The sequence below is a fragment of the Saccharothrix sp. HUAS TT1 genome (genome assembly GCF_040744945.1).
Lineage (GTDB): Bacteria > Actinomycetota > Actinomycetes > Mycobacteriales > Pseudonocardiaceae > Actinosynnema.
The window spans coordinates 7,466,898-7,580,141 of record NZ_CP160453.1 but is presented as its reverse complement, the minus strand read 5'-3'; the positions used below and the strand labels follow the sequence as shown (position 1 = coordinate 7,580,141).

Annotated in this window: 104 protein-coding genes (2 of these 104 running past the window's edge); 60 read left to right on the top strand and 44 right to left on the bottom strand. The window is 72.2% G+C overall.

Annotated elements, in window-relative coordinates; translation table 11 throughout:
* Window positions 1–448, top strand: partial view of an NAD-dependent epimerase/dehydratase family protein gene (locus AB0F89_RS33190; RefSeq protein WP_367129759.1) — the end only. Its footprint begins 557 nt before the window's first position; the window shows 448 of its 1,005 coding nt (coding positions 558–1,005); the start codon falls outside the window, past its left edge; its stop codon occupies window positions 446–448.
* Window positions 449–510: 62 nt separating this feature from the next.
* Here AB0F89_RS33190 and AB0F89_RS33185 read toward each other — a convergent pair whose 3' ends face one another.
* Entirely contained in the window at window positions 511–747 is a 237-nt protein-coding gene (locus tag AB0F89_RS33185; RefSeq protein WP_367129757.1) for a DUF6480 family protein, read from the bottom strand.
* A gap of 76 nt (window positions 748–823) precedes the next feature.
* Between AB0F89_RS33185 and AB0F89_RS33180 the strand changes: the two genes are divergently transcribed.
* The 4 genes from AB0F89_RS33180 to AB0F89_RS33165 are packed head-to-tail and all read left to right on the top strand — an operon-like array spanning window position 824 to window position 2,862.
* A complete protein-coding gene (locus AB0F89_RS33180; protein ID WP_367129756.1) occupies window positions 824–1,393 on the top strand; it encodes a nucleotidyltransferase in 570 nt (189 codons plus the stop codon).
* Window positions 1,393–1,641, top strand: coding sequence for a BON domain-containing protein (locus AB0F89_RS33175; protein WP_367129754.1), 249 nt, complete (start codon window positions 1,393–1,395; stop codon window positions 1,639–1,641). The genes AB0F89_RS33180 and AB0F89_RS33175 overlap by 1 nt, the downstream gene beginning before the upstream one ends.
* Window positions 1,638–2,366, top strand: a complete 729-nt coding sequence (locus tag AB0F89_RS33170; protein ID WP_367129752.1) for a metallophosphoesterase — start codon at window positions 1,638–1,640, stop codon at window positions 2,364–2,366. The genes AB0F89_RS33175 and AB0F89_RS33170 overlap by 4 nt, the downstream gene beginning before the upstream one ends.
* Before the next feature lie 4 nt (window positions 2,367–2,370).
* On the top strand, window positions 2,371–2,862 hold the full coding sequence (locus AB0F89_RS33165) for a hypothetical protein (RefSeq protein WP_367129750.1): 492 nt from the start codon (window positions 2,371–2,373) through the stop codon (window positions 2,860–2,862).
* A gap of 276 nt (window positions 2,863–3,138) precedes the next feature.
* On the opposite strand, the gene AB0F89_RS33160 is transcribed toward AB0F89_RS33165, so the two are convergent.
* Window positions 3,139–3,657, bottom strand: coding sequence for an SRPBCC family protein (locus AB0F89_RS33160; RefSeq protein ID WP_367129749.1), 519 nt, complete (start codon window positions 3,655–3,657; stop codon window positions 3,139–3,141).
* A gap of 167 nt (window positions 3,658–3,824) precedes the next feature.
* Between AB0F89_RS33160 and AB0F89_RS33155 the strand changes: the two genes are divergently transcribed.
* From AB0F89_RS33155 to AB0F89_RS33115, 9 genes are read left to right on the top strand one after another with little or no spacing between them, the layout of a single operon-like run.
* Window positions 3,825–4,340, top strand: a complete 516-nt coding sequence (locus AB0F89_RS33155; protein ID WP_367129747.1) for a D-glycero-alpha-D-manno-heptose-1,7-bisphosphate 7-phosphatase — start codon at window positions 3,825–3,827, stop codon at window positions 4,338–4,340.
* Window positions 4,337–5,329, top strand: a complete 993-nt coding sequence (locus tag AB0F89_RS33150; RefSeq protein ID WP_367129745.1) for a glycosyltransferase family 9 protein — start codon at window positions 4,337–4,339, stop codon at window positions 5,327–5,329. The genes AB0F89_RS33155 and AB0F89_RS33150 overlap by 4 nt, the downstream gene beginning before the upstream one ends.
* Entirely contained in the window at window positions 5,326–6,204 is an 879-nt protein-coding gene (locus tag AB0F89_RS33145) for a glycosyltransferase (RefSeq protein WP_367129743.1), read from the top strand. The genes AB0F89_RS33150 and AB0F89_RS33145 overlap by 4 nt, the downstream gene beginning before the upstream one ends.
* Window positions 6,201–7,406, top strand: a complete 1,206-nt coding sequence (locus AB0F89_RS33140; protein ID WP_367129741.1) for a glycosyltransferase — start codon at window positions 6,201–6,203, stop codon at window positions 7,404–7,406. The genes AB0F89_RS33145 and AB0F89_RS33140 overlap by 4 nt, the downstream gene beginning before the upstream one ends.
* On the top strand, window positions 7,403–7,978 hold the full coding sequence (locus AB0F89_RS33135) for an SIS domain-containing protein (RefSeq protein ID WP_367129739.1): 576 nt from the start codon (window positions 7,403–7,405) through the stop codon (window positions 7,976–7,978). The genes AB0F89_RS33140 and AB0F89_RS33135 overlap by 4 nt, the downstream gene beginning before the upstream one ends.
* A complete protein-coding gene (rfaE2, locus tag AB0F89_RS33130) occupies window positions 7,975–9,261 on the top strand; it encodes a D-glycero-beta-D-manno-heptose 1-phosphate adenylyltransferase (RefSeq protein ID WP_367129737.1) in 1,287 nt (428 codons plus the stop codon). Before AB0F89_RS33135 ends, rfaE2 begins: the two co-directional genes overlap by 4 nt.
* Window positions 9,261–9,944: an SDR family oxidoreductase gene (locus tag AB0F89_RS33125; RefSeq protein WP_367129735.1), complete on the top strand. Its 684-nt coding sequence runs from the start codon at window positions 9,261–9,263 to the stop codon at window positions 9,942–9,944. Before rfaE2 ends, AB0F89_RS33125 begins: the two co-directional genes overlap by 1 nt.
* Window positions 9,935–11,107 (top strand): cytochrome P450, encoded by a 1,173-nt coding sequence (locus tag AB0F89_RS33120; protein ID WP_367129733.1) that lies wholly within the window; start codon window positions 9,935–9,937, stop codon window positions 11,105–11,107. Before AB0F89_RS33125 ends, AB0F89_RS33120 begins: the two co-directional genes overlap by 10 nt.
* 9 nt (window positions 11,108–11,116) lie before the next feature.
* Window positions 11,117–11,647 (top strand): DUF6328 family protein, encoded by a 531-nt coding sequence (locus AB0F89_RS33115; RefSeq protein ID WP_367129732.1) that lies wholly within the window; start codon window positions 11,117–11,119, stop codon window positions 11,645–11,647.
* Window positions 11,648–11,738: 91 nt separating this feature from the next.
* On the opposite strand, the gene AB0F89_RS33110 is transcribed toward AB0F89_RS33115, so the two are convergent.
* Window positions 11,739–12,911 (bottom strand): zinc-dependent alcohol dehydrogenase, encoded by a 1,173-nt coding sequence (locus tag AB0F89_RS33110; RefSeq protein ID WP_367129730.1) that lies wholly within the window; start codon window positions 12,909–12,911, stop codon window positions 11,739–11,741.
* An 85-nt stretch (window positions 12,912–12,996) separates the two neighbouring features.
* Between AB0F89_RS33110 and AB0F89_RS33105 the strand changes: the two genes are divergently transcribed.
* The gene (locus tag AB0F89_RS33105) at window positions 12,997–13,818 is read left to right on the top strand and encodes an SDR family oxidoreductase (RefSeq protein WP_367129728.1); all 822 of its coding nucleotides are present in this window, start codon (window positions 12,997–12,999) and stop codon (window positions 13,816–13,818) included.
* Here AB0F89_RS33105 and AB0F89_RS33100 read toward each other — a convergent pair.
* Both AB0F89_RS33100 and AB0F89_RS33095 read right to left on the bottom strand, forming a co-directional pair.
* Window positions 13,790–14,263: an anthrone oxygenase family protein gene (locus AB0F89_RS33100; protein WP_367129727.1), complete on the bottom strand. Its 474-nt coding sequence runs from the start codon at window positions 14,261–14,263 to the stop codon at window positions 13,790–13,792. The genes AB0F89_RS33105 and AB0F89_RS33100 overlap by 29 nt on opposite strands.
* 56 nt (window positions 14,264–14,319) lie before the next feature.
* Window positions 14,320–14,715, bottom strand: a complete 396-nt coding sequence (locus tag AB0F89_RS33095) for a ChaB family protein (RefSeq protein ID WP_367129725.1) — start codon at window positions 14,713–14,715, stop codon at window positions 14,320–14,322.
* Between the two features lie 61 nt (window positions 14,716–14,776).
* On the opposite strand from AB0F89_RS33095, the gene AB0F89_RS33090 reads away from it, so the two are divergent.
* The gene (locus AB0F89_RS33090; protein WP_367129723.1) at window positions 14,777–16,177 is read left to right on the top strand and encodes an aldehyde dehydrogenase; all 1,401 of its coding nucleotides are present in this window, start codon (window positions 14,777–14,779) and stop codon (window positions 16,175–16,177) included.
* On the opposite strand, the gene AB0F89_RS33085 is transcribed toward AB0F89_RS33090, so the two are convergent.
* Together AB0F89_RS33085 and AB0F89_RS33080 are read right to left on the bottom strand one after the other, a co-directional pair.
* Window positions 16,135–16,737, bottom strand: coding sequence for a DNA-binding response regulator (locus AB0F89_RS33085; protein WP_367129721.1), 603 nt, complete (start codon window positions 16,735–16,737; stop codon window positions 16,135–16,137). The genes AB0F89_RS33090 and AB0F89_RS33085 overlap by 43 nt on opposite strands.
* Entirely contained in the window at window positions 16,734–17,888 is a 1,155-nt protein-coding gene (locus AB0F89_RS33080) for a sensor histidine kinase (protein WP_367129719.1), read from the bottom strand. The genes AB0F89_RS33085 and AB0F89_RS33080 overlap by 4 nt, the downstream gene beginning before the upstream one ends.
* Window positions 17,889–17,996: 108 nt before the next feature.
* Between AB0F89_RS33080 and AB0F89_RS33075 the strand changes: the two genes are divergently transcribed.
* Both AB0F89_RS33075 and AB0F89_RS33070 read left to right on the top strand, forming a co-directional pair.
* On the top strand, window positions 17,997–18,911 hold the full coding sequence (locus AB0F89_RS33075) for an ABC transporter ATP-binding protein (protein WP_367129717.1): 915 nt from the start codon (window positions 17,997–17,999) through the stop codon (window positions 18,909–18,911).
* A complete protein-coding gene (locus AB0F89_RS33070; RefSeq protein WP_367129715.1) occupies window positions 18,908–19,612 on the top strand; it encodes an ABC transporter permease in 705 nt (234 codons plus the stop codon). The genes AB0F89_RS33075 and AB0F89_RS33070 overlap by 4 nt, the downstream gene beginning before the upstream one ends.
* Window positions 19,613–19,661: 49 nt before the next feature.
* Here the strand turns inward: AB0F89_RS33070 and AB0F89_RS33065 are convergent, their stop codons facing one another.
* Genes AB0F89_RS33065 through AB0F89_RS33045 form a run of 5 tightly spaced genes read right to left on the bottom strand, consistent with a single transcriptional unit; the run spans window position 19,662 to window position 25,580 of the window.
* A complete protein-coding gene (locus AB0F89_RS33065; RefSeq protein ID WP_367129714.1) occupies window positions 19,662–20,984 on the bottom strand; it encodes a UDP-glucose/GDP-mannose dehydrogenase family protein in 1,323 nt (440 codons plus the stop codon).
* On the bottom strand, window positions 20,942–21,835 hold the full coding sequence (locus tag AB0F89_RS33060) for a glycosyltransferase family 9 protein (RefSeq protein WP_367129712.1): 894 nt from the start codon (window positions 21,833–21,835) through the stop codon (window positions 20,942–20,944). The genes AB0F89_RS33065 and AB0F89_RS33060 overlap by 43 nt, the downstream gene beginning before the upstream one ends.
* Window positions 21,829–22,980, bottom strand: coding sequence for a glycosyltransferase family 2 protein (locus tag AB0F89_RS33055; RefSeq protein ID WP_367129710.1), 1,152 nt, complete (start codon window positions 22,978–22,980; stop codon window positions 21,829–21,831). The genes AB0F89_RS33060 and AB0F89_RS33055 overlap by 7 nt, the downstream gene beginning before the upstream one ends.
* A complete protein-coding gene (locus AB0F89_RS33050) occupies window positions 22,977–24,611 on the bottom strand; it encodes a carbamoyltransferase (RefSeq protein ID WP_367129708.1) in 1,635 nt (544 codons plus the stop codon). Before AB0F89_RS33050 ends, AB0F89_RS33055 begins: the two co-directional genes overlap by 4 nt.
* 42 nt (window positions 24,612–24,653) lie before the next feature.
* Complete coding sequence (locus AB0F89_RS33045; protein ID WP_367129706.1) at window positions 24,654–25,580, bottom strand: UDP-glucuronic acid decarboxylase family protein; 927 nt, start codon at window positions 25,578–25,580, stop codon at window positions 24,654–24,656.
* Between the two features lie 122 nt (window positions 25,581–25,702).
* Here AB0F89_RS33045 and AB0F89_RS33040 point away from each other — a divergent pair, with 122 nt between their 5' ends.
* Complete coding sequence (locus tag AB0F89_RS33040; RefSeq protein WP_367129704.1) at window positions 25,703–26,518, top strand: aldo/keto reductase; 816 nt, start codon at window positions 25,703–25,705, stop codon at window positions 26,516–26,518.
* Between the two features lie 69 nt (window positions 26,519–26,587).
* Here the strand turns inward: AB0F89_RS33040 and AB0F89_RS33035 are convergent, their stop codons facing one another.
* Window positions 26,588–27,097: a DUF2087 domain-containing protein gene (locus AB0F89_RS33035; RefSeq protein WP_367129702.1), complete on the bottom strand. Its 510-nt coding sequence runs from the start codon at window positions 27,095–27,097 to the stop codon at window positions 26,588–26,590.
* A 62-nt stretch (window positions 27,098–27,159) separates the two neighbouring features.
* Between AB0F89_RS33035 and AB0F89_RS33030 the strand changes: the two genes are divergently transcribed.
* Window positions 27,160–27,942: a hypothetical protein gene (locus AB0F89_RS33030; protein WP_367129700.1), complete on the top strand. Its 783-nt coding sequence runs from the start codon at window positions 27,160–27,162 to the stop codon at window positions 27,940–27,942.
* On the opposite strand, the gene AB0F89_RS33025 is transcribed toward AB0F89_RS33030, so the two are convergent.
* The 3 genes from AB0F89_RS33025 to AB0F89_RS33015 form a co-directional block, all read right to left on the bottom strand.
* Window positions 27,828–28,232 carry a hypothetical protein gene (locus AB0F89_RS33025; protein WP_367129698.1) on the bottom strand — a complete coding sequence of 135 codons (405 nt, stop codon included), beginning with the start codon at window positions 28,230–28,232 and terminating at the stop codon, window positions 27,828–27,830. The two genes, AB0F89_RS33030 and AB0F89_RS33025, sit on opposite strands and share 115 nt — an antisense overlap.
* Window positions 28,233–28,367: 135 nt before the next feature.
* A complete protein-coding gene (locus AB0F89_RS33020; protein ID WP_367129696.1) occupies window positions 28,368–29,588 on the bottom strand; it encodes a sugar ABC transporter substrate-binding protein in 1,221 nt (406 codons plus the stop codon).
* Between the two features lie 848 nt (window positions 29,589–30,436).
* Window positions 30,437–30,778 carry a DUF3140 domain-containing protein gene (locus tag AB0F89_RS33015; protein ID WP_367129694.1) on the bottom strand — a complete coding sequence of 114 codons (342 nt, stop codon included), beginning with the start codon at window positions 30,776–30,778 and terminating at the stop codon, window positions 30,437–30,439.
* A gap of 76 nt (window positions 30,779–30,854) precedes the next feature.
* Here AB0F89_RS33015 and AB0F89_RS33010 point away from each other — a divergent pair, with 76 nt between their 5' ends.
* Window positions 30,855–31,070 carry a DUF2945 domain-containing protein gene (locus AB0F89_RS33010; protein ID WP_367129692.1) on the top strand — a complete coding sequence of 72 codons (216 nt, stop codon included), beginning with the start codon at window positions 30,855–30,857 and terminating at the stop codon, window positions 31,068–31,070.
* Here AB0F89_RS33010 and AB0F89_RS33005 read toward each other — a convergent pair.
* Together AB0F89_RS33005 and AB0F89_RS33000 are read right to left on the bottom strand one after the other, a co-directional pair.
* Window positions 31,058–33,400 (bottom strand): glycoside hydrolase family 65 protein, encoded by a 2,343-nt coding sequence (locus AB0F89_RS33005; protein WP_367139095.1) that lies wholly within the window; start codon window positions 33,398–33,400, stop codon window positions 31,058–31,060. The two genes, AB0F89_RS33010 and AB0F89_RS33005, sit on opposite strands and share 13 nt — an antisense overlap.
* Before the next feature lie 23 nt (window positions 33,401–33,423).
* Complete coding sequence (locus AB0F89_RS33000; protein ID WP_367129690.1) at window positions 33,424–34,140, bottom strand: HAD family hydrolase; 717 nt, start codon at window positions 34,138–34,140, stop codon at window positions 33,424–33,426.
* Between the two features lie 71 nt (window positions 34,141–34,211).
* Here AB0F89_RS33000 and AB0F89_RS32995 point away from each other — a divergent pair, with 71 nt between their 5' ends.
* Complete coding sequence (locus tag AB0F89_RS32995; protein WP_367129688.1) at window positions 34,212–35,534, top strand: NAD(P)/FAD-dependent oxidoreductase; 1,323 nt, start codon at window positions 34,212–34,214, stop codon at window positions 35,532–35,534.
* Window positions 35,535–35,659: 125 nt separating this feature from the next.
* Here the strand turns inward: AB0F89_RS32995 and AB0F89_RS32990 are convergent, their stop codons facing one another.
* Window positions 35,660–35,980: a DUF3140 domain-containing protein gene (locus tag AB0F89_RS32990; protein ID WP_367129686.1), complete on the bottom strand. Its 321-nt coding sequence runs from the start codon at window positions 35,978–35,980 to the stop codon at window positions 35,660–35,662.
* Window positions 35,981–36,083: 103 nt separating this feature from the next.
* Here AB0F89_RS32990 and AB0F89_RS32985 point away from each other — a divergent pair, with 103 nt between their 5' ends.
* A complete protein-coding gene (locus tag AB0F89_RS32985; RefSeq protein ID WP_367129684.1) occupies window positions 36,084–36,473 on the top strand; it encodes a hypothetical protein in 390 nt (129 codons plus the stop codon).
* On the top strand, window positions 36,470–36,610 hold the full coding sequence (locus AB0F89_RS32980; protein WP_367129682.1) for a hypothetical protein: 141 nt from the start codon (window positions 36,470–36,472) through the stop codon (window positions 36,608–36,610). The genes AB0F89_RS32985 and AB0F89_RS32980 overlap by 4 nt, the downstream gene beginning before the upstream one ends.
* A 4-nt stretch (window positions 36,611–36,614) precedes the next feature.
* Here the strand turns inward: AB0F89_RS32980 and AB0F89_RS32975 are convergent, their stop codons facing one another.
* Window positions 36,615–37,232, bottom strand: coding sequence for an SRPBCC domain-containing protein (locus AB0F89_RS32975; RefSeq protein ID WP_367129680.1), 618 nt, complete (start codon window positions 37,230–37,232; stop codon window positions 36,615–36,617).
* Complete coding sequence (locus tag AB0F89_RS32970; protein WP_367129678.1) at window positions 37,229–37,573, bottom strand: ArsR/SmtB family transcription factor; 345 nt, start codon at window positions 37,571–37,573, stop codon at window positions 37,229–37,231. The genes AB0F89_RS32975 and AB0F89_RS32970 overlap by 4 nt, the downstream gene beginning before the upstream one ends.
* A gap of 116 nt (window positions 37,574–37,689) precedes the next feature.
* Between AB0F89_RS32970 and AB0F89_RS32965 the strand changes: the two genes are divergently transcribed.
* From AB0F89_RS32965 to AB0F89_RS32955, 3 genes are all read left to right on the top strand, one after another.
* Window positions 37,690–38,337 carry a hypothetical protein gene (locus tag AB0F89_RS32965; RefSeq protein ID WP_367129676.1) on the top strand — a complete coding sequence of 216 codons (648 nt, stop codon included), beginning with the start codon at window positions 37,690–37,692 and terminating at the stop codon, window positions 38,335–38,337.
* A 173-nt stretch (window positions 38,338–38,510) separates the two neighbouring features.
* The gene (locus AB0F89_RS32960) at window positions 38,511–39,608 is read left to right on the top strand and encodes a hypothetical protein (RefSeq protein ID WP_367129674.1); all 1,098 of its coding nucleotides are present in this window, start codon (window positions 38,511–38,513) and stop codon (window positions 39,606–39,608) included.
* Window positions 39,609–39,765: 157 nt separating this feature from the next.
* On the top strand, window positions 39,766–40,545 hold the full coding sequence (locus tag AB0F89_RS32955) for an ATP-binding protein (protein WP_367129672.1): 780 nt from the start codon (window positions 39,766–39,768) through the stop codon (window positions 40,543–40,545).
* Window positions 40,546–40,584: 39 nt separating this feature from the next.
* On the opposite strand, the gene AB0F89_RS32950 is transcribed toward AB0F89_RS32955, so the two are convergent.
* The 3 genes from AB0F89_RS32950 to AB0F89_RS32940 form a co-directional block, all read right to left on the bottom strand.
* Window positions 40,585–40,923, bottom strand: a complete 339-nt coding sequence (locus AB0F89_RS32950; RefSeq protein ID WP_367129671.1) for an STAS domain-containing protein — start codon at window positions 40,921–40,923, stop codon at window positions 40,585–40,587.
* Window positions 40,924–41,006: 83 nt separating this feature from the next.
* Complete coding sequence (locus AB0F89_RS32945; protein WP_367129669.1) at window positions 41,007–41,552, bottom strand: hemerythrin domain-containing protein; 546 nt, start codon at window positions 41,550–41,552, stop codon at window positions 41,007–41,009.
* Between the two features lie 44 nt (window positions 41,553–41,596).
* Window positions 41,597–42,556 carry an NlpC/P60 family protein gene (locus AB0F89_RS32940; protein WP_367129667.1) on the bottom strand — a complete coding sequence of 320 codons (960 nt, stop codon included), beginning with the start codon at window positions 42,554–42,556 and terminating at the stop codon, window positions 41,597–41,599.
* Between the two features lie 237 nt (window positions 42,557–42,793).
* On the opposite strand from AB0F89_RS32940, the gene AB0F89_RS32935 reads away from it, so the two are divergent.
* Window positions 42,794–42,967: a hypothetical protein gene (locus tag AB0F89_RS32935; RefSeq protein WP_367129665.1), complete on the top strand. Its 174-nt coding sequence runs from the start codon at window positions 42,794–42,796 to the stop codon at window positions 42,965–42,967.
* A gap of 78 nt (window positions 42,968–43,045) precedes the next feature.
* On the opposite strand, the gene AB0F89_RS32930 is transcribed toward AB0F89_RS32935, so the two are convergent.
* Window positions 43,046–43,933 carry a PfkB family carbohydrate kinase gene (locus tag AB0F89_RS32930; RefSeq protein WP_367129664.1) on the bottom strand — a complete coding sequence of 296 codons (888 nt, stop codon included), beginning with the start codon at window positions 43,931–43,933 and terminating at the stop codon, window positions 43,046–43,048.
* Between the two features lie 125 nt (window positions 43,934–44,058).
* Here AB0F89_RS32930 and AB0F89_RS32925 point away from each other — a divergent pair, with 125 nt between their 5' ends.
* Window positions 44,059–45,357, top strand: a complete 1,299-nt coding sequence (locus AB0F89_RS32925) for a lytic polysaccharide monooxygenase (protein ID WP_367129662.1) — start codon at window positions 44,059–44,061, stop codon at window positions 45,355–45,357.
* On the top strand, window positions 45,357–45,902 hold the full coding sequence (locus tag AB0F89_RS32920) for a hypothetical protein (protein ID WP_367129660.1): 546 nt from the start codon (window positions 45,357–45,359) through the stop codon (window positions 45,900–45,902). The genes AB0F89_RS32925 and AB0F89_RS32920 overlap by 1 nt, the downstream gene beginning before the upstream one ends.
* 10 nt (window positions 45,903–45,912) lie before the next feature.
* Here the strand turns inward: AB0F89_RS32920 and AB0F89_RS32915 are convergent, their stop codons facing one another.
* From AB0F89_RS32915 to AB0F89_RS32895, 5 genes are all read right to left on the bottom strand, one after another.
* The gene (locus AB0F89_RS32915) at window positions 45,913–46,956 is read right to left on the bottom strand and encodes a LacI family DNA-binding transcriptional regulator (protein ID WP_367129658.1); all 1,044 of its coding nucleotides are present in this window, start codon (window positions 46,954–46,956) and stop codon (window positions 45,913–45,915) included.
* A 405-nt stretch (window positions 46,957–47,361) separates the two neighbouring features.
* Complete coding sequence (locus tag AB0F89_RS32910) at window positions 47,362–48,390, bottom strand: endo-1,4-beta-xylanase (RefSeq protein ID WP_367129656.1); 1,029 nt, start codon at window positions 48,388–48,390, stop codon at window positions 47,362–47,364.
* A gap of 30 nt (window positions 48,391–48,420) precedes the next feature.
* The gene (locus tag AB0F89_RS32905; RefSeq protein WP_367129654.1) at window positions 48,421–49,239 is read right to left on the bottom strand and encodes a carbohydrate ABC transporter permease; all 819 of its coding nucleotides are present in this window, start codon (window positions 49,237–49,239) and stop codon (window positions 48,421–48,423) included.
* Window positions 49,236–50,090 carry a carbohydrate ABC transporter permease gene (locus tag AB0F89_RS32900; RefSeq protein ID WP_367129652.1) on the bottom strand — a complete coding sequence of 285 codons (855 nt, stop codon included), beginning with the start codon at window positions 50,088–50,090 and terminating at the stop codon, window positions 49,236–49,238. Before AB0F89_RS32900 ends, AB0F89_RS32905 begins: the two co-directional genes overlap by 4 nt.
* A complete protein-coding gene (locus tag AB0F89_RS32895; RefSeq protein ID WP_367129650.1) occupies window positions 50,090–51,349 on the bottom strand; it encodes an extracellular solute-binding protein in 1,260 nt (419 codons plus the stop codon). The genes AB0F89_RS32900 and AB0F89_RS32895 overlap by 1 nt, the downstream gene beginning before the upstream one ends.
* 229 nt (window positions 51,350–51,578) lie before the next feature.
* Here AB0F89_RS32895 and AB0F89_RS32890 point away from each other — a divergent pair, with 229 nt between their 5' ends.
* The 3 genes from AB0F89_RS32890 to AB0F89_RS32880 are packed head-to-tail and all read left to right on the top strand — an operon-like array spanning window position 51,579 to window position 57,883.
* A complete protein-coding gene (locus tag AB0F89_RS32890; protein WP_367129648.1) occupies window positions 51,579–52,568 on the top strand; it encodes a LacI family DNA-binding transcriptional regulator in 990 nt (329 codons plus the stop codon).
* Window positions 52,562–54,877: a glycoside hydrolase family 3 N-terminal domain-containing protein gene (locus AB0F89_RS32885; RefSeq protein WP_367129646.1), complete on the top strand. Its 2,316-nt coding sequence runs from the start codon at window positions 52,562–52,564 to the stop codon at window positions 54,875–54,877. Before AB0F89_RS32890 ends, AB0F89_RS32885 begins: the two co-directional genes overlap by 7 nt.
* A 9-nt stretch (window positions 54,878–54,886) precedes the next feature.
* Window positions 54,887–57,883 carry a glycosyl hydrolase 115 family protein gene (locus tag AB0F89_RS32880; protein ID WP_367129644.1) on the top strand — a complete coding sequence of 999 codons (2,997 nt, stop codon included), beginning with the start codon at window positions 54,887–54,889 and terminating at the stop codon, window positions 57,881–57,883.
* A 53-nt stretch (window positions 57,884–57,936) separates the two neighbouring features.
* Here AB0F89_RS32880 and AB0F89_RS32875 read toward each other — a convergent pair whose 3' ends face one another.
* Window positions 57,937–58,905 (bottom strand): acetylxylan esterase, encoded by a 969-nt coding sequence (locus AB0F89_RS32875; protein ID WP_367129642.1) that lies wholly within the window; start codon window positions 58,903–58,905, stop codon window positions 57,937–57,939.
* 104 nt (window positions 58,906–59,009) lie between these two features.
* Here AB0F89_RS32875 and AB0F89_RS32870 point away from each other — a divergent pair, with 104 nt between their 5' ends.
* The 13 genes from AB0F89_RS32870 to AB0F89_RS32810 all read left to right on the top strand — a co-directional run bounded on the left by AB0F89_RS32870 (window position 59,010) and on the right by AB0F89_RS32810 (window position 74,279).
* Entirely contained in the window at window positions 59,010–60,032 is a 1,023-nt protein-coding gene (locus AB0F89_RS32870) for a LacI family DNA-binding transcriptional regulator (RefSeq protein WP_367129640.1), read from the top strand.
* 449 nt (window positions 60,033–60,481) lie between these two features.
* A complete protein-coding gene (locus AB0F89_RS32865) occupies window positions 60,482–62,101 on the top strand; it encodes a cellulase family glycosylhydrolase (protein WP_367129638.1) in 1,620 nt (539 codons plus the stop codon).
* 9 nt (window positions 62,102–62,110) lie between these two features.
* Complete coding sequence (locus tag AB0F89_RS32860) at window positions 62,111–63,199, top strand: cellulose binding domain-containing protein (RefSeq protein ID WP_367129637.1); 1,089 nt, start codon at window positions 62,111–62,113, stop codon at window positions 63,197–63,199.
* A 153-nt stretch (window positions 63,200–63,352) separates the two neighbouring features.
* On the top strand, window positions 63,353–63,757 hold the full coding sequence (locus AB0F89_RS32855; RefSeq protein ID WP_367129635.1) for a YciI family protein: 405 nt from the start codon (window positions 63,353–63,355) through the stop codon (window positions 63,755–63,757).
* Entirely contained in the window at window positions 63,754–64,953 is a 1,200-nt protein-coding gene (locus AB0F89_RS32850; RefSeq protein WP_367129633.1) for an RNA polymerase sigma factor, read from the top strand. Before AB0F89_RS32855 ends, AB0F89_RS32850 begins: the two co-directional genes overlap by 4 nt.
* A gap of 10 nt (window positions 64,954–64,963) precedes the next feature.
* Window positions 64,964–65,365, top strand: a complete 402-nt coding sequence (locus AB0F89_RS32845) for a DUF1992 domain-containing protein (protein WP_367129631.1) — start codon at window positions 64,964–64,966, stop codon at window positions 65,363–65,365.
* A 229-nt stretch (window positions 65,366–65,594) separates the two neighbouring features.
* Window positions 65,595–66,545, top strand: a complete 951-nt coding sequence (locus AB0F89_RS32840) for a tetratricopeptide repeat protein (RefSeq protein ID WP_367129629.1) — start codon at window positions 65,595–65,597, stop codon at window positions 66,543–66,545.
* Between the two features lie 406 nt (window positions 66,546–66,951).
* Window positions 66,952–68,958 carry a pectinesterase family protein gene (locus AB0F89_RS32835; protein ID WP_367129628.1) on the top strand — a complete coding sequence of 669 codons (2,007 nt, stop codon included), beginning with the start codon at window positions 66,952–66,954 and terminating at the stop codon, window positions 68,956–68,958.
* Window positions 68,955–69,830, top strand: a complete 876-nt coding sequence (locus AB0F89_RS32830; protein ID WP_367129626.1) for a carbohydrate ABC transporter permease — start codon at window positions 68,955–68,957, stop codon at window positions 69,828–69,830. Before AB0F89_RS32835 ends, AB0F89_RS32830 begins: the two co-directional genes overlap by 4 nt.
* Window positions 69,827–70,720, top strand: coding sequence for a carbohydrate ABC transporter permease (locus AB0F89_RS32825; protein ID WP_367129624.1), 894 nt, complete (start codon window positions 69,827–69,829; stop codon window positions 70,718–70,720). Before AB0F89_RS32830 ends, AB0F89_RS32825 begins: the two co-directional genes overlap by 4 nt.
* A gap of 8 nt (window positions 70,721–70,728) precedes the next feature.
* A complete protein-coding gene (locus AB0F89_RS32820; RefSeq protein WP_367129622.1) occupies window positions 70,729–72,015 on the top strand; it encodes a sugar ABC transporter substrate-binding protein in 1,287 nt (428 codons plus the stop codon).
* Window positions 72,012–73,163, top strand: coding sequence for an enolase C-terminal domain-like protein (locus AB0F89_RS32815; protein ID WP_367129620.1), 1,152 nt, complete (start codon window positions 72,012–72,014; stop codon window positions 73,161–73,163). The genes AB0F89_RS32820 and AB0F89_RS32815 overlap by 4 nt, the downstream gene beginning before the upstream one ends.
* 177 nt (window positions 73,164–73,340) lie before the next feature.
* On the top strand, window positions 73,341–74,279 hold the full coding sequence (locus AB0F89_RS32810; protein WP_367129618.1) for a polysaccharide lyase family 1 protein: 939 nt from the start codon (window positions 73,341–73,343) through the stop codon (window positions 74,277–74,279).
* A gap of 60 nt (window positions 74,280–74,339) precedes the next feature.
* Here the strand turns inward: AB0F89_RS32810 and AB0F89_RS32805 are convergent, their stop codons facing one another.
* The 5 genes from AB0F89_RS32805 to AB0F89_RS32785 form a co-directional block, all read right to left on the bottom strand.
* A complete protein-coding gene (locus tag AB0F89_RS32805; RefSeq protein ID WP_367129616.1) occupies window positions 74,340–75,098 on the bottom strand; it encodes a sulfite exporter TauE/SafE family protein in 759 nt (252 codons plus the stop codon).
* Complete coding sequence (locus tag AB0F89_RS32800; protein WP_367129614.1) at window positions 75,095–76,438, bottom strand: rhodanese-like domain-containing protein; 1,344 nt, start codon at window positions 76,436–76,438, stop codon at window positions 75,095–75,097. Before AB0F89_RS32800 ends, AB0F89_RS32805 begins: the two co-directional genes overlap by 4 nt.
* A gap of 106 nt (window positions 76,439–76,544) precedes the next feature.
* Window positions 76,545–77,279, bottom strand: coding sequence for a GntR family transcriptional regulator (locus AB0F89_RS32795; protein WP_367129612.1), 735 nt, complete (start codon window positions 77,277–77,279; stop codon window positions 76,545–76,547).
* Window positions 77,280–77,738: 459 nt separating this feature from the next.
* Complete coding sequence (locus AB0F89_RS32790) at window positions 77,739–79,199, bottom strand: ricin-type beta-trefoil lectin domain protein (protein ID WP_367129610.1); 1,461 nt, start codon at window positions 79,197–79,199, stop codon at window positions 77,739–77,741.
* A 163-nt stretch (window positions 79,200–79,362) separates the two neighbouring features.
* Window positions 79,363–83,190 (bottom strand): discoidin domain-containing protein, encoded by a 3,828-nt coding sequence (locus AB0F89_RS32785; protein WP_367129608.1) that lies wholly within the window; start codon window positions 83,188–83,190, stop codon window positions 79,363–79,365.
* Window positions 83,191–83,406: 216 nt separating this feature from the next.
* Here AB0F89_RS32785 and AB0F89_RS32780 point away from each other — a divergent pair, with 216 nt between their 5' ends.
* Together AB0F89_RS32780 and AB0F89_RS32775 are read left to right on the top strand one after the other, a co-directional pair.
* A complete protein-coding gene (locus AB0F89_RS32780; protein WP_367139183.1) occupies window positions 83,407–84,855 on the top strand; it encodes a hypothetical protein in 1,449 nt (482 codons plus the stop codon).
* Window positions 84,744–85,367 (top strand): tetratricopeptide repeat protein, encoded by a 624-nt coding sequence (locus tag AB0F89_RS32775; RefSeq protein WP_367139093.1) that lies wholly within the window; start codon window positions 84,744–84,746, stop codon window positions 85,365–85,367. Before AB0F89_RS32780 ends, AB0F89_RS32775 begins: the two co-directional genes overlap by 112 nt.
* A gap of 201 nt (window positions 85,368–85,568) precedes the next feature.
* Here AB0F89_RS32775 and yjfF read toward each other — a convergent pair whose 3' ends face one another.
* The 4 genes from yjfF to AB0F89_RS32755 form a co-directional block, all read right to left on the bottom strand.
* Entirely contained in the window at window positions 85,569–86,519 is a 951-nt protein-coding gene (gene yjfF / locus AB0F89_RS32770) for a galactofuranose ABC transporter, permease protein YjfF (protein ID WP_367139091.1), read from the bottom strand.
* A 62-nt stretch (window positions 86,520–86,581) separates the two neighbouring features.
* Window positions 86,582–87,598, bottom strand: a complete 1,017-nt coding sequence (locus AB0F89_RS32765) for an ABC transporter permease (RefSeq protein WP_367129606.1) — start codon at window positions 87,596–87,598, stop codon at window positions 86,582–86,584.
* Window positions 87,595–89,106, bottom strand: coding sequence for a sugar ABC transporter ATP-binding protein (locus AB0F89_RS32760; protein WP_367139089.1), 1,512 nt, complete (start codon window positions 89,104–89,106; stop codon window positions 87,595–87,597). Before AB0F89_RS32760 ends, AB0F89_RS32765 begins: the two co-directional genes overlap by 4 nt.
* A gap of 118 nt (window positions 89,107–89,224) precedes the next feature.
* Window positions 89,225–90,202, bottom strand: coding sequence for an ABC transporter substrate-binding protein (locus tag AB0F89_RS32755; RefSeq protein WP_367129604.1), 978 nt, complete (start codon window positions 90,200–90,202; stop codon window positions 89,225–89,227).
* Window positions 90,203–90,399: 197 nt separating this feature from the next.
* Here AB0F89_RS32755 and AB0F89_RS32750 point away from each other — a divergent pair, with 197 nt between their 5' ends.
* From AB0F89_RS32750 to AB0F89_RS32700, 11 genes are all read left to right on the top strand, one after another.
* A complete protein-coding gene (locus AB0F89_RS32750; protein ID WP_367129603.1) occupies window positions 90,400–92,658 on the top strand; it encodes an immunoglobulin-like domain-containing protein in 2,259 nt (752 codons plus the stop codon).
* A 43-nt stretch (window positions 92,659–92,701) separates the two neighbouring features.
* Window positions 92,702–95,179 (top strand): alpha-L-arabinofuranosidase C-terminal domain-containing protein, encoded by a 2,478-nt coding sequence (locus AB0F89_RS32745; RefSeq protein WP_367129601.1) that lies wholly within the window; start codon window positions 92,702–92,704, stop codon window positions 95,177–95,179.
* Between the two features lie 50 nt (window positions 95,180–95,229).
* Window positions 95,230–96,696 carry a family 43 glycosylhydrolase gene (locus AB0F89_RS32740; protein ID WP_367129600.1) on the top strand — a complete coding sequence of 489 codons (1,467 nt, stop codon included), beginning with the start codon at window positions 95,230–95,232 and terminating at the stop codon, window positions 96,694–96,696.
* A 125-nt stretch (window positions 96,697–96,821) separates the two neighbouring features.
* Window positions 96,822–97,838 carry a LacI family DNA-binding transcriptional regulator gene (locus AB0F89_RS32735; protein ID WP_367129598.1) on the top strand — a complete coding sequence of 339 codons (1,017 nt, stop codon included), beginning with the start codon at window positions 96,822–96,824 and terminating at the stop codon, window positions 97,836–97,838.
* A 229-nt stretch (window positions 97,839–98,067) separates the two neighbouring features.
* Window positions 98,068–99,723: a ribulokinase gene (araB, locus tag AB0F89_RS32730; protein ID WP_367129596.1), complete on the top strand. Its 1,656-nt coding sequence runs from the start codon at window positions 98,068–98,070 to the stop codon at window positions 99,721–99,723.
* A 4-nt stretch (window positions 99,724–99,727) separates the two neighbouring features.
* Window positions 99,728–100,381 carry an L-ribulose-5-phosphate 4-epimerase gene (locus tag AB0F89_RS32725; protein WP_367129594.1) on the top strand — a complete coding sequence of 218 codons (654 nt, stop codon included), beginning with the start codon at window positions 99,728–99,730 and terminating at the stop codon, window positions 100,379–100,381.
* 20 nt (window positions 100,382–100,401) lie between these two features.
* Entirely contained in the window at window positions 100,402–101,910 is a 1,509-nt protein-coding gene (araA, locus tag AB0F89_RS32720) for an L-arabinose isomerase (RefSeq protein WP_367129592.1), read from the top strand.
* Between the two features lie 37 nt (window positions 101,911–101,947).
* Window positions 101,948–103,057: a multiple monosaccharide ABC transporter substrate-binding protein gene (chvE, locus tag AB0F89_RS32715; protein ID WP_367129590.1), complete on the top strand. Its 1,110-nt coding sequence runs from the start codon at window positions 101,948–101,950 to the stop codon at window positions 103,055–103,057.
* 7 nt (window positions 103,058–103,064) lie between these two features.
* Entirely contained in the window at window positions 103,065–104,591 is a 1,527-nt protein-coding gene (gene mmsA, locus AB0F89_RS32710; RefSeq protein WP_367129588.1) for a multiple monosaccharide ABC transporter ATP-binding protein, read from the top strand.
* Complete coding sequence (mmsB, locus tag AB0F89_RS32705) at window positions 104,588–105,811, top strand: multiple monosaccharide ABC transporter permease (RefSeq protein WP_367129586.1); 1,224 nt, start codon at window positions 104,588–104,590, stop codon at window positions 105,809–105,811. Before mmsA ends, mmsB begins: the two co-directional genes overlap by 4 nt.
* A gap of 51 nt (window positions 105,812–105,862) precedes the next feature.
* The gene (locus AB0F89_RS32700) at window positions 105,863–107,065 is read left to right on the top strand and encodes a C39 family peptidase (RefSeq protein ID WP_367129584.1); all 1,203 of its coding nucleotides are present in this window, start codon (window positions 105,863–105,865) and stop codon (window positions 107,063–107,065) included.
* A gap of 454 nt (window positions 107,066–107,519) precedes the next feature.
* Here the strand turns inward: AB0F89_RS32700 and map are convergent, their stop codons facing one another.
* The 3 genes from map to AB0F89_RS32685 all read right to left on the bottom strand — a co-directional run bounded on the left by map (window position 107,520) and on the right by AB0F89_RS32685 (window position 112,164).
* Window positions 107,520–108,329, bottom strand: coding sequence for a type I methionyl aminopeptidase (map, locus tag AB0F89_RS32695; protein ID WP_367129582.1), 810 nt, complete (start codon window positions 108,327–108,329; stop codon window positions 107,520–107,522).
* A gap of 90 nt (window positions 108,330–108,419) precedes the next feature.
* Window positions 108,420–111,104 carry a lectin gene (locus tag AB0F89_RS32690; protein WP_367129580.1) on the bottom strand — a complete coding sequence of 895 codons (2,685 nt, stop codon included), beginning with the start codon at window positions 111,102–111,104 and terminating at the stop codon, window positions 108,420–108,422.
* A gap of 196 nt (window positions 111,105–111,300) precedes the next feature.
* Window positions 111,301–112,164: a LysR family transcriptional regulator ArgP gene (locus AB0F89_RS32685; RefSeq protein WP_367129578.1), complete on the bottom strand. Its 864-nt coding sequence runs from the start codon at window positions 112,162–112,164 to the stop codon at window positions 111,301–111,303.
* A gap of 69 nt (window positions 112,165–112,233) precedes the next feature.
* On the opposite strand from AB0F89_RS32685, the gene AB0F89_RS32680 reads away from it, so the two are divergent.
* Window positions 112,234–112,818: a LysE/ArgO family amino acid transporter gene (locus tag AB0F89_RS32680; RefSeq protein ID WP_367139087.1), complete on the top strand. Its 585-nt coding sequence runs from the start codon at window positions 112,234–112,236 to the stop codon at window positions 112,816–112,818.
* Window positions 112,819–112,855: 37 nt separating this feature from the next.
* Here the strand turns inward: AB0F89_RS32680 and AB0F89_RS32675 are convergent, their stop codons facing one another.
* On the bottom strand, window positions 112,856–113,244 hold the final stretch of the coding sequence (locus tag AB0F89_RS32675; RefSeq protein ID WP_367129576.1) for an epoxide hydrolase. The gene runs 511 nt beyond the window's last position; 389 of the gene's 900 nt are visible here — the last part of the coding sequence; its start codon lies off the right edge, out of view — the gene reads right to left on this strand; its stop codon occupies window positions 112,856–112,858.

Here is a 113,244-nt window from a genome sequence, read left to right as displayed (position 1 = left end):
CGGCCCGCTGGTCCCGCACGCCCTGTTCCGGGTGAAGCTGCCGGTCCTGCCCCTGCCGAGGGCGATGGCGCTGCAGTTCGTGCACGCCGACGACGTGGCCGACGCCGTCGCGAAGATCCTCGCCACCCGGGCCGGGGGAGCGTTCAACCTGGTCTCCGACCCGGTGATGACGCCGCGGGTGCTGGCCGAGGTGATGGGCGCCCGGCACGTCCCGATCCCGCCGGCCGTCCTGCGCACCGCCGCGCGGGTCAGCTGGCGCCTGCGCCTGCAACCCACCTCGCCCGGGTGGGTCGACCTGGCCCTCACCACGCCGCTGCTCGACGCGACCAAGGCGTTCACCCGACTGGGCTGGTCGCCCCGGCACAGCTCCCGCGACGCGCTCAAGCAGCTCCTCGACGGGCTCGGCCGCAAGGAAGGCTTCCGGCCGAGCCCGCCGCTGAAGCCCTGAGCGTGAAGCCCTGAGCACCGGAGCCGTGAGCCCTGAAGCCCCGGGCGTCGGCGCCGCGGCCCTCAGAACAGCTTGCTCCAGTTCATCACCTCCGCGACCACGAACGCCAAGGTCAGCAGCGTGATGACCAGCACCGCCACCAGCGTGATGATCGGACCGCGCCGGGACGGCATGGGCTGCGGGTGGGACAGGCCGGAGGTCTGGCCGGAGTCGGGCGGCGTCTCACCGGGCGCGACCCCGCCACCGGGTTCCAGGCCGGGCGTGCGGGCCGGGTCCGGGTCGGGCGGTGTGGCAGTCATGCCGACTGGGCTACCCCATGCGGGCGGTGCTACCCGTGCCGTGTGAAGAACCGGCCACCTGGGTAGTCACCACGGCATGAGCGGTGTCCAGAACGAGCTGCTGCGCACGTTGACCAAAGTGGCCAAGGCCCTGCGCTCGCACGACATCCCGTTCGCGTTGGCGGGCGGGTGTGCGGTGTACGCCAGAGGTGGGCCCGCGACCGAGCACGACGTGGACATCCTGGTCCGCGAGGAAGACGCGACCGAGGCGGTGAGGGCGCTCGTCGAGGCGGGCATGCGCGCCGCCACGCCGCCCGAGGACTGGTTGTTGAAGGCGTACGACGGCGACCTGCTGGTCGACCTGCTGTTCCGGCCGAACGAGGTGCCGGTCACCGACGAGACGCTGGCCCGCGCCGAGGAGCTGCAGGTCGGCTCGGTGGTGCTGCCGGTGATGCCCGCGACCGAGGTGATGATCGGGAAGTTGCTGGTCCTGGACGGGCACCGCTGCGACTTCAGCGAGCTGCTGCCGTTCGCCCGCGCGCTGCGCGAGCAGATCGACTGGGACAAGGTGCGGGGGGCCACCAAGCACTCGCCGTACGCCGAGGCGTTCCTCGTGCTGGTCGAACGCCTGGAACTGTTGCCGACCCCGTTGACCAGGAGCGCGTGATGACCGCAGAGCAGTACCTCTCCGCCCGGCTGCGCCAGGCGCTGGCCGAGGACCCGCGCACCACCGAGCTGGGCGTGCGGGTGACGGTGCGCGGCGACACCGTGCTGCTGTCCGGCGACGTCGCCAGCCCGGAGCGCCGCGCCGAGCTGGAGGCGGTGATCCACGACGTGGCGCCGGAGTTGAAGGTGCTCGATGACGTGAAGGTCGTGCCGTCCGACGCGCCGGTCGGCCGAGAGGAGATCCGATGATCCGCATCGCCGCGGTCGGTGACGTGCACCTGGGAGAAGACGCGCGCGGGCGGATGCGGCCCGCGCTCGACCAGCTGGGCGACTGCGCCGACGTGCTGCTGCTGGCCGGCGACCTGACCCGGCACGGCACGGTGTCCGAGGCGCGGGTGGTGGCCGACGAGTTCGGCGGGCTGCCGGTGCCGGTGGTCGCCGTGCTGGGCAACCACGACCACCACGACGACAAGCCGGACGAGGTCACGGCCGTGCTGCGGGACGCCGGGCTCACCGTGCTGGAGGGCGAGACCACCACGATCAGCGTGGACGGCCACACGCTGGGCGTGGCCGGGGTGAAGGGCTTCGGCGGCGGGTTCGCGGGCAAGTGCGGCAGCGCGTTCGGCGAGCCGGAGATGAAGGCGTTCATCCGGCACACCACCGAGATCGCCCACTCGCTCGACGGCGCGCTGGGCAGCCTCGACACCGACGTGAAGGTCGCGCTGACGCACTACTCGCCGGTGCCCGACACGTTGCGCGGCGAGCCGGCGGAGATCTACCCGTTCCTCGGCTCGTACCTGCTGGGCGAGGCGATCGACGCGAACGGGACGACCCTGGCGGTGCACGGGCACGCGCACTTCGGGACCGAGCACGGCATGACGCCGGGCGGGGTGCGGGTGCGGAACGTGGCACAACCCGTGATCCGATCCGCATACACCGTCTACTGCGTGGAACCCGCCGTAGTGGAGGTGTGACCGCATGGACGAGGAACCGAGGACCGAAGGACCGTCCGTGGTGTGGGCCGGACCGCCGGACGCCCCGGCGGTGGTCGTGCTCGACCCGGCCGGTGTGGGCAGGCACGGCGACCTGCCCGGCACGTGGCGCCCGCTGACGGAGCACCTGCAGGTCATGTGGTGCCGGCTGCCCGCGACGGACGAGCCGTGGCGCGAGGCGGACGAGGTGCTGTCCGAGTTCGCCGACCGCGCGGTGCCCGTGCACCTGGTGGCCGGCGCGGCGGCGGGCGCGGAGGTGGGCGAGCTGATCCGGCGGCACGAGGACCTGATCAGCTCCGCCCAGACCTTCGCCGCCCCCGTGCCGCTGGGGCACCCGGAGGTGGTGCTGGAGGTGCTGCGCGAGCTGCTGGCCCAGGACGTGGACGGCGGTTCCCCGAAGGGCCCGCTGCTCGGCGACGACGCCTCGGACCTGCGCCGCTCGGTAACCCAGCTGTTCGAGCGGTTGAAGGACGGCTAGGCAGGACGGCCGGCGGGACCGCCCCGGAGCACGACCGCGAAAGGCCCGCGAACCACCCGGTTCGCGGGCCTTTCGCACGACCGACGCGGCCGACGCGACCAGACGAGCGCGGGCCACCACCGGGGAGCGCGTGGTTCCCGCACACGAAAATCCCCGCGGGTCGTAACCCGCGGGGATCTCGCTCAACTACTCAACTGCCGTCCACTGGCGGCCTCGGATCGGGGATCGGCGGAGCCGTTCGGCTCCGCCCCCTCGGCCCCGGGACCACCGGCGCGCTCATCGCAGGGCGTCACCGGGACGGCCGCCGTCGGGCAGGTCGTGGCGCGTCTCGCCGGCCTGCGGCGGGCGGCTCACGTCGCCGCGCCACGCACCGGTCTCCGCACCCCGCCCCTCGATGAACTCCTTGAACCGCTCCAGGTCACCGGACACGCGGTGGCCGACCAGGCCGATCGCCGCACCCGCCTTCTCGGTGAGCGTCTGCGGGTCGTACTCCATCTGCACGTGGACCCGGGTCCGGTGGTCGTCGAGCCGGTGGAAGGTCACCACACCACCCTGCGGCGGGCCGTCGACGGTGTGCCAGGCCACCCGCTCGTCCGGGTGCTGCTCGGTGATCTCCGCGTCGAACTCGCGCTCGACCCCGCCGATCTTCGTCACCCAGTGGGTCCGCGTGGGCGTCACCTGGGTGATGCGCTCGACGCCTTCCATGAAGTGCGGGAACGACTCGAACTGCGTCCACTGGTTGTACGCGGTCGTGACCGGGACCTCGACGTCCACGGACTTCTCGATCGTCGTCACTGCAAACAACCTCTCCTCGGAAATCGAGTTCGAACCTCGGATACCCCTTCATCCGGTTCCCACACCTCCTCGCTCGCCGGCCATGCCACCGACACCCCTTCCGGTGACGGTCAGTAGCGCTTCTCCCCGAAGTGTTTGCTTCCACTTCCACCGGCTAACTCTCCTCTGTGGACCAGAACCCCGACGCGGTGCTCTTCGACCGCGACGGCACGCTCATCAAGGACGTGCCCTACAACGGCGACCCCGAACTGGTGGTGCCGATGCCGGGCGCGCACGAGTTCTTGCTGGCCCTGCGCGGCAGGGGAGTGCGCACCGGGGTCGTGAGCAACCAGTCCGGCATCGGCCGCGGCCTGCTCACCCGCGCGCAAGTGGACGCGGTGAACTCCCGGGTGGACGAACTGCTCGGTCCGTTCGACACGTGGCAGGTCTGCCCGCACGCCCCGGAGGACGGCTGCGCGTGCCGCAAACCCGCGCCCGCCATGATCCTCCGCGCCTGCGCCGCCCTGGACGCGCGTCCCGAGCGCACCTACTTCATCGGCGACATCGAGGCCGACGTCGAAGCCGGGCTGGCCGCGGGCGTCGTCCCGATCCTGGTGCCGACCCCCGCCACCCTGCCGGACGAGGTCGACCGCGCGCCCCGCGCCGCGCCCGACCTGGGCGCCGCGGCGGAGATGGTCCTATGAGGACGCTCGTGGCCAGGCTCGACAGCGACGGTGACGTGCTCCTCGCGGGTCCGGCGGTCCGCGCCGCCGCGACCGCGGGCCAGGTCGTGCTGCTCTGCGGGCACCCCGGCGCGCAGGCCGCCGCCCTGCTGCCCGGCGTGGACCGGGTCGTGCGGTGGGACTGCCCGTGGATCGGCAACCCCGCCCCCGAGGTCCGGGGCGCGGACGTAGAAGGGGTCGTCGCGCTCCTCAAAGAGGTCCGCGCCGACGTGGCACTGATCCTCACCTCGTTCCACCAGAGCCCGCTGCCGCTGGCGCTGCTGCTCAAGCTCGCCGGCGTGCCGAAGGTCGTGGCCCGCTCCACCGACTACCCCGGTTCCCTCCTGGACGTCCGACTGCGGGACGACCCGGACGTCCCGGAGGCCGAACGCGCGCTGGAAGTCGCCCGCGCCGCGGGCTTCGAACTCCCACCGGGTGACGACGGCCGCCTGGCGATCACCACCCCGCCGGAGCCCGCCGAGATCGGCCCGTACGTCGTGCTGCACCCCGGCGCCTCGGTGCCCGCCCGCGCCTGGTCGCCGGACCGGTGCGCCGAGGCCGTCACCGCCCTGACCGGGGCCGGGCACCGCGTCCTGGTCACCGGCGGGCCGGGCGAGACGGCGCTGACCAAGCACGTCGCGGGCGCGCACGGCGTCGACCTCGGCGGTCGGACGACGTTCGCCGAGCTCGCCGGGCTGCTGGCCCGCGCCGACGCCGTCGTGGTCGGCAACACCGGCCCGGCGCACCTCGCCGCCGCGGTCGGCACGCCGGTCGTGTCCCTGTTCTCCCCGGTGGTGCCCGCACGTCGGTGGGCGCCGCACGGGCGGCACGTGCTGTTGGGTGACCAGAACGCGCCGTGCCGCGACTCGCGTGCCCGCGAGTGCCCGGTGGCGGGCCACCCGTGTCTGGACCGGGTGACGCCCGACCGGGTCGTCACCGCCGTCACCGAACTAGTGGGGGTGCGGACGTGAAGATCCTGCTGTGGCACGTGCACGGCTCCTGGACGAACGCGTTCGTCCGGGGTGGGCACGAGTACCTGATCCCGGGACCGCCCAAGGGCATGGGTCTCGCCGGGCGCGACTGGCCGGCCGCGCGCGAGGTCGAGGTGTCCGGGGTGGACGCCGACGTCGCCGTGCTGCAACGGCCCGAGGAGGTCGGCTGGGTGCCGACCGGCGTCCCGGTGGTGTACCTGGAGCACAACACGCCGAAGTACCCCAACCAGGCGCACCCGCTCAAGGACTGGCCCGGCACGATCGTCCACGTCACCCACTTCAACGACCTGATGTGGGACTGCGGCACCGCGCGCACGGTCGTCATCGAGCACGGCGTGGTGGACCCCGGCCCCCTGTACACCGGCGACCTGCCGCGGGCGGCCGTCGTGGTCAACGACCCGGTGCGCCGCGGCCGGGTGGTGGGCGCCGACCTGCTGCCGCGGTTCGCCGAGGTGGCGCCGCTGGACGTGTTCGGCATGAAGACCGAGCAGCTGGGGGAGGTGGGCCGCGGCGACCACGACCTGGAGTCGCTGCACCGGGAACTGGCCCGGCGGCGGCTCTACCTGCACCCGGTGCGGTGGACGTCGCTGGGGCTCTCGCTGATCGAGGCGATGCACCTGGGGATGCCGGTGGTGGCGCTGGCGTGCACCGAAGTGGTGCGCGCGGTGCCGCCGGAGGCGGGCGTGGTGTCCACCGACGTGGACGAGCTGGCGCGGGCCGTGGCGGAACTGGTCGCCGACCCCGCCCTGGCCAGGCAGAAGGGCAAGCAGGCCAGGGAGTTCGCCCTGGCCAGGTACGGGCTCGACGCGTTCCTGCGGGGTTGGGACCGGTTGTTGACAGGAGTGAGCGGATGAGGATCGCGATGGTGTCCGAGCACGCCGGCCCGCTGGCGGCCCTGGGCGGTGTCGACGCCGGCGGGCAGAACGTGCACGTCGCCTCGCTGTCCGCGGCGCTGACGGCACGCGGTCACGACGTGGTGGTGTACACCCGTCGCGACGACCCGGACCTGCCCGAGCGGGCGCGCACCGAGCAGGGCTACGAGGTGGTGCACGTGCCCGCCGGTCCGGCGCACCCGGTGCCCAAGGACGAGCTGCTGCCGCACATGGGCGACTTCGCCCGGTTCCTGGAGCGGCAGTGGTACGACGAGCGGCCGGACGTCGTGCACGCGCACTTCTGGATGTCCGGCCTGGCCTCGGTGCTGGCCGCGCGCAAGGTCGGCGTGCCGGTCGTGCAGACCTACCACGCCCTGGGCACGGTCAAGCGCCGCCACCAGGGCGCGGACGACACCAGCCCGACCGAGCGGATCGCGATCGAGCGGATGATCGGCCGCGAAGCCGACCGGATCGCCGCGACCTGCGACGACGAGGCGGCCGAGCTGATGCGCATGGGCGTGCGGCGGTCCCGGATCTCGGTCGTGCCGTGCGGCGTCGACCCGGACCGCTTCCGGCCGGACGGCCCGGTCCTGCGCCGCCGGCTGCCGCACCGCGTCGTCTCGGTCGGCAGGCTCGTGCCGCGCAAGGGCTTCCAGGACCTGATCACCGCGCTGCGGACCCTGCCGGACACCGAGCTGGTGATCGCGGGCGGCCCGGTGGACGTCGGCGCCGACCCGGAGGCGCGGCGGCTGGCCGCGCACGCCGAACGACTCGGCGTCCAGGACCGGCTGTGCCTGGCCGGGCAGGTCTCGCGGGACGAGATGCCCGCGCTGCTGCGCTCGGCCGACGTGGTGGCGTGCGTGCCCTGGTACGAGCCGTTCGGCATCGTGCCGCTGGAGGCCATGGCCTGCGGCGTGCCGGTGGTGGCCAGCGAGGTCGGCGGCCTGACCGACACGGTGGTGCACGGCGTCACGGGCGTGCTGGTGCCGCCGCGCGACCCGGCCGCGCTGGCCAGGGCGCTGCACTCGATGCTGGCCGACCAGGCCCGGCGGGAGGCGTGCGGCATCGCGGGCCTGGACCGGGTGAGCGTGCGCTACACGTGGGACCGGATCGCCGAGGACACCGAACGCGTCTACGAGCGGGTCACGGTGGGCCAGGCCGTTGCCGTGGGAGGGACGCGATGAGCGTCGACGCGCACCTGAACGGGCTGGCCCAGTCGCTGGCCGGGCTGCGCGCCCAGGCGCCGCGGCTGACCCGCTGGGGCGGCGTGCTGGCCCGCAGGCTCGCCGACGGCGGCCGGCTGCTGGCCGCGGGCAACGGCGGGTCCGCCGCCGAGGCGCAGCACCTGACGGCCGAGCTGGTCGGCCGGTTCCGCGACGACCGGCGACCGTTCTCGGCGATCGCGCTGTGCTCGGAGTCGTCCAGCGTCACCGCGATCGGCAACGACTACGGCTACGACCAGGTGTTCGCCCGCCAGGTCACCGCGCACGCCCGGCCGCAGGACGTGGTCGTGCTGCTGACGACGAGCGGGCGCAGCCCGAACCTGATCGAGGCGGCGAAGGCGGGCAGGCAGGCGGGCGCGCACGTGTGGGCCATGACCGGCCCCGTGCCGAACCCGCTGGCCGAGGTGGTGGACGAGGTGCTGGCGCTGCCCGGCGAGCCCGCGAACGTGCAGGAGGCGCAGCTGGTCGCGGTGCACGCGCTGTGCGCGGCCTTCGAGGGCGCGCTGCCCGCGGCGGGGCGGAGGGTGTCGTGAAGCTGGTCGTGGTCGGCGACTCGCTGCTGGACGTGGACGTGATCGGCACGGCCGACCGGCTGTGCCCGGACGCGCCCGCGCCGGTGCTGGACGTCGAGGAGGAGCGGGCGCGGCCCGGTGGGGCGGGGCTCGCCGCCGCGCTGGCCGCGGCCGACGGCGTGGACGTGACGCTGGTCAGCGCGGTGGCCGACGACGAGGACGGGCGCCGGCTGCGGCAGGAGCTGGCCCGGGTGCCGTCGGTGCTGGGTCCGTCGTCCGCGTCGACGCCGGTCAAGACGCGGTTGCGGTGCGGCGACCAGTCGATCGCCCGGCTGGACCGGGGTGGTGGGCCGGGCGCGCCGCGGGTCACCGACGAGATGCTGGACGCGGTCCTCGAAGCGGACTGCGTGCTGGTCTCGGACTACGGGCGCGGGCTGGTGCGCGACGAGCGGCTGCGCGGCGTGCTCGCCCGCCGGCCGGTGGTCTGGGACCCGCACCCGCGCGGGCCGGACCCGGTGCCCGACGCCCGCCTGGTGACGCCGAACGCCGCCGAGGCCAGGTCGTTCAGCGGCCGGGCCGACCCGGTGGACGCGCTGGGAGCGTTGCGCGACCGGTGGCGGGCGCGGGCGGTCGTGGTGACGCTCGGGTCCGGCGGCGCGCTGCTGCACGGCGGCGGCACGCCGGTCGCGGTGCCCGCGCCCCGCGTGCCCGTGGTCGACCCGTGCGGCGCGGGCGACCGGTTCGCGTCGACGGTCGCGGTGCGGCTCATGGGCGGTGCGGCGATGGACGACGCGGTGGCCGCCGGAGTGCTGTCGGCCGCCGAGTTTCTGCGGTGCGGCGGCGCCTCCGGCTTCCGGCCCGTCGACCAGTTGTCCACAGTGGACGCGGTGCGGGCGCGCGGCGGCGTGGTCGTCGCCACCGGCGGGTGCTTCGACCTGCTGCACGCGGGCCACGTCCGCACCCTGCGCGCCGCGCGGTCGCTCGGCGACTGCCTGGTGGTGTGCCTGAACTCCGACTCGTCGGTGCGCCGGCTCAAGGGCCCGGACCGGCCCGTCACCGGGGAGCAGGACCGGGTCGAGGTGCTGCGCGCGCTGGGGTGCGTGGACGAGGTGGTGGTGTTCGAGGACGACACGCCGGAGCGCGTGTTGGCCGAGGTCCGACCGGACGTGTGGGTGAAGGGCGGCGACTACACCGTGGACTCGCTGCCGGAGGCGGACCTGGTCGGGGGCTGGGGCGGGCGGACCGTCGTCGTGCCCTACCACCGGGGCCGTTCGACCACCGAGATGCTGTCGAGGAGGGGCTGATGCTCGGTCAGGTGCTGGTGACCGGAGGGGCGTCCGGGTTGGGCGCGGCCGTGGTCAAGGCGGTGCACGACCTGGGCGGGCGACCGCTCGTGCTGGACAAGGCCGCTCCGGCGGCGGCGGAGGTCGCCGACTTCGAGTCGGTCGACCTGTCCGACACCAGGGCCGCCGAACGCGCGGTCCAGGCCATCGCCGAGCGCAACGGCGGCCTGCGGGCCGTGGTGACGGCGGCGGGCACGGACGCGTGCGGCAGGCTGGACGAGGTGTCCGGCGCGGACTGGGACCGGGTGGTGATGGTGAACCTGCTCGGCACCGCGGCGGTGGTGCGGGCGGCGCTGCCGCTGCTGTCCGGCGGCGGCCGGGTGGTGACCATCGCGTCCACGCTGGGCATCAAGGCGGTCAGCGACGCCACCGCGTACTGCGCCTCGAAGTTCGGCGTGGTCGGCTTCACCAGGGCGCTGGCCGCCGAGACCGCCGGGCGGGTCGGCGTGACGCTGGTGATCCCCGGCGGGATGCGCACCCGCTTCTTCGACGACCGGGCCGAGCAGTACCGGCCGCCGGACGACAGCAAGCTCAACCCGCCCGAGCGGGTCGCCGACGCGATCGTGTTCGCGCTGAACCAGCCCGAGGGTTGTGAGGTGCGCGAACTCGTCGTCGCGCACGCCGAGGAGGGATCGTGGCCGTAGCCTCGCGGCTGGACACCGGCCGGGCGTTCGCCAAGGTGCTGCTGCCGACGTTGGCCAAGGGCGTCATCGTGCGCCGGGCTGCTGTGACGGCGGTGGCGGAGAAGGTCCAGGCGGACGCCGCGGCGGTGGCCGTCATGAGGGGGTTCCGGGAGCGGTACGGCCCGGAACCGCTGCGGCTGCGGGTGACCGGGCGCAGCGTCGCGCTGCTCCTCGACCCGGTGGACGTGTCGCGGCTGCTGGCCGACTCGCCGACGCCGTTCGCGCCGGCGACCCGGGAGAAGCGGGCCGCGCTGGCGCACTTCCAGCCGCACGGCGTGCTGATCTCGACGGGGGAGGAGCGGGCGCGGCGGCGCGCGGTGAACGAGGACGTGCTGCGGCCGGAGAAGGTGGACGTGCGGTCGATCGTCGCCGACGAGGCCGACCTGCTGCTGCGCCACGCCCGCAGCGTCGGCGAGCTGACCTGGGAGGCGTTCGCGCAGGCGTGGTGGCGGGCGGCGCGGCGGATCGTGCTCGGGTCGTTCGCGCGCGAGGACGTCGAGCTGACCGACGTGCTGAAGACGTTGCGCGGCAATGCGAACTGGGCCTACCTGCACCCGCGCCGGGAGGCGTTGCGAAAGCGGTTCGAGCAGCGGCTTCGCGGCCACCTGGAACGCCGGGAGCCGGGCAGCCTGGCGAGCCTCGCGCCCACCGACGAGCTGCTGGACCAGGCGCCGCACTGGCTGTTCGCGTTCGACGCGGCGGGCATCGTGACGATGCGGGCGCTGGCGATCGGCGGCCAGGGCGAGGCGGGCATCTGGGAGTCGGCCCGGCTGTGGCCGACCACGCCGGTGATCCTGCGGGAGAGCACCGAGCCGACCCGCTGGCACGGCACGTGGCTGCCGGCGGGCACCACGTTCGTCGTGTTCGCGCCGTACTTCCACCGCGACCCGGACCGCCTGCCGTACGCCGACAGCTACGCGCCGGGCAACTGGCCCGCGCCGAACGACCCGGGCCTGGTGCCGTTCAGCGGCGGTCCGGCCATCTGCCCTGGTCGCGACCTGGTGCTGGTCGCCGGCAGCACGATGCTGGACGCGTTGCGCGAGCACTTGGAGGTGCCGGTGCTGCACGCGCCGCTGCCCGCCACCCTCAACCACTTCGGCCTCTCGTACGTCACCCGAAAATAATGGTTGACCATGGCCGGTGATGGGTACGTGGTGGCCGTGAGCCAGGCTGAGGAGTCACACCAACGGAGGTTGGCCCGCAACCTCAACGAGCTGTTGCAGGAACTGCGCGTGGCGCAGGGCGGGGTGCAGATCCTGTTCGGCTTCCTGCTGTCGATCACGTTCACCGACCGGTACGCGTCGGCCGACAGCTACGTCCGCATCACTCACCTGGTCACCGTGCTGTTCGCCGCGTGCGCGGTAGCGCTGCTGACCGCGCCGGCCGCCTGGCACCGGCTCCTCTTCCGCCGCGGCAGGCGGGAGGACGTGATCGAGGTGGCGAACCGCTTCGCCATCGCCGGCCTGGCGTTCCTGGCCGTCGCCATGATCGGGACGATCCTGCTGCTCGGCGAGGTCATCATCGGCGGCTGGGTGGCGTTCGCGCTGGGCGGCTTCGCGGCCGTGCTGTTCGGCACGCTGTGGTTCGCCTGGCCCTGGCACGAGCGCAGCCGGGAGACCGGCGGCGACGACGAGGACGAGGACGAGGAAGACCGGCTCGAATGACCTCGGCGAACGACCGCAGCGAACGGCCCCGCCGCGCACCACTGCGGCGGGGCCGTTCGCTGCGGTCAGCACCGCGCCCCAGGACGCCCGGTCAGGGGCGGAAGAGGACCTTGACGGCGTTGTCCTGCTTGCGCTGGAAGATCTCGTAGGCGTGCGGCGCCTGGTCGAGCGGCATGTGGTGGGTGGCGAAGGTGTCGACGCCGAGCGGGTCGTCGTCGGTCAGCAGGGGCAGGATCTCCGGCACCCAGCGCCACACGTTGGCCTGACCCATCCGCAGCTGGATCTGCTTGTCGAACATGGTCAGCATCGGCATCGGGTCGGCCATCCCGCCGTAGACGCCGGACAGCGAGATGGTGCCGCCGCGCCGGACCAGCTCGATCGCCAACCGCAGCGCGTGCAGCCGGTCCACGCCCGCGGTCTTCATGAACGGCGCCGCGATGGCGTCCGGCAGCAGGCCGACGGCCTGGTGCGCGAACTTCGCCACCGGCGCGCCGTGCGCCTCCATGCCGACGGCGTCGATCACGGCCTCCGGGCCGCGCCCGCCGGTCAGCTCGCGGATGTGGTCGACCACGTGGGCGTCCCGCACGTTCAGCACGGTCACGCCGTGGGAGCGGGCGCGGGCCATCCGCTCGGGCACCAGGTCGACCCCGATGACCGTCTCCACGCCGCGGTGCTGCGCGATGCGGGTCGCCATGTCGCCGATCGGACCGAGGCCGAGCACCACGAGGCTGTCGCGGGTGGCCGCGTACTCGACCGCCTGCCACGCCGTGGGCAGCACGTCCGAGAGGTAGACGAACCGGTCGTCCGGCGGGCCGTCCGGCACCTTGATCGGCAGCGTGTTGCCGAACGGCACCCGCAGGAACTCCGCCTGCCCGCCCGGCACCTGCCCGTACAGCTTGGTGTAGCCGAACAGCGCCGCGCCCGAGCCCTGCTCGCGCACCTGCGTCGTCTCGCACTGCGACTGCAGGCCGCGGTCGCACATGAAGCACGAGCCGCAGGAGACGTTGAACGGGATCACCACCCGGTCGCCCGGCTTGACCGCGGTGACCTCCGACCCCACCTCCTCGACCACGCCCATCGGTTCGTGGCCCAGGACGTCGCCCTGGTCGATGAACGGTCCCAGCACCTCGTACAGGTGCAGGTCGGAACCGCACAGCCCGGTGGAGGTGATGCGGACGATGATGTCCGTCGGCTCCTTGAGGATCGGGTCCGGCACGGTGTCCACGCGCACGTCCCTCTTGCCGTGCCAGGTGACGGCCTTCATTGTTCTCCCTCCGAACGCCGTTCTCGCTGCCCGGAGCTTTCCCGGCACGGCGTGTGGCAAACACCCGGCGGGGTACCCGCGGTCCATGAGCGCACCCCTGCCCCAGGACCGGACCGGCACGCCGACGCGCGCCGTGGTGACCGGGTCCGACTCCGGCATCGGCAAGGCGATCGCGGTGGCGCTGGCGGGTGGCGGCGTCGACGTCGGCATCACCTACCACCGCGACCCGGCGGGCGCCGAGGACACCGCGCGGGAGGTCCGCGGGCTGGGCGTCCGGGCGGTCGTGCGGCAGCTCGACCTGACCGACCTGCCCGCCGCCGCGTCCGTGGTGGACGACCTGGCCGCCGAGCTGGGCGGGGTGGACGTGCTGGTGAACTGCGCGGGCGCCGGCAGCGCGCAGAAGGCGCTGGAGATGGACTTCGACACCTGGCGCGGTGTGCTGTCGGTCGACCTGGACGGCGCGTTCCTGTGCGCGCAGCGGGCCGCGAAGCACATGATCGCGGCGGGTCGCGGCGGTCGGATCATCAACATCACGTCGGTCCACGAGCACCAGCCGAGGGTCGGCGCTGCCCCGTACTGCGCGGCCAAGGCCGGGCTCGGCGCGTTGACCAAGGTGCTGGCGCTGGAGCTGGCCGAGCACGCGATCACGGTCAACTCGGTCGCGCCGGGCGAGATCTCCACCCCGATGACCGGCCAGGAGGACGTCGACCCGCGCACGCAGTCACGGCCGGGCGTGCCGCTGGGGCGGCCCGGTCACGCGAGCGAGGTCGCCGCCGTGGTGGCGTTCCTGGCCACGCCGGCGGCCGGGTACGTGACCGGCGCGTCGTTCGTGGTCGACGGCGGCATGACCCTGATGGGCCCGCAGGCGAGCCAGCTGCTCACCGACCGGGGGTGGCTGGAGCCCTGACCCCTCGCGACCGGCGCAGGGCGAGCGCGGCCACGGCGAGCGCGGCGAGGCGGACCAGGTTGAGCCGGTGCCAGGTCCGGAGCAACCGCCGCCGCTCGTCCGCGCCCGGCGGCGTCCCACCGCGCAGCAGCCGCAGGTTCACCGCCCTGACCAGGTACCCGGTGAGCCCGGCGGCGACCAGCGTGCCCGCCGCCGAGGTCGCGACGGCACGCCGGTCACCACCCGATCGCCAGGCTTCCACCAGGGCCGCCCCGGTGGCCGCGACCGTCACGGGCGCCGCCGGGGCGTAGTAGCGCAGCGGGCTGCCGGGCCCGAGCAGCCGCGGTTCCCGCTCGGCGTCGGCCACCAGCCGGGGCACGTCGACCGCGGCCTCGTAGAGGTTGCCGAAGAACCAGTGGGCTTGGCCGAGCCGGGCCAGCGCGGCCCACGGTGACCGGGATGCCATGCGCCGATCGTAGGACGTGCCCCGACAGGGCAGAGGGCGATCCCGGTCACCGCTTCCTAGGACCGGGCCTTCGCGGTCTTGCGGTTGTTCGCCTTGCCGATCGCCTCCACCAGCTGCTGCTTGGTCATGGTCGACCGGCCGGGCACGTCCAGCCTCTTGGCCACGTCGTACAGGTGCTGCTTGCTGGCGTTGGCGTCCACGCCGCCCGCGGTCCTGCCCCGCTTCGGCGTGCTGCGCGCGGCCTGCGCGTCCGACGGGCCCTTCTTCTCCTTGGGCTCCCAGTGGTCGCCGACCTTCTCGAACGAGTGCTTCAGCGCGGCGAACGCGGTGCGGTGCGAGCGCTCGCCCTCGCCGTAGGTCTTGACGGCCGAGTCGTGCGCCTCGATCCACGTCCGCTGCGCCTTCTTGGACGAGCGCGCGATCGTGCTGGGCAGCTCCTCGCTTCCGGGCATGGCTGTCCTCCTCGGGACCTCGGCTCGGGTTTCGCCTGGGGCACAGGGGTACCCGGAGCCCATGACGGACATGCGTGTCGATGCGCTCGACGTCCACAGCCCGGTGGACGGTCGGCTGATCGTTCGACTGCCCACCGCCACGGACGAGGACGTGGCCGGTTCGGTGCTCACCGCGCGTGAGGCGCAGCCCGGTTGGGCGATGACGCCCGCCTCCGAACGGGGGGCCGCGCTCAAGGCCGCCGCGGTCGCGATCCTGGACCACGCGAACGACCTGGCGCACCTCCTGCACGCCGAGACCGGCCGCCCGTTCGAGTCCGCGCGGGACGGTGTGCTGGCCGGTGCGTCCACGTTGGAGCAGTACGCGGAACTGGGCCCGGTCCACCGCGGCCGGTCGCTGCTCGGCTCGCACGACGCGGCGGACTTCATGGTGCCCGAACCTCGGGGCGTGGTGGTCGCGCTGACGCCGTGGAACGACCCGGTCGCGGTGTCCTGCGGGCTGCTCGGCGCGGCCCTGGTGACCGGCAACTCCGTGGTGCACAAGCCCAGCGAGCGCTGCCCGCAGACGGGTGTGCTGCTCGCGCAGCTCATGGTCGACCACTTCCCGCCGGGCGTGCTCCAGAGCCTCACCGGCGACGGCGAGGTGGGCGCGGCGCTGGCCGCGTCACCGCACGTGGACGTCGTCGCGCACGTCGGCGGCACGGCCACCGGCCGCTCGATCGCCGCCGCCTGCGCCCGGACCGGCGCGAAGGCGCTGCTGGAGAACGGCGGCAACGACCCGCTGCTGGTCGACGCGGGCGTGGACCCGGTGTGGGCGGCCGAGCAGGCCGCGATCGGCGCGTTCACCAACGCCGGGCAGCTGTGCACGTCGGTGGAGCGGGTCTTCGTGCACCGGGACGTGGCGGCGGAGTTCCTGGCCGCGCTGTGCGAGCAGGCCCGCCGCTGGAACGCCGACCCCCAGCCGCTGGTCGACGTGCGGCTGCGGGACCACGTGCACGCGCACGTCGTCGAGGCGGTGGCCGACGGCGCCCAGCTGCTGGTCGGCGGCGAGGTGGACGACCGCGAGGGCGCGTACTACCCGGCGACCGTCCTCGACCGCTGCACGCCGGACATGCGGGTGATGCGGGAGGAGACGTTCGGCCCGGTCGTGCCGGTGCGCGTGGTGCCGTCGTTCGAGGACGGCCTGGCCGAGGCGTGCGTGGACGAGCACGGGCTGGCCGCGACCGTGCTGACCGGGTCGATGGCGCACGCGCAGCGGGCGTGGCGGGAGCTGCCGGTCGGCACGGTGAAGGTCAACGCGGTGTTCGGCGGCGCGCCCGGCGGCGCGGCCCAGCCGCGCCGGCTGTCCGGCACCGGCTTCGGCTACGGGCCCGAGCTGCTGGACGAGATGACGACGGTGAAGGTCGTGCACCTCGGGCAGGCTCAGATCCAGCCCTCCTCCCAGGCCAGCCGGGCGGCCTCGTAGCGGGTGCGCACGCCGAGCTTCGTCATCGCCGACGACAGGTAGTTGCGCACCGTCCCGGCGGCCAGGTGCGCCTCCCGGGCGATGTCGGCCACCGTGCCGCCGCGCAGCGCGTGCCGGAGCACGTCCAGCTCCCGCGCGGTCAGCGGGCACGCGCCCTCGGTCAGCGCGGCGGCGGCGATCTCGGAGTCCACGTACCGCCGGCCGGCGTGCACGTCGCGCAGGATCGAGGCGAGCTGCGCGGCCGGCGTCGTCTTCGGCACGAACCCGCGCACGCCCGCGCTCAACGCCCGCCGCAGCACGCCGGGCCGCGCGTGCCGGGTCACGATGACCACCGCGACGCCGGCCAGCCCGCGCACCGCCTCGGCCGCGAGCACGCCGTCCCGGCGGGGCATCTCCAGGTCGAACACGGCGATGTCGGGCTCGTGCCGCCGGACCTCCGCGACCGCCGCGTCGCCGTCGCTGGCCTGTGCGACCACGGTGATGTCGTCCTCCAGCTCCAGCAACGCCGCCAGCGCGCCCCGGATCAGGTCCTCGTCATCGGCCAGCACCACCCGGATCACCGGCCCACCCCGGCCCGGCCGACCAGCTCGAACCCCTCCGGGTCGGTGACGCCCACCTCGACCCGCCCGCCGACCGTGGCGAACCGCTCGCGCAGCCCGGCCAGCCCCGCGCCGGACCCCTCGCTCCCGGCCGCGGCGTCCACGCGCACGCCGTCGTTGCGCAGCCGCACGCGCACCTGCCCGTCCACGACGTCGATCAGCACGGCGCACCGCCGCGCCCGGCTGTGCCGCAGCACGTTCGTCGTCCCCTCCCGGACCAGCGCGCCGAACAGCGGCTGCAACGGCGGCGGCACGCCCGCCGCGTCACCCTCGACGGTCGTCTCGATGCCCGCCGCCCGCAGCACGCCGACCGCGTTGGCGATCTCGGTGCCCAGGCTGGCCCGCCGGTAGCCCTGCACCACGTCGCGGGTCTCCCGCAACGCCGTCCGCGCCAGCTCCGCCACCTCGCCCGCGTGCCGCCGGGCCAGGTCGTCGTCCCGGCCGATCAGCCGCTGCGCCAGCTCGCCCTTCAACGCGATGGCCTGCAGGTGGTGGCCCTGGATGTCGTGCAGGTCGGCGGCGAACCGCAGCCGCTCCTCGGCCACCGCCAGCGCCTCGGCGGTCCGCCGGCCCTGCTCGTGCTGCACCACCAGGTCCCAGATCCACAGCTGGAGCACGTCGGCGAACACCAGCACGGCAGTCATCGAAGCCGCCAGCACGACCGCCGGCCGGGCCTGCTCGCCGCCGAACAGGCCGCCGACCGCGATGGACAGCGCCGACATCACGCCGACGACCGGCCACCGCCGCCCGGCGGGCATGATCGCGGCCACGTGCGCGACCACCAGGGCGGGCAGCGCGGCCCACACCGGCAGGAACCCGTCGTCGGCGCTCACCGCGCCCCACGCCGCCAGCGCCACCGCGAACGTCGCCGCGTGCTCCCACCGCCGGTCCTCGCCGCGGCCCAACCCGCTCATCGCCTGCCGCAGGTAGCGGGTGTGCTGCACGATCACGACCACCACGGCCACCGCCAGCAGCGGCGTGGCGACCGGGCCGTGGCCGTTGAAGACCAGGTCGAGGACCGTGCCGAGGCCGACCACCGCGCCGCCCGCCACGACCGACCACCACGTGTAGCGGCGGAGCCTGCCCAGGGCGGTCGTGCTCTGCGGTGTCACGGGTGGAATCTACGAGCCGGATCGCACCGCTGTCTGCTGACATCTGTCACACGGACCGGTGCGCGGTGGCACTGGGGGCGGCGGCCGCCCGCGACCAGCATGGTGGCCATGAGGGAGACGGTGATCGACGTGGCGGGCCTGCGGTGCCGCTACGGGGACTTCGAAGCCGTGCGCGGGGTCGACTTCGAGGTGGGCAGGGGGGAGCTGTTCGCGCTCCTCGGCACCAACGGCGCGGGCAAGACCACGACCATGGAGACGTTGGAGGGGCTGCGCGCCCCGCACGCGGGCCGGGTGCGGGTGCTGGGGCACGACCCGTTCCGGGACCGCGCCGAGCTGCGCCCGCGGACCGGGGTCATGCTCCAGGACAGCGGGTTCCCGGCCGACCTGACGGCGCGCGAGATGGTGGGGCTGTGGTCCGCGACGAGCGGTCGGCGGGCCACCGAGGACGTGCTGGACCGGCTGGACCTGGGGCGCCGGCGCGACGTGCGGATCAAGCAGCTCTCCGGCGGCGAGCGGCGCAGGCTCGACCTCGCGCTGGCCGTGCTCGGCCGCCCGGAGCTGCTGTTCCTGGACGAGCCGACGACCGGGCTCGACCCCGAGTCGCGGCAGCGGACGTGGGAGGTGGTGCGCGGGTTGCTGGCCGAGGGCACGACCGTGGTGCTGACCACGCACTACCTGGAGGAGGCCGAGTCGCTGGCGCACCGGCTGGCGATCATGCACGAGGGGGTGGTGGCCGTGTCCGGCGCGCTGGTGGACGTGCTCGCCGCCCAGCCCGCGCGGATCTCGTTCGACCTGCCGGAGCGGGTCGACGTCGGCGAGCTGCCGCTGCTGGCGGGCGACGTCGTGCACCGGCCGTCCGGCCGGGTCGAGGTCCGCACCGGTGAGCTGCAGGACGACCTGGCGCTGCTGCTGGCGTGGGCGGGGCGGGAGGGCCTGCGGCTGGGTCGGGTCCGCGCGCACCACGCGTCGCTGGAGGACGTTTTCCACAGCGCCCGGACGGGCAGGGAGGTCGTGACCGCGTGATCACCGCACTGGGCGTGGCCGAGCTGAAGCTCCTGCTGCGCAACCGGACCGCCGCCGCGCTGGCCGTGCTGATGCCGTTGGCGGCCGGCGCCTACTTCGCGCTGACCATGGACGGCCAGGAGGAGGGCTGGCCGATGGTCATCACCCTCCAGCTGCTGTTCGCCTTCGGGTTCACCGTGTACGTGACGGTGACGACCGCGCTGACCGCCCGCAGGCAGGACCTCTACCTGAAGCGGTTGCGGACCGGCGCGGCGTCGGACGTGGTCGTGCTGACCGGCGTCCTGCTGCCGGTCGCCGTGCTGGCCCTGGTCCAGTCGCTGGTGCTGCTCGGCATCGCGGTGGCGGCGGGCGCGCCGCTGCCCGCCCGGCCCGAGCTGCTGGCCCTGGTGCTGGTCGGCGGCACGGCGCTGGCCTGCGCGGCGGGCGTGTGCACCAGCGGCGTCACCAGCACCGCCGAGCTGGCCCAGATCACCACCACGCCGTTCTTCTTCGCCCTGGTCATCGGTGGGCTGATCGGGCAGGGCGGCGCGCTCGACCCGTGGGTGTTCCTGGTGCCGGGCAGCGGCCTCGGCGTCCTGGTGCAGGCGGCGTGGGGCGGCCCGGCCGGCCAGGTCGGCCCGGCCGCCCTCTCGCTGGGGCTGTGGATCGTCGCCGCCACCGGCCTGGCCGTCCGCTTCTTCCGCTGGGACCCGCGCGGGTAGCGCCCGGCGGGACCCGCGCGGGTTCGACGCCCGGCCCCACCGCTGCCACTCAGGCACGGTCCCGACGTGCGGCTTGAGCACCGGTGGTCGTCACGGGCTTCACCGGACGGCCCAGGGCGATGACGTGGAAACCGGCCTCGGCCACCTTGTCGTGCGGCAGCAGGTTGCGGGTGTCGACGACGACCGGGTGGCGCATCGCGGCGGCCAGGTTGGGCCAGTCCAGCTCGGCGAACTCCGGCCACTCGGTCAGCACCACCAGCCCGTCGGCGCCCGCGCCGACCGCCTCGGCCGAGTCGAGCACCCGCACCGGCCCGCAGTCCGCCGCCACGCACGGGTCGTAGCCGGTCAGCCGCGCGCCCCCGGCCGCCAGGAGCGCGGCCACCGCGAGGGCGGGGGAGTCGCGCAGGTCGTCGGTGCCCGCCTTGAAGGTCAGGCCGAGCAGCCCGAGCCGGACCCCGTCCAGCGAGCCGCCCACCGCGTCCCGCACGATCGAGACCACGCGGTGCGCCTGGTGGCCGTTCGTGCCGATGGTCGCCCGCAGCAGCGGGAAGTCGACCCGCGCGTCCTCCGCCGTGGACAGCAACGCCCTGGTGTCCTTGGGGAAGCACGAACCGCCCCAGCCCGGTCCCGGGTCGAGGAACGACGCGCCGATCCGGTCGTCCAGCCGCATGCCCTCGGTCACGTCGCCGATGTCGGCGCCCACCTGCTCGCACAGCTCGGCCAGGCTGTTGACGTAGGACAGCTTCATCGCCAGGAAGCAGTTGCTCGCGTACTTCACCAGCTCGGCGCTCGAACTGCTGGTGACCAGCGCCGGCGCGCCCGTGCCCGCGTACAGCGCGACGACCCGCCGGGCCGCCTCCTCGACCGCCGAGCCGACGACGACCCGCTGGGGCCGCAGGAAGTCGTCCACGGCGTGGCCCTCGCGCAGGAACTCGGGGTTGGACACGAGGTGCACGTCCGACCGCCCGACCAGCCGCGCGACCTGGTCCGCCGTGCCGGCGGGCACCGTCGACTTGATCACCAGCACGCAGCCGGGCGCGACGGCGTCCCGCGCCTCGCGCAGCACCGCGTGCACCGCCGCGAGGTCGGCCGCGCCGTCCGCGCCGGTCGGCGTCGGCACGCAGAGGAAGACGAAGTCCACATCGGACAGGGCTTCGCCGTTGCCGCGCACGAACCGCAGCCGCCCGGCCGCCAAGCCCTCCGCGACCAGGTCCGCCAGCCCCGGCTCGTGCGCGCCGACCTCGGCCCGGCCCAGGGCCGCGACCTTCGCCCCGTCCACGTCCGCGCACACCACGGTGTGCCCGAGCCGCGCGAAGCAGGCGGCGGTGGTCAACCCGACATAACCCGCGCCGATGACGCCGATCCTGGACACGGTCCACCTCCCAGCAGCGATCGCGCGGCGTCCAGCACCTCGGCCGGGGTGATCCCGAGCAGCCCCGGGTCGGGCCGGTCGGCGAACGTGTCGCCGGTCGTCCCGCGCCACAGCACCCGGTGCGGCCCTCCCCTCGGCCCCCACTCGGCGGGGGACACCGGCCCGAACAGCACCACGGACGGCGTGCGGTAGGCGGTGGCCACGTGGGCCACGCCGGTGTCACCGCAGATGACGAGCCGTGCGCCCGCCACCAGGTCCAGCAATCCGGCCAGATCACCCATCCGCGTGCGGCCCTGGGCGATGGAATGAACCAGGGGCGCCTCCGCCTCACTGCCGGTCACCACCACGTCCGGGCCGAGCGCGCGGACCACCTCGGCGAACCGCTCGGCGGGCCACCGGCGCGCGCCGTGGCTCGCGCCGGGGTGCACCACGATCGCGCCGTTGGCCGGCAGCGGCGGCAGGTGCAGGTCGGCGGGGTCGCACGCGATGCCGAACTGGGCGAGCAACCGGCACCACCGGAGGACTTCGTGCTGGTGCGCGGGCCACGGCACGTGCACGCCGTGGGTGATCAGGCGGGCCGGATGAGTGGCGCGCAGCAGCTCGGTGCTCTGCGGCCCGCGCCCGTGCAGGTTGACCGCGAGGTCGGGTGAGTCGAAGTCGATGGGCACGAGGCCCTCGGTGGGCAGCAGGCGGTCCACCGCGTCGATCCGCGCGACCAGGTCGGCCAACCACCCCGGCGCCGCCAACGTGATCTCGGCCCCCGGGAACGCCCGCCGCAGCCCGCGCAACGCCGGCACGGCCGTCAGCAGGTCGCCGAGGCCGAGCGCGCGCAGCACGAGGACCCTCACCACCGCACCGCCCGGGAATCGGCGTCGGAATCCCGCGTCACCCGCGAGCCACCACCGGAACCGCGCGCCGCCGCCGAGAGCGCGGCGGAACCGCCCGCCCGGTCCGGGGCGACCGCGGACCCGCGCGACTTCACCCGCCCGCGCAACCGGCCCAGCGCCGCCACCACCGGAGTGAGCCGACCCCGCTCCCGCCCCGCCACCGGCACCCCCCGGTGCCGGACCTCGCCGCGCAGCCGGTGCGCGCACGCCGCCGGCGGGATGGCGATGCTCGTCACCACCATCTTCACCACCTCGGCCCGCGTGCGCGGCCCGGGCTTGATGCGCTCCGCCGCGAACCACCCGGTCAACCCGGCCCACGCCGCGCCGAACGCCAACGCCGCCCTCCGCCGGCCGAGCAGCCCGCTCAGGACCGCCGCCACCCCGGCCGCGCTGGTGGCCGCGTGCCACCGCAGCCGCCCCGGCGCGCCGCCCATCCGCTCCCGCCACCCCGGCCCCAGCAACCGCCGCACCAGGGCGTCGTCCGCGTTGCCGCGCTGCTGCTTCAAGCTGGCGAAGAACCCCGCCGGCCGCACCGGGTGCGCGGTCACGCGATCGCCGTTCACGATCCGGTACCCGCGCCCCTGCACCCGCAGCGCCAGCTCGGCGTCCTCCCGGTACGCCCGCGGGAACCGCTCGTCGAACCCGCCCGCCCGCACGAGCGCCGCCCGCCGGTACGCCATGTCCGCGGTGATCCACCGCGCCCGTGCCAGCCCGGCCGTCCCGCGCTCCCAGTCGGTCGGCTCGCGGTCCGCCGGCAGCGGCACGACGATCCGGGCCTGCGACGCGCCCACGTCCAGCCCGAGCCGTTCCAGGTCGTCGGCCAGCCGCTGCTTCCAGTACCGCGACGGCACCACGTCGTCGTCCAGGAACGCGATCCACTCGCAGCACGCGGCGCGCCACCCGGCGTTGCGGGCCGCCGCCGGTCCGCGGCCACCGCTGCGCAGCACCCGCGCGGAGTGCGTCGGCGGCAGCGGGCCGGGGTCCGGGCGGTCGTCCACCACGATGATCTCGCGCGGCGGCGGGCCGTCACCGTGCTCCAACGCGTCGAGCACGGTCCGCAGGCTGTCGCGGCCGACGGTCGGGATCACCACCGCGTAGTCGACGCTCATCGCTGCCCCGCGGCACGGTGTCGGCGCACCACGAACCGGCCGATGGCCAGCAGGTCGACCGGCGCCGAGCCGAAGCACTCCAGCGCGTCGCGCGGGTCGTCCACCATGGGCCGACCGGCCGTGTTCAGGCTCGTGTTCACCACCACGGGCACGCCGGTGCGCCGGTCGAACTCCCGGAGCACCCGCGCCACCAGCGGCTCCGACGCCGGGTCCACGGTCTGCACGCGCGCGGTGCCGTCCACGTGCACCACCGCCGGGATGCGGTCGCGCCACTCCGGCCGCACGTCGTGCACGAACAGCATGTACGGGCTGGGCAGCGGTCCCCGTTCGAACAGCTCGGCCGCGCGGTCGGCCAGCACCATGGGCGCGACCGGTCGGAACTGCTCGCGCCCCTTCACCTCGTTGAGCCTGGCCAGGTTCTCCGCCCGACCGGGGTGCGCGAGCAGCGACCGGCGGCCCAACGCCCGCGGCCCGTACTCGCTGCGCCCCTGGAACCAGGCGACCACCTGGTCGTCCGCCAACGCCTCGGCCACCGCGACGGCCACGTCGGCAGGCTCTTCGTACGCGATCTTGGCGGTGCGCAGGCACTCCTCGACCTCCGCGTCGGTCCACGACCGACCGAGGTCGGCGCCGGGCATCGCGGCGGCGGGCTCGCCCTCGTCCGCCACGACCGACAGCGCCGCACCGAGGGCCGTCCCCGAGTCACCGGCGGCCGGCTGCACCCACACCTCGTCGAACGGGCCCTCGGCGAAGATCCGGGTGTTCGCCACGCAGTTCAGCGCCACCCCGCCCGCCATGGCCAGCCGCTTCTGGCCGGTCCGCTCGTGCAGCCAGCGGACCAGGTCCAGCAGCACCTCCTCCACCCGCACCTGCACGCTGGCCGCCAGCTCGGCGTGCTCGCGGGTCACCTCGCCGTCCGGGTCGCGGCGCTTGGCCAGCGTCGCCCAGTCCAGCGGCGTGACGTCGAACCCGCCGTCCCCGGTCGCGCGGACGTGCTCGCGCAGCAGGTCGAGGTGCTTGGGCTCGGCGTAGGAGGCCAGCGCCATCACCTTGTACTCGTCGCTGGAGCGCAGGAAGCCCAGGTGCTCGGTCAGGTCCTCGTACAGCAGGCCGAGCGAGTGCGGCAGGTGCTGCGCGGCCAACGTCTCCAGCCCGTGGCCGCGGTAGCTGCCCGCCAGGTGCGACCGGCACTCGCCGCGACCGTCGTTGACCAGCACGGCGCAGTCGCCGCCGAACGGCGCGGCCAGCCCCGCGGACGCCGCGTGCGCGACGTGGTGCGGCACGAACCGCACGATCGCCGGGTCCAGCCCGGGCAGCGCGGTGGCCAGGAAGTACGGCGCGCGCCGGGCGTACTGGGTGCGCAGGTCCTCCCACGGCACGTCGCTCGGCTCGACCAGGTCCGGGTCGTAGGAGTAGGCGACGGCGTCCAGGTCGGCCGGGGTGAGCCCGGCCTGCTCCAGGCACCACCGCGCGGCCAGCTCGGGCTGCTCCCACGCCGAGAACGGCACGGGCCGCTTGCCGTGCTTGCGCCGCGAGAAGCGCTCCTCCTCGGCGGCGGCCACCACCTCGCCGTCCACCACGAGGGCGGCGGCGGGGTCGTGGAAGACCGCGTTGACACCGAGCACGCGCACGGCTTTCCCCTTTCGCTCCTGTGTGGACGGGTGACCGTCCGACTACCCGACGAGTTCGCGGTCGAACGAGCGGCGCAGCCCCTCGTCCAGCGGGATCTCCGGCTGCCAGCCCAGCACTTCGCGGGCCAGCGAGATGTCCGGGCGCCGCCGCCGCGGGTCGTCGGTCATGGCGTCGACGTGCTCGATCGTGGACGTGCTGCCGGTCAGCTCGACGACCTTCCGCGCCACCTCCAGCACGGTGACCTCTTCCGGGTTGCCGAGGTTCACCGGTCCGGGGTGGTCGCTGTCGGCCATGGACAGCAGCCCGCGCACGAGGTCGTCCACGTGGCACAGCGACCGGGTCTGCTCGCCGTCGCCGTGCACGGTCAGCGGCTCGCCGGCGCGGGCCTGCCGCACGAACGTCGGGATCATCCGGCCGTCGTCCGGGCGCATCCGGGCGCCGTAGGTGTTGAAGATCCGCACGATGCCCGCGTCCACCCCGTACTCCCGGTGGAACGCGCTGGTCAGCGCCTCGCCGAAGCGCTTGGCCTCGTCGTAGACGCTGCGCGGGCCGATCGGGTTGACGTTGCCCCAGTACGTCTCGCGCTGCGGGTGCTCCAGCGGGTCGCCGTACACCTCGCTGGTGGACGCGACGACGATCCGCGCGCCCTTGCGCCGCGCCAGCTCCAGCGCGTGCAGCGTGCCGAACCCGCCGGTCTTGAGCGTGTCGACGGGCATCCGCAGGTAGTCGACCGGCGACGCCGGGCACGCCAGGTGCACCACCAGGTCGACGTCGCCGAGCAGGTGCAGCGGTGTGGCCACGTCCTCGACCACCACGCCGAGCCTCGGGTCGTCCGGCAGGTTGGCGGGCGACCCGGTGCGGAAGTCGTCGACGCAGACCACCCGCGTGCCGCGCTTGAGCAGCGCTTCGCACACGTGCGACCCGAGGAACCCGGCCCCGCCCGTCACCACCGCCCGTTCGAATCCCATGACCAGGGCCTACCCGGGCAGCGCGGGAGTAACCACTTCCCGGCCGAGCAGTACCCGCCGGTGTCGCGGGACGACCCGGTCCGGAGCGTGGCGGGCGCCGGCACGGTGCATGATGGAGGCTCATGAGGACCATCACCCTGAACAACGGCGTCACCATGCCGCAGCTCGGCTTCGGCGTCTTCCAGGTGTCCACTGAGGACACGCACCGCGCGGTCTCGGAGGCGTTGCGGGTCGGCTACCGCAGCATCGACACGGCCACCGCCTACCGCAACGAGGAACCGGTCGGCCGGGCCGTCGCGGATTCGGGGCTGCCGCGCGACGAGGTGTTCGTGACCACCAAGCTGTGGAACTCCGACCAGGGCTACGACGAGGCGCTGCGCGCGTTCGACGCGAGCGCCGACCGGCTCGGCCTGGACCGGGTCGACCTGTACCTGGTGCACTGGCCCGCGCCCGCGCAGGACCGGTACGTCGACACCTGGCGCGCGCTGGGCAAGCTGCTCGCCGACGGCCGGGTCCGGGCCATCGGCGTGTCCAACTTCCAGCCCGCGCACCTGGAGCGGATCGTGGAGGCCACCGGCGCGGTGCCCGCGGTCAACCAGGTCGAGCTGCACCCGCGGCTCCAGCAGGCCGAGCTGCGCGCCTTCCACGCCCGGCACGGCATCGCGACCGAGGCGTGGAGCCCGCTGGCGCAGGGCGCGCTGCTGGCCGACCCGGTGATCACCGGCATCGCCGACAAGCACGGCCGCACACCGGCGCAGGTCGTGCTGCGCTGGCACGTGCAGCTGGGCAACGTGGTCATCCCCAAGTCGGTGACGCCGAGCCGGATCGCCGAGAACTTCGCCCTGTTCGACTTCGAGCTGGACGCCGAGGACATGGGCCGGGTGGCGGAGCTGGACCGGGGCGAGCGCACCGGCCCCGATCCCGACACCTTCGGCTGACCGGCGCGCCACCGGACGACCGGACGACCCCACGACCGACAAGGGGACGTCCGGACGTCCCGGCGCCCGCTAGACGCTCACCGGGCCGCCGGTGCGCCAGTACTCGCCGTCGGCCCGGCTGAGCAGCCCTTCGTCCACCAGGTACCGGCGCAGGGTGACGTGGTCGACCTCACCGCCGTCGCACCACCGCCGCAGCACCTCGGTCACGTCCCGCTCGGGGTACCGTCTACCCGGCTCGAACGCGGTGCTGACCTGTTCGAGCACGGCCCGCCTGCGTCCGCGCTGCGCGGGGAGCTTCACCAGCCGCCCATCCCGCACGAACGGGTCCTCGGGGACCCGATTCGCCTGTTCGACCCGGGTGGCCTCCTTGAACAGCTCCTCGCGCAGTCGCAAGCCGGACCCGTCGGTCACGACGAGCCCGGTCGACCGCAGTCGCCGCAACGAGTTCTCGACCTGGCGGGCGTCCAACCCGGTCGCCTCCGCGATGTCCGCACTGGTGCGGGCTCCGAGGACCAGCGCGGCGGCCACCCGCAACCGCTCGGGTTCGGCCAGCAGTCCGATCAGTGAATCAGGGGTCACGCTTCGAGCTAACCGAAGCCGGCGGTCTGGTGCACGCCCATTTCGGGCGGACCTTAATAGCCGTGCGCACTGATCACCTCTTCCCCCTGGCGTCGGTGGAGCCGGTTTTCGGCATGCCGACCGAACACGCCCGCAAGTTCCAGCAGGTGGCCGCCGAGCAGGACCTCGTCATCGACGTGCGCGGGACGAACCCGCACGCGGTGGCGTGGCTGCGCGAGGGCGCGCTGCCCAAACCCGAGGCGGTGAAGGCCAAGACCATCGACGACCTGGACATCCGGCTGGGCGCGGCCCGCAAGCACCGCGGCCTGGTCGGGTACTTCCGGCCCTCGTTACCCGACTTCGACCTCAACGACCGGTTGCTGCGCCGTTTCGACCAGCGGTGCGTCGAGTTCGACTTCCTGCGCGACAAGATGGCGGAATTCGAACGACGCGGCGAATACGTGGTGCGCGACGGGGTGGTGCACGGTTTCGACCGGAAGGGGAAGCTGCGTCCGCTCACCGGCGACCACGACGTGTTCGACATCCGCGCGTCCGGGGGCGCGGACCTCAGCCGCCGCCGCTACGACCGGGCGGTCGCCACCATGATGTCGATGGACATGGGGGTCACCCACGGCGCCCACATGTACTGGCGGCCGACCACCAAGTCCGACCTCGCGATGTTCGAGTCGATCGCCCGCAGCCCGGACGCGAAGCTCCGGTTCCACCCGGACGGCACGATGGCCTCCGTCGACTACCGCCGCTTGAACGCCGGGATGAACGCGATCACCACACCGGCCAGGGCCGCCCGGCCGTACGCCAGGGTCTCCCACGTCGGCAGGCCCAGGACGGCGGTCTCGTCGGCGTAGTCGATGTACATCTGGCCGTAGAGCAGGAGCAGCAGGACGCCGTAGCAGCGGGCGTGCCCGTGCCGCCACGCCAGCACCACGCCGGCCAGGCCCGTGCACACGTAGAGGGTGTGGCTCGGGCCCTCGCCCATCGGCAGGAAGGGGACGGAGGCGAGTACGATCTGCAGCAGGCCCACGACGAGCGCGAGCACCTGGGCCCGGCTGAACGACCGGCCACCGGCCTGGGCGTCGTCCTTCCGCCCGGCCTTCTTCCCGGCTCGCCGTTCGCTCACCATCGTGTGGATCCGCATGACAGCGGGTTACCCGGGTCCGTTCGGCCCATCCGCGCCCCCGTTCGCGTCCCCCTCTGGTGCACCCCGCCCAACACGTTGCGGCACAACGGCTAGTTGATCGGTAACAGGCACGCGCACGCTTGGCGGGCGGGGCTAGCGCAGCAGCGGTTCGATCTCCCGCTCGGCGTCCAGGATCGCCTGATCGGGTAAGCCCTCCCGGGTGAGCACCCGGCCCGCCATCGCGGCGACGGCGCGGGAGATCTCCGGGTACTCCGGGCCGTAGGCGGTGCGCGGCCGGGCGGACCGCAGCTGGTCGGCGAAGCCGGGCACGTTCGGGTCCCACTGCCAGGCCAGGGCGTCGACCGTGTCGGCCCGGTTGGGCAGCGCGCCGAGGCCGCCGCCGAACTCGGTCGCGCTGTCCGGGTCCTCGGCCAGCCAGGTCAGCACCTCCCACGCCCGGTCGACCTGCCCGTTGCGGCCGATCACCCACGTCTCGCCGCCGAGCTGGCCCGCGGGTCCCGCCGCCCCGTCGGGCAGTCGGGCCGCCGCCCAGTCCAGGCCCGCCTGGTTCAGCTCGGGCACCGCGCCGGGCCCGGTGATCACCATCGCGCAGCGGCCCTCGGCGAACGCGCGCCGGGCATCGGCGTCGGTCCAGCCCAGGACCTCGGCAGGTGCGCTGCGGTCGGTGTTCACCAGGTGGTCGAGGTAGGTGAGCGCGTCGGCCGCCCTCCCGTCGCCGAGGTCGGTCACGTCGCCGCCCGCTTGCCACAGGAACGGCAGGAACGTCGTGGTCAGGTCGTCGCCCGCGCCGGCGAAGCACAGGCCGGACCGGTCGGCGGCGGTCAGGGCCCGCGCGGTGGTCCGCAGCCCCTCCCACGTGGTCGGCGGGTCCGTGACGCCCGCCGCGGCGAAGTGGTCGCGGTTGTAGACCAGGGCGGTGGTGGTGCTGCGCAGCGGCACGCCGCGGAACCGGCCGTCGTGGACGACGCTGTCGCGCACCGGCGGCAGGAACTCGTCCTTGAGCCGCCAGCGGTCGAACCGGTCGGTGAGGTCGGCCACCGCGTTGCCCTCAGCCAGCCGGGGCAGGTCGGTGGAGTCGACGGCGGCGATGTCGGGGAACACGCCGGACGCGGTCGCCTCGGCGAGCTTCGCCCGGAACTCCGGGCGGGTCAGGGACGTGCGCTCGATCCGGACGCCGGGGTGCCCCTGCTGGTAGCGGGCCAGGAGGCTGTCGACGGCCTGGTCCGCCATGGGGGAGTGGTCGAGGTAGTCCCACCAGGTCAGCGTCACCTGATCGGGCGGGTCGATCTGCTCCGCGTCGCACGCGCCGGCGGCGAGCAGGGCCGCGACCAGCAGCAGCGCTCTTCCACGCATTCCGCTCCACCCTTTCGGGGTAGGCGACCTCGTCTTACCGACTGCGATCGTCCTACTCCGCCGCGTGAGGCGGTGTCAAGATCGGAGGTGGTTCAGACCTTTGGTCGGCTGCGGGCCGCCACCGGCTCCGGGTGCGGGACCGGCGCCGGAACCGAGGCCGGTGCCGGCGCCGAGACCGAGGACGAGACCGTGGCCGACGCTGGGACCGAGGACGAGACTGCGGCCGGTGCCGGTGCCATGGCCGGCGCTGTGGCCGGTGTCGGGACCGGTGCCGGTGTCGACACCGAGACCGCGACGGAGACCGTGGCCGGCGCCGGGGCTGTGGCCGAGTGCTGGGCCTGGTGCCCGGCCGAGCGCGGGGACTGGTGCGCGCCCGGGTGCGGTGGCGCGGCCTGCGCCGGGGGAGGGCCGGCGGGGCGGCCGGGTCGGTCCGGTCCGGCGGGCTCGCCGGCCGCGGGTGTGAGGTCGGCGAGGTAGGTGGCCGCCAACTCGTCGTAGATCGGTGTTGAGCTCACATTCCGGCATCCTGTCCGGCCGCGGCCCTCAGCGCTGCCCCTCTCACTCCTGTGGGTTACCCGACGACCGGAGAAAGCCCGATCGGGGCCGCAGTAGTGCGGAGTCCCGGTTCGGTGGTGTCAGCCCGTCGCCCTCTGTGGACGGTGTCACGCGGTGGGATGGCGCAGATCACCCCGTCGCCATCGGAGTTCGTGATTGGTCGCCGGTAACAGGGGTACCTGTACGTGCGATGAGGGCTTAGGCGGCCACCGCCCCCCAACTGGCCGCCTGACAAGACCCGGCCGGACTCCCATCCCCCCAAGAGTCCGGCCGGGCACCTCATCCCCACCGCCTCAGCGAGCCCGCTTCAGCGGGTCGTGACCCCAGTTCATCAGCGAGTACCGCCAGGCCGTGTGCTCGACGTCCTTGTCCGGCCGCTGCGCCTCGTGCCGGTGCACGTAGCCCACCACCTTGCGCATGTGCCGGTAGTCGTCGTCGCTCAGCTCGGCCTTCTTGGCGCGCAGCAGGGTCACGATCCGGCGACCGGAGGCGTGGCCGGTCGACTCGCCGCCGCCCGACGAATCACCGACCTCTTTGGATTCGGCGCGCTCCAACCACGCCTCCAGCTCGGCGGCGGACATGTTCACCGCCTGGTCGAAGTCCTCGCGGATGCCCTTGCGCTCGTCGTCCTCCACAACCCACCTCCGTGTTCGCAGCTCGTTCCGGGGTACCCCGGAACGACCGGAAGACCCGTCACCAGGAGGTCGGACCATGGGCGAGGAGTTCCGCAAGGGCGACGAGGTGGAGTGGTCGAGCCACGGCTCCACCACGCACGGCGAGGTGGTCGAGGAGATCACCGAGGACGTCGAGGCGGCAGGGCGGAAGGTGCGGGCCTCGGAGGAGGACCCCCAGTACCGCGTGCGCAGCGCCAAGAGCGGGCGCGACGCGGTGCACAAGCCTTCCGCCCTGCGCCCTCACGACGGCTGAGCGCCCGGCGACCGCTCGCCGGGCGGCACCCTCCGCGCCGGCTCGCGGTTCGCCGGCTGGGTCAGCTCCGGCGGCTCGGGCGCGTCCGGTGTGGACCGGGTGACCGGCTTGCCCGGCTCCACCACGATGGGCTCGCCGTGGTGGCTGGTGCGCAGCGCCTCACCCCCGATGATCCGGTAGGTGACCGAGCCCGGCTCGACTTCCACCGCGAGCCGCGTGCCGCGGAACGACATGCGGAACGCCATCCGGGACAGCCCCGGCGGCAGGCGCGGCGCGAACGACAGCTCGCCGCGGTGGTCGCGCATCCCGCCGAACCCGGCCACCAGGCCGACCCAGGCGCCCGCCAGCGACGCCATGTGCAGTCCGTTGTGGACGTTGCGGTGCAGGTCGTGCAGGTCGGTGAACGCCGCCTCGGCCAGGTAGTCGTAGGCCAGCCGCAGCGCGCCGACCTCGGCGGCCAGCACCGACTGCGTGCCCGCCGAGAGCGACGAGTCGCGCACCGTCCGCGCCTCGTAGTAGGCGAAGTTGCGCGCCTTCTGCTCGGCCGTGAACGCGTCGCCGCGCACGTGCATGGCCAGCACCAGGTCGGCCTGCTTGACCACCTGCTTGCGGTACAGGTCGAAGTACGGCCGGTTCAGCATCAGCGGGTACTCGTCGGGATCGGTGCCCTCGAAGTCCCACTCGGCGTGCGAGGTGAACCCCTCGGACTGCTGGTGCACGTCGAGCAGGTCGTCGAACGGGATGAGCATCCCGTCGGCCGCCTTGCGCCACGACCGCACCTCGTCGCCGTCCACGCCCAGCCGCTCGGCCACGTCCTCGTGCCGCTCGCACGCGTCCGCCGCGCTGCGCAGGTTCTCCTGCGCGATCAGGTTGGTGTAGACGTTGTTGTCCACCACGGCCGAGTACTCGTCCGGGCCGGTCACCCCGTCGATCCGGAACCCGCCGTGCTGGTCGTGGTGGCCCAGCGACGTCCACAGCCGCGCCGTCTCCACCAGGATCTCGGTGCCGCAGTCCCGTTCGAACTGCCGGTCGTCGGTCGCGTTGACGTACTGCGCCACCGCGTGCGACACGTCGCCGTTGACGTGGAACGCGGCCGTCCCCGCGGGCCAGTACGCGGAGCACTCCGCGCCGTTGATCGACCGCCACGGGAACGCCGCCCCGCGCTGGCCGAGCACCTCGGCCCGCTCCCGCGCCTTGTCCAGCGTGGAGTGCCGCCACCGCAGCGCGTCCCGCGCCGCCTCCGGCAGCGTGTAGGCCAGCACCGGCAGCACGAACATCTCGGTGTCCCAGAACGCGTGCCCGTCGTACCCCGGCCCGGTCAGCCCCTTGCCCGGGATCGCCCGCGTCTCGCCGCGCACCGCGGCCTGCATGATGTGGAACAGCGCGAACCGCATCGCCTGCTGCAACTCGTCGTCGCCGTGCAGCTCGATGTCGGCGACCTCCCAGAAGTCGTCCAGGAACCGCCGCTGCTCGGCCAGCAGGCCCTCCCAGCCGGTCTGCCGCGCGCCCGCCAGCGCCGCCTCGACCTGCGCCCGCAGCGCGGGCACCGACCGCTGCGCGGACCAGCCGTAGCCCAGGTACTTGACCAGCCGCAACTTCCCACCCGCAGGCACGTCGACGGCGGCGGTGAACCGGGCCAGGTCGCCCTCGGCGCGGATCTCGGTGCGCACGCCGTCGTCCACCTCCAGCTCGTGGTCCATCGCGGCGGCCATCCGCAGCCCCGAGTTGCGCGCGTGGTGCGCCAGGATCGCCCGGTGGTCCGAGGCGTGGGCGAAGTCGGCCTCCAGCGGCTCGTTCAGCGCCGCCGCCACCCGCGGGTCGCCGCCCTCGTTCTCCACCGGCTCGTTGGCCAGCAGGTCGGACTGCACGACGAGCTGCACGTCCTCGTTCGCCTCGACCTCGTACAGGATCGCCGCGACCGCCCGCTGGGTCAGCGACACCAGCCGCTCGCTGCGCACGGTCACCCGGCGACCGGTCGGCGACTCCCACTCGGTGCAGCGGCGCAGCGTGCCGGTGCGGAAGTCCAGCTCGCGCTGGTGCGCGTGGGCCCGCCCGTAGCGCATGTCCAGCGGCTCGTCCCCGACCAGCAGCCGGATCACCTTGCCGTCGGTGACGTTGACGACCGTCTGCCCGGCCTCCGGGTAGCCGTAGCCGGACTCGCCGTACGGCAGCGCGTGCTCCTCGTAGAAGCCGTTGAGGTAGGTGCCGGGCAGCCCGCGCGGCTCGCCCTCGTCCAGCGTGCCGCGCAGTCCGATGTGCCCGTTGGACAGCGCGAACACCGATTCGGTCCGGCGCAGCTGGTCCACGGCGAGGCCGTCCCAGCGCACCATCCAGGGGTGGATCTGCCAACCGCTCACAGCAGCTCCGCCAGGTCCTCGACCACGACGTCCGCGCCGTGCGCCAGCAACGCCTCCCGCTGACCGGTCCGGTCCACGCCCACGACGTGGCCGAACCCGCCCGAGCGGCCCGCTTGCACGCCCGCCAGCGCGTCCTCGAACACGGCGGCGTGCTCCGGCCGCACGCCCAGCAGCCGCGCGCCGGCCAGGAACGAGTCCGGCGCCGGTTTCCCCGCCAGCCCGTCGCGGATGATCACCACGCCGTCCACCAGCGCCTGCACGAACGGGCTGAGGTCGGCCGCGTCGAGCACCTTGCGGGCGTTCGCCGACGAGGTCACCACGCCGATGCCCAGCCCCGCGTCCTCGACGGCGCGCAGGTAGGGGACCGTGCCCGGGTAGGGGGTCACGCCTTCGTGTCGGATGATCGCCTCCAGCAGGTCGTTCTTGCGGTTGCCGACACCGTGCACGGTGTCGCGGTCCGGTGGGTCGTTCGGCTCGCCCTCGGGCAAGGTGATGCCCCTGGAGGCGAGGAATGCGCGCACGCCGTCGTAGCGGGGCCGACCGTCCACGTGCGTCAGGTAGTCGGCCTCGGTGAACGGCAGCTCGTCGCGCGGGCTCAGGAAGTCGTCGAACGTGCGCCGCCAGGCGCGGCGGTGCAGCACGGCCGTGCTGGTGAGCACGCCGTCCAGGTCGAAGAGACAGGCGGTGATCGCGTCGGGCAGTCCCAGGGCCATGGTCAGTTGTCTACCCCTTCCCGGTCCGGGGTACCCGCTGGCCGAACGGACGTCGGCGGAGGGATCGGGCCATGGGCAAGCCACGCGTGCTGGTCGTCGGAACGGGGTTCGCGGGCTACCACTGCCTGCGCACCCTGGAACGCGTGCTGCCGGCCGACGCCGCCGAGCTGGTGGCGGTCAACCCCACCGACTACATGCTCTACGTGCCGCTGCTGCCCGAGGTCGCCGGCGGCTCGCTCGACCCGCGCCGGGTGGCCGTGCCGCTGCGGCCCAAGCTGCCGCGCACCCGGCTCGTGCAGGCGCACGCGACCGGGCTCGACCTAGCCGCGCGGACGTGCGCGGTGGTGGACGTCGAGGGGCGCGAGCAGGTCCTGGAGTGGGACCGGATCGTGCTGACCTCGGGCTCGATCACCCGGCTGCTGTCCATCCCCGGGGTGGCCGAGCACGCGTTCGGCTTCAAGTCGGTCGCCGAAGCGGTCTTCCTGCGCGACCACGTGCTGCGGCAGGTCGAGCTGGCCGAGCAGGCGACCGACCCGGCCGAGCGGGCGGCGCGGGCGACGTTCGTCGTGGTCGGGGCCGGGTACACGGGCACCGAGCTGGTGGCTCAGGGGCAGCAGCTGACGCGTTCGGCGCTGCGCGGGCGCACCGGGCTGTCCGAGTCCGAGGTCAAGTGGGTGCTGGTGGACATGGCGCCGCGGGTGCTGCCCGGCCTGGACGAGCGGCTGTCCGAGCCCGCCTCGCGGGTGCTGCGGGGGCGTGGCGTGGACGTGCGGCTGGAGACCAGCGTCGAGGAGGTCACCGCGGACTGCGCGAAGCTGACCGACGGCACCTCCATCCCGACCCGGACGCTGGTGTGGTGCGTCGGCGTGCGGCCGGACCCGCTGGTGGAGTCGGTGTCGCTGGCCACGGTGAAGGGGCGGGTGGTGGTCGACCCGACGCTGGCCGTGCCGACCCACCCGCACGTGTTCGCCGCCGGTGACGTGGCCGCCGTGCCGGACGTGTTCAACGACGGCAAGCCGACGCCGATGACGGCGCAGCACGCGCAGCGGCAGGGCAAGCTGGCCGGGCGCAACGTGGCGGCGTCCCTGGGCTACGGCGACGTCGGCACGTACCGGCACCGCGACCTCGGGTTCGTGGTCGACCTGGCCGGGCCGAGCGCGGTCGCCAACCCGCTGCACGTGCCGCTGACCGGTCCGCCGGCCAAGCTGGTGGCCCGCGGCTACCACCTGCTGGCGATGCCCGGCAACCGGCTGCGGGTGGCGGTGGACTGGCTGACCGACCTGCTCGCCCGCCGCCAGGTCGTGCAGTTCGGCCTGGTCCCCGAGGCGGGGGTGCGGTTGGGCGACTCCGAGAGGACCAGCCCCGAGAAGATCAGCGTCAGCGACGGGGGGTGACGGCGGTCGTGCCGTGGTGAGGGGCCGATCCGAGCCGTGTCCCGTTCGGGCTCGGGTCGGCCGTGCGGGTTGTGAGCGGGGCCGCGCTCCCAGGCGTGCCCCCAAGCAGGCTCTCAGGCGGGCTCTCAGGCGGGCTTGAGCGGGTCGTGGCCGATGGACATGAGCCGGCGCCGCCAGTGCGCCTCGCCCGCCGTCGGCTCCAGGTCCTCCCGCCGCTGCTCGCGCACCCGCTCCACGACCTTGCGCATCACCTTGACGTCCTCGGTGGTGAGGTCCGTGCGCCGCTTGCGCAGCACCCGCAGCACGTCCTGGCCGGTCGGCGTGCCCGCCTGGTCCGGCACGGTCTCGCTGTCCTCGCCCGCCGAGCGGGTGCGCAGCCAGTCCTCCAGCTCGTGCGAGGTCATGTTCACCACGCGGTGGAACTCGTCCCACAGGGTGTCGTTCATGGGGAAGAGGGTTGCCGCCAGGCGGGAGCTGAAACGGCGATCTTTGCGCGATCCGAACACCGGCCGAACGCGGCCCTCACCGGCGCGCGCGACCGTGGGCGTCATGAACACGTGGATTCGCCGCATCGCCGTCGCCGGGACCGCGGCGCTCGGGCTCGGGCTCGTCCCGACGGGCGCGGCCCTCGCCCAGGAGAGCAGCTACGCGCCCATCACGATCGGCCCCGAGAAGGTGAAGCAGCTGTGCGAGGAGCGGGCGCCGAGGATCGAGGGCCGCATCAACCGGCTCACCACCCGCATCAACGGCGGGGCGGACGTGCACGGGTCGACGGCCTGGCTGCGCGAGCAGGCGCGGAAGGCCCGGGAAGCCGGCGACACCGGCCGCGCCGAACGGCTGGACCGGCGGCTGGAGCGCCGTGCCGACCAGCTGGACCGCCTCGGCGACGCCCAGCGGCGGGTCGACCGGTTCCAGGCCGACCACTGCGGCGTCAAGTGAGGGCCCTGGCAGCAGCCGTGGTGCTGCTGTTCACCCTGGTCGGGTGCCGTGCCGACGACGCGGCGCCCGCGGACCCCGGCTTCGACGGCGTCGAGGCGACGCTGGACGGCGTCGAAGCCGAGGTCTCCGAGCCGTAGCCGGTCAGACCACGTCGGGCGCGTACTGGCCCCTCGCCACCGCGACCGCCGCCGCCAGCTCCTCCTCGGTGGCGGTGCCCGACGCCTCGACCGCCGCCGTCCACGCGTCGACGGAGCCCAGGTTGAACCGCTGGACCTCCGGCGCGTTGGCGGCGGCCACCGGGTCGTCGCCCTCCAGCACCTCACCCGCCAGGTGGAGGGCCAGGCCGAGCAGCGCGCCGTCCCAGCCGGGGCCGACGTACAGCGCGCCCGCGCCGCTGCCCGCCACCGCCTTGGGCACCGTGTGCTCCAGCTCGACGGTGGTCCGCTCGGCGTCGTCCGCGGTGAGGCGCAGCTCCACGACGCTGGTCTCGCCGCCGTACGTGACGCGCAGCAGCTTCGGCGGCGAGCACGTCAGGATGTCGCCGCTCGCGTTGCCCTCCACCTCGAAGTGCCCGCCCTCGCGCAGGTCGCCGCTGACGGGCAGGAACCAGCGCCGCAGCCGGGCCGGGTCGGTGACCGCGTCCCACACGTCCTCCGCCGCGGCGTCGTAGGTGCGGCGCAGCAGCAGGCCGACGGTGTCGGAGGGGCCCTCGCCCACCTCGCGGTGGATGGCCTTGAGCTGGTCGGCCAGGTCGATCACTGTTCTTCCTCCTTGAGTCGTCGCTCGCGCTTGCCGCGCGCGAGCTCGGTGGCCAGCGCGTCGAGGTGCCCGCTCCAGAACCGGCGGAACCGGTCCAGCCACTCGTCCACCTCGCGCAGGCCCTGGTCGTCCACCGCGTAGAGCCGCCGGGCGCCCTCCGCGCGGACGCGGGCGAAGCCGTTCTCGCGCAGCACCCGCAGGTGCTGGGAGACGGCGGGCTGCGAGATGCCGAACTCCCGGCGGACCACCTCCGTGACCGCGCCGGAGGACAGCTCGCCGTCGGCCAGCAGCTCCAAGATGCGGCGTCGCACCGGATCGCCGAGAACGTCGAACGCGTGCACGACCTGCATATTTCAGGAGCAGCTTATATAAGTCAAGACTGGGACTCCAGAATTGTCGGTGGTCGGTGGCACTATCTCGAACGGATGTTCGGTAGCTGTTCGAAGGGAGCCATGCGATGCGCGTTCGACTAGATCCCCGTCAGTGGCCCGGCCGTGTCATCCCCGAGACCGACGCCGAGATCGACACGGCGGTCGAGGCGCTCTGCCTGCGCGCGAGCTGGCCCGATGCCCACCGCGCCGCCGTGCGCCGGGTCGTCGAGCCGTGGTTCGGCGAGGGGTGGAGCGTCGATGCCCTGCTCGCGGCGGTCGACCGCAGGCCGGACGGCGCCAGGCAGGGCAGCCCGAGGAGCCGCGACCAGGTAGCGCACGACTTCCTCCGTGCGCGGCTGCGGTCGTGGTGGCAGGGGGGCGCGCGTCGAGCGCGCCCCCCGGTGGCGGGCATGACGCTGGGCGCCTGGTGGCGCGTCAACCGGCGCAACGCCCGGCTGACCCAGCCGCGGCCGCGGCGGCCGTTGAGCCCGGCGGGCACGTTGGCGCGCGAGCAGTCGCGGGAGCGGGTGCGGGCGCGGTTGAAGGACCCGGTGGAGCGCTCGCGCGAGCTGGCGCGTCGGCGGCAGGAGGTGCTGGACAGCCTACTGGTGCCGGGGCAGCGGGTGCCGACGTTCGACGACGCCCGCAAACTGCTCGCCGACGTGCGGCTGCCCGCCCACCCGGTGTGCAGCCGGTGCGGGTGCAGGCAGGGGGTGCTGCCGAACGCCGCTTGACACGTCCTTAGTCTGTGGTTCCCGACACGGTGAATTCGGCCGACGGGTCGTGCGCTTCCGGGTCGAGCTGGGCGGCAACGCCCAATGCCGACCCGTGGACCGAGCTGTGCGCGGCTCGTCGGAACGCGTCCGGTCGACGTCCTGTTCCGCAAGCTGTGGCCGTAGGAGTGGCAGTGTCCTGGTTGTTCACCATCGTCCTGTGCGTGGCGGCGTTCGTGGCTGGCGCGGCGGTCGTCTGGCTGCGCCTCAACCCCACCATCCGCGACCTGCGCTCCCGCCTGTCCGAGCCGACCGCTGAACCCGCACCCACCACCACCCCCAAGCCCACCCCGGCTGCAGCAGCCACGCCGGTCATCACCACCGATCCCTCCGCCGCTGAGCCGGAGCCCGCCGCCGCTGCGCCCGCTGCCGAGCTGGAGTCCGCCGCCGCCGATCCGGAGCCGGCTGCCGCTGCGCCCGCCACCGCCACCGCCACCGCCGCCGCAGCCGCCGCCGCAGCCGCGCCCACCACCGCTGCGACCGCCATCAAGCCTGCCGCCGCTGAGCCTGTCACCGCCGAGTCCGCTGCTGCTGCACCCGCCGCCGAGCCGGAGCCTGCCGCAAAGCCGGAGCTTGCTGCCGAGCCTGCGACCGCCGCTGCATCCGAGCCCGAGCCTGCGACCGCCGCCGAGCTCACCACTCCCGCACCTACCGCCGCCGAGTCCGAGCCGGTCGTTGAGGCCGAGCCCGCCGCCGCACCTGCCGCCGCCGAGTCCGAGCCTGCGACCGCCGAGCCCGTCACCCCCGCACCTGCCGCCGTCGCCGAGCCCGCCGGTGCGCCCGCGCCGATCGTCGTGGCCGAGTCCGCCTCCGAGCCCGCGCCAGTCGTCGTGGCCGAGCCCGCCGCCACCGAGCCCGCCGCCACCGACCCCGAGCCCGCCCTCGCGCCGGTCACCGTGACCGAGCCCGCCGGTGCGCCCGCGCCCATCGTCGTCACCGAGCCCGTCCCGGCCGAGTCCGCCCCGGCCGAGCCCGCCGCTGTCGCCGTCGAGCCGGAGCCCGTCGCGCTCCCCGCCGCCACCCTCACCGAGCAGATCGCCCAGACCACCCCCGCGACCGACGAGGAGCTGGAGGTGAAGGCGAACTCGAAGTCCATGATCTTCCACACCCCGACCTCGCCCTACTACAAGCGGATGAAGGGCGACGTCACCTTCCGCTCGGTCGCCGAGGCCGAGCGCGCCGGCTACACCCAGTGGACCCCGAAGCCGAAGGTCGCCACCCCCGCCGGGTGAGGTGCGCCATCCGGCCCACTCCCACCTCGCGGCCAGGCGAGTAGGTTCGCACCGCACGGGTATCCACCGCTCGGGGTGACCTGATGCCAGCGCGATACCTGATCGTCGTGGGCACGTCCGCCCGCCCACCGGGCGGCGCGGACGGGCAGCCGGCCCCATGACCGCGCTCACGATCGACCGCACCGACGTGGACGGCGCGGCGGTCGTGCGCCCGACCGGCAAACTCGACCTGACCACCTACCGGCAACTGCGCGACGAACTGCTCAAGTGCGCAGTGGACGAGCCGACGGCCGTCATCGTGCGCCTGGACGCCGCCTTCGAGTGCGCCACACCGGCCCTGCTGTCCGTCTTCGCCATGGTGTGGCTGCGGGTCGCGGAGTGGCCGGGAATCCCGGTGATGCTGGTGGCCGAACCGGCGCACCACCGCGCCCTCACCACCAGCAGCGCGACCTCGGTGCCCCGGTTCCGCACCCTGGACACGGCCCTCGCCGCCGTCGAACGGCCGCCCGAGTGCCGGCACGACGAGACCCGCCTGCCCGGAACCACGAAGAGCGGCCTGCTGGCGCGGAACTTCGTCCGCGCGGCGTGCGAGCGCTGGCGCGTCACCGACCTCGTCCACAACGCCCTCACCGTCGCGACCGAACTGGTGGAGAACGCCGTCCGGCACGCGCACTCCGCACCGCTGCTGCGGCTGGAGCTGCGCGGCCACCGGCTGACCATCGCGGTGTGCGACGACAGTCCCGAACCGCCCGCGGAGCCGGAACAGCGCGGCGGCCGGCCGCGCAGGTCCCGGCAGTCCCCGGGCGAACCGCGCAAGCCCCAGTCGCGACGACCGGGCGGCTGGGGCATGTCGATCGTGGCCTCGCTCAGCCGGACCTGGGGCTGCTACCCGTGGCGGCGTGGCGGCAAGGTCGTCTGGGCGATCCTGGGCGACTGAACCCCGACCGGCGGCCGAAACCCCGCGGGCGACAGGACTTCAGCTCGCCTCCGCGACGATGGTGAAGTGCTGGGTCAAGTCGGTCAGCTCCAACGGGTGCAGCACGACCTTCGTCGTCGCCACCACCCGCAGCTGCGAACCCGCCGCCTCGCACGCCGTGCGCAACGTGATCAGCAGGTTGATGCCGGTCGATCCGAAGAACGTGACGCCGGAGAGGTCGAGCACCAGCACCCGGCCCACGTCGTCGAGCCGGCGGAGCACGTACTCCTCCACCACCGGCGTCGTCGCCATGTCCAGTTCGCCCGAGACCTCCACGACCACCACGCCCGCGGACACCTCGCGCGTCGCGAGCGTCACGACGTCGGTGAAATCGTCCATTTCATCCCCTGGGAGTGGCCGGCAGAGAGCGGCTGTCTGCTCAACCGCCCTCAGCCTAGGCCCAAGGGAAACGCGACTGCCCGTCAGGACGGGTGCAGCTCCTTCTGCAGCTGAGGCTTGCTCATCCCCGAGGCGCCCGTGACGCCCGCGTTGCGCGCCTGCGCCAGCAGTTCCTCGCGCGTCGCCTCACCCGGCCGGTCGCCCATGTGCCGGGCCCGGCTCTCCGCGAACGCCCGCCCCAGCTCCTCGCGCCGCCGCTCGTCCAACCTCTGCCGCATGCCCGGCAGCACGGACGACTCCTCTTCCTCGACGTGGTGCGTCACCGACTCGACCAGCTCCTCCAGCACGTCCTCGAACGACGGCGAGGTCGGGTCGGTCCCGGCCAGCTTGATCAGCAGCTGCTCGGCCTCGGCGTGCTCCTCCTGGCTGTGCTCGACCTCCTCGGTCTCCCCGGCCTCGTCCTTGGCGACCGGGTAGACCTCGGCCTCCTCGGCCCGGCTGTGCGCCACGAGCACGGAGATCAGCACGGGCACCAGCAGCGGCCGCTTCTCCGGGTGGTCCTTCAGCTCGGTGAACAGGCGCTCCACCTCGCGGTGGTCCTGCATGATCAGATCGACAACATCGGGCATGTGGTCCTCCGTCACCTGGGTGGCGGACCGGGGATACCCGGCTTTCAGTCGATCACGCGCCGGATCACGCTGACCGGTCCGATGGACTCGATGTCCTGCACCTTCACCGGAACGCCCTCGGTGGACGCGTGCACGGCGCGCAGGCCGTCGATCGCCATCGCCACGTGCGTCTGGCCCGAGTAGTAGATCACCAGGTCGCCCGCCCGGACGTCGTTGCGCGACACCTGCCTGCCGATGGTGGCCTGGCCGTAGGTGGTGCGCGGGATCGCGATGCCCACCGACCGGTACGCCGCCTGCATGAGGCTGGAGCAGTCCCACGTGTTCGGGCCGTTCGAGCCGTAGACGTAGGGCTTGCCGCGCTCGCCCAGCGCGAATGCGAGCGCCCGACCGGCGGTGCTCGCGGGCACCGGGATCGCGCTCATGTCGCCCGCGTTGTTCAACGCCGCCCGCTCGGCCGGGCTCAGCGAGCGGTAGGCGTCGCGGGCCTCGCCGATCTGCCCGTCCAGCGCGGCCTTGCGCTGGTCGATGTCCGCGATGGCGCCGGTCGCCGCTTCGGACGCCTCGTTGGCGCGGTGGGCGGCGTCGTTGGCCAGGTCGACGGCGTCGCTGAGGGCGTGCAACGCCTCGGCGTTGTTGCCCGCCAGCACGCCGAGCGCCGACATGCGGTTGAGGAAGTCCTGCTGCGAGTCGCTGACCAGCAACGCCGACAGCTGGCTGAACCGCGCGCCCTCGAACGACGCCACGGTGAGCTGGTCGACCTGGCCGCGCAGCGCGTCCTGCGCCTGCTGGGCCGTGGTCAGGTCGCGGTTGGCCTGGTCGAGCGCGCCCTGGGCGTTGGACAGGGCTTCCTGCGCGCGCAGGTGCTCCTCGTTCAACGTCTCGGCCTGGTGCGACAGCTCGTTGTACTGCCGCAACGCCTCGGAGGCGGTGGCCGGCGCGTCGGGGTCCGCGACGGCGTGGGGCAGCGGCAGTGCGGAGCCGACCAGCGCGGAGACGGCGGTCACCGTCAGGGCTGCGCGGACGGTGCGATGAGCGGATTTCGACGCCACGATCGCGCGAGCCTCCTCTGAGCCAGGACAGCACCCCGAACGGGTTACACCCGCTCAGGTCTCGGACAGGTTACGGAACCGGTGATCGTTCGTCCATCAGGGGTCGGATTTTGGTCTTGCCTATCGAAAGTCGATAGTATGCGACCGATACTCGATGTGTAGATGCGTTGTCCGACCTGCTGAGGAGCCCCCATGAAGCACTTGCCCACCGTTCTCACCGCCGGGTTCGTCATCGCCCTCGGCATCACCGCCGTCGTGCTCGGGGGAGCGGACGACTCGCCGGGCCTGCAGGGCATCGGCGTTCTGCTGGTGATCGCGGCGGTCGTGCTCGGCGTGCGGGCGGTGCGGCGCGACCGGGCCGCCTGACCGGGCCGCCTGACCGGGCTGTCTGACCGGGCTGTCCGGCTGGGTCGCGCTTGACCGGACCGGCTCCGACCTACCGGCTCACGAGGCGTCTTCGAGCCTCAACCCGGTCAGGTCCGTCCGCCCGCCCGGGTGGCGGACCGCGCGCCCCGAGGCGGCGGTGGCCAGCCGGCCCGCGTCCGCCGGGTCGTCACCGCGCGTCAGGGCCACGGTCAGCGCGGCCACGAACGCGTCACCGCCGCCGGTCGTGTCCACGACCTCCTCGTCGCTCAGCGGGATCACCGCCGAGTCCTCGCCCCACACCAGCACGTTGGCCTCGCCGGACACCTCCAGCGCCACCACCGACGGCCCGCGCGCCAGCAGCTCGCGACCCACCCGCACGGCGTCGTCCGTCCCGGAGATCGACCGCCCGGTCCACCGCTCCGCCTCCTGGTGGTCGGCGCGGAGCACGTCGGCGGCGGCCAGGAGTTCGGCCTCCCGCCCGTCGGGCGCGCCGTCCAGCACCACCAGCCCGGTGGCGGCGCGCACCGCGGCCAGCGCCGCCTCGGCGGGCTGTTCCAGCTGGACGACCACCGCGTCCGCGCCGGCCAGCGTCGCCGACGCCGCGCGCACGTCCTGCGCCGTCAACAGGGTCCCCTCGGGGATGTCCTGGAGGAGGCGGTACCCGCCGTCGCACACGACGTCCACGATCAGCGCGGACCTGGTCGCCTCCCGGCACACCACCGCGGTCGTGGCTACGCCGTCCGCGTCCAGCCGCTCGACCAGCAGGCGGCCCTCCCGGTCGTCCCCGACGACGCCGACGACGGCGGCCGTTGCGCCCAGCTGCCTGGCGCCCCGGGCGATGTTCGGGCCCTTCCCGCCGAGCACTTCGCGGCGTTCCAGCACGTCCGCGCTGCCGCCCGATCCGGGCACCTCGGGCACCACGAGCACCAGGTCACGGGCTATCTGGCCGACCACCGCGATCCGCATGGTCGAGCGGTACCCGGCGGGCACCAGTTGAAACGGGTCGTTGACGTGGCGTCACCAGTAATGCGATGGTAATTCTGGGAGCGCTCCCAGTCCCCGTTTCACAGATCACCGTCGATCTGAAGGAGATGTCCTTGCGACTCAAGCGCTTTGGGGCGTTGGCCGTTGCCGCGCTCGGCGTCATCGGTGTGACCAGCGTGTTCGTCCAGAGCGGCGTGGCGCTGGCGCACGGCTCGATGACCTACCCCCCAAGCCGGACCTACGCCTGCTACGAGGACGGCAGGATCGGGGGCGGCGGCGGTGACCTGAACCCGACCAACCCGGCGTGCGTCGCCGCGGTGCAGCTCGGCGGCAAGCAACCGCTGTGGGACTGGTACGGCAACCTGATCAGCCTGGCCGGTGGCAAGCACCGCGAGCTGATCGCCGACGGCGACCTGTGCGGTCCGACCACCAAGTACGACGCCTACAACCTGGCTCGCAGCGACTGGCCGGTGACCACGTTGCGGGCGGGCGCGTCGATCAACTTCAAGTACAACGCGTGGGCGCCGCACCCCGGCACCTGGGACCAGTACGTCACCAAGGACGGGTTCGACGTCACGCAGCCGCTGAAGTGGTCCGACCTGGAGCCCGTGCCGTTCGACAGCATCACCAACCCGCCGCTGGGCAGCGGCGAGTACTCGTGGAACGGCACCCTGCCCAACAAGTCCGGCCGCCACGTCATCTACTCGATCTGGCAGCGCAGCGACAGCCCCGAGGCGTTCTACAGCTGCTCGGACGTGAACTTCACCGGCGGCACCGGCGGCGGTGACACCCAGGCGCCGACCGCGCCGGGCACGCCGACCGCCACGGCGACGGCGAACTCGGTCGCGCTGAGCTGGTCCGCGGCGTCGGACAACCAGGGCGTCAGCGGCTACCAGGTGTTCCGCGAGGCGGGCGCCACGGACGTCGCGGTCGCGACCTCCTCCGGCACCACGGCCACCGTCACCGGGTTGACCGCGGACACCGCCTACCAGTTCTACGTGGTGGCGCGGGACGCGGCGGGCAACACCTCGCCGCCGTCGGCGGTGGTGTCGGTGCGGACCGCCACGGGCGGCGGCACGACGCCGGGCGCGTGCGCGGTGACGTACAGCGTGCCCAGCTCGTGGTCCGGTGGGTTCACCGCGAACGTGACGGTGAAGAACACGGGCGCCAGCGCGGTCAGCGCTTGGCAGCTGGCGTGGGACGTGCCGTCCGGCCAGGGCATCACCCAGGCGTGGTCGGCCGAGGTCTCCGTCGCGGCGGGCAAGGCCACCGCGAAGGGGGCGAGTTGGAACCAGAACATCCAGCCGGGCCAGACGGTGAGCTTCGGGTTCAACGGGTCGTCGCAGGGGACGCCCGCCAACCCGACGTCGTTCGCCCTCAACGGCGCCACCTGCGCCGCGGCCTGATGTTGGGGCGGTGCGCGGCCCTGGTCGCGCTCCTGGTGGGGTCGGTCGCCTGCTCCTCGGCGGCGACCGACTCCGCCGGCCTGGGCTCCAACGCACTCGGCCCCCCGCTCGCCACCTCCGCTGAGGTCGGCGACTGGGTGCGGGAGAAGACCGGGCAGTGCGACGACGTGGCGCCGCGGACTATGGAGGAGTTCGGCGAGTTCGTCGGCCCGCTGCGGGCGAAGCTCTACGCGCCGTACGTGGCGGAGTGGGCGACGTGCCGGGCGGGGCCGTACGAGCGGCTGGGGCTCGTGGTGTTCCAGCGCGAGAAGCTGGCCGAGTTCCAGGACTCGTGGAAGGGCGCGATGGCCGGTGGCGAGGTGTCCGACAACCCGGACTTCGGCTTCGGCAACGGCTTCGCGCTGAGCGGCACCCTCGGCCTGGAACTACTGGGCCTGCACGACCTGCGTTGCACACCGGTGGGACCCGAGGAAGTCGTGGGGCACACCCTCCCCGCCGAGGCGGAGGGGTGCGTCTACACGCAGAAGCCGGGTCACCACCACTAGAGGCGGCTCGTCAACGCGGCGCGGCGGTGCTCTGACGCACCACCAGCGTGGTGGCAAGCTCGATTCGGCGGTGTTCGGGCTCTTCACCACGTGCCAGCGTGATGGCGAGACGGGTGCCCGCCGCGGCCATGTCCTGCAGCGGCTGCCGGACCGTGGTCAGCGGCGGGCCCACCCACTGGGCGACCGGGAGGTCGTCGAAACCGATGACGCTGAGGTCTTCGGGGATGCGCAGACCGGCGGCGCGCGCTGCCTCGTACACGCCGAGGGCCTGGAGGTCGGAACCGGCGAACACGGCGGTGGGCGGGTCCGGCAGGTCGAGCAGCGGCGCGAACTGCGCGCGGCCGGACTCGACGTGGAAGTCGCCGTAGCGGACCAGGTCCGGGTCGAACGCGAGGCCGGCGGTCTCCAGCGCGGCGCGGTAGCCGTCCACGCGGGCGCGGCTGCACAGCACGCGCTCCGGACCGCCGATCATGGCGATGCGGCGGTGGCCCAGCTCGATGAGGTGGCGGGTGGCGGTCAGGCCGCCGTTCCAGTTGGTGGCCCCTATGGACGGGGTTTCCAGCTGGGGTTCGCCGATCGGGTCGACCACGACGACCGGGATGTCCCGCGCGCGCAGCTTCGCCAGCTGCGACGACGTGAGGTCGGAGAAGACGGAGATCACCGCGAGCGGCTTGCGGGCGATGACGCCTTCGAGCCAGCCGTGGCCGGGCGTGAGCCTGCCCTGCGACTCCGACAGCACCAGCGCCAGGCCCTGCTCGGCGGCGACCTGCTCGGCGCCCCGGATGATCTCCAGCGCCCAGGCGCTCTCCAACTCGTGGAACATCAGTTCCACCAGGTTGGACCGCCTCGACCGCTCGTCGGCGCGCCGCTGGTAGCCGTGCCTCCGGATGATCGCCTCGACCCGTTCCCGGGTGTGCGGAGCGACGTCCGCGCGACCGTTCATGACCTTCGAAACAGTCGGAACCGAGACCCCGGCCTCCGCCGCGATGGCGGCGATGGTGATCTTGCCCGAGGCTGTGCCATCCGAGGGTGACGGGTCGGCTTTGGTCGGCATGGGGGCAGTCTACGGCAGCCCCGCCCAGTTCCGGCTGCTAGACGCGGGGGAGCGTTGGTGGGTTGTTCGTCACTCGGAGTGTGCGTAACGGGGCCGAAACAATCGATATTCAGTTCGAAACTGTCGAATGTCCGGTTTCCGCCCACCTGGCCACACCAATCAGGTTACCGCAACGTAGGAGCGGCAAACCTGCCTCGCCGCCGTCCTGAACGTTGAACTCGGGGTCCCGGAACGTAGGACACGCGGGACCTGAACGTACGACTCTCGCGAGAGTCCTACGTTCGGGACGCGCGAGTCCTACGTTCGGGAGGGGTGAGTTGAACGTTCGGGAGGGTGGGGTGGGGGGGAGGGAGGGGGTGGGGGCTCGGGCCCGTGGGAGAGGTGGTGGGCCCGAGCCCGGTCGGGTCAGTCCCGGCGGATCGCGCCGCCGGACGAGAGGCCGTCGCGCAACGCCCGGTGGGCGGGCTTGGCGGCGAAGTTCTCGTCGAGGATGTTGGCCGTACCTTCACCCTCGAACCACCCGGGCACCCAGGAGTACCTGTCCGTGTACCCCCAGACCGTGAACGACAGGCAGCCCGGCGTCGCGAGGCACGCGTCCAGCAGCGCGCGGTACCCCTCCGCCTGGGCGGCCAGCTTGGCCGGGTCGGCGGGCACCACGACCCGCACGTCGGCCTCCGTCACCGCGGTGCGCAGCCCCAGGTCGGCGAACCGCCCCAGGTTCTCCCGCATCGACCGCGGCGGGCTCCCCGCCTTGAGGTGCCCCTGCACGCCGACCCCGTGGATCGGCACGCCCCGGCGCCTCAGCTCGCGCACCAGCTCGTGGACGCCGTCGCTCTTCGCGTTGACGTCCTCGACCTCGTAGTCGTTGTAGAACAGCAGCGCGTCCGGGTCGGCCTCGTGCGCCCACCGGAACGCGTCCGCGACGTACCCCGGCCCCAAGGCCCGCAGCCAGACGGTGTCGCGCAGCGACCCGTCCTCCTCCACCGCCTCGTTCACCACGTCCCACTGCCACACCGCGCCCCTGAAGCGCCGCACGGTCGTCTGCACGTGGTGTCGCAGCACGGCGCCCAGCTCGTCGGCGGGCACGTCCGCCAGCCAGGCCGGGTTCTGGTTGTGCCAGACCAGCGTGTGGCCGCGCACCCGCTGCCCGTTGGCCCGGGCGAACGCGACCAGCGCGTCCGCCGGACCCCAGTCGTACCGGTCGCGGGCGGGCGCCAGGGCGTCCCACTTCATCGCGTTCTCGGCGGTGACGTGGTCGAACTGCGCCGCGACCCGCTCCCGGTACTCCTGGTCACCGGCCAGCGCCCGCAGGTCCACCGCGGTGCCGAACGCGAGGTCGTGCCGGGCCGCGAGGTCCCGCAGCGTCGGCCCCGCTGCCGCCGCGGGTGCGGCGGCAGCGGTGTTCCCGGCCCGGTCGGGCCCGACTTCCCGCACGAGCGTCCCTCCTCGGGCCGGGTGGGTCGACTACTTGCCGAAACCGGCCGTGAGGCCGCTGAGCAGGAACCGCCGCCCGATCAGGTACACCACGAAGATCGGCAGCACGGACAGCGTCACGGCCGCGAGCAGCGCCGGCACGTTCGTGCCGAACTGGCCCTGGAAGTCCCACAACCCGAGGGTCAGCACCCGCGACGACTCCGACTGGGTGAGCACCAGCGGGAAGAGGAACCCGTTCCACGCGTTGAGCGCCGTGTAGACGACCACGGTCATGATCGCCGGCCGGGCCAGCGGCAGCACCAGCGACACCAGCACCCGCAACGGGCCCGCGCCGTCGATGGCCTGCGCCTCGTACAGCTCCTTCGGCACGTCGCGCAGGCTGTTGACCAGCACCAGCATCGCCACCGGCAGCGCGAACGCCGCCGTCGGCAGGATGATCGCGGTGAGCGTGTCGTACAGCTGCATCCGGGTGATCATCAGGTACACCGGGATGATCGTGGCCTGGGCGGGGATCGCCAGTCCCATCAGGATCAGGGTGAACCCGCGCTGCACGAACGGCCCGGTGTTGCGCACCACCGCGTAGGCGGCGGGCACGGTCACCAGCACCACGATCGCCACGGTCGCGACCGTCACGATCACGTTGTTCAGCAGGTACTGGCCGAACCCGCCGGTCAGCACGGTGACGTAGTTGTCGAACGTCAGCGCGTCCGGCAGCTCCCACACGCTCTTGCCGAGGTACTCGGAGCGCGTCCGCAGCGAGACCGTGACCAGGTAGAGCAGCGGTCCGACGACGATCGCCAGCCACACCAGGGCGAACAGCCCGGCGGGCCAGTTGGGACGAGACTTCACGACCCCTCCTGCTGGCTGCTCATCGAGCGGAACCCGCTCCAGCGCATGACCGCGAGCGACAGCGCGGTGCCGAGCACGACCAGCACGACCGCGATCGTGCTCGCGTAGCCCATCTCGAACCCGCTGAAGCCGGTGATGTACATGTGCAGCGGCAGGATGCGGGTCGCGGTGCCCGGTCCGCCGTTGGTCAGGATCAGCACGGTGTCGAACGTGGTCAGCGAGCCGACCAGCATCAGCACCGACGACGTGACCACCGTGTACCGCAGCTGCGGCAGCGTGATGTGCCGGAACTTGCTCACCCGCGAGGCCCCGTCGAGGGTCGCCGCCTCGTACAGCGACGGCGGCACCGCCCGCGCCGCGCCCTGGTAGAGCAGGGTGTGGAACGGGATGAACTGCCAGGAGATCACCAGCACCACCGTGTAGAGCGCGATGTCCGGGTCACCCAGGAACAGCGGCCCGCCGACGAACGCGCCGAAGTTCGGTTCGAGCAGCGCCTGCCACAACAACGCGATGGCGGCCGTGGACAGCAGCAGCGGCAGGAAGAAGATCGAGCTGAGCACCGCTCGGGACCGCTGCTTGCCGGCCGCCCAGACCCCGATCAGCAACGCGATCGGGGTCTGGACGAGCCACGACACGACCATCAGCAACAGGGTGCGCCACACCGAGGCGCGCGCCTCGCTGTCCTCGAGCAACCGGGACCAGTTCTCGCCCCCGTTGACCGCCGGGCTGCCCAGCCCGTCCCAAGCGGTGAAGCTCAGGTAGATCACGAGCAGCATGGGCAGCGCGGCGAACAGGGCGAAGAACGCGAACGCCGGCACGGCGTACCAGGCCGAAGGCCGCTGGGACGACATCAGCGCGCGGCCACCGCGTCGACGAACTGCTGCGGCGAGACCTTGCCCAGGAAGAACTCCTGGAGCTGGGTGAGCATGAACGTGGCGTCGTCCGCGGGCAGGTCCTGGTCCCAGGACAGCTGGAAGTTCTTCGAGTCCAGCACCAGCTCGTAGATGAACGACGCGTACTCCGGGTTCGGCGACTTCTTCAGCTTCTCCTCGGCGCCCACCACCGGCGGGACGTCACCGGCGGCGACCAGCGCCTCGATGTAGGAGTCCTTGTTCAGCTCGGTCGTGACGAACTTCTTCGCCGCGTCCAGGCTCTTCGAGTCGGTGGTCGCGGAGTAGAAGTTGCTCACGTTGCCGACCAGGTTGCCCGCGTCGCCCTTGCCACCGGAGATGGACGGGAACGCCACCCAGCCCAGGTCGCCGTTCTTGACGAAGTCGGGGCTCTGGTCCAGCTGGTTGGTGTACTCCCAGGAACCCATGAGGTGCATCGCGGCCTTGCCCTGCGCCAGGATGGTCGACGCGCCACCGGCGTCGTAGCCGACGGAGGCGAAGCTGGTGCCGAACGCGCCCCGGTCGATGAGGTCCTTGAGCTTGGTCATGGCCTCGACCACGGCCGGGTCCTTCCAGCCCGCGGGGCCGTTGTCCCGGATGTTCTTGAACACCTCGGGGCCCGCGACGCGGTCGAGCACGTACTCGGCCCACATCAGCTCGGTCCACGCCTGGGTGCCGGCCAGGGCGATCGGCGTGATGCCCTTCGCCTTGAACGTGTCCACCAGGGTGAGCAGTTCGTCCCAAGTGGTCGGCGGCTGCGCGCCCGCCTCGGTGAAGACCTTCTTGTTGAAGAACAGCAGCACCGGCTGCATGCCGCGCATCGGCACGCCGTAGTACTTGTCGCCGAGCTTCGCGCCGTCCAGCACGCTGGGGATGAACGCGTCCTTGACGGCCTTGTTCTCCTCCAGCACCGAGGTCAGGTCGGCGACCTTGCCGGCGTCGACGTACTCCTTCAGGTTGCCACCTCCCCAGTTGAAGAACAGGTCGGGGGCCTGGGGGGAGCCGATGGCCACCCGGAGCCGCTGCTTGTACGGGTCGTTGCCGAACGTCTCCAGCGAGGCGTTGCCGCCGCCCGCCTTGAACGAGTCGATCGACTGGTTCTCGATCTTGTTGAGCACCGGGTCCTCAAGCGCCCAGATCTTCAGCGCGCCCGTGTTGGTCTCGCCCGGACCGGACGTGCCACACGCGGACACCACTGCTGTCAAGGCCACGAGCCCCATCGCGATGAGGGGACGCACCCATGAACGGCGGGACATGCGACCGCCACCCTTCTGCCACGCTGCGGATTTGTTCGTGGCATCGAAACATTTCGAAACATCCACGACTTGCGCAGACCTTAGGCGGGTGTCCAAGCCGTGTCAAGGGTCACCATTCGGCGCGTCTAGGTGATGTTTTCGCACGTCAAGAGGTCACTCTTGTGTTTCGATCGAGTTTCGATACTATCGGCGCATGCGTCGAGCCACGTTGGCCACGATTGCCGCAGCAGCGGGGGTGTCCCTCCCGACGGTGTCCAAAGTCCTGAACGGGAAGGACGACGTCGGCGCGGAGACCAGGGCTCGGGTGCGGCAGTTGCTCGCCGAGTACGACTACGTGCCGGTGGGGTCCCGGAGGGCTTCGGGCCACCTGCTGGTCGACCTCGTGTTCACCGCCCTGGACAGCCCCTGGGCGGTGGAGATCATCCGTGGTGTCGTCGACACCGGACTGCACGTCGTGGTGTCGTCCACGGACAAACCCCGTCAGCACACGTCGTGGGCGGCGTCGCTGGTCGAGGCCAGGCGCGCGGGCGCGCTGCTGGTCACCTCCCAGCTGACCGCCGCCGACCGCCGGGTGCTGGCCAACTCCCGCATCCCCGTCGTGGTCATCGACCCCGTCGACCTGCCGCAGCCGAACGTGCCCAGCGTCGGCGCGACGAACTGGGCGGGCGGCCTGGCCGCCACCGAACACCTGCTGCGCCTCGGCCACCGCCGGGTCGGCGTCATCGGCGGACCGGCCGGGATGCTGTGCAGCCGCGCGCGCGTGGACGGCTACCGCGCCGCGCTCGACCGGGCGGGCATCGCGTTCACCCCCGAGCTGGTCAAGCACGGCGACTTCAAGCACGAGGGCGGGTTCCGCCGGGCAGCCGAGCTGCTGGCGCTGCCGGACCGGCCGACCGCGATCTTCGCGGGCAACGACGAGCAGGCTTTAGGCGTGATCGAGGCGGCCCGCGTCGTCGGGCTGTCCGTGCCGCAGGACCTGAGCGTGGTCGGGTTCGACGACCTGCCGGTCGCGGTGTGGTCCTCGCCCGCGCTCACCACCGTGCGCCAGCCGCTGACCGAGATGGGTCGCCACGCGGGCCGGATGCTCGCCGACCTGATCGCGGGTCGTCCCGTGGAGACCGAACGGGTGGAACTGGCCACCGAACTCGTCGTCCGATCGTCAACGAAGGAGCCGCCGTGCTGAACCCCTGGGCCGATCCCGGCAAGCCGACCGGAGAGCGCGTCGCCGCCCTGCTGGCCGAGCTGACCCTGGAGGAGAAGCTGGCCCAGCTGGTGGGCGTGTGGGTCGGCATCTCCGAGGGCGAGGAGGTCGCGCCCGCGCAGCACGAGTTCGCCGAGCCGCTGCCGCCGTGGGACGAGCTGACCAAGCCCGGCCTCGGCCAGCTGACCAGGGTGTTCGGCACCGGTCCGATCGACCCGCTGGTCGCCGCGAAGGTGCTGACCGAGACGCAGCGCAAGCTGGTGGCCAACACCCGGTTCGGCATCCCGGCGATGGCGCACGAGGAGTGCCTGGCCGGGTTCACCGCGTGGCAGGCCACCGTGTTCCCCATCCCGCTGGCGTGGGGCGCCTCGTTCGACCCGGGGACGGTCGAGCGGATGGCCCGCGAGGTCGGCCTGGTGATGCGCGACGTCGGCATCCACCAGGGCCTGTCCCCGGTGCTGGACGTGACCCGCGACCCGAGGTGGGGCCGCACCGAGGAGACCATCGGCGAGGACCCGTACCTCGTCGGCCTCGTCGGCGCCGCCTACACCAAGGGCCTGGAGTCCAGCGGCATCGTGGCCACGCTCAAGCACTTCGCGGGCTACTCCGCGTCGCGCGGCGGGCGCAACCACGCGCCGGTGCACATGGGACCGCGCGAGTTCGCCGACGTCGTGCTGCCGCCGTTCGAGATGGCGTTGCGCGAGGGCGGCGCCCGGTCGGTCATGCACTCCTACGCCGAGGTGGACGGCGTGCCGCCGGCCTCGGACGCGTCCCTGCTCACCGACCTGCTGCGGGACCAGTGGGGCTTCACCGGCGTGGTGGTCGCGGACTACTTCGGCGTGTCGTTCCTGGAGACCGCGCACGGCGTCGCGGGCTCGCCGGGCGAGGCCGCCGCGCTGGCGCTGGCCGCCGGCGTGGACGTGGAGCTGCCCAGCGTGCGCTGCTATGGCGAGCCGCTGGCCGAGCTGGTGCGGTCCGGCCAGGTCGACGAGGCGCTGGTGGACCGCGCGGTGACCCGCGTGCTGACCCAGAAGTGCGAGCTGGGCCTGCTGGACGAGGGCTGGCAGCCGGAGTCGGCCGCGGTGCTGCGCGGCGAGCCGGTCGACCTGGACCCGCCCGCGCTGCGCGACCTGGCCCGCACCATGGCCGAGCGGTCCGTGGTGCTGCTGGACAACGCCTCCGGCGTGCTGCCGCTGACGGCGGCGGCGGGCGCGGGCAAGCTCGCCGTGGTCGGCCCGTGCGCGGACGACCTGCTGGCGCTGATGGGCTGCTACGCGTTCCCGAACCACGTCGGCGTGCAGCACCCGGACGTGCCGCTCGGCGTGGACATGGACACGATGGTGCAAGCCGTGCGCAAGGAGTTCCCCGGCGCGACGGTCACCGGCGCCAAGGGCTGCGAGGTCGACGGCGACGACCGCTCCGGCATCGAGGAGGCGGTCGCCGCCGCCCGCGACGCCGACGTGGTGTTCGCCGTCCTCGGCGACCGGGCCGGGCTGTTCGGCCGCGGCACGTCCGGCGAGGGCTGCGACGCCGAGGACCTGTCGCTGCCCGGCGTGCAGGGCGAGCTGCTGGACGCGCTGCTGGAGCTGGACGTGCCGGTGGTGCTGGTGCTGCTGGCCGGCCGCCCGTACGCGCTGGGCTCCTACGAGCCCGCCGCGGTCGTGCAGGCGTTCTTCCCCGGTGAAGAGGGCGCGGGCGCGGTCGCCGGCGTGCTCAGCGGGCGCGTCAACCCGTCCGGCAAGCTGCCGGTGCAGGTGCCGCGCGGCTCCGGCGGCCAACCGACCACCTACCTGCACCCGCAGCTCGGCGGTCCCGGCGGGGTCAGCTCGGTCGACCCGTCGCCCGCCTACCCGTTCGGGCACGGCCTGTCGTACACCTCGTTCGAGCTGGCCGATTTCGCCGCGGGCGAGGAGTTCCCGTCCGACGGCGAGGTCGAGGTGTCCTGCCTGGTGCGCAACACCGGCGAGCGGGCGGGCGCCGAGGTCGTGCAGCTCTACCTGCACGACCCGGTGGCCAGCGTGACCCGGCCGGTGCGCCAGCTCGTCGGCTTCGCGCGGGTCGAGCTGGAGCCGGGCCAGGCCACCGAGGTCTCGTTCCGGCTGCACGCCGACCGCACCTCGTTCACCGGCCGCGACGGCAGGCGCGTGGTGGAGACCGGCGACGTCGTGCTGCAGCTCGGCTGCTCCAGCACCGACATCCGCTGGGAGCGGTCGGTCCGGCTCACCGGCGAGACCCGCGTGGTCGGCTACGACCGCGTCCTGGTGACCCCCGTGACCACCACGTCGCGTTGAGGTGACCCGATGACCTCGGCGCCCCCGCAGCCGCCACCGGCGCTCCGCGCGCCGGTGGCGCGGGCCACGACCCCGGACGGCCCGTCACGGGTCGACGGGTACGTGGTCGACGCCGCGGGACCGGGGCGCTTCCCCCTGGTGTCCCGGGGTCGGGCCGCGACCCTGGTGGTCAGCGACGCCGACCACCCCGGCGTGCGGCGGGTCGTCGGCGACCTGCGCGACGACCTGGAGCGGGTCACCGGCGTGCGGCCCGAGGTCTCCCCGACCGCGCGCGGTGACGTGGTGGTCGTGGGCACGGTCGGCCGCAGCCCGCTGATCGACGCCATGGTGGAGCGCGGCGCGCTCGACGTGTCGTCCGTCGAGGGCAGGTGGGAGACCTCGCTCCAGCAGGTCGTGCACCACCCGCTGCCGGGCGTGGAGCGGGCGTTCGTCATCGCGGGCAGCGACCAGCGCGGTGCGATCTTCGGCGCGTACGACGTGTCGCGGGAGATCGGCGTGTCGCCGTGGCACTGGTGGGCCGACGTCCCCCCGGCCCACCGCGCCGAGCTGCACGTCCTGCCGGGCAGGCACGGCCAGGGCACGCCCGCGGTGAAGTACCGCGGCTTCTTCGTCAACGACGAGAACCCGGCCCTGGGCGCCTGGGCACCCCGGTATTTCGGCGAAGGCCGCGCGCCCGGTCACCCGGACGGGTTCAACCGTCACTTCTACGCCAGGGTCTTCGAGACCCTGCTCCGGCTCAAGGCCAACTACCTGTGGCCCGCCGTGTGGGGCCGGGCGTTCGCCGAGGACGACCCGCTCAACCACGCGACCGCGCAGGAGTACGGCGTCGTCGTGGGCACCTCGCACGAGGGCCCGATGATGCGCGGCATCGAGGAGTGGAACCGGCACGCCGAAGCGGGCGTCGGCGACCCGTACGGCGGCAACGGCGAGTGGAGCTTCCGGCGCAACCGCGAGGCCGTCGAGCGGTACTGGGTCGACGGGGTCCGGCGGATGAAGGACGAGGGCTTCGAGGGCGTGGTGACCCTCGGGATGCGCGGCAACGGCGACGTCGGCCTGCCCGACGGCGACGGCATCGAGCTGATGCGCGACATCCTCGCCTCACAACGGGAAATCCTGGCGAGGGAAGGACTGTCGGGCGTCCCGCAGGTGCAGACCCTCTACAAGGAGGTCCAGCGCTACTGGGACCAGGGGCTGCGCCCGCCCGCCGACGTGACGGTCGTGTTCTGCGACGACAACTGGGGCAACCTGCGCAAGCTGCCCGCGCCGGACCTCGAACCGCGCCCCGGCGGTTACGGCCTCTACTACCACTTCGACTACGTCGGCGGCGGGCGCAGCTACAAGTGGGTCGACACCAGCCCGCTGCCGAACGTGTGGGACCAGCTGCACCAGTCCTACGAGTACGGCGTCGACCGGCTCTGGGTCGTCAACGCGGGCGACGTGAAGGGCAACGAGCTGCCGCTGCAGTTCTTCCTCGACTACGCGTGGGACCCGCGGCGGTGGCCGGTCGAGCGGCTGGGGGAGTGGGAGGAGCGCTTCGCGGCGCAGAACTTCGGCCCGGCCGCCGCCGGTGGGATCGCCGCGGTGCTGCACGAGTACGGCGCCCTCCAGTCCGTGCGCAAGCCGGAACTGCTCAACCGCCGGGCGGTGGTCGGCGACGGCCTCGACGTGGTGAACGACGACCGGTCGTCGCCGTTCAGCCTGACCGACTACCGGGAGATCGAGCGCGTCACCGAGCGGTGGCGACTCCTGGCGGACGAGGCCGAGCGGATCCGCGGCGCCCTGCCGCCGTCCACGCAGGACGCCTACTTCCAGCTGGTGCACTACCCCGTGAAGGCGACGGCGAACCTGTACGCGTTGCGGCTGGCGGAGTTCACGAACCTGCACCACGCGGCGCAGGGCCGGGCGTCGGCGAACGGGTTGGCGGACGCCACCGACGCGCGGTTCGCCGACGACCGGGCGTTGTCGGCGCACTACGACGCGGTGGCGGGCGGGAAGTGGCGCGGCTTCCAGAGCCAGCCGAAGATCGGTTACGGCGACGTCGCCCGGTACGGGGAGATCGCGCGCTGGCAGCAGCCGGAGCGGGACCACCGGGCCCTGCCGGACGAGGTCTTCCCGCCGGTCGAGCGGGTCGAGCTGCCGCACGTGGCCGAGCTGGGCGTGGCGATCGACGGCTCCGACCAGTGGTGGCCCGCCTCGGCGACGCCGGCGGTGCTGCCCGCGTTCAGCCCGTGGCAGTCGCAGCCGGGGCAGTACGTCGAGGTGTTCAACCGGGGCGCGATCCCGTTCGAGTACCGGATTTCCACCGGTGTTCCGTGGCTGCGCGTCGACCGGCCACAGGGGACGGTGCACGCGCAGGTCCGCGCGCACCTGGACGTCGACTGGTCCCGTGCGCCGGAAGGCCGGACCACCGTCCCGATCACCGTGACCGGTGCGGGTGTGGTGGTGACCGTGGCGGCGGTGGTCGAGAACGACCTCGTCGGGGCGCGCGGATTCGTGGAGGCCAACGGTTACGTCTCCGTGGACGCGGCCGACGCCACCCGGGTCGTGGACGGCGACGGCGTGCGGTGGGTGGTCATCCCGGATTTCGGCGTGGAGGCGTTCCCGGTGACCGCGCCGAGCCGCGAGCCGTCCGGGCCGCGGTTGGAGTACGACCTGACCGTCCGGGCCGACGGGCCGGTCACGGTGTGGGCCCACCTCGCGCCGCGCAACCCGGTGCTGACCGGGCCGGGGCTGCGGTACGCGGTGTCGTTCGACGACCAGCCGCCGCAGGTCGTGGACATCACCGCGGCGACCGGCGCGGACGACACCGCGATGAACCCGCAGTGGGAGCGCAACACGTCGGACAACGTCAACCGGACCGCCACCGGGCACCACCTCGGCGCGGGCGCGCACACGCTCAAGCTGTGGCTGGTCGACCCGATCGTGGTGGTGCGCAAGCTGGTCGTGGACACGGGGGGTCTCAGGTCGAGCTACCTGGGTCCCCCGCGGAGCCGCCGGGTCCACTGACCGGGCTGGGGCGTGAGGGGACTATGGCGGTGGTCCCCTCACGCCCCGCCTTCCTACAGGTGGGCGCGCAGGTGGCGGAGCTTGCGCTCGTCGTGCACCCGCGGCGTGGTGTGACCGCTGAACGGGAACACCGCCATCTCCTTCGGCGCGGTGATCTCGTTGTAGGCGGCGTACACGGTGGACGGTGGGCACACCTCGTCCATCAGGCCGACGCTCAGCAGCGACGTGGCGGTGATCCGCTTGGCCAGCAACGCGCCGTCGACGTACCGCAGCGTGTCCAGGGCGGCCGGGATCAGGTCGACGTGCTGGGCCAGGAACTTGGCGATCTCCCCGTACGGCTCCGCGTCGGTGATGGTGATGGCCCGCTGGAAGTCGCACAGGAACGGCACGTCGGCGTGGCACACCTTGACCGCGTCGCCGTTCAGCGCGGCGGCGGCCAGCGCCAGCCCGCCGCCCTGGCTGCCGCCGGACACCGCGAGCCGCGTCGCGTCCACGCCGTCCAGCGAGGCGGCCACCTCGACGGCCCGCGCCGCGTCGACCATCAGCCGCGTGACGTAGTACGTCTCGGGGCTGGCGATGCCCCGCGTCATCACGCCGGGGTGCTCGGGTCCCGCGAGGCCGGAGTCCGGCGTGGCGCCGAGCGTCCAGCGCCCGCCCTGGCCGCGGGTGTCCATGACGAACACCGCGTACCCGACGGAGGGCAGCAGCGCGTGCTCCGACGGCAGGCCGCGCCCGCCGCCGTAACCGATGTAGCAGACCACGGTCGGCAGCGGCTCGGCGCCGGAGCCGGCCGGGCGGATGTGCCAGCCGCGCACCCGGTCGCCGCCGTAGCCGGAGAACTCGACGTCCCAGACCGCGAGCGGGCCGTAGGCGTCGGCCGCGTAGGGCGTGAGCACCGGGGGGAGGGCGGCGGCGCGGGCGTCTTCGAGGCGGGTCTTCCACCACAGGTCGAGGTTGTCGGGCTCGGCGGTCTCGGTGCGGTACACCGCCAATTCCCGCTCGGAGAGGTCGAACCAGGGCACGGTGGTCCCCTTTCCCGTGTTCCGTTAAGCGCTTAATTACCCTACCGGGCGAAGTGGTCCGGACAGCGGTCTAGACTCGTTGATCACCGACCGAGGAGGCGCGGGTGGTAGCCAAGCGTCCGACCATCTCGGACATCGCCAAGGCCGCGGGGGTGTCCACCGGCGCGGTGTCGTACGCGCTGAACAACCGGCCGGGCGTCTCCGAGCCGACGCGCCGCCGGATCATGGACATCGCCGACCGCCTCGGCTGGGTGCCCAGCAGCGCCGCCCGCTCGTTGAGCGACGGTCGGGCGAACGCGATCGGGCTGGTCGTGGACCGGCCGGCCAGGGTGATCGGCGTCGAGCCGTACTTCATGCAGCTGATCTCCGGCATCCAGGGCGCGCTGGCGGGTGGGCCGACGTCGTTGCTGCTCCAGGTCACCGACAACTCGGCGGCCGAGCTGGCGGCGTACCGGCGGTGGTGGGGCGAGCGGCGGGTGGACGGCGTGCTGCTGGTCGACCTGGTGCAGAACGACCCGCGGGTCGAGCTGGTGCAGGAGCTGCGGCTGCCGGCCGTGGTGCTGGGCGAGCCCGTGGTGCCGGACCTGCCGTGCGTGTGGACCGACGACGAACTGGCCGTCGAAGAGGTGCTGGAGTACCTGGTCGCGCTCGGTCACCGGCGGATCGTGCGGGTGGCGGGGCCGACGAAGTTCGTGCACACGCAGACGCGGTCGCGCGCGTTCACCGCAGCCGCCGCCCGGCTCGGCCTGTCCGAGGCCCGCGTCGTGCACGCCGACTACTCCGACGAGGCCGCGGCCCGCGTCACCCGGCGCGTGCTGACCAGCGGCGCCCCGCCGACGGCGCTCGTGTTCGACAACGACGTCATGGCGGTGTCGGCGCTGGGCGTCGCCCACGAGCTCGGCCTGACCGTGCCCGACCGGCTGTCCCTGGTCGCGTGGGACGACTCGGCCCTGTGCCGCCTGGTCCGCCCGGCCCTGTCCGCGGTCCGCCGCCCGATCGCCGAACGCGGCGCCGCCGCCGTCCGCCTGCTGCTGGACGTGATCAACGGCGGCCCGGCCGAACAGGTCAAGACCTCCGACCCGGAACTGGTCCCCCGCTCCAGCACCGCCCACCCCCCACCCCCTTAACCCCGAGAGTCCAACCCCCAGCTCTCGAGAGTCCAACACTCAGCTCCCGAGTGTCCTACGTTCAGCACGCGCGTGTCCTACGTTCGCGACCCCCGTGTCCCACGTTCAGGCGCGCACGCCGTGTTGCCGCAAAACCCCAGGTCGCACGTTCTGAGCGTTGAATTCACCGGTCCTGAACGTAGGACTCTCGGGGCGTGGGAGTAGGACTCGCGCGGGGTGGGGGGTTGGCGGGGGAGCGGTGGCGTAGGAGACTGTGCGGGCGGCGCGGCTGGGAGCGGTCCCAGGCGCGTCTCCGAGGTGTGCCGCCACGCCTGTGGGGCGCCGTTTCCGCCCAAGATGACACCGTTGACACTTAAGCGGTTAATTGCTTTGGTGTGGAGGCCTGCCGAAGGCAGGTGCGCTGCCCTGCGCTCGCTACGTCAACGTCGACACCTACGCGAGGTACATCCATGCGCAAGCGATTCGCCTTGGTCGGCGCCGCCATCGCCGCCTTGGTCCTATCCCTGCTGACGGCGATGCCGGCCCAAGCGGCCACCGGCTTCACCGTGAGCAACGGGCGTCTGCTGGACGCCAACGGCAACGACTTCGTGATGCGTGGCGTCAACCACGCGCACACCTGGTACCTGGACCGCACCACGCAGGCCCTCAAGGACATCAAGGCCACGGGCGCGAACACGGTCCGGGTGGTGCTCAGCTCCGGCGACCGGTGGACGAAGAACGACACCGCCGACGTGAGCAACGTGATCAGCCAGTGCAAGGCCAACAAGCTGATCTGCGTGCTGGAGGTGCACGACACCACCGGCTACCAGGAGCAGAGCGGCGCTGTCTCCCTCGCCCGCGCCGTGGAGTACTGGAAGAGCGTCCAGAGCGCCATGACCGGCCAGGAGAAGTACGTCATCCTGAACATCGGCAACGAGCCGTGGGGCAACACCGGCTACACCGGCTGGACCCAGGCCACCAAGGACGCCATCACCTCGCTGCGCTCGGCGGGCTTCCAGCACACGATCATGGTGGACGCCCCGAACTGGGGCCAGGACTGGGCCTTCACCATGCGTGACAACGCGTCCTCGGTGTTCGCCGCCGACCCGCAGAAGAACACCGTCTTCTCCATCCACATGTACGGCGTGTTCGACACGGCGGCGGAGATCAACAGCTACCTGAACGCGTTCGTCACGGCCAAGCTGCCGATCGTCGTCGGCGAGTTCGGCAACGACCACTCCGACGGCAACCCCGACGAGGACACGATCTTCGCCACCACCCAGTCGCTGAAGCTGGGCTACCTGGCGTGGTCGTGGTCGGGCAACGGCGGCGGCGTCGAGTACCTGGACATGGTCACCGGCTTCAACGCCGCCCAGCTCACCCCGTGGGGCCAGCGCGCGATCAACGGCGCGAACGGCATCAAGGCGACCTCCCGCCAGGCCAGCGTCTACGACAGCGGCACCGGCCCGGACACCACCCCGCCGTCCACGCCGGGCACCCCGTCCGCGTCCGGCGTCACGTCCAGCAGCGCCACCCTGTCCTGGGCCGCCGCCACCGACAACGTCGGCGTCAGCGGCTACGACGTGGTCCGCGTCAGCGGCACCGCGGAGACCCCGGCGGGCAGCTCCGCCACGAACAGCACCACGATCACCGGCCTGACCGCGAGCACCGCCTACACGTTCGCCGTCTACGCGCGGGACGCCGCGGGCAACCGCTCGGCCCGCTCCAACACGGTCAACGTGACCACCCCGGCCGGCAACGGCGGCACGGGCGCCTGCGCGGTGACGTACAAGGTCACCGGCCAGTGGCAGGGCGGCTTCCAGGGCGACGTCAAGATCGCGAACACCGGCACGGCCGCGGTGAACGGCTGGACGCTGCGCTGGACCTGGGCCAACGGCCAGACCGTCTCCCAGTCGTGGGGCGCCACCACCACCCAGTCCGGCTCGACGCTGAGCGCGACCAACGTGTCCTACACCGGCAGCATCCCGGTGAACGGCTCGGTCAGCTTCGGCTTCATCGGCTCGTGGAACGGCTCCAACTCGACGCCCACGGCGTTCACCCTCAACGGCGCCTCCTGCACCGCGGCCTAGGGGCACCCGATGTCGAGGAAGACCGCGATCACGGCACTCTTAGGGGCACTGGCGACGCTGGTCGGTCTGCTGGTGGCCGCACCGGGTCAGGCGGTCGAGGCCGCCGCGCCGACCCGGATCATGGCGCTCGGCGACTCGATCACCGGATCGCCCGGCTGCTGGCGCGCCCTGCTGGACCGCGACCTGCGGGCCGCCGGGCGCACCGACATCGACTTCGTGGGCACCCGGGCCGGTGACGGCTGCGGGTTCGCCTACGACGGCGAGAACGAGGGCCACGGCGGTGCGCTCGTCACCACCGTGGCCGACCAGAACCAGCTCGTCGGGTGGCTCGGCGCCACCAACCCGAACGTGGTGCTCATGCACTTCGGGACCAACGACGTGTGGAGCAACCGGTCGCCCGCGACCATCCTGGCCGCCTACGGCAAGCTGGTCGACCAGATGCGGGCGAACAACGCGAGCATGAAGGTGCTGGTCGCCAGGATCATCCCGATGGCGGCGAGCGCATGCGCGGAGTGCCCCCAGCGGGTGGTCGACCTGAACGCGGCCATCCCGGGCTGGGCGGCGGGCAAGTCCACCGCGCAGTCGCCGATCACCGTGGTGGACCAGTGGACCGGGTTCGACACCGCCACCGACACCTACGACGGCGTGCACCCGAACGCGGCCGGCGACCGCAAGATCGCGAACAAGTGGCTCCCGGCCGTGACGGCGGCGTTGAACGGCACCACCCCCACGTCCACCACCACAACTACTACAACGACAACGACAACGACAACGACAACGTCCACCCCGCCGACCGAGTGCGGCGTCCTGGTCCGGATCACGAACCAGTGGCCGGGCGGCTTCTCGGCCGAGGTCGAGATCCGCAACGGCAGGGCGACCGCGACCCGGGGCTGGCGCGTCCAGTTCGACCTCCGGGCCGGCATGGCGGTGGCGCAGGGCTGGAACGGCACGTTCAGCCAGAGCGGTTCCACCGTGACGGTCGTCAACACGTCCTGGAACGGCGTCATCCAGCCCGCGGCCACGATCAAGGTCGGGTTCAACGGCTCGGGTGACGCGAGCAGCTGGGTCCCGCCCAGGCCGCTCTGCTCGCTGACGTGACAGCGGCTCGCGGTTGTGCCCGACCCGGGGCACAACCGCGAGCTATCCGCGTGACCCAAGTCACATGTCAACGTGTAGAGGAGGCCGCACCGGCTCCGTCGATGGGGTGAAAGCGCCAAGATGGGCGCGAACGAAGACCCCTAGGAGTCCCACATGGCTAAGTTCCTGCTCCTCATGAACTACGGCCCGACCGCCAACTGCGACGTCCCGATGGACCAGTGGCCGCACGAGGACATCGCCGCGCACATCCGGTTCCAGCAGGACCTGGGCAAGGAGCTGGCCGACAACGGCGAGCTGGTCGACGCGCAGGGCCTGGCGGGCCCCGAGCTGGCCAAGACCGTGACGCACACCGGCGTCGGCTCGCCGGTCATCACCGACGGCCCGTTCCCGGAGTCCAAGGAGCTGCTGGCCGGTTACTGGCTGGTCGACACGACGCTGGAGCGCGCGCTGGAGATCGCGGCGCAGGCGTCCGCCGCGCCCGGCCCGAACGGCGTGCCGATCGGGCAGCCGATCGAGGTGCGGGAGCTGATGTCGGCGCCCGCCGCGTCCGACCTGTGAACCGGGCCGTCGAGGACCTGCTGCGCGAGTGCGCGCCGCAGGTCCTCGGCGCGGTCGCCCGCCGGTTCGGCGACTTCGCGCAGGCCGAGGACGCGGTCCAGGAGGCGTTGCTGGCGGCGGCCCGGCACTGGCCCGTCGACGGGCTGCCGGACAACCCGCGCGGCTGGCTGGTGCGGGTGGCCACCCGGCGGATGACCGACCTGATCCGCAGCGAGGCCGCCCGCCGCCGCCGCGAGGAGGGGGTGTCCCGCGAGCCGCCGCCCGGTGACGCGGTGGACCGGGACGACACCCTCGTCGTGCTGTTCCTGTGCTGCCACCCCGAGCTGACGCCCGCGTCGGCGATCGCGCTGACCCTGCGCGCGGTGGGCGGCCTGAGCACGGCGGAGATCGCGAACGCGTTCCTGGTGCCCGAGGCGACCATGGCGCAGCGGATCAACCGGGCGAAGCTCAAGCTGCGTGGCGCGGACTTCGCCATGCCCGGCCCGGACGAGTTCGCGGCTCGGCTGAAGTCCGTGCTGCGCGTGCTGTACCTGATCTTCAACGAGGGCTACACCAGCAGCGTCGGCGGCTCGCTGCACCGCACCGAGCTGTCCGGCGAGGCGATCCGGCTGACCAGGGCCGTGCGCGCCCGGCTGCCGTCCGACCCCGAGGTGGCGGGCCTGCTGGCGCTGATGCTGCTCACCGACGCCCGCAGGCCGGCCCGCACCGGCCCGAACGGGGCACTGGTCCCGCTGGCCGAGCAGGACCGGTCGGCGTGGGACCAGGAGCTGATCGTCGAGGGCGTCGACCTGGTCCTGGCGGCGGTGGAGCGCGGCGCCATCGGCGAGTACCAGGTGCAGGCGTCGATCGCGGCCATCCACGACGACGCGCGGCGCGCCGAGGACACCGACTGGCCGCAGATCCTGCGCATGTACGGGCTGCTGGAGGAGCTGACCGGCAACCCGGTGGTGTCGCTCAACCGGGCGGTCGCGGTGGCCATGGTGGACGGCCCGGCCGCCGGCCTGGCGCTGATCGACGCCCTGGACGAGCGCCTGCCCGGTCACCACCGGCTGGACGCGGTGCGAGCCCACCTGCACGAGATGGCGGGCGACGTGCCGCGGGCCGTGGCGCACTACCGGGCGGCGGCCGGGCGCACGACGAGCACCCCCGAGCAGCGGTACCTGATGGACAAGGCGGCCCGGTTGGCGCTTGGGTAGCCTCGGGGGTGTGACCGAGCGGAAACCGGCCGGTGTGGGCTTCGAGACCTGGATCGAGCGGCAGATCCGGGAGGCCCAGGACCGGGGCGAGTTCGACGACCTGCCGGGCGCGGGCAAGCCGCTGGGCGGCCTCCAGGGCCCGCACGACGAGCTGTGGTGGGTCAAGGAGAAGCTGCGCCGGGAAGAGGGCACCGCCCTCCCGCCGTCCCTCCTGTTCCGCAAGGAGGTCGCCGCCGCGCGCGAGGCCGCCGGTCGCGCCCGCACCGAGGCCGAGGTGCGCTCGCTCCTGGCCGACGTCAACGCCAGGATCGAGGACGCGATCCGCAAGCCGATGTCCGGCCCGCCGCTCAACCTGATGCCGTTCGACGTGGAGCACGTCGTGGCCGAGTGGCGGGCGGCCCGCGCCGGGTAGGCGCGCTGGCCGACGACGTCACGATCGTGATCGACAACGCCGGCGGACCGGTGCGGGCGTCGTCCCCGGACTCGCCGCTGGAGGACGTCCGGCGCGAGTTCGAGACCAACTTCTGCGGCCCGCGCAAGAGGCGGCCCACGGGAGTGATCGCGGTGTCACTATGGGTGTTCGGACGCACATGCCCTGTGGGATCCCTTCCACCGCTCTAGTGGAATTGCGAGGTGCGGCGATGGCAGAACCCCAGCACATCCCGACGCACATCGGCGTGGACGACGTGGCGCGCCTGGAGGCCGAGACCGAACGCCTGCGCGGCCTGGACTACCGGGAGGGCGGCGGCGCGTCGCGGGACGCGGCCGTCGCCTGCGCGGTCCGGCACGACCGGTTCCCGGAGGCCGAGGTCGCCGAGGCGGTCCGCGGCCGGCTGCTGGTCGCGCTGGCCGACGCGCACAACCTGGCCGGGTGGACGTGCTTCGACACCGGGTGGGCGGAGGCGGCCTCGCGGCACTGGGACCGGGCGCTGGCGCTGGCGGTCGAGGCCGGGCACCGCGACCTGGAGGCCAACGTCCACTACCGCGTCGGCCGGCTGCGGCTGCACCGCTGCCGGTGGCGCGAGGCGTTGGAGCGGTTCACCCGCGGCCTGGCGGCGGCCCGCCGGTCCGGCTCGCGGCGGGCGGTCGCGATGCTGCACGCCAACCAGGCGTGGGCGCACGCGGGCTTGGGCGACCGGCGCGAGGCGGTGCGGCTGCTGAACCTGGCGCACGACGCGTTCGACCGGGCGCCGTCCGGCCCCGCGCCCGGTTGGGCGCGCTTCTTCGACGAGCCGGACCTGTGCGGGCTGACCGGGGTGGTGTTGACCGAGCTGGCCCGGACGGTGGACGCCGCGCACACCTCGACCGCGATCGACTCGCTCGGCGCGGCCGTGGTCGCCTACCCGGCGGGGATGACCCGCAGCCGCGCGTTCAGCCTGGTGGCGTTGTCCGCCAACCACTTGCTGGAGCACGACTTCGACCAGGCGGCCGAAGTCGGCGGGCAGGCACTGGCGGTGGCCGGTGCTGTGCGGTCGGTGCGCGTCACGGACCGGTTGCGCCCCCTGCGCCTGCTGGCCGACCGCTACCGGGACAACCCGCACGCCCGCGCGTTGTCCTCGCGGATCGCCGCCTTCACCCCCGCCGTCGTCTGAGCGGGAGCCCTCGAACCGCCCTCGACCCACCCGGGTCGGGGGCGGTTTCACATATGTGACCACTGTGGACCGTCGAATTCGAGTCGAATTCGACGGAAAGTCGATCCACGGCGTCGAACGCGCGTCGAATGAAGTTACGTCGTTGACGTGTGGCGGACACTTTCGCAATACTCTGTTCGCACTTCTGGAACGTGTTCACATTTATGAACAAATTCGCCGGGGAAGGCCCCTCGTCATGCGGATACTCAGTACTGCGCTCGTGCTCTCCTGCGCCCTGGGCGTGATCGCGGCGGCACCCGCGCACGCAAGTCATGACCTGGGCAAACAGGTTCTCCAATCCGGTGACGGCTGGGGTTCGAGCGGTGCCGGCACCACCGGTGGTTCGGCTGCGACGACCGAGCACGTCGTGCGCACGGTCGCCGAGCTGCGGGCCGCCCTCGCGGCGCCCGCACCGCGCATCATCAAGGTGCGCGGTGTCATCGACGTCAGGGCTGACTGCGCAACATATGCCACGGACGGCTACACGCTCGCGGGCTATCTGGCCGCATACGACCCCGCCGTTTGGGGGCGCGACACCGAGCCGAGCGGCCCGCTGGAGGACGCCCGCGCCGCCTCGGCCCGCCGGCAGGCCGAGGCCATCGCGCTGAACGTCGGCTCGGACACCACGATCGTCGGCGACGGCCGCGGCGCGGGCATCACCGGCGCGAACGTCCGGGTGCACGGCGCGCAGAACGTGATCATCCGCAACCTGACCTTCCGCGACACCCGCGACTGCTTCCCGCAGTGGGGCCCGACCGACGGCGCCGAGGGCAACTGGAACTCGGACTACGACGCGGTGTCGTTGCAGCGCGCGACGAACGTGTGGGTGGACCACAACACCTTCACCGACCACCCGCACCCGGACAGCGCGGCGCCGTCCTACTTCGGCCGCCCCTTCCAGCAGCACGACGGCTCGCTGGACATGACCAGCGGCACCGACCTGGTCACGGCGTCGCACAACCTGTTCGAGGACCACGGCAAGACGATGCTCATCGGCTCGTCCAACACCTCGACCACCGACCCCGGCAAGCTGCGCGTCTCGGTGCACCACAACGTGTTCCGCAACGTCGAGGAGCGCCTGCCGCGGGTCCGCTTCGGCCAGGTGCACGTCTACAACAACCTGTTCGAGCCCGGACCGTCGTTCGTCTACGCTTGGGGCGTCGGCGTGAAGTCCGCGCTGTACGTGGAGAACAACTACGTCAAGCTCGCCGGCGGCGGCTCGGTCGAAGACCTCATCTACAACTGGGGCGGCACGGCCATCACCGAGGTCGGCACGCTGGTCGACGGCCGACCGGTCGACGTGCTGGACGCGTTCAACGCGGCCAACCCGACCGCGCGGCTCTCCGGCGACGCCGGCTGGACCCCCGAGCACACCCGCGGCCTCGAACCGGCCTCCAGGGTGAAGAACCTCAAGGCCGGCGCCTTGGGGCGCGAGCGCTACCACGTGGCCAAGGGCACCGACTTCGACACGGTGCAGGCCGCGATCGACGCCGCGCCGGCCGGCACGGCCGTCACCATCGGCAAGGGCGTGTACCGTGAGGTCATCCGGGTGCCCGCGACCAAGCGGGACCTGACCCTCAAGGGCTCCACCGGCGCCGCGCGCGACGTCGTGATCGACTACGACAACGCCAACGGCACCAAGAAGCCCGACGGCACGACCCACGGCACCACCGGCTCGGCCACCGCGACGATCGAGGCCGACGGGTTCACCGCCCGCGACCTGACGTTCAGCAACTCGTTCGACCGGGCCGCCCACCCCGAGATCACCGGCACCCAGGCGGTGGCGGTCAAGGCGACCGGCGACCGGCAGTACTACGACCGCGTCCGCTTCCTCGGCCACCAGGACACGCTGTACGCCGACACGCGGGCGGTCGGCGTGAAGGCCCGCCAGTACTACCGGGGCAGCGAGATCGTCGGCGACGTCGACTTCATCTTCGGCCGCGCCACGGCGGTGTTCGACCAGGTCACCATCCGGGCGCTGGACCGGGGTGGCGACCCCGGCGGGTACATCACGGCCGCCAGCACCCGGCGGGACAACCCGCACGGCTTCCTGATCATGAACTCGAAGGTGCTCAGCGACGCGCCCGCGGGCACCTACTTCCTGGGTCGCCCGTGGCACCCCGGCGGTGACCCGGACGCCATCGGCTCGGTCGTCGTCCGCGACACGAAGCTGCCCGCCGCGGTCAAGGCCGCGCCGTGGACCGACATGTCCGGCTTCTCCTGGCGCGACGCGCGGTTCGCCGAGTTCCGCAACTCCGGCCCGGGCGCCCACCCCGCGGGCACCGGCTCCACCGCCGACCGGCCGCAGCTCACGGCCGACCAGGCCGCGCAGCACACCCTGCGCGCCTACCTCGGCGACTGGAACCCCGCATGAGGACCCGCACCTGGGCGCCCTACGCCCTGATCGCTCCGACGCTGGTGCTGATGGCGGTCTTCCTGGTCTACCCGATCGGGAGCGTCGTCTACTACAGCCTCCAGCGGTACAACGTCACGCAGCCGTGGAAGAACGGCTTCGCGGGGCTGGACAACTTCAAGCAGATGCTGTTCGACGACCCGCTGTTCTGGCAGAGCCTGGCGTTCAGCGCCAAGTGGGTGTTCGTCGAGGTCTCCCTGCAGCTGCTGCTCGGCCTCGTCCTGGCGCTGATCGTGAACGAGACGTTCATCGGCCGCGGCGTGGCGCGGGCGCTGGTGTTCTCGCCGTGGGCGGTGTCCGGCGTGCTCACCACGGGCATCTGGATCCTGCTGCTCAACCCGTCGACCGGCGTCTTCCAGGTGCTCTCCGAGTGGGGCGTCGGCTCGCCGGGCACCTCGGTGCTCGGCAACCCCGACACGGTGTTCGACGCCCTCGTGGTGACCGAGCTGTGGCGCGGTGTGCCGTTCTTCGCCATCCTGCTGCTCGCCGACCTCCAGAGCATCCCCAAGGACCTCTACGAGGCGGCGTCGGTGGACGGCGCGAGCCGGTGGCGGCGCTTCACCAGCGTCACCCTGCCGCACCTGAAAGACGCGATCATCCTGTCGACGCTGCTGCGCGCGGTGTGGGAGTTCAACAACGTCGACCTCATCTACACCCTCACCGGCGGCGGTCCCGCCAACCAGACCACCACGCTGCCGCTGTACGTCGCCAGGCAGGCCGTCGACTCGCACAACTTCGGGTACGGCTCGGCGCTCACCGTCGCCGGGTTCCTGATCCTGTTGTTCTTCTCGATCGCCTACCTGCGGCTGTCGAAGTTCGGGAGTCGCGCATGACCGAGACGTTGACCCGACCCCCGGTGGACGCCGCGCCGCCGCCCCGGCAGCCGACGAAGCGCCGCCGGCGCGCGGTGGCCGAGGAGCCGGGCAAGCCCTGGATGATCCGCGTTCCGCTGGTGCTCTACCTGCTGTTCACGCTCATCCCGTTCTACTGGATGCTGGTGTTCGCGGTCCGGCCGGCCGGCTCGACGCAGCTCGTGCCGTGGCCGATCTCGCTGGAGCACTTCGACACGGTGTGGAACGACATCGGGTTCGGCATCTTCTTCTACAACAGCGTCGTCATGGGCCTCGGCGTGCTGGTATTCGTGACCATCCTGTCGGTGATGGGCGGCTACGCGCTGGCGCGGTTCAAGTTCCGCGGCCAGCGGGTGTTCCTGCTGGCGATGCTGTGCAGCCAGTTCATCCCCGGCGCGATGATGCTGATCCCGCTGTTCGTGATCTTCAAGGGGTTGGGCCTGCTCAACTCGATCACCGGCCTGATCATCGCCGAGGTGGCGTTCCAGCTGCCGCTGTCGCTGATCCTGATGGCGGGCTTCATCCGCAACATCTCCGTGGAGCTGGAAGAAGCCGCCATGGTGGACGGCTGCTCGCGCACCCGGGCGTTCTTCGCGGTCGTGCTGCCGCAGCTCAAGCCCGCGCTGGTGGCGGTCGGGTCGTTCGCGTTCATCGGCGCGTGGAACCAGTTCCTGTTCGCGCTCATGTTCGCGACGCGGCAGGACAAGTTCACCCTGCCGGTCGGCCTGAGCTACACGCTGGGTGAGTTCAACACCGACTTCGGAGCACTCGCCGCCGGTGGCGTGGTCGCGGCCGTGCCGGTTGTCCTGGTTTTCGCCGTCGTGCAGCGGTTCCTGGTGCAGGGGCTCAGCGCCGGGGCTGTGAAGGGATAGGGAGCATCATGAGAAAACTGCTGGTCGCCGTGGCCGCCGCCGCGCTGGCGCTGTCCGCCTGCTCGTCCGAGGGAGGTGCGGGCAGCGACGGTGAGGTCACCATCACGTTCTGGGACAACAACGGCGGTCCCGCCCGCGAGCCGATCTACAAGGAGCTGATCACCCGCTTCGAGGCCGCGAACCCGAAGATCAAGGTCGAGTACGTCGGCATCCCCAGCGCGTCGGTGCAGCAGAAGTACGACACCGCCATCGCGGGCGGCGAGACGCCCGACGTCGGCGGCGTGACCACCTCGTACCTCGCGCACCTGGTCGGCCAGGAGGCGCTGGCGCCCCTCGACGACCGCATCAACGGCGGTCCGCTGAAGGACAAGCTGCTGCCCTCGCTGGTGGAGACCGTCCGCCAGACCGCGCCGGACGGCAAGCTCTACATCGTCCCGTCGTCGGCCAACATGGACATCGTCTGGTACCGCACCGACTGGTTCCAGGACGCCGGCCTGGAGGCGCCGAAGACCTGGGACGAGTTCATCAGCACCGCCACGAAGCTCACCGACGCGGGCGCGAACAAGTACGGCTACACCATCCGCGGCGGCGCGGGCTCGGTGTTCCAGCTGATCACCGAGGCGTACGCCTACTCCGGCGTCGACAACTTCTTCAAGGACGGCCAGAGCACGCTGGGCGACCCGGCCAACGCCGAGCTGGTCGACAAGATCGCCGACCTGTACAAGAAGGCCACCCCCGAGGCCGACGTCAACAACAGCTTCACCCAGATGATCGCCCAGTTCACCGGCGGCTCGGTCGCGATGATGCACCACAACCTCGGCTCCTACAGCGACGTGACCAAGGCGCTCGGCGACAAGGTCGCCGCGATGCCGCTGCCGGTCGGCCCGAGCGGCAAGCGGACCGTCGTGCCCAACCCGACCGACGGCTTCGCGGTGTTCAGGAACAGCGAGAACCAGGACGCGGCGTGGAAGTTCGCCGAGTTCCTGACCTCGGCCGAGTCCAACAGCTACTGGAACGAGAAGGTCGGCCAGATCCCGGCCAACACCGACGTGCGCAGCGCGGCGTGGATCGACTCGGCCGCGCACGTGAAGATGGCGCTCGGCGTCCTGGAGGACCCGGCCACGGTGCTCGTGCCCGCGCCGGTCTACCTGCCGCAGTACTCGTCCATCACCAAGACCGACAGCGAGCCCCAGTACCAGAAGGTGCTGCTCGGCGAGCTCTCCGCCCAGCAGTTCCTGGACGACGTGGCGAAGAAGCTCACCGAGGCGCAGAAGGAGTGGGAGGACCGCAAATGATCGAGCGCGTCGAGGTGTCGGTGTTCACGACCACCGCGTGGACCGCGGTGGACCCGCACGGGCACCGGCACCCGAGCGCCGAGCACGAGATCCGCGAGGCGCTGCTGGAGATCACCGACTCCGACGGTGTCGTGGGCCGCGTGCAGGTGCACCCGGACCAGCTGCGCCCCGCCGTGCTCGACTCGATCGTGCGACCGGTCCTGATGGGTGCGGACCCGTGGGACCGGGAGCGGCTGTGGCGGAAGATGGCCCGCAAGCAGCGCGGCTCGCACGGCCGGTTCACCGACCGGGCGCTCGGCTACGTCGACACCGCGCTGTGGGACCTGGTGGGCAAGCGGGCCGAGCTGCCGGTGTGGAAGCTGCTCGGCGGCGCGCGGGAGCGCATCCCGGCCTACGCCAGCACGATGTGCGGTGACGAGGCGCCCGGCGGGCTGAGCACGCCCGGCGACTACGCGTCGTTCGCCAAGCAGCTGGTCGAGACGGGTTACCGGGCGATCAAGCTGCACACCTGGATGCCGCCGGTGCCGGGCGCGCCCAGCGTGCGGGCCGACATCGCGGCGTGCGAGGCGGTCCGCGAGGCCGTCGGCCCGGAGGTGGCGCTGATGCTCGACGCCAACCACTGGTACTCCCGCACCGAGGCGCTGGAGCTGGGGCGGGCGCTGGAGGCGCTGGACTTCTACTGGTTCGAGGAGCCGATGGAGGAGGCGTCGATCAGCTCCTACCGGTGGCTGGCCGAGCAGCTGTCCATCCCGGTGATCGGGCCGGAGGTGGCCTGGGGCAAGCACCTGAGCCGGGCCGAGTGGATCACCTCGGGCGCGTGCGACATCCTGCGCGCCGGGCCGACCGACGTCGGCGGCATCTCGCCGACGGTCAAGGCGCTGCACCTGGCCGAGGCGTTCAACGTGGACTGCGAGATCCACGGCGACGGCTCCGCCAGCCTGGCCGTGCTCGGCGGCACCGACAACGGCCGCTGGTACGAGCGCGGCCTGCTGCACCCGCTGCACGACTTCGACCGCGTGCCGCCGCACCGGCTCGCGCTCGCCGACCCGCTCGACGCCGACGGGCACGTCACCATGACCTCCTCTCCGGGTCTCGGTGACGAGTTCGACCTCGAGCACGTCCGCCGGCACACCGTCGAGAGGTGGTGATCCCGGTGTAGCCGCGAGGCCGCCGCCAAGCTGCCCAGGTCCGCCGCCGCCAAGTCCGCCGCCGCCAGGTCCGCCGCCGCCAGTTCACGCCGCTGGTGGTTCACGCCGCCAGTCCACGCCGCCACGTTCGACCGCCGCCGGTTCCCTTTTCATCCACAGTCGTATGGAGGAAACCGCATGTCACGCAAGATCTACCGCGCCCTCGTCGCGGCCACGGCCCTGGCCGTGTCCGTCGGCATGGCGCCCTCCGCCAGCGCCGCGCACTTCAACCTCGAGGGTTGGGGCACGCAGTGCGGTGGCACCACCGGTGGTGCCGGTGGTGGCACGGTGACCGTCAGCGACGCGACGGCGTTCACCAACGCCGCCAAGTCGACCACGACGCAGACCATCCGGGTCTCGGGCACCATCACGCTGTCCAGCATGACCAAGATCGCCTCGAACAAGACGATCATCGGTGTCGGCTCGGGCGCCACCATCGCCGGGCACGGCCTGAACATCTCCAAGGTGTCGAACGTCATCGTCCGCAACCTGAACTTCCGGGACTGGGCCGACGACGGCATCCAGGTCGAGACCTCCACCAGGGTGTGGATCGACCACAACACCCTGCGCAACGGGTACGACGGCGCGATCGACATCAAGCGCGCGTCGGACTGCGTCACCGTGTCCTGGAACAAGGTCAGCAGCCACGACAAGACGATGCTGCTGGGCCACAGCGACGACAACGGCAGCCAGGACCGCGGCAAGCTGCGCGTCAGCTACCACCACAACTGGTTCGACGGCACCAACCAGCGCCACCCGCGGGTCCGCTTCGGCAACCCCGTGCACGTCTACAACAACTACTACGGCGGCGTGACGTCGTACGGCGTGGCTTCCACGGAGGAGGCCGGCGTGCTGGTGGAGGGCAACACCTTCGAGAACACCGGCGACCCGTTCCACCTGGGTGAGGGCAGCTCCGACCCCGGCACCCTGGTCGCCCGGAACAACTGCCACGTGAACTCCGGCTCGGGTCAGCAGGGCGGCAGCGTCAAGTCGATCCCGTACAGCTACGTGCTCGACGCGTGCTCCACCGTGAAGTCCTCTGTGCAGAGCGGTGCGGGCGTGGGCAAGGTCGGCTGACCTCCCCGCTCGTTCGACGGCCCCCGGCGACTCTCCCCGCCGGGGGCCGTCCCCGTGCCCTCAGCGCGTCAGCGCCTGGATGGCGGCGTCCACGCCCATGAAGAGGGCGATGCCCAGCAGCACCACCGCGAACACGCGTCGCAGCGTCGTCGTGCTGACCTTGCCCGCCAGGCGCTTGCCGTCCCACGTGCCGAGCAGCGCGGTCGCGGCGAACGGGCCGATCAGCGCCCAGTCCAGCAGGGCCACGTCGCCGAGGCGGGCGGCGAGGGCCGCGCCCGCGTTGACCGAGATCACCAGCAGGCTGGTGCCCACGGCGGTCCTCATGGGCACCGAGAGCACGCCGACCAGGGCGGGGACGGTGAGGAAGCCGCCGCCGACGCCGAGGAAGCCGGTCACCGTGCCCACCCCGGCGCCGAGCCCGACGGCCCGGACCGGGCGCGGGTGGTCGGTGGTCGTGGTGGGGGAGCGGCGCAGCATCGACACCGCGGCCATGGCGGCCACCAGGCTGAACGCGCCGGTCAGCGCGGCGGCGGGGACGTGACGGGTCAGGGCTCCCGCTGCGGCTGCCGGCGCCATGCCCGCGACCGCGAACAGCGCGCCCAGCCGCCAGCGGACCGTGCCGGACCGGGCGTGCGCGGTGAGGGCGGCGACGGAGGTCAGCACGAGGACCAGGAGGCTCGCGGTGGTGGCCCGGTCCGGGGTGAAACCCATCAGGTAGATCAGGGCGGGCACGGCGAGCACGCCACCACCGCCGCCGAGCGCGCCCGTGGACAGGCCCACGACGGCCCCGGCGACCAGGGCGAGGACGACCGGTGTCACGGCGCCGTGATCGGCACGCCGGACTCGGCGGCGTCGGCCCACTCGTCGTCGAGGTGCACGACGTCCCGGCCCGACCGGTGCAGGATGCTCGCGGCGATCCCGGCCCGGTAGCCGGAGGCGCAGTGCACCCACACCTCGCCCGGCGGGACCTCGTCCAGGCGGGCGAGGAGGTCGTGCAGGGGGATGTTGGCGGAGCCGGTGACGTGGCCCGCGAGGTGTTCGTCGGTGCGGCGGACGTCGAGCACGACCGGGTGGTCGGTCCCGGCCAGGTCCGACCAGGTGGCGCGGCGGTAGCCGGTCGTCGGGTGGCCGGGGGCGAGGTCGCGGGGGTCGTCGCCGACGGCCGCGCCCGGGCGGTCCACGCCGATGCGGGACAGGTCGCGGATCGCGGCGCGGACGTCCCGCTCGGAGCCGACCAGCGTGACCGGTTCGCCCCACGGCAGCGTCCAGCCCAGGTAGGTGCTGAAGTTGCGGCCGTACTCGATGCTCACCGTGCCGGTCAGGTGACCCGCGGCGAACGCGACCCGGTCGCGCAGGTCGACCACCCACTGGCCCGCGTCCACCCTGGCCCTCAGCTCGTCGGCGCGCAGCGGTTCGGGCAGGGACAGGTCCGGCGCGCCCGGTCCCAGGCGGTTGAGCGGGGCCATGTGCGAGTAGTACGACGGGTGCGCGGTGAGGTTGGCGATCAGGGTCCGGACGAAGTGCTGCTCGTCGTCGTCGGTCAGCACGTGGTTGGACCGCCGCTGCTCGGCGATGGTGGAGCCGTCGGTGACGACGGCCGGGCCGGAGGAGCAGAAGCTGCCGAACCCGTGGGTCGGGTGGAGGGTGGCGTCGTCACCGGCGTGGTCGGCCAGCGCGCGGGCCGAGCGGTACTGGGCGCGGGTCAGGTCGGTGGTCCTGTCCGGCGCGACCAGGTCGGTCCGGCCGACCGAGCCGAACAGCAGGTTGCCGCCGGAGAACACGGCCCGCCGCCCGCCGTGCTCGACCACGTAGGCCAGGTGGTGCTCGGTGTGGCCGGGGGTGGCGACGGCGGTCACGGTCATCGCGCCGACCGCGAACTCGTCGCCGGGGTGGACGGGGTGGCGCTCGAACGCCACGTCCTCGGCGGCGGCGACCAGGTAGGCGGCGTCGTGCCGGCGGGCCAGCGCCAGGCCGCCGGTGAGGTAGTCGTTGTGCACGTGGGTCTCGGCGACGTGCGTGATCCGGACGCCCAGCCGGGCGGCCAGGTCCTCGACCCGGTCGAAGTCGCGCTGCGGGTCGACGACCAGGGCCGCCTCGCCGTCGTGCACCAGGTAGCCGCGGTCGCCAAGGGCCTCTGTGCTGATGGTTTCGACGTCCATGCCCGCCTCCGTCATTTGTCCGTACATTAGGCGGAGGTGTGCGGGGAGGGCAATGTGAGGTGTTCGAGTTCGCAGGTCCCGGGGGCTCGTGGGTGGGGGCTTCGGGTCAGCGGGAGGTCTTCGACTCCGTGGTGACGGCGTACCGGTCGCCCCGGACCATCGTGTGCCGCCACTCCACCGGGCGCCCGGCGGCGCGGCCGAGCCGGTGGATGGACAGGCACGCGACGTCCGGCCCGCAGTGCAGCAGGGCGCGTTCGGCGGGGGTCGGCACGACGGCCTTGATCGTCTCCTGGCTGTGGTCGAGGCGGGTGCCGGTGCGCTCGACCAGCACGGCGTAGAGGCTGGTGCGGGTGAAGTCGGCGGCCAGCAGCGGTGCGGCCAGGTCGGCGGGCAGCCAGACGCGGTCGATCGCGAACGGGTCGCCACCGGCCAGCCGCAGCCGTTCGAGGTGCACGAGCGGGGTGGAGCCCTCCAGGTCGAGCTGGTCGGCGATGACGCCGTCCGCCCGGACGTCGAGGACCCGGACGACGGACCGCTGCTCCAGCCCGGCGGCCTCGACCGAGGCGAACAGGCTGTACAGGGTGTCGAGCGGCTGGACGACGTCGGCGGCCGTGCTGACCCTGGGCTGGCGGCCGCGTTCGGCGACGACCAGGCCGTCGGCGCGGAGGCGGTGCAGGGCTTGGCGGACGGTGTGCCTGCTGACGCCGTAGTCGTGCACGAGCGCCAGCTCACCGGGGAAGCCGGTGTCGAACTCGCCGGCGCGGAGGCGGTCGACCAGGTCGTCCTGCAGCTGCTGCCACAACGGCGGACCGTCGGATCGGTCGAGCCTGCGCGCGGACATCCACCCTCCTCCCACCACTCCTCTCCTAAATGTACGGACCACCCCTCCTCTTCGCGTGTCCTACCTCCCAACCGCGAGAGTCCTACGTTGGGAGCGCGAGAGTCCTACGTTCGGAGCGGGTGAGTTCAACGCTCAGCGCGCGAGTCGAACGTTCAGGGCGCGCGAGTCGAACGTTCAGGGCGCGCGAGTCGAACGTTCAGGGCGCGCGAGTCGAACGTTCAGGGCGCGCGAGTCGAACGTTCAGGGACGGTGAGTTCTACGTTCAGGGGAGGTCCGGTTCGATTTGACATGGGGCCCTTACGGGCACCCTATGCAGGCCAAAGCCGGCAGGCCCGGCGGGGAAGAGCGTCCCGCCAGGCCTGCCGGCTTCGACCAGCCTAAGGCACCCGAACCCATGTCAAATCGAACCTCTGCGGGGGCGTTGCGGGTCCGATGTGGTGGGGATTGGTGGTGGTGGGGTTAGCCTCGGCGCCACTTTTGGTTGGCGCCGCCCAGGCACTCCCACTGCTGGAGCGGGGTGCCGGTGCCGCCCCAGGAGGTGACGTCGACGCACTTGTTCGCCTGCGGGTTGACGAGGTCGCCGGCGCCGCTCAGGACGAACTGCTGGGCGGGGTTGCCGGAGCAGCGGGCCAGTTGGATGGCGGCGCCGTTGTCGCGGGAGCCCCAGGCGACGTCCATGCACAGGCCGAAGGCGCGGACGGTGCCGTCACCCGGCCAGGTCCAGTTCTGGGCGGCGGTGCCGTTGCAGTCCCAGAGCTGGAGGCGCTGGCCCTCGACGGCGTTGGAGTTGGGGATGTCGATGCACTTGTCCTGCCAGCCGATGATCCGGCTCGAACTCCCGCCGCCGGTGGTGGTCAGCTGGAGGCCGTAGACGCTCAGGATCTCGTTCACCGGCTGGAACAGGGTGGTGCCGCCGGTCGAGCAGTTGCCCGAACCGCCGGACGTGACGCCCTGCGCCTGGTTGCCTGCCAGCCACGCGCCGCCCGAGTCGCCGCCCTCGGCGCACGCCGTGGTGGACGTGAGGCCGTGGACGAGGCGGCCCGAGTAGTTCACCGTGACGTTCTTCGCCTGGATGGTGCCGCAGCGCCACCCCGTGGTGCGGCCCGAACGGCACACCGACGCGCCGATCCCCGCCTCCTGCGAACCGGCCACGGCGACGCTGCCGCCCGAGTAGTTGTTCACGTAGGGCGTGGGGGTCCAGTTGCCGTTGGTGCGCACCCACGCGTAGTCGTTCTCCGGGAACGACGAGCCGGCGAACGTGCCCTGGCCGACGTTGTTGAACCCGAGCGTCGGGCTGCCCGTGCCGCCGCAGTGGCCGGCGGTGACGAAACCGCCGTTCACCGAGAAGCCGACGGAGCACAGCGTGTTCCCGTTGATGACGTACTGGTCACCGCCGCGGATGTCGTAGAACGGGCGCGGCGCGTCGGTGGAGACGACGGGCTTGACGTCCACACCGGCCTTGTCGGCGAACGCCTGCGCGGCAGCCGTCGTGCGGGCCTGGACGACGACCGCGTTGGACGACGGGTCGACGTACCAGGAGTGGACGTCCGCGCCGACCGGCGTGCGGTCGAGCTCGGTCTTGCGCTCGGCCAGCGCCTTCTCGCTCCTCGTCACCTTGACGGGGGTGGCGCCGGCGGCTCGGACGGCGGCGGCGTCCGAAGGGGTCACGACGCCGACCTTGAGGCCGTCGTCGTACCAGGCGCCGCCGAAGCGGTCGCCGAGACTGGTCCGCAGGGCGGTCTCGACGGGAACGGCGGCGGCTTCGGCGGCCTGGTTGACCGCCGCGCGCGCCGGGTCCCAGCCGAGGTCCCGGGCCAGCGCGACGTGCAGGGCGTCGACCGGCGCGGCCTGGGCCGGTGCGGGCAGGACTGCGAGCGCGACGGCTGCCACCGCCGCGCAACACTGCGCGATGTGTCTCACGACAGCTCCTTGAGCAGGGGAGAGGTGTGAGAGCGCTCTCGCGGGAGAGCTTCGCAGGTGGTCCAGACCTCGTCAATAGGGAAGGGAGAGCGCTCTCTTGAGCCTATGGCGCAGACGCGGAAGCGCCGCCCCGCGGAACGGGGCGGCGCCTCGGGTGCGTGGATCAGGGGTTGACGTTGATGGTGAAGGTCGAGGTCCGGTTGCGGATGTTCTCCACGTTGTTGCTGAACCTCAGGTTGTTGAACGTCGCCGAGCCGACCGCCGGGCCCTGACCGGCCTCGGGCATCTCGTTCGCCCACACGCCGATGCCGGACTTGGCCTGGAACGCGTCACCGCTCAGCCGGGCGCCCGAGATCGTGACGTTGGTCAGGACGGTGTCCTGCACCGGGTTCTCCGGCGTCGACCCGTTGTACTTGGTCTGGAACATGATGCCCGCGTACGTGGGGTCGATGATGTCGACGTCGTTGATCCGGATGCCGCGGAACGGCTTGGACGCCGAGAACAGCCAGATCCCGGGGAACGTCTGCGCGCCCCAGAAGTGACCGCCGGTCCGCACCAGCGTGATCCCGCTGAACGTCGTCGGCTCGGGTCCGAAGCCGTTCATCGGGTAGCCGAAGTCCAGCGAGCTGATCGTGACGCCCGCGTAGGTCAGCGTGTCGGCGACGTAGATGTTGCGGAACGTGTTGAGGAAGCCGCCGTAGACGGCCAGGCCCGCCGCGCGCCAGGTGGTGAGCGACGACAGGTTCTCGTACACGTTGTTCTTCTCGTCCGCGCCGCCCGCGTCGATCGCCGAGAACAGCGCGAAGCTGTCGTCACCGGTCGAGCGCGCCTCGATGTTCTGCACGAGGTTGTCCGTGCTGCCGTTGGTCATGTTGATGCCGTCGGCGAACATGTTGCGGATGCGCGAGTTCTTGATGGTCATGAAGTCGGTGTTCGCGCCCCAGTAGAGGCACACCATGTGCTCGGCCCAGATGTTGTCGATGGTGATCCGGGAGACGTTAGCGAAGTCGAACACCTTGCCGGGGCCGTCGATGCGGGACGTGTAGTTGCCGAAGAACGCGAAGTCGCGGAACACCGAGCCGTTCACCGACTGCTCGGCGCGGAAGCCCGCGTCGGTGTTCTCCTGGGTGGTCGGCACGACGAACTTCGTGAACCACGGTCCCGCGCCGACCACCTGCACCGGCTTGCCGTACACCTGGAACTTCTGCGACGTGGTGTACGTGCCCGCCGGCAGGTAGACGCCGAGCAGGTTGCCGCTGGTGTCCATCCGGAACCTGTCCAGCGCGTTCTGCACGTCCTGGTGGCCGAACCCGGTCGGCGTGACGAACCGGGCCGGGTCGGGGTTGGCCCGCGCCACCGCGTTCTCGAAGTTGACGAAGTCGATGGCGTAGTTGGTGGTGTTCGCCGAGTCCTTCTGCAGCTTGATCTTCGTGCCCGCGGGGAACGTGCTGTTGAGCATCACGCTCGCCTCGTCGTAGATGTGCCGCGGACCGCCCGCGCCCGGCGAGTTGCCCGGACTGGCCTCGTTGCCGTAGAGCCAGATGTGCCGCGAGTGCAGGTCGATCGCCTTGTGGAACGCCCCGTTGACGTAGACGTTCAGCGTCGCCCCGATGCCGCCGCCGCCCGCCGAGTCGGGGATGGAGAAGCGGGTGACGAGCGTGTTGGTCGACCCGCTGGTGGTGAACTCGACCGACGACCCGGTGCTGTTCAACGTCACCGCGCGCCGCCCGGACGCCTCACCGGCCAGGTCGCCGATGGTGCGGTTGGGGCCGATCTTCTGCGCGCCGCCCGCGGTCACCGCGTCCTCGGCCTCGACGTGCTCCCACGGCACGTTCGCGCCGCGGCCGACGAACAGCGACTGGGTGCTGACGTTGTTGCCCTGGCGCGCCGCGATCTCGTTGGCGTCGACCGCGACCTCGGTCCTCAGCGTGTACTTGCCGTTGGCCGCGGGCCACGTGCCGAGCGTGATCGGCGCCGCCGACTGGCCGGGCTGGATGGCGCCGGTGAAGCTGCCGGTGAACGTCCGCACGGTCGCGCCCGTGGTGGCGTTGACCAGCGTCAGCGTGACGCCGTGCGCGCCGCTCGCCGAGGCGATGGAGCCCTCGTTGCGCAGCACGACGGTGAACGTGGTGTTCTGGCCGTTGGCCGGGTTGTTCGGCGACCAGCTCAGCGCGCCGACCAGGTCCGAGCTGGGCACCGGCGTGACGACCAGGGCGCTCGGGTGCAGGCGGGCGTTGTTGGCCTCGTTCTGCTCGACGACCTTCTTCGTCTCGTCGACCTTCGCGGTGTACTGGTAGGAGCCGGAGCCGCGCGGGCCGATGTTCGCCGTGACGGTCGCCGACGCGCCCGCCGCGAGCGCGCCGACCTGCGCCGTGCCGACGGCGTCGTCGCCGAGGAAGAACGTCACGTCGGTCGCGCCGGACGTCGCCGTGCCCGCGTTGCGCACGGTCGCCGACAGGGTGATCGGGTTGGTCTCCACCGGGCTGGTCGGCGTGAACGACGTCCCGCTGACGGTCAGGTCCGGGTTCGGGGCGGCCGCGCCGAACACCTGGAACTCGGCCACCTGCCCGCCGGGCGCGCCGGTGTTGGACGTGATGCGCAGCTGCACGTCGGCGACGCGCGCGGCCACCGGGATGGTGACGGTGTTGCCCGAGGCCGGGTTGAACGCGTAGTCGCGCGCGGCGACCAGGCTGGTGAAGCCGGAGGCGCTCTGCTCGCGGCCCAGCACCTGGACGTTCTGCGTGCGGGCGCCCCACGCCGACGACGGGTTCAGCTTGAGCACGACCGAGCTGAGGTCGGCGTTCGAGCCGAGCTGCGTGGTCAGCGTGTTCGGGTAGGTCGCGCCTTCCCAGTACGTGTTCACGTCGTCGTCGTTGGCGTTGGTGGCGACGAACGTGAACGTGTGCGAGGAAGCCGTGATCGGCCTGCCCTTGGCCAGGTTCACGCCGGAGCCGGGCGTGCCGGGCCGGGTGACGGAGTTGCTGGCCGGCGACTGGTTGCCCGCCGCGTCCTTGGCGATCACGTGGTAGGTGACCGCGAGGCCGTCCGGCTGGGAGTCGGTGTAGGTCAGCGCGGTGCCCGCGACGCTCGTGCGCAGCGCGCCGTTGGCGTAGACGTCGTAGCCGGTGACGCCGGTGTTGTCGGTGGCGGCCGACCACGTGAGCCGGATCTGCCCGGACTGCGGCGAGGTGTAGGCGAGGTTGGTCGGGGCCGAGGGCGCCTGCGCGTCACCGCCGGTCGGGCCGTGCACCTCGAACTCCGAGAGCTGCCCGGCGGGCCAGGCCGTGTTGCCGGTGATCAGCAGCCGCACGTACCGCGTGGTGGTCGAGGTGAACTGGATCGTCACCGTGTTGTTGGCGGTCGGGTTGAACGCGTGCTGGTTCGACGGCACGAGGTCGCCGAAGTTCTGGCCGTCGGTGCTGTGCTGCACGGCGAACGTCTGCGTGCGCGCGCCCCAGCCCGACGTCGGCAGCTTGAGCACGACCCGGTCGACCTTCACCGCCGCGCCGAGGTCGGCCCGGATCCACTGCGGGAACGCGTTGTTGGCGCTCTCCCAGTAGGTGGCCTGGTTGCCGTCGCCGACGTTGGCCGCCTGGTAGACGTCCGCGTGGCTGCTCGCGGTGTAGGTGGCGGCCAGCGCGGCGCCGACGGCTTCGCGGACGTCGATGTCCTGGACCTTCGTGCCGTCGACGCGCAGGTAGCGCACCAGCGTGGGGTCGAAGTCGAACGTCTGCTCCTCGCCCGCGCGCGGGGCGGACGGCACCAGGGTGGCGTAGCCCTGGCCGTCGAGGCTCGTCTGGACGGCGAACGTGCGGTCGTCGTCGTCCGGCAGCGACAGGCGGACCTGGTCGATGCGGGTCGGCTCGCCGAGGTCGAGCACCCCGGCTGTGGGCGCGGCCTGAGCGGCAGGGGGACTCAGGGTGAACGCCGTGAGGGACAGTGCGATCAGGGAGGCGGCAAGGCGTGATCTGGCGCGAGTCGTCGTTGACATCGTCGTGCTGGCCCTTCTCGTTAGGGCAATTCCGGGCTCTTGTCAGAAAGTTCCGCGTACTTGTCGATTTCTTGCGTAACCGGTTCGAAGGGTTGCAGAGCCGCCGCTGGAAAGTCAACGGGTCAGTGACCCCTGGGAGCGGTCTTTGCGCCATCCGGACCAACAGGAGCGGCCACCGGCCCGTTTCGCCAGGTCCGGGCACCATGAATCTTGATCATGGCGGCGAAATCGGCGTTCGCGCAGGCGCTGGCGCGGTTGCGGGCCAGGGTGTCCGACGTGTCCGACGAGGCGGTGGCGAAGCGCGCGAGCGCGGTCGTGCTGCCGTCCGGCAAGCGGGTGGCGGTCAGCGCCCGGAGGTTGGGGGAGTGGATCGCGGGCCAGTCCGTGCCGCGCGACTTCGACGGCGTGCTCGCGGTGGGACTGGCCACCGGCGGCGTCCCCAAGCCGACCGAGCTGTGGCGCGCCGCCCACGAGTCGCGCCGCACCCCTCACGCCGCCCGCCTCGCCGCCGCCGTGGACGCCGAACTGCGAGCCGACGACGTCCGCCAGGTGGTGCTCACCGGCCCCGGCGGCGTCGGCAAGACCCAACTGGCCACCGCCGCCTCCACCGCGCCGAAGCGGACGTGCTCGTCTGGGTCAACGCCCAGACCAGGCAATCGGTCCTGGCCTGCTACGCCCGCGCCTGGCGTGCGCTCAAGTCCACCGCGAGCGTGGACGACGAGACCCAGACCGACCTGTTTCTGGCCTGGCTCCGTGCGACTGCCACCAGCTGGCTCGTCGTCCTGGACGACGTGGGACGCCCCCCGAGAATTCGCGGGCCTCTGGCCCACCGGAGGAGCGGGTCGGACCCTGCTGACCACCCGCCGCCGCGACGCGCCCCTCCTCCGCCCGGACGCGAGGGTCGTCGACGTGGGCACGTTCACCTCACCGGAAGCCACCGCCTACCTCTCCGCCCGGCTGGCCGTCGTCCCCGGCCACGACTCGGACCGGCTGGCCGAACTGGCCGACGCCCTCGAACGCGAGTGGCCCACCGCCGACCCGGAAACCGAAGCCGCCCTCTACCGCAACGCCGAAGCACTGCGCGCAGTGGCGGGCGAACACCTCTGGTCCGACGGAATGCACCCACTACTGCGCCGACTGCCCCAACACCTGGCGAGCATCGGCCGAACCGCAGCGGCGAAGGACACAGCCGAAGCCCTCTTGGCCCAAGCCTCCAGCCCCCGAGACATCATCGTGCTGCGGACCCAAGTGGCCAAAGCCATCGGCGACCTGGGCCACCCCGCAACGGCCCTCACCCACCTGGAGGAAATCCGCGCCACCGCCGACCACCACCTGGGCCCAACCGACCTCGACTCCCTCTGGGTGCGCTTCCACCAAGCCACGTACCGCCTCGAAACAGGTCTCATCGACACCGCCCTGACCGAGCTGAACGCACTCCTCGACACCTGCGACCTCCCAGCCGCCCACCTGCTGCGCATCGCCGCCGAAGACGACCGCGACTGTGCCTGGGCCTCTCCGGCAACACCACTGCCGCCCGTGACGCCGCGACAACCCTGGTCACCGTCCTGCGCTCCGAACTGGGCCCCCGCCACCTGCAAACCCTCCGCGCCCTGCGCGGCCTGGGCCGCTGGATCGGCGAATCAGGCGACCCGGACGGCGCGGTAGCCGCCTACCAAGAAGCCACCGACGGCCTCGAACAGGTAGCCGGCCCCGACCACCACGACACCCTGATCTCTTGGCACAACCTCGCCTACTGGCGCGCCCTCGCCGGCGACGTCACCCAAGCCACCGCCGACTTCCACACCGCCGCCACCGACGCCGAACGCACCCTGGGCGCAGACCACCCGACCACCCTGACCTACCGCTCGAACCTGGCCTTCTGGCAAGGCGTCTCCGGCGACCCCACCGCGATCGGCACCCTGACCACCCTGCGCCACACCGTCGAAACCGTCTTCGGCCCCCACCACCCCCGAACAACCGAAGCCGCCAACCTCCTCACAAGCTGGCAACCCCCACCACCCCATCACCAACCCCACCCACATCGGACCCGCCGCCAGCCCGCAGAGGTTCGATTTGACATGGGTTCGGGTGCCATAGGCTGGACGAAGCCGGCAGGCCTGGCGGGACGCTCTTCCCCGCCGGGTCTGCCGGCTTTGGCCTGCATAGGGTGCCCGTAAGGGCCCCATGTCAAATCGAACCGGACCCTCCCCGACCCCTGCCCTTCGACCCCGAACGTAGAACTCAGGGGTCCCGAGCGTTCGACTCGCGCGCCCTGAACGTTCGACTCGCGCGCTGAGCGTTGAACTCACCCACCCCCAACGTAGGACTCACCCACTCCGAACGTAGGACTCTCGCGGTTGGGAGGTAGGACACGCGGGTCAGGTGCGGCGGACGATGATTCGCTGGAGGGCGATGAAGGCCAGCAGCAGGGCGCCGATGACGATCTTGGTCCACCACGAGGACAGCGTGCCCTCGAACGAGATCAGGGTCTGGATGGTGCCCAGCACCAGCACGCCCACCACGGAGCCGATCACGAACCCGACACCGCCCGACAGCAGGCTCCCGCCGACCACCACCGCGGCGATGGCGTCCAGCTCCATCCCCACCGCGTGCAGGCTGTACCCGGACAGCATGTACAGGCTGAACAGCAGCCCGCCCAGCGCCGAGCAGAACCCGCTGATCACGTAGACGCCGATCTTCACCCGCGTCGTCGCCAACCCCATCAGCCGCGCCGACGACTCGCTGCCGCCCACCGCGTACACGCTCCGCCCGAACCGGGTCAGGTGCAGCACGTACACCGCCGCCAGCACGACCACCAGCGCGATCACCACGCCGTACGTGATGGTCACCCCGCCGGGCAGCTCGACCACCCCGGTCGCCAGGTCCCGGAACACCGGGTCCTTGATCGACACCGACTCGACGCTGATCACGAAGCACAGCCCGCGCGCCAGGAACATCCCGGCCAGCGTGACGATGAACGGCTGCACGCCGAACCGGTGGATGATCCACCCCATCGCCAGGCCCAACCCCGACCCCACGGCGAGCACGGTGATCACCACGAGCCACGCGGGCCACCCGGCGCGCAGCATCGCCGCCGCGATCATGGTGGACAGCGCCACCACCGACCCGACCGACAGGTCGATCCCGCCGGTCAGGATGACGAACGTCATCCCGACCGCCAGCACGATCAGGAACGCGTTGTCGATGAACAGGTTCGCCACGACCTGCCCGGACGCGAACCCCTCGTACCGCACCGACCCGACGCCGAACGTCGCCACGAACACCACGAACGTCGCGATCACCGGCAGGAACCGCCGCGGCACGCTCACGAGCCCGCCGCGCGACCGGGCCGGCTCCGCGACCGACTCCGGCTCCACAACCACCGACTGCTTCACGCGGGCACCCCTTGCCTATCACGAGCACGACCACGACCGCCGCCACTACCAAGGCCACGGCCACCGCCACGAACCCGAATCCGGACCGGCGCCTGCATCAGGCACACCGCGATCACCACGATCGCCTTGAACACCAACGTGATCTCCGGCGCGATGCCGATCGTGTACACCGTCGTGGTCAACGTCTGGATGATCAACGCCCCGAGCAGCGTGCCGGTCAGCGAGTACCGCCCACCGGCCAGCGACGTGCCGCCGATCACCACCGCCAGGATCGCGTCCATCTCGATCCACAACCCGGCGTTGTTGGCGTCCGCCGCGCTCACGTTCGAGCTGATCATCAACCCGGCCACGGCCGCGCACAGCGCCGCGAACACGTACACCGTCCAGATGATCGTCCGCGCCCGCACGCCGGCCAGCCGCGACGCCGCCGGGTTCACCCCGACCGACTCGATCAGCAGCCCCAGCGCGGTCCGCCGGGTCACCAGCGCCACCAGCCCCAGCACCGCCAGGCTGATCAGGATCGCGATCGGCAGCACCAGGAACCCGGCGCCGATCTCCCGGTACGCCGGCGAGTCCACCGTGACGATCTGGCCCTCGGTGATCAGCATCGCGATCCCGCGGCCCGCCGTCATCAGCACCAGCGTCGCGATGATCGGCTGGATGCCCAGCACCGACACCAGGAACCCGTTCCACAGCCCCAGCACCGCGCACAGCGCCAGCGCGATGCCCATGCCGACCCACGCGTTGCCGCCCGACGCGATGTACGTGCACGTCACCGCGCCCGCGATGGCGGCCACCGCGCCGACCGACAGGTCGATGCCGCGGGTCGCGATCACCAGCGTCATGCCCAGCGCGATCAGCAGCGTGGGCGCGCCGTTGCGCAGGATGTCGACCAGGCTGCCGAACAGCGCCCCGTCCTGGATCCGCAGCGAGAAGAACGACGGCGTCACCACCACGTTCAGCACGAGCAGCGCGACCAGCGCCAGCACCGGCCACAGCAACCGGTTCTTCACGACACCACCGCCTTCTCCGCGGCAGCGCCCACACCGTCGCCGTCGCTGCCCGCGATGAGCGCCATCACGTCGTCCACCCCTACCTCACCGACCAACTCGGCCACCTTGTGCCGGTCGCGCATCACCACCACCCGGTCGGACACGCGCACCACCTCCTCCAGTTCGGCGGAGATGAACAGCACCGCCATGCCCTCCGAAGCCAGGTCCGCGACCACCTTCTGGATCTGCGCCTTGGCCCCGACGTCGATGCCGCGCGTCGGCTCGTCCAGGATCAGCAGCCGGGGCCGCGTCACCAACCACCGCGCCAGCAGCACCTTCTGCTGGTTGCCGCCCGACAGGTTGCCGACCGCGCGGTCCGGGTCGGCGGGCCGGATGTCCAGCAGCTCGATGTACTTGGCCACCAGCTCGTCGGCCAGCTTGCGCGGCACCGGCCGCGCCCAGCCGCGCGCGGCCTGCATCGCCAGGATCAGGTTGTCCCGCACGCTCAGGTCGGCCACGATGCCCTCGGCCTTGCGGTCCTCGGACGAGAACGCGACACCGGCCCCGATCGCGACCCGCGGCCCGGTCAGCCGCAACGGCTTGCCGTCGACCAGCACCCGCCCCGAATCGGCCTTGTCCGCGCCGAACAGCAGCCGCGCCACCTCCGTGCGACCGGAGCCGAGCAGCCCGGCCAGCCCGACCACCTCGCCCGCCCTGATCTCCAGGTCGAACGGCGCCACCGAACCCCTGCGCCCCAGCCCCTCGGCCACCAGCAGCGGCTCGCCGGGCGTCCCGGACCGGCGCTCGATCTCCTCCAGCAGGCCCAGCTCGCGGCCGAGCATCGCCGACACCAGGTCGATCCGGCTCAACTCGGCCGTCAGGTGCTCGCCGACCAGCCGGCCGTTGCGCAGCACCGTGATCCGGTCGGAGACCTCGTACACCTGCTCCAGGAAGTGCGTCACGAACAGCACCGCCACGCCCTCGTCGCGCAGCACCCGGATGATCCGGAACAGCTCCGCGACCTCGTCCGCGTCCAGGCTCGACGTCGGCTCGTCCAGCACCAGCACCCGCGCGTCCACCGCCACCGCCCGCGCGATGGCGACGAGCTGCTGCACGGCGATCGGGTGGCTCTCCAGCACCGAGCCGGGGTCGATGCGCAGGCCGATGCGCGCCAGCAGCTCCGCCGCCCGCGCCCGCATCGCCCTGCCGTCGATGCGACCGAACTTGCGCGGCTCGCGCCCGAGCAGGATGTTCTCCGCCACGGTCAGGTTCGCGCAGAGGTTGACCTCCTGGTACACGGTGCTGATCCCGGCGGCCTGCGCCTGCGCGGGACCGTGGAACGACACGGGGTCGCCCGCGAAGCGGATCTCGCCCGCCGCCGGCCGGTGCACCCCGGTCAGCGCCTTGATGAGCGTCGACTTGCCCGCTCCGTTCTCGCCCATCAGGGCGTGGACCTCGCCCGGGAACAGCCGGAAGTCCACCTCCTGCAGGGCCTTCACCCCGGGGAACTCCACCGAGATGCCCCGCATGTCCACGACCGGCTCGGTCACCGGACAACTCCCCTCACACGCTGGGTGCGGCCCCCGCCACCACACCCGGAGGGTGGCGGGGACCGCGGTCTGTGATCAGTGCTCGCGGGCCGGCAGGTCAGTACTTGCGGTTGGGCAGCTCGGTCTTGGCCTGCTCCGAGGTGAACGTGGTCTCCTCGGTCACCACCCGCGGCGGCACCTCTTCGCCCGCGACGACCTTCTTGGCCAGCTCCATCAGCTGGTCGCCCAGCAGCGGGTTGCACTCCACGATGAAGTTGATCTCACCGGCGGCCAGCGCGGTCATGCCGTCCTTCACCGCGTCCACGGTGATGATCTTGATGTCCTTGCCGGGCACCTTGCCCGCGGCCTTGATGGCCTCGATCGCGCCCAGGCCCATGTCGTCGTTGTGCGCGTAGACCACGTCGATCTGCGGCACGGACTTCAGGAACGCCTCCATGACCTGCTTGCCGCCCGACCGCGTGAAGTCACCGGTCTGCGAGGCCACGATCTGCAGGTCCGAGCCCGCGATGGCGTCCTCGAAGCCCTTCTTGCGGTCGATCGCCGGCGCCGCGCCCGTCGTGCCCTGCAGCTCGACGACGGTCTTCGCGCCCGCCGCGTTGGCCTTCAGCCACTCGCCGGCCTTCTTGCCCTCCTCCACGAAGTCCGACCCGAGGAACGTCTTGTACAGCGACGTGTCGTCGGAGTCGACCGCGCGGTCGGTGAGGATCACCGGGATGTTGGCGCGCTTGGCCTCCAGCAGCACCGTGTCCCAACCGGTCTCCACCACCGGGCTGAAGGCGATGACGTCCACCTTCTGCTGGATGTAGGACCGGATGGCCTTGATCTGGTTCTCCTGCTTCTGCTGCGCGTCGGAGAACTTCAGGTCGACACCGGCCTTCTCGGCCGACTCCTGGATGGACTTGGTGTTCGCGGTGCGCCAGCCGCTCTCGGCGCCCACCTGGGCGAAGCCCATGGTGATCTTGCCGTCGCCCCCGGCGTCGCCCGACGACCCCGCGTCCCCGGACCCACCGGACCCGCACGCGGTCAACGCGGCCAACAGGACCGCGGCGGCGGCGGTCGTGATCTTCTTCAACACTGGTCTTCCTCCGTGTGAACCCGAGACACTGACGGGGTGGCGAACCGCGTGACGGTGGTCACCTGGGGCACAAGCGTGAACGCTAACAATCGGCTCGTCAACCCCTCGGAAACCTCAACTTTGCATCCTTGACACGTTTGTTAGGCCGGTCGTATGTTAGCGCTCACTTTTGTGACTCAGCCCACCCACGCCCCCGGATGCCCTGTTCATCCGCGGCCTCGCGCCGCGCGCAAGACGAGAGCGACGCCTCAATGGTCACCCTTCGTCATCGCCCACGCACCTCCGTCGCGACGCTCGTCGCGGCACTGGTCGCGACGGCTTTGAGCGCACCGCCCGCATCCGCCGCCGACGGCCTCGTGCTGCACTACCCCCTCACCGAAACCGACGGCACGGTCGCCGTGGACACCTCGGGGGGTGGTCGCAACGCAACCGTTATCGGCGACGCCACTCCGGGCGGTTCCGACGGCCTCCGGCTCGGCGGTGTGGACGGTCACGTGAAGTTGCCGGACGACGTCCTGCGCGGGCTCACCGAGGTCAGTGTTTCGATTCAGGTCCGCATCGCGCCGGACCAGGCCGCGCCTTACTTCATCTACGGCCTGGGCAACTCCTCGGGCGCCGGCGGCAACGGCTACCTGTTCACCACCGGGAACGCCTACCGGACTTCCCTCGCCACCGGCAACTGGTCGACGGAGCAGACCGCGACCGCCGGCCGGAATCTCGCCAGGGGTGTTTGGAAAACGCTTACCTACACCCTTTCCGGCGGCACGGCCGTGCTTTACGAGGACGGGGTCGAGGTGGCCCGCAAGACCGGCGTCACCACCACCCCGGCGATGATCGGCGACGGCACGACGACCGCGAACCACATCGGCCGCTCGGTCTACAGCGGCGACCGCCACCTCAAGGGCGCGGTCCGCGACTTCCGCCTGTACGACCGGGCGCTCACCGCCGCCGAGGCGCACGACCTCGGCTTCGTGCCCGACGACGAGCGCGGCAGGCGCGACCTCGCGGCCGTCGACCTCGGCGACACCTCGGCCGTCACGGCGGACCTGGCGCTGCCGACCACCGGCCCGTACGGCTCCACCATCTCCTGGCGGTCCAGCGACCCCGCCGTCGTCTCCGCCGCCGGCGCCGTCACCCGGCCCGCGCCCGGTCGCCCCGCCGCCACCGCGACGCTCACCGCGTCCGCGTCCGGCCAGGACCGGGAGTTCCGGGTGACCGTGCGCCCGCAGCCGACCGACGACGAGAAGGTCGCCGAGGCCGACGCCGCGCTCGTGGTGTGGGACGAGGACGACGTCCGCGGCAACATCACCCTGCCGACCACCGGCCTGCACGGCACCTCGATCACCTGGCGGAGCACCAAGCCGGGGACGATCACCACCACCGGCGAGGTCACCCGGCCCGCGTTCGGCGGGAAGCCGGTGAAGGTGCAGCTCACCGCCGAGATCAGGGCCGGCCGCGAGACCACCCGCAAGAAGTTCAAGGTCACCGTGCGGCCCCTGCCGCAGCGGCAGGACTACGAGGGCTACCTGTTCGGCTACTTCACCGGCGAGGGCACGGCCACCGGCGAGCAGGTGCACTTCGCCGCCAGCCGGGGCAACGACGCGCTCAAGTGGGACGAGCTGAACGGCGGCAAGCCGGTGCTCACCTCGTCGCTCGGGGACAGGGGCGTGCGCGACCCGTTCGTCATCCGCTCGCCGGAGGGCGACAAGTTCTACCTGGTCGCCACCGACCTGAAGATCAACGGCAACGGGAACTGGGACCTGGTCCAGCGGCGGGGCAGCCGCCACGTCGAGGTGTGGGAGTCGACCGACCTGGTGAACTGGTCGGAGCAGCGGCACGTGCTCGTGTCGCCGGAGGCGGCGGGCAACACGTGGGCGCCCGAGGCGTACTACGACGAGTCGATCGGCGCCTACGTCGTGTTCTGGGCCTCGAAGCTCTACGCCGCCGACGACCCGCAGCACACCGGCAACACCCACAACCGGATGCTCTACGCGACCACGCGCGACTTCCGCACGTTCAGCGAGCCGCGGGTGTGGGTCGACCCGGGCTACTCGGTGATCGACTCGACCGTGGTCGAGCACGGCGACGAGTACTACCGGTTCACCAAGGACGAGCGGAACAACACCTCCACCACGCCGTGCGGCAAGTTCATCCTGGCCGAGAGGTCGACGGAGCTGCGCGACACCTCGTACGACTTCGTCGCCGACTGCATCGGCAAGGGCTCGATCCGCCAGGGCGAGGGCCCGACGATCTTCAAGTCGAACACCGAGGACCGCTGGTACCTGTTCATCGACGAGTTCGGCGGCCGCGGCTACGTGCCGTTCGAGACCACCGACCTCGCCTCCGGGCAGTGGGCGCTCGTGCCCGACCACCAGCTGCCCAGCCGACCGCGGCACGGCACCGTGCTGCCGGTCACCAAGGCCGAGCTGGACCGCGTCCGCGCCGCCTTCCCCTGACGCCGCCGCCGACCGAACCCCGCACAGGAGCACTGGAGATCGCATGTCCCGCGCAGTGATGGCCGCGGTGCTCGCCGCGAGCCTGCTCGTCGCCGTGCCCGCCTCGGGCACGGCCTCGGCCACCGACTACACCCTCACCATCGACCCCACCGCCAAGGGCGCGGCGATCGACGACACGATGTACGGCGTCTTCTTCGAGGACATCAACCGCGCCGCCGACGGCGGCCTGTACGCGGAGCTGGTGCAGAACCGGTCGTTCGAGTACAGCACCGCCGACAACGCGGCCTACACGCCGCTCACCGGGTGGGCGCCGACCGGCGGCACGCTCGACGTGGTGGACGACGAGGGCCGGCTGAACGACCGCAACCGCAACCACCTGCGCCTCGGCCTGCCCGCCGGCGTGATCAACTCCGGCTACAACTCGGGCGTCAACGTGGAGAGGGGCAAGCGCTACGACTTCTCCGCCTGGGCCCGCACCGACCAGGCCGCGGGCACGCCGCTGGCCGTCGGCCTGACCGACCCGGCGGGCAAGGACCTCGCCCCGCCGGTGCAGGTCCAGGTCAAGGGGGACGGCTGGACCAAGTACTCCGGCACGTTCACCGCGCGCGAGTCGTCCACCACCGGCCGGCTGCTGCTGAACGCCGGTGGCACCGGCACGCTCCGGCTGGACATGGTGTCGCTGTTCCCGCAGGACACCTTCAAGGGCCACGGCCTGCGCAAGGACCTGGCGGAGAAGATCGCCGCCCTCGACCCCGGCTTCGTCCGCTTCCCCGGCGGCTGCCTGGTCAACACCGGCAGCCACGCGGGCTACGAGGCGCCGAACTGGGAGCGCCGCCGCTCGTTCCAGTGGAAGGACACCATCGGCCCGGTCGAGCAGCGGGCCACGAACTGGAACTTCTGGGGCTACAACCAGTCCTACGGCCTCGGCTACTACGAGTACTTCCAGTTCGCCGAGGACGTCGGCGCGATGCCGCTGCCCGTGGTGCCCGCCCTGGTCACCGGCTGCGGCCAGAACCGCGCCACCGACGACCCGGCGCTGCTCCGGCGGCACGTCCAGGACACGCTCGACCTGATCGAGTTCGCCAACGGCCCGGCCGACTCCACCTGGGGCCGCAAGCGGGCCGAGATGGGGCACCCGGAGCCCTTCGGGCTCACCCACCTCGCGGTCGGCAACGAGGAGAACCTGGCCGACGAGTTCTTCGCCCGCTTCACCCAGTTCCGCACCGCGATCGAAGCGAAGCACCCCGAGATCACCGTCGTGGGCAACTCCGGCCCGGACGACACCGGCGCCAACTTCGACCGGCTGTGGCAGCTCAACCGGGACGCCGGCGTCGAGATGGTGGACGAGCACTACTACAACAGCCCGAGCTGGTTCCTGGAGAACAACGACCGGTACGACAGCTACGACCGCAACGGGCCGGACGTGTTCCTGGGCGAGTACGCCTCGCAGGACAACCGGCTCGCCAACGCCCTGGCCGAGGCCGCGTTCATGACCGGCCTGGAGCGCAACGCCGACGTGGTCAAGCTCGCCTCCTACGCGCCGCTGCTGTCCAACGAGGACTACGTGCAGTGGAAGCCGGACATGATCTGGTTCAACAACCACGCGTCGTGGGGCTCGGCCTCCTACGAGGTGCAGAAGCTGTTCATGAACAACGTGGGCGACCACGTCGTCAAGAGCACCGCCTCCGGCACGCCGTGGAGCCCCACGCCGATCACCGGCGCCATCGGGCTCTCCTCCTGGGCCACGTCGGTGGCGTACGACGACGTGAAGGTCACCGCCGCCGACGGCCGCGAGCTGTTCTCGGACGACTTCTCCGGCGACGCGGCGGAGTGGACCGGCAACGGCACGGGGAACTGGGGCGTGGCCGGCGGGCGCTACGTGCAGTCCGACACCGCCGCGACCAACCCCCTGGTCACCGCCGGCGACCCGACCTGGAACAACTTCACGTTCAGCGTCAGGGCGACCAAGCTGTCCGGCAGCGAGGGATTCCTGATCCCGTTCGCGGTCAACGGCTCCGGCAACCCGTTCTGGTGGAACCTCGGCGGCTGGAACAACACCCGCTCCGCCGTGGACGGCGGCAACTCGTCCCGGGTGTTCCACTCCGACGGCACCACGATCGAGACCGGCCGCACGTACGACCTGCGGGTCGAGGTGCGCGACCGCACGGTCAGGCTGTTCGTCGACGGGCGGGTGTGGGCCGAGTTCACCGACGAGGGCAACCGCAACCCCGAGCCGTTCCGCCAGGTCGTCACCCGGGACGAGGCGACCGGCGAGCTGATCGTCAAGGTCGTCAACGCCCAGTCGCGCCCGGCGAGCACCGAGGTCGACCTCGGCCGGGGCACGTGGGTGCTGCCCACCGCGAGGGCCACCGTGCTGGAGGGCCTGCCCGACGACGTCAACACCGAGTTCACCCAGCCGGTCAAGGCCAGGCAGGCGCAGGTACGGGTGTCGAACTCGTTCACCCACACGTTCCCGCCGAACTCGGTCACGTTCCTGCGCATCAAGGACCGGCGGCGATGACCCCGACGTCCCCGACGACCCCGCACCGCACCCCCGCGATTGGAGCACCCGTGACCCTCGACCGCAGGACCCTGTTCCGCACCGGCGGCGCGCTGGCCGTGGTGGGCGGCCTGACCGCCTCCGCGTCGGCGGGCGCCGCGCAGGGCGACCCAGAGGCCGCGGCGGCCGGCGGCGGCGGGCTGCCCACCCGCAACCCGCTGGTCGAGCGGCGCGCCGACCCGTTCATCACCCGCCCGGTGGACGGCATGTACTACCTGACCGGCTCGGTGCCCGAGTACGACCGGGTGGTGATCCGGGGCGCGTCCACCCTCGGCGGCCTCACCGACGCCCGCGAGCGCACCATCTGGCGGCGGCCCGCGTCCGGGAAGATGGGCGGCTACATCTGGGCGCCGGAGCTGCACCGCATCGACGGCAAGTGGTACGTCTACTTCGCCGCCGGCGACTCGGACGACCCGTTCCGCATCCGCACCTACGTGCTGGAGTCGGCCAAGGACGACCCGCGCGAGGGCGGTTGGGAGCTGAAGGGCCGGATGGTGACGTCGTGGGAGACGTTCACCCTCGACGCGACGACGTTCGAGCACCGCGGCAAGCGGTACTTCCTGTGGGCGCAGCACGAGCCCGGCATCGACACCAACACCAACCTCTACATCGCCGAGATGGCCTCGCCGCTGGCCCTGAAGACGGCGCCGGTGCGCATCGCCACGCCCACGCTGGACTGGGAGGTGCAGGGCTTCCGGGTCAACGAGGGCGCGGCGGTGCTCATCCGCAACGGCCGGGTCTTCGTCACCTTCTCGGCCAGCGCCACCGACGCCCGCTACTGCATGGGGCTGCTCACCGCGGACGAGAACGCCAACCTGCTCGACGCGCGGTCGTGGACCAAGACGCCGACGCCGGTCTTCACCACGAACGCGGCGACCGGCCAGTACGGGCCGGGGCACAACTCGTTCACCACGACCGGCGACCGGGACGTGCTGGTCTACCACGCCCGCGACTACCGGGACATCACCGGCGACCCGCTGTTCGACCCCAACCGGCACACGCGGGTGCAGGAACTGCACTGGAACGCCGACGGCACGCCCAGCTTCGGCGTGCCCGTGGGCGAGGGCGGGCCGGTGGTGCGGCTGTCGCCCGCCGACGCGCCGCACCTGTTCGTCCGGCACTTCGAGTACAAGCTGCGGGTCGACGGCAACGTGCGCGACCTGGCCGACTCGCAGTTCCGGTTCGTGCCGGGCTTCCTCGGCGCGGGCACGGTCGCGGTGCAGTCGGTCAACTTCCCGGACCGCTACGCCCGGGTCGACGGCACGGCGGTCCGGGTCGACCCGTACGAGGACACCGACGCGTACGGCCGGGCCGCGTCGTTCGTCAGGGCGCGGGGCCTGGCCGACCGCGACGCGGTGTCGTTGCGGCTGGTCGCCGACCCGGAGGCGTACCTGGCGCACGACAACGGGCGGCTGGTGGTGGCCAAGCCCGGTGGCGACCGGCGCGCCCGGGAGCGTGCGACATTCCGGCCGAGTTGACGCGTCCTGCGCTGGTGGGAACGGTCCCTGGTGGACAATGGACCACGGCGCACGCGCGGTGACCAGGTGCTGTTATCGCTAACATCGAGTGTGCAGGCAATCACGACAGGGGAGATGGGGCGGTAGTGGAGCACAAGACCTCGCGCGATCCCGCGATGACGGACGTCGCCCGGCTCGCCGGGGTCTCGCACCAGACGGTGTCGCGGGTGCTGAACGGGCACCCGAACGTCCGGGAGCAGACCCGGCTGCGGGTGCGCGCGGCCATCGCCGAACTGGGCTACCGGCCCAACAAGGCGGCCCGCGCGCTGGTCACCGGCCGGTCGCAGCTGATCGGGGTGGTGGCGCAGAACTCGACCCTGTACGGCCCGGCCTCGCTGCTGGCCGCGTTCGAGGCGGCGGCGGCCGAGGCCGGGTTCGCGGTGAGCGTGGGCCGGGTCGACGTGCTGGACCGCAACTCCATCTCCGACGCCGTGGAGCGGCACCGCGACCAGCGGGTCGCCGGGATAGTGGTCATCGCGCCGACCGCGTCGGCCAACGACGCGGTCGGCGACGTGTCCGCCGGCATCCCGCTGGTCACGGTGGACGGCGACCCGGAGCGCTCCACCCCGCTGGTGACCGTGGACCAGGCGGCGGGCGCGTTCGCCGCGACCACCCACCTGCTGGAGGCGGGCCACCGCACGGTGTGGCACGTCTCCGGCCCGTCGGACTGGTTCGACAGCCTCGGCCGGATCAGGGGCTGGCGGTCGGCGCTGGAGGCGGCGGGCCTGGAGGTGCCGCCGGTCGTGCCCGCGGACTGGAGCGCGGCGTCGGGCTACCGGGCGGGCCAGATGCTGGCCCGGATGCCCGAGGTCACGGCGATCTTCGCGGCCAACGACCACCTGGCGCTCGGCATCCTGCGCGCGATGAGCGAGCGGGGCCGCCGGGTGCCGCACGACGTGAGCATCGTCGGGTTCGACGACGTGCCCGAGGCGGCGTACTTCATCCCGCCGCTGACGACCATCAGGCCGGACTTCCACGCGGTCGCCAAGGAGACCCTGGAGCTGCTGCTGGCCCAGGTCGGCGACGGCGACGTGGGGGCGCCGCAGCGCAACGTCCCGCCCGCGTTGGTCAAGCGGGACAGCGTCGCCGCGCCCGCGCAGTGACGTCCGTCCGCTCGTAGTGGGGCGCCGCCGGACCGGCGGCGCAACACTTTCGTGCTCTTTCCGCACATGTGCGGCCCCGCGCACGGGCGGAACGGGCCTACCCTGAACACGGCGCCGCAGGTCGCGCACACCCGCTGAACACCGTGTTTTGTGCACGCTCACTATGACTTTATGGCCACGTTGCGGGCAGGTCTTGACGTGGTGAATGTTAGCGATAACACTCCTCACCATGGCGAGCGATCCATTGGTGGTGGGTGTCGACTTCGGCACGTTGTCCGGTCGCGCGGTGGTCGTGCGGGTGCGCGACGGCCTCGAACTGGGCACGGCGGTGCACGACTACCGGCACGGCGTGCTGGACCGGGCGCTGCCCGACGGGCGACCGCTGCCCCCCGACTGGGCGCTGCAGGTGCCGCGGGACTACGTCGACGTCCTCCGGCACGCGGTGCCGGCGGCCATCGCCGACGCGGGGGTCGACCCGGCCGACGTGATCGGCATCGGCACCGACTTCACCGCGTGCACGATGGTCCCGGTCAAGGCCGACGGCACGCCGCTGAACGAGCTGCCCGAGTTCGCGGGCAACCCGCACGCGTACGTGAAGCTGTGGAAGCACCACGCGGCCCAGCCGCAGGCGGACCGGATCAACCACCTCGCCGAGCAGCGCGGCGAGGGCTGGCTGCCCCGCTACGGCGGCCTGATCTCCTCGGAGTGGGAGTTCGCCAAGGGCCTCCAGCTGCTCGAAGAGGCGCCCGAGGTCTACGCGGCGATGGACCACTGGGTCGAGGCCGCCGACTGGATCGTCTGGCAGCTCGCGGGTGTCTACGCGCGCAACGCCTGCACCGCGGGCTACAAGGGCATCTACCAGGACGGCTACCCGTCCGAGGACTTCCTCAAGGCGCTCAACCCCGACTTCGGCGCGTTCGTCGCCGACAAGCTGGACCACCCGCTGGGCCGGCTCGGCGACCGGGCGGGCGGGCTCACCGAGCAGGCCGCGGCGTGGACCGGCCTCCGGCCCGGCATCGCGGTGGCCGTCGGCAACGTCGACGCGCACGTGACCGCGCCCGCCGCGCGGGCCGTCGAGCCCGGCCAGATGGTGGCGATCATGGGCACCTCGACGTGCCACGTGATGAACGCCGACGTGCTGGCCGACGTGCCGGGCATGTGCGGCGTGGTCGAGGGCGGGATCGTGCCCGGCCTGTGGGGCTATGAGTCCGGGCAGAGCGGCGTCGGCGACATCTTCGGCTGGTTCGTCGACCACGGCGTGCCGCCGGAGTACCACGAGCAGGCGCGCGAGCGCGGCGTCTCGGTGCACGAGCTGCTGACCGAGCTGGCCGCGCAGCAGCGCATCGGCGAGCACGGCCTGATCGCGCTGGACTGGCACAGCGGCAACCGCTCGGTGCTGGTGGACCACGAGCTGTCCGGCGTGGTGGTGGGGCAGACGCTGGCCACCCGCGCCGAGGACACCTACCGGGCGCTGCTGGAGGCCACCGCGTACGGCACGCGGGTGATCGTGGACTCCTACACCGACGCGGGCATCCCGGTGACCGAGCTGGTGATCGCGGGCGGCCTGCTGCGCAACCCGCTGCTGATGCAGATCTACGCCGACGTGACGAACCTGCCGCTGTCGGTGATCGGCTCCGAGCAGGGGCCCGCGCTGGGCTCGGCGATGCACGCGGCGGTGGCGGCGGAGGCGTACGAGGACATCCGCGCGGCGGCCGAGGCCATGGGGTCGGTCAAGCGCAACGCGTACCTGCCGATCCCGGACAACGTCGAGGCGTACGAGCGGATGTTCGTGGAGTACCAGGAGCTGCACGACTACTTCGGTCGCGGCGCGAACGAGGTCATGCACCGGTTGAAGGCGCGGCGCCGTGCCGCGAAGGGGGAGTAGGCCGATGTCCGTCGTGGAGGACCTGCGGCGCACGGTCGCCGACCTGCACCGCGAGCTGACCCGCTACGAACTGGTCATCTGGACCGCGGGCAACGTCTCGGCGCGGGTGCCGGGCCGGGAGCTGATGGTCATCAAGCCGTCCGGGGTGTCCTACGACCAGCTGACCCCCGAGGCCATGGTGGTCACCGACCTGCACGGCAACCTGGTGGAGGGCGACTACTCGCCGTCCTCGGACACCGCCGCGCACGCCTACGTGTACCGGCACATGCCCGAGGTGAACGGCGTGGTGCACACGCACTCCCCGTACGCCACGGCGTGGGCGGCGCGCGGCGAGCCGATCCCGTGCGTGCTCACGATGATCGCCGACGAGTTCGGCGGCGACGTCCCGGTCGGCCCGTTCGCGCTCATCGGCGACGACTCGATCGGCCGCGGCATCGTGGAGACGCTGCGCGCGAGCCGGTCGCCCGCGGTGCTGATGCGCAACCACGGCCCGTTCACGGTCGGCAAGGACGCCCGGTCGGCGGTGAAGGCCGCGGTGATGCTGGAGGACGTGGCGCGCACCGTCCACTTCGCGCACCAGCTCGGCCGCCCGGAGCCGATCGAGCAGCACCACATCGACAGCCTGCACGCCCGTTACCAGAACGTCTACGGGCAATGAGCCCACGAGGGGAGACCCGCATGTCGCCTGCCGGGAAGCCGCAGGTCTGGTTCCTGACCGGGAGCCAGCACCTCTACGGCCCGGAAACGCTCGAACAGGTCGCCCGGCAGTCGCAGCAGATCCAGCGGATGCTCACCGAGTCCGGGCGGATCAGCGCGGAGGTGGTGTGGCAGCCGGTGCTCACCGACACCGCCGCCATCCGCGCGGTGATGCTGGAGGCGAACGCCGACCCGTCGTGCATCGGCGTGATCGCGTGGATGCACACGTTCTCGCCCGCCAAGATGTGGATCACCGGGCTGGACGCGCTGCGCAAGCCGCTGCTGCACCTGCACACGCAGCTGAACGAGGCGCTGCCGTGGTCGTCCATCGACATGGACTTCATGAACCTCAACCAGGCCGCGCACGGCGACCGCGAGTTCGGGTTCATCCAGACCAGGATCGGCGTGCCGCGCAAGACGGTCGCGGGCCACGCGAGCGACCCGCTGGTGGCCGAGCGGATCGACGGCTGGGTGCGCGCGGCCACCGGCCACAACCACCTGAACGGGATGAAGCTGGCCCGGTTCGGCGACAACATGCGGGGCGTCGCGGTCACCGAGGGCGACAAGGTGGAGGCCGAGCTGCGCTTCGGCGTCTCGGTGAACACCTACGGCGTGAACGACCTGGTCGAGGTGGTCGACGCGGCCGGCGAGGACGAGGTCGACGACCTGGTCGCCGAGTACGCCGACACCTACCGGCTCGCGCCCGAGCTGGACAAGGGCGAGGAGCGGCACGACTCGCTGCGGTACGCGGCCCGGATCGAGGCCGGGCTGCGCCGGTTCCTCACCGACGGCGGCTTCGGCGCGTTCACCACGAACTTCGAGGACCTGGGCGGGCTGCGGCAGCTGCCGGGCCTGGCCGTGCAGCGGCTGATGGCCGACGGCTACGGCTTCGGCGGCGAGGGCGACTGGAAGACCTCGGCGCTGCTGGCCGCGGTCAAGGCGATGGGCGCGGGCACGGGCCGCGGCACGTCGTTCATGGAGGACTACACCTACCACTTCGGGCCGGGCGAGCCGAAGATCCTCGGCGCGCACATGCTGGAGGTCTGCCCGACCATCGCGGCCGACCGGCCCTCGTGCGAGGTGCACCCGCTGGGCATCGGCGGCCGGGAGGACCCGGTGCGGCTGGTGTTCGACGCGGCGCCCGGCCCCGCCGTGGTCGTCGGCCTGGCCGACCTGGGCGAGCGGTTCCGGTTGGTGGCCAACGAGGTCGAGGTCGTGCCGCCGGACGAGCCGCTGCCGAAGCTGCCGGTCGCGCGCGCGGTGTGGAAGCCCGCGCCGTCGCTGTCGACGTCGGCCGAGTCGTGGCTGACCGCGGGCGGGCCGCACCACACCGTGATGACCCAGGCCGTCGGCGCGGAGGTGCTGCGCGACTTCGCGACCATGGTGAACACCGAGCTGGTGGTGATCGACCGGGACACCACTGCAGCGTCGTTCAGCGACCGGCTGCGCTGGAACCAGGCGTACTTCCGGCTCGCGCAGGGCCTGCGCTAGCCGGGCCGAGCACCACCGAAAGGGAGAGAGAGAAACAATGAGGTTTCCGCGGATCGCCGCCATCACCGCGGTCGGTTTGATGCTCGCGGCCTGCGGGTCGACGGAGAAGACCGGTGACCAGCAGGGCGGTTCGACCGAGGGCGCGCTGGTCGGCGTCACCATGCCGACCAGGTCGTCCGAGCGCTGGATCCACGACGGCGACAACATCAAGAAGGCGTTGGAGGAGAAGGGCTACCAGGTCGACCTCCAGTACGCCGAGAACGACATCCCGACGCAGGCCAACCAGATCGAGAACCAGATCACCAAGGGCGCGAAGCTGCTGATCGTCGCCTCGATCGACGGCACCGCGATCACGTCGCAGCTCCAGCAGGCCGAGGACGCGAAGATCCCGGTCATCGCGTACGACCGGCTGCTGCGCAACACCGACAGCGTCGACTACTACGCCACGTTCGACAACTTCAAGGTCGGCGTGCAGCAGGCGACGTCGCTGCTGACCGGTCTGAAGGTGCTCAACGCCGACGGCACGCCGGGCACGGCGACCGGCCCGCTGAACATCGAGCTGTTCGCCGGTTCGCCGGACGACAACAACGCCACGTTCTTCTTCAACGGTGCGATGTCGGTGCTCCAGCCGCACATCGACAAGGGCACGCTGGTCGTCAAGAGCGGTCAGGTCGACTTCAAGACGGTCGCCATCCTGCGCTGGGACCCGGCGACGGCCCAGAAGCGCATGGAGGACCTGCTCACCTCGACCTACGGCGGCGCGAAGGTGGACGGCGTGCTGTCGCCCTACGACGGCATCTCGATCGGCATCCTGTCCGCGCTCAAGAGCGGCGGCTACGGCGCCGGCGGCAACGCGTACCCGATCGTCACCGGCCAGGACGCCGAGATCGCCTCGGTGAAGTCGATCATCGCGGGCGAGCAGTTCTCGACCATCCAGAAGGACACCCGCGAGCTGGCCGCCACCACGGTGACGATGGCGGACGCGGTGCTCAAGGGAGGCAAGCCGGAGGTCAACAACGAGAAGGACTACGACAACGGCAAGAAGGTCGTGCCGTCGTACCTGCTCGACTCGGTGATCGTGGACAAGGGCAACTACAAGAAGGTCCTGGTCGACTCCGGCTACTACACGGAAGACCAGTTGAGGTAACCGGGTCATGTCCGACGAAATCCTGGTGATGCGCGGCATCACCAAGCGGTTCGCCGGGGTCACCGCGCTGCACGACGTCACGCTCGCCGTGCGGCGCGGTGAGATCCACGCGATCTGCGGTGAGAACGGCGCGGGCAAGTCCACGCTGATGAAGGTCCTGTCCGGCGTGCACCCGCACGGGTCGTACGAGGGCGACATCGTCTTCGAGGGCGAGCCCTGCTCGTTCGACGGCGTCCGCGACAGCGAGCGGCGCGGCATCGTGATCATCCACCAGGAGCTGGCGCTGTGCGGCCAGCTGTCCGTCGCGGAGAACCTGTTCCTCGGCAACGAGCGGGCGAAGCGCGGGTTCATCGACTGGAACCGCACCAACCACGCGGCGGGCGCCCTGCTCGCCCGCGTGGGCCTGCGGGAGAACCCGACGACGCCCGTGCACGACCTGGGCGTCGGCAAGCAGCAGCTGGTGGAGATCGCCAAGGCGCTGGCCAAGGACGTGAAGCTGCTGATCCTGGACGAGCCGACGGCGGCGTTGAACGACGAGGACTCCGCGCACCTGCTCAACCTGCTCGACGGCCTGCGCGACGAGGGCATCACCTCGGTGATCATCTCGCACAAGCTCAACGAGGTGACCAGGATCGCCGACAGCATCACGATCCTGCGCGACGGCCGCACCATCGAGACGCTGCCCGCGCGGGAGGTGGGGGAGGAGCGGATCATCTCCGGCATGGTCGGCCGCGACCTGGAGCACCGCTTCCCGCCGCGCACGCCGAAGGTGGGCGAGGAGGTGCTGCGGATCGAGGACTGGACCGTGCACAGCCCGTCCCAGCCGGACCGGGTGGTGGTCGACCGCGCCACCCTGGTGCTGCGGCGCGGCGAGATCGTCGGGCTCGCGGGCCTGATGGGCGCGGGCCGCACCGAGCTGGCGATGAGCGTGTTCGGGCGGTCCTACGGCGTCGGCGTGTCCGGCCGGGTCCTCAAGGACGGTCGGGAGATCGACACCCGCACGGTCCGCAAGGCGATCCGGCACGGCCTGGCCTACGTCAGCGAGGACCGCAAGCGCTACGGGCTGAACCTGATCGAGGACGTCAAGCGCAACGTGTCCGCGGCGGGGCTGGACAAGCTGGCCGCCCGCGGCTGGGTGGACGAGAACGAGGAGTTCTCGGTCGCCGAGCGGTTCCGGCGCTCGATGAACATCAAGACCCCCGGCGTCGGCACCCAGGTCGGCACGCTGTCCGGCGGCAACCAGCAGAAGGTGGTGCTGGCCAAGTGGATGTTCACCGACCCGGAGGTGCTGATCCTCGACGAGCCGACCCGCGGCATCGACGTCGGCGCCAAGTACGAGATCTACTCGATCATCAACGAACTGGCCGACCAGGGTCGCGCGGTGCTGGTCATCTCGTCCGAGCTGCCGGAGCTGCTGGGCCTGTGCGACCGGGTGTACGCCCTGTCCGAGGGCCGGATCACCGGTGAGCTGGACCGCGCCGAAGCCACCCAGGAACGCCTGATGCACCACATGACCCAGGGACAGACCTCATGACCACCAAGACCGCGGCCACGACGGTGAACAGCCAGGCCGGGCCGCCGCAGCGCCGGTTCTCGATCAACCTGCGCCAGTCCGGCATCTACATCGCGTTCGCGCTGATCGTGGTGCTGTTCGCGGTGTTGACCGACGGCGCGCTGCTGACGCCGCAGAACATCTCGAACATCATCGTGCAGAACTCGTACGTGCTGATCCTGGCCATCGGGATGATCCTGGTGATCATCAACGGCCACATCGACCTGTCGGTCGGGTCGGTGGTGGCGCTGACCGGCGCGATCTGCGCGGTGCTGACCGTGCAGCTGGGCCTGCCGTGGCCGCTGGCGGTGCTGATCACCCTGCTGGCCGGCGCGGTGATCGGCGCGGCCCAGGGCTACTGGGTGGCGTTCTTCGGCATCCCGGCGTTCATCGTGACGCTGGCGGGCATGCTGGTGTTCCGGGCGCTGACCCTGACCGTGCTGGGCAACCAGGGCATCGGGCCGTTCCCGGAGCAGATCCGCACGCTGGCCAACGGCTTCACCGAGGGCTACCTGGGCAACGTGGGCCTCGGCCCGCTGGGCGGCGCGGACCTGGTCAGCCTGCTGGTCGGGCTCGCGGTGGTGGTCGGGTTCGCGGTCAACCAGTGGCGCAAGCGCAAGGCGCGGCTGAGCTACGGGCAGGTGGTCGACCCGTTCCCGATCTTCCTGGCGAAGATCGCGCTGGCGGCGGCGGTGGTGCTGGCCGTGGTCGTGCAGCTGGCCCGGTTCCGCAACCTGCCGTGGGTGCTGGTGCTGCTCGCGGTGCTGGCACTCGGCTACTCGGTGATGGCCGACAAGTCGGTGTTCGGCAGGCACGTCTACGCCATCGGCGGCAACCTCCAGGCCGCGACGCTGTCCGGCGTGAAGGTCAAGCAGGTCACCTTCTGGGTGTTCGTGAACATGGGCGTGCTGGCCGCGCTGGCCGGCGTGATCTTCGCGGGTCGGCTGAACCAGGCCGGTCCGACCGCGGGCAACGCCTTCGAGCTGGACGCGATCGCGGCGGCGTTCATCGGCGGTGCGGCGGTGCAGGGCGGTGTGGGCAAGGTGGTCGGCGCGATCACCGGCGGCCTGATCATGGGTGTGATCAACAACGGCATGTCGTTGATCGGCGCGCCCAGCGAGCGGGTGATGCTGGTCAAGGGCCTGGTCCTGCTGGCGGCCGTCGCCTACGACGTGTGGACCAAGCGCCGCGGTCGCGGATGACCACCCTGTCGGTTGATTACAAGGTGAAGCTGTAACGCGACAATTCCTGACATGACGCTCCGGGTCGTGTCGGTCCTGTCCGCCGTGCTCGCCCTCGGTCTCGCCGCCGCACCGGCCGCGACGGCCGAGGGCGCGCGCGTCGACTACCGGGAATGGCGGTCGGCGCAGCTCCTCCAGGGCGAGCACGAGGGCACCGCCCTGGCCCCCGGCGGCCTGGTGATCCACCGACCGGTCGGCGTGCTGGACCACGAGGGCCGCGCCTACGACTACGCGCGGTGGACGTCGCCGCGCCGGGTCACCGGGTTCGGCGCCACCCAGGCGGTGGCCTCGTGGAACGCCGACACGCCCGCCGGCACCTGGTTGCAGGTCGAGCTGCGCGGCGACGGCACCCGCTGGTACGTCATGGGCCGGTGGGCGCTGGGCGACCGGGACGTGCGGCGGACCACCGTGCCGGGCCAGGCCGACGAGCACGGCTCGGTCGACGTCGACACGTTCCTCGCCGCCCGGCCGCTGCGCGCCTACCAGCTGCGCGTCACCCTCTACCGCCTCGCGGGCGCCCGGACGTCACCGCTGCTGCGGATGGCCGGCGCGATGGCGTCCGCGATCCCGGACCGGTTCACCGTGCCCACCAGCGCGCCGGGCGTCGCGCGGGGCGTCGAGCTGGCCGTGCCGCGCTACTCCCAGAACGTGCACGAGGGCCACTACCCGGAGTACGACGGCGGCGGCGAGGCGTGGTGCAGCCCGACGTCGACGGAGATGGTGGTCGAGTACCACGGGCGCCGCCCGAGCGCCGACGACCTGTCCTGGCTGGACCCCGACCACGTCGACCCGACCGTGGACCACGCCGCGCGGCACACCTACGACCACGACTACCGGGGCGCGGGCAACTGGCCGTTCAACACCGCCTACGCGGCGAGCTTCGGGTTGCGCGGCCACGTCACGCGGCTGCGCTCGCTATCCGAAGTGGAGGGTCACATCGCGCGCGGCGTCCCGGTGATCACCTCGCAGTCGTTCCGGGAGGACGAGCTGGACGGCGCGGGCTACGGCACGGCCGGCCACATCATGGTCGTCGTCGGGTTCACCGAGGACGGCGACGTGATCGCGAACGACCCGGCGTCGCCCTCGGACGAGGCGGTGCGCCGGGTGTACGACCGGGCGCAGTTCGAGACGATCTGGCTGCGGACGAAGCGGCACCGCGCCGACGGGTCGGTGGCCGGCGGGTCGGGAGGGATCGCCTACATCATCACCCGTTGAGCCGAACGGCCCAGCCGGGGTCTTGACGGCCGGGGGTCGCTTCCAGTTCACTGGTTGCCTGGGAACGCTCCCAGAGGCGGTCTCGGCGGCGGCCCGCCCCGTCCCCCGGCGGGCCGCCACCGCCCGTCCGGCGCGCTCCGGCCGCACCCCCCGGCCGTGACCCCCGCCCTTCGGGTCGCCGAAGGGCTCGGCAGGCGTCCCGGACCGGTACCGGGTGGTCGGCGGCGTGTGCCCGCGCCGCGGTCGGTCGCGGGTCGGACCCGATTCGCCATCGCTTCGCTGAAGGCCGTCGACGGCGCCGGGTGAGCTGCTACTGTCTCGATCTCGTCGTGGCCGTGCCGTTTCGTCCGGCGGTCCGATCACCGCAGGCTTGGCCGCAGGTGGCGGCGAACCGCCACCTCGCGGTGTCAACGGCCGGTCGTCACGTGTTGGGAGAGCCGTGGCGACCGGCCAATCACCCCGTGACCGCCCCGCCGCCCGGCAGCGCCGGGTCCTCCGCGTCGCGCCGGGTCAGCACCAGGGGCTCGTCCTCCGTGATGGCGATCGTGTGCTCGGAGTGCGCGGTGCGGGAGCCGTCGGCGGACCGGATGGTCCAGCCGTCGTCGTCGTAGACGATCCGGTCGGTCGTGCGGGTGAACCACGGTTCGAGCGCGAGGGTGAGCCCCGGCCGCAGCTTCAGGCCGCGGCCCGCCTTGCCCTTGTTGGGCACGTGCAGGTCCTCGTGCATGGCGCGGCCGATGCCGTGGCCGCCGAACTCGGTGTTGACCGGGTAGCCGTGGTCGCGGGCCACCGCCCCGATCGCCGCCGAGATGTCGCCCAGGCGGTTGCCGGGGCGCGCGACCGCGATCGCCGCCTCCAGCGCCTCCTCGGTGGCGCGGATGATCCGCAGGTCCTCCTCGTCGGGGTCGCCGACGACGATCGTGCGCGCCGAGTCGGCCACCCACCCGTCGATGCCGACCGCGAGGTCCGCGCTGAGCACGTCGCCGTCGCGCAGCGCGTAGTCGTGCGGCAGGCCGTGCAGGACGGCGTCGTTGACCGACAGGCAGATGACGTTGCGGAACGGGCCCTCGCCGAAGGACGGGGCGTAGTCCCAGTAGCAGGACTCCGCCCCGCGCCGTTCGATCATGCCGCGCACGTGGTGCTCCAGGTCCAGCAGGTTGACGCCCACGTCGGCGAGCCTGCCGACCTCGGAGAGCACTTCGGCGACGAACCGACCGGCCACGTGCATCCGGTCGATCTCCGCGGGCGTCTTCAGTTCGATCACGAGTACCTCACGTGCCGGGTTGGTATAGTTATACCGGAACCGTAGCACCATCCGGTATAGTAATACCAGTCGGCGGGCGGCGCGCGCCGGTCACGGCAGCCGCCACTGCTGGGCGGCGGTGCCGTTGCAGTCGTACACCTGCAGCTGCACGCCGTTCGCGGTGCTGCTGTTCGGCACGTCCAGGCACTTGCCGGACGGCGCGTTCACCAGCGTGGAGCCCTTGGGCCACCACTGCTGCGCGCCCGTGCCGTTGCACGTCCACAGCTGGACCTTCGCGCCGTTGGCCCGGCTGCTCCCGCTGACGTCCAGGCACCGGCCCAGCGCCCGCAGCGTGCCGTCCGGAGCGGCGGTCCACTGCTGCGCGGCGGAGGAGTTGCAGTCCCACAGCCGCACCGCCGCGCCGTCGGCGTTCGGGCCGGGGTCGCCGTCCAGGCACTTGCCCGCCAGGCCGCCGACGGCCCCCGCCCGCGCCGGGTTGGGACCCACGTCGAACGACGGCGGCGCGTCGCCCGCCGCCGAACCCCACGTGGACGGCGAGGCGCCCAGGGTGAAGTCGAGCGTGCCGCCCTGCGCGGTGAACGACGCGGGCAGCCACGGCCGGGCGGACCCGACGCCGTTGACCCGCAGCGACTGGACGTACTTCGTCGTGTCCGAGGCGTTCGGCGCGGTGAGGGTGATCGTGACGCCGTTGCCGCGCCGGATCACCGTGGTCGGGAACTGCGGGCTGGCCAGCACCAGCTCGGCCCGGCCGGGCGCCTGCGGGTACAGGCCGAGCGCCGCCCACACCGCCCACGACGACATCTCGCCCAGGTCGTCGTTGCCGACCAGGCCCTCCGGCGTCGGCAGGAAGATCGACGTCAACGCCCGGCGCACGACGTCCTGCGTCCTGTGCGGCGCGCCCGCGTAGGCGTAGGCCCACGGCGTGTTCAGCGTCGGCTCGTTGCCGAGGTAGGCGTAGGGCTTCTTCGGCCCCGCGTTCAGCTCGGTGAAGAACGTGTCCAGGCGGGCGGTGACGGCCGCGTTGCCGCCCATCGCGTCGAACAGGCCGCGGTGGTTGTGCGGCACCATCCACGTGTACTGCGCGGCGTTGCCCTCGACGTACTCGTTCTCCTGCGTCGGGCTGAACCCCGGCCAGCTCAGGTCGGTGTTGCGCGGCTGGAGGTACTTGCCGCCCGAGTTGAACAGGTTGCGCCAGTTCTGGGCGCGGCGCAGGAAGTTCTCCGCGGCGGCGGTGTCGTTCAGCCGCGCGGCGAACTGGGAGATGGCGAAGTCGGCGCTCGCGTACTCCAGGGTGGTCGCCGCCGAGCCCCACACGTCGCCGAGGCCGGTGGGCACGTAGCCGTAGTCGTTGTACTGCAACCACCCCGGCCGCTGGCGGATGTCGTTCACCCCGGCGACCATCCGGCGCAGCGCGTCGGCGGTGTCGAAGTCCGTGCCGCCGAACGCGTGCGCGGTGGCCACGATGATCGGCATCGGGTCGCCGTTCATCACGCCCGTGCCGCCGTTGGCGACCGTCCACCGGTCGAAGTAGCCGCCCTGGGCGGCCTGGTTCACCGCGGACTGCGCGATGTCGGCCGCCTCGCGCGGTCCGAGCAGGGCGACCAGCGCTATCTGGGAGCGGTAGACGTCCCAACCGGAGAAGTTCGCGTACTGGGTCCTCGTGGTCGAGTGGGTCTGCCGGTCGAAGCCCGTGTACTGCCCGTTGACGTCGCTGAACACGTTCGGGTGCAGCAGGGAGTGGTACAGCGACGTGTAGAGCGTGCGCAGCTGGGTGGTCGTGCCGCCGGTGACGTCGATCCGGCCCAGCCAGCCGTTCCAGGCGGCGCGGGCGGCGGTGCGGACCTCGTCGAACGACCGCGTGCCGGTCTCGGCGGCCAGGTTGGCCCTCGCGTTGTCGAGGCTGACGAACGAGATGCCGACCCGCGCGGTGACGGTGGTGGCGTTGAAGGAGACGAACGCCGACGCGGCGAACGGCCGCACGTCCTCGGTGGCCGTCGTCGCGGGCAGGTTCTGGGTGCCCGCGGTCTTGGGCGAGGCCGGGACGACGCCCTGGCTGCTGCCCTCGACCGCCCGGTCGTCCGGCGCGACCTGACCGCCCGCGATGGTCGCGGTGGAGGCGAACGGCTGGTCGAAGGCGACGTGGAAGTGCAGCCGGTACCGGTTGCCCGCGCCGCAGAACCCGCCGCTGTCGGTGTAGCCGGAGAGGCTGTTCGAGCCGATGGTGACCGATCCACTGGCGGCGTTGAAGGCGCGGGCGGCGTCGACGGTGAGCGAGGCGCGTTGACCGGCGGGGTAGGTGAAGCGGGCGACGCCGGAGCGCTGGTTCGCGGTCAGCTCGGTGCGGATGCCGTTGTCGAAGCGGACCGAGTAGTAGCCGGGGGACGCCTGCTCGTTGGCGTGGGAGAAGGTCGAGTGGGCGGCGGGGGTCGTGCCGAGGGAAGGCATGAACGGCACGTTGCCGAAGTCGCTGCACCCCGGTCCCGAGAGGTGCGTGAGGCTGAAGCCGCGGATGCGGTTGTCGTCGTAGTGGTAGCCGCCGTGCTGGTGGGTCACCGTGTCGGGGCTCCACTGGAGCATCCCGAACGGCGCCACGGCGCCGGGGAAGGTGTTGCCCGCCCCGCCGCCGTGCCCGAAGTCGGGGCCGCCGGGCTTGGTGCCGACGAACGGGTTGACGTGCTGGGCGGGGTCGGTGATCGCCTGCGCCGCGCCGGTCGGCAGGGCGACGGCGAGCGCGGCGAGGGTCAGGGCGGCGAGGGCGGTGGCGCGGAGACGCATCGGTGAACCTCCGGCAGGGGTGAGGAGGTCTGACAACGTTGTCAGGTCGGATTCTCCCACCGGCGGGCCAGGTCAGGAACCCGCTGCGCGGCCGAACGCCGTTGGGCCGGCGGTGTCCGGGTGGACATCCCGGGAAGGACCGTGAGCGATATCTACCTCTATAACTTCAGTGTAGACAGAAATAAGGGTGATCGGGTCAGTGCAGTTCCGCTGCCGCCGCGCGGAACACCGCGTCCGCGACGCGGGCCAGGGGCGGGGAGTCGAGCTTCCACTGCTGCCAGTGCAGCAGCACGTCCACCGGCCGGTCGGGCGCCAGGTGCGCGAGCCTGCGGTGCGCGGCGATCTGGTGCTCGGTCAGCAGCGCCCACCCCGCGCCCGCCACCACGGCGTCCTCGAACACGTGCCCGTCGGGCAGGTGGTGCCGGTGCGCGGAGGCGTTGCGGCCGGACAGCTCGCGGCAGAACCGGTCCTGGAGGTCGTCCTTCTCGTCGAACACGATCACCGGCGCGTCGTGCAGCGGCTGCCCGTCGGCCAGCCACCGCCGGACGAACCGCCTGGTGGCCACGGCGTGGTAGCGGATGCTCCCGAGTGGACGGACGGCGCACCCCTGCACCGGGCGCGGCGACGAGGTGACCGCGCCGACGACGAGGCCCTGGCGCAGCAGTTCGGCGGTGTGGTCCTGGTCGTCCCGCCGCACGGTCAGGACCAGGCCCTCGTCGCCCGCCAGTTCCCGGACCACCCGCCGGAACCACGTGCCCAGCGAGTCGGCGTTGACCGCGACCGGGATCGGCGTGGGGTCCTCGACCAGGCCTAGGGCTTCCCGGGCGTCCCGGTCGAGCAGCGCCTGCTGCCGCCCGTAGCGGGCGATCACCGCGCCCGAGTCGGTCAGCCTCGCGGGCTTCGAGCGGACCAGCAGGACCCGGCCGGTGCGCTGCTCCAGCAGCTTGATCCGCTGGCTGACGGCCGACGGCGTGACGTGCAGCGCCTTGGCGGCCGCGTCGAACGTGCCTTCGTCCACAACGGCCAGCAGCGTGCGCACGCACTCCGGGTCCAGCATCATGGGAGCTAATGATAGGTAAGAAAAGGTAGCTGGTCTTACGGCAGGTGGCTTCCTACCGTCGACGGCGTGATGTACGCACTGCTGGCGGGCCTCGGCACCGGACTGTCCCTCATCGTCGTGATCGGCGCGCAGAACGCCTTGGTGCTGCGCCAGGGCGTCCTGCGCCAACGGGTGCCCACGATCGTCGCCATCTGCGCCGGGTCGGACGCGCTGCTGATCGCGCTGGGCGTCGGGGGAGTGGGCGCGGCGCTCGTCGCGTGGCCGTCCGCGTTGACGGCGGTGCGGTGGGTCGGCGCGGCGTTCCTGGTGGGGTACGGCGTGCTGGCCGCGCGACGCGTCCTGCGCCCGGCCGCGCTGGACCTGAGCGGTGCGGCGGCCGGTGCGGCGGTCGTCACGTGCCTGGCGCTGACCTGGCTCAACCCGCACGTGTACCTGGACACCGTGCTGCTGCTGGGCGCCACGTCCACCGGCTTCGGCGCCGACCGCTGGTGGTTCGGCGCGGGTGCGATCGCGAGCAGCGTGCTGTGGTTCAGCGCGCTCGGGTTCGGCGCGCGGTGGCTGTCGGGGGCGTTCACCCGGCCCTCGGCGTGGCGAGTGCTGGACGCGGCGGTGGCCGTGGTGGTCACGGCGACCGGTGTCTCCCTCGTCGTGTAGGCGGGCGCCACTCTTGCCGGTCTCATGCGTGCCGGTCTCACGAGCGGCCGGCGAAGAAGCGGCGGATGTCCTCGGCCAGCGGGCGCACCGGCAGCACGATGTCGTGCGCGAACACGGCGACGCCGAGCGGCGCGGAGCAGCCCGCGGTGGTGGTGCCGGTCTCGCGGGTGAGCCGGGCCGACGAGCCCGCCGTCCCGGTCAGCCAGTACAGCATCACGTCGGTCAGCAGCCGGTCCACGCCGATGGCGGAGTCCGGGTCGGTCCACCCGCTGAACTTCTCGGCGATCCAGGCCGGCTGCCCGACCGGCGAGTCGGTGAGCGCGTAGGAGATCGTCTGCGGTCGGGTGGCCTGCAGCACCCGGTACCCGGGTCGGTCGCGCATCCTGGCCTTGATCCGGTCGAGTCGGCGCTCGTCCTCTTCGGACA

Excerpts from the sequence above, each read along its gene's own strand:
- AB0F89_RS33185 (WP_367129757.1), bottom strand. The coding sequence starts at position 747 with ATGACTGCCACACCGCCCGACCCGGACCCGGCCCGCACGCCCGGCCTG.
- AB0F89_RS33180 (WP_367129756.1), top strand. The coding sequence starts at position 824 with ATGAGCGGTGTCCAGAACGAGCTGCTGCGCACGTTGACCAAAGTGGCC.
- AB0F89_RS33175 (WP_367129754.1), top strand. The coding sequence starts at position 1,393 with ATGACCGCAGAGCAGTACCTCTCCGCCCGGCTGCGCCAGGCGCTGGCC.
- AB0F89_RS33170 (WP_367129752.1), top strand. The coding sequence starts at position 1,638 with ATGATCCGCATCGCCGCGGTCGGTGACGTGCACCTGGGAGAAGACGCG.
- AB0F89_RS33165 (WP_367129750.1), top strand. The coding sequence starts at position 2,371 with ATGGACGAGGAACCGAGGACCGAAGGACCGTCCGTGGTGTGGGCCGGA.
- AB0F89_RS33150 (WP_367129745.1), top strand. The coding sequence starts at position 4,337 with ATGAGGACGCTCGTGGCCAGGCTCGACAGCGACGGTGACGTGCTCCTC.
- AB0F89_RS33140 (WP_367129741.1), top strand. The coding sequence starts at position 6,201 with ATGAGGATCGCGATGGTGTCCGAGCACGCCGGCCCGCTGGCGGCCCTG.
- AB0F89_RS33135 (WP_367129739.1), top strand. The coding sequence starts at position 7,403 with ATGAGCGTCGACGCGCACCTGAACGGGCTGGCCCAGTCGCTGGCCGGG.
- AB0F89_RS33125 (WP_367129735.1), top strand. The coding sequence starts at position 9,261 with ATGCTCGGTCAGGTGCTGGTGACCGGAGGGGCGTCCGGGTTGGGCGCG.
- AB0F89_RS33115 (WP_367129732.1), top strand. The coding sequence starts at position 11,117 with ATGGCCGGTGATGGGTACGTGGTGGCCGTGAGCCAGGCTGAGGAGTCA.
- AB0F89_RS33110 (WP_367129730.1), bottom strand. The coding sequence starts at position 12,911 with ATGAAGGCCGTCACCTGGCACGGCAAGAGGGACGTGCGCGTGGACACC.
- AB0F89_RS33105 (WP_367129728.1), top strand. The coding sequence starts at position 12,997 with ATGAGCGCACCCCTGCCCCAGGACCGGACCGGCACGCCGACGCGCGCC.
- AB0F89_RS33100 (WP_367129727.1), bottom strand. The coding sequence starts at position 14,263 with ATGGCATCCCGGTCACCGTGGGCCGCGCTGGCCCGGCTCGGCCAAGCC.
- AB0F89_RS33095 (WP_367129725.1), bottom strand. The coding sequence starts at position 14,715 with ATGCCCGGAAGCGAGGAGCTGCCCAGCACGATCGCGCGCTCGTCCAAG.
- AB0F89_RS33090 (WP_367129723.1), top strand. The coding sequence starts at position 14,777 with ATGACGGACATGCGTGTCGATGCGCTCGACGTCCACAGCCCGGTGGAC.
- AB0F89_RS33075 (WP_367129717.1), top strand. The coding sequence starts at position 17,997 with ATGAGGGAGACGGTGATCGACGTGGCGGGCCTGCGGTGCCGCTACGGG.
- AB0F89_RS33055 (WP_367129710.1), bottom strand. The coding sequence starts at position 22,980 with ATGAGCGTCGACTACGCGGTGGTGATCCCGACCGTCGGCCGCGACAGC.
- AB0F89_RS33045 (WP_367129706.1), bottom strand. The coding sequence starts at position 25,580 with ATGGGATTCGAACGGGCGGTGGTGACGGGCGGGGCCGGGTTCCTCGGG.
- AB0F89_RS33040 (WP_367129704.1), top strand. The coding sequence starts at position 25,703 with ATGAGGACCATCACCCTGAACAACGGCGTCACCATGCCGCAGCTCGGC.
- AB0F89_RS33025 (WP_367129698.1), bottom strand. The coding sequence starts at position 28,232 with ATGCGGATCCACACGATGGTGAGCGAACGGCGAGCCGGGAAGAAGGCC.
- AB0F89_RS33020 (WP_367129696.1), bottom strand. The coding sequence starts at position 29,588 with ATGCGTGGAAGAGCGCTGCTGCTGGTCGCGGCCCTGCTCGCCGCCGGC.
- AB0F89_RS33010 (WP_367129692.1), top strand. The coding sequence starts at position 30,855 with ATGGGCGAGGAGTTCCGCAAGGGCGACGAGGTGGAGTGGTCGAGCCAC.
- AB0F89_RS33005 (WP_367139095.1), bottom strand. The coding sequence starts at position 33,400 with ATGGTGCGCTGGGACGGCCTCGCCGTGGACCAGCTGCGCCGGACCGAA.
- AB0F89_RS33000 (WP_367129690.1), bottom strand. The coding sequence starts at position 34,140 with ATGGCCCTGGGACTGCCCGACGCGATCACCGCCTGTCTCTTCGACCTG.
- AB0F89_RS32995 (WP_367129688.1), top strand. The coding sequence starts at position 34,212 with ATGGGCAAGCCACGCGTGCTGGTCGTCGGAACGGGGTTCGCGGGCTAC.
- AB0F89_RS32990 (WP_367129686.1), bottom strand. The coding sequence starts at position 35,980 with ATGAACGACACCCTGTGGGACGAGTTCCACCGCGTGGTGAACATGACC.
- AB0F89_RS32985 (WP_367129684.1), top strand. The coding sequence starts at position 36,084 with ATGAACACGTGGATTCGCCGCATCGCCGTCGCCGGGACCGCGGCGCTC.
- AB0F89_RS32965 (WP_367129676.1), top strand. The coding sequence starts at position 37,690 with ATGCGCGTTCGACTAGATCCCCGTCAGTGGCCCGGCCGTGTCATCCCC.
- AB0F89_RS32955 (WP_367129672.1), top strand. The coding sequence starts at position 39,766 with ATGACCGCGCTCACGATCGACCGCACCGACGTGGACGGCGCGGCGGTC.
- AB0F89_RS32950 (WP_367129671.1), bottom strand. The coding sequence starts at position 40,923 with ATGGACGATTTCACCGACGTCGTGACGCTCGCGACGCGCGAGGTGTCC.
- AB0F89_RS32945 (WP_367129669.1), bottom strand. The coding sequence starts at position 41,552 with ATGCCCGATGTTGTCGATCTGATCATGCAGGACCACCGCGAGGTGGAG.
- AB0F89_RS32935 (WP_367129665.1), top strand. The coding sequence starts at position 42,794 with ATGAAGCACTTGCCCACCGTTCTCACCGCCGGGTTCGTCATCGCCCTC.
- AB0F89_RS32930 (WP_367129664.1), bottom strand. The coding sequence starts at position 43,933 with ATGCGGATCGCGGTGGTCGGCCAGATAGCCCGTGACCTGGTGCTCGTG.
- AB0F89_RS32925 (WP_367129662.1), top strand. The coding sequence starts at position 44,059 with ATGTCCTTGCGACTCAAGCGCTTTGGGGCGTTGGCCGTTGCCGCGCTC.
- AB0F89_RS32920 (WP_367129660.1), top strand. The coding sequence starts at position 45,357 with ATGTTGGGGCGGTGCGCGGCCCTGGTCGCGCTCCTGGTGGGGTCGGTC.
- AB0F89_RS32915 (WP_367129658.1), bottom strand. The coding sequence starts at position 46,956 with ATGCCGACCAAAGCCGACCCGTCACCCTCGGATGGCACAGCCTCGGGC.
- AB0F89_RS32900 (WP_367129652.1), bottom strand. The coding sequence starts at position 50,090 with ATGTCGTCCCAGCGGCCTTCGGCCTGGTACGCCGTGCCGGCGTTCGCG.
- AB0F89_RS32895 (WP_367129650.1), bottom strand. The coding sequence starts at position 51,349 with ATGGGGCTCGTGGCCTTGACAGCAGTGGTGTCCGCGTGTGGCACGTCC.
- AB0F89_RS32890 (WP_367129648.1), top strand. The coding sequence starts at position 51,579 with ATGCGTCGAGCCACGTTGGCCACGATTGCCGCAGCAGCGGGGGTGTCC.
- AB0F89_RS32880 (WP_367129644.1), top strand. The coding sequence starts at position 54,887 with ATGACCTCGGCGCCCCCGCAGCCGCCACCGGCGCTCCGCGCGCCGGTG.
- AB0F89_RS32865 (WP_367129638.1), top strand. The coding sequence starts at position 60,482 with ATGCGCAAGCGATTCGCCTTGGTCGGCGCCGCCATCGCCGCCTTGGTC.
- AB0F89_RS32860 (WP_367129637.1), top strand. The coding sequence starts at position 62,111 with ATGTCGAGGAAGACCGCGATCACGGCACTCTTAGGGGCACTGGCGACG.
- AB0F89_RS32855 (WP_367129635.1), top strand. The coding sequence starts at position 63,353 with ATGGCTAAGTTCCTGCTCCTCATGAACTACGGCCCGACCGCCAACTGC.
- AB0F89_RS32840 (WP_367129629.1), top strand. The coding sequence starts at position 65,595 with ATGGCAGAACCCCAGCACATCCCGACGCACATCGGCGTGGACGACGTG.
- AB0F89_RS32830 (WP_367129626.1), top strand. The coding sequence starts at position 68,955 with ATGAGGACCCGCACCTGGGCGCCCTACGCCCTGATCGCTCCGACGCTG.
- AB0F89_RS32825 (WP_367129624.1), top strand. The coding sequence starts at position 69,827 with ATGACCGAGACGTTGACCCGACCCCCGGTGGACGCCGCGCCGCCGCCC.
- AB0F89_RS32820 (WP_367129622.1), top strand. The coding sequence starts at position 70,729 with ATGAGAAAACTGCTGGTCGCCGTGGCCGCCGCCGCGCTGGCGCTGTCC.
- AB0F89_RS32815 (WP_367129620.1), top strand. The coding sequence starts at position 72,012 with ATGATCGAGCGCGTCGAGGTGTCGGTGTTCACGACCACCGCGTGGACC.
- AB0F89_RS32810 (WP_367129618.1), top strand. The coding sequence starts at position 73,341 with ATGTCACGCAAGATCTACCGCGCCCTCGTCGCGGCCACGGCCCTGGCC.
- AB0F89_RS32800 (WP_367129614.1), bottom strand. The coding sequence starts at position 76,438 with ATGGACGTCGAAACCATCAGCACAGAGGCCCTTGGCGACCGCGGCTAC.
- AB0F89_RS32795 (WP_367129612.1), bottom strand. The coding sequence starts at position 77,279 with ATGTCCGCGCGCAGGCTCGACCGATCCGACGGTCCGCCGTTGTGGCAG.
- AB0F89_RS32785 (WP_367129608.1), bottom strand. The coding sequence starts at position 83,190 with ATGTCAACGACGACTCGCGCCAGATCACGCCTTGCCGCCTCCCTGATC.
- AB0F89_RS32780 (WP_367139183.1), top strand. The coding sequence starts at position 83,407 with ATGGCGGCGAAATCGGCGTTCGCGCAGGCGCTGGCGCGGTTGCGGGCC.
- AB0F89_RS32760 (WP_367139089.1), bottom strand. The coding sequence starts at position 89,106 with ATGCGGGGCATCTCGGTGGAGTTCCCCGGGGTGAAGGCCCTGCAGGAG.
- AB0F89_RS32750 (WP_367129603.1), top strand. The coding sequence starts at position 90,400 with ATGCCCTGTTCATCCGCGGCCTCGCGCCGCGCGCAAGACGAGAGCGAC.
- AB0F89_RS32745 (WP_367129601.1), top strand. The coding sequence starts at position 92,702 with ATGTCCCGCGCAGTGATGGCCGCGGTGCTCGCCGCGAGCCTGCTCGTC.
- araB (WP_367129596.1), top strand. The coding sequence starts at position 98,068 with ATGGCGAGCGATCCATTGGTGGTGGGTGTCGACTTCGGCACGTTGTCC.
- AB0F89_RS32725 (WP_367129594.1), top strand. The coding sequence starts at position 99,728 with ATGTCCGTCGTGGAGGACCTGCGGCGCACGGTCGCCGACCTGCACCGC.
- araA (WP_367129592.1), top strand. The coding sequence starts at position 100,402 with ATGTCGCCTGCCGGGAAGCCGCAGGTCTGGTTCCTGACCGGGAGCCAG.
- chvE (WP_367129590.1), top strand. The coding sequence starts at position 101,948 with ATGAGGTTTCCGCGGATCGCCGCCATCACCGCGGTCGGTTTGATGCTC.
- mmsA (WP_367129588.1), top strand. The coding sequence starts at position 103,065 with ATGTCCGACGAAATCCTGGTGATGCGCGGCATCACCAAGCGGTTCGCC.
- mmsB (WP_367129586.1), top strand. The coding sequence starts at position 104,588 with ATGACCACCAAGACCGCGGCCACGACGGTGAACAGCCAGGCCGGGCCG.
- AB0F89_RS32700 (WP_367129584.1), top strand. The coding sequence starts at position 105,863 with ATGACGCTCCGGGTCGTGTCGGTCCTGTCCGCCGTGCTCGCCCTCGGT.
- AB0F89_RS32690 (WP_367129580.1), bottom strand. The coding sequence starts at position 111,104 with ATGCGTCTCCGCGCCACCGCCCTCGCCGCCCTGACCCTCGCCGCGCTC.
- AB0F89_RS32685 (WP_367129578.1), bottom strand. The coding sequence starts at position 112,164 with ATGATGCTGGACCCGGAGTGCGTGCGCACGCTGCTGGCCGTTGTGGAC.
- AB0F89_RS32680 (WP_367139087.1), top strand. The coding sequence starts at position 112,234 with ATGTACGCACTGCTGGCGGGCCTCGGCACCGGACTGTCCCTCATCGTC.